The organism is Limnobacter parvus, from assembly GCF_024623725.1.
Classification (GTDB): domain Bacteria; phylum Pseudomonadota; class Gammaproteobacteria; order Burkholderiales; family Burkholderiaceae_B; genus Limnobacter; species Limnobacter parvus.
In genome coordinates this window covers 518,504-633,846 of the sequence record NZ_JANKHG010000017.1, presented here as the reverse complement: position 1 = coordinate 633,846, position 115,343 = coordinate 518,504, and the positions used below count along the sequence as shown (strand labels likewise).

The following is a 115,343-nucleotide window of genomic DNA, read 5'->3' as shown; positions in this document are numbered from 1 at the left end:
CAGGTTGCGCAATGTCAAGCTGAAAACAACTGTCAACGTTGGCTATTACATTTTTATGTGAAAGCATGACACCCTTGGGTCGACCGGAGGTGCCCGATGTGTAGCAGATCGTGGCCAGAGTGTTTTGCTCAAGATCCAAAAGCTCAAACGGCTCCACTTTCTTTTCAAGGCTCTTCAGCAGTTGCAGGGCGTTTTCAACGCCATCGGCATTCTTTTCAATTTCAGACTTCAAAGAAAGCACACGGATGTCGCTCAGCCCCTCTTTAAGCAAGTTGCGAGCGATTCGATCGTTCTCTACCAACACGGCTTTGGAGCCTGAATCCTGGATGCAATAACAGATGTTGCTGGCGTTGTCATCGACATACAGAGGGACTGATACCAGCCCCATCGCTACGGCTGCCTGGTCGAAGGCCACCCAATGCACGCTGTTTTTCAAACAAATGGCGACACGGTCACCTTTTTGTAAACCCATTGACCGGAAAAATGCCTGCCAGCCACGCGCCATGTCCAGCATTTCGCGGGCCTTGAAGTCGACCCATTCGTTGTCGATAAACTGGCGGTACAAAACACGATTTGGTGTGTCGTCGTGTTGGAACAAGAAAGTGGCGATGTTCGCCATAAGCTGATCTCCCGAGTCTCTATTTTTTATTAAATTGCCCGTAGTGTACTGAACTGTTCAATCAATGATATGAACAGTCATTCTAGAATCAATTTTTGCATGCTGCATGACGCCAAGTAGGCTTCGCGCAGGTTGATCACCCAAGCGGGCACACTTATTCACCTTACACCTCGATTGCACTTGAGGCCACTGGTAAGAAACCGACTTCAGTGAACCTGCGATGTAAACAACATTGCCTTTTCCAGGTTGGGGTAAATGGGCGGGCTAACACGTTCGTGCTAGGTCATTTCTAGGATACCTCATGAGGTAATTCATTGCGTATCCTGAGGGCTTGCTGGAACGATTGAACTGCGAGACCCAATGACCACTATCCTGAATTCTGCTCTCTGGCATACCTGTGTATTGATTGCCACTGGATTGTGGCTGTATGCCGTTCCATTGCTTTCATATGGCCTTGAGATGAGTGTACCCGCAGGTGTTCAGGACATTGGAAAGAAGCTTCAGCTCAAAAGCACCTTGTCAGGTATTCCAGAGGGCACTGAATCGCAACTGCGCTCTACCTGTATGCGTTCTAGAATCCAGTCAATCGACACCGCCACGAGTGGCCGCACAATCGATGTGTGGGTGAACTTTGAGCCAACTATCAGACAGGGGGGCATGGTCGAGTTTGAATCCGTGTCACCAATCAATCATGCTTTGGTGCAACTTGAGTTGGTCTCTGAATGCCCGTTGCTTACTTTCACGAGCCGCTGGACCTTGATCATGAATCAAAACCAGTCCGTGCCAGAGCAAACCACAGAAACCGGTAATACAAAGCTTGCAAGCAATAATTTTGATCCAGCCAGCTCTTCAATATTGGCAAAATCGCGTATATCGCCTACCCGCAGAATTAATTTGACACCCGCTTACGACGCGCCAAATTCGACTCCGAATGTTGTGGAAAAGCATATGGCTGAGTCGGTTGCCGTTAACGAATCGCAAGCGGACACACCGATAAAGTCCACTGACGAGCCTATACGCATTGCTTCATTGGGCACAAACTTAATTGGAAATGGATTGATAGAGAGCCGAAAGGGCACTGGTTCATCGCACAGTGGCCTGGGGTTGAATGATGAGCAGAGTATCGGTTCAATTGGAGCTTTAGGACTTAGTCAGTTGCATTTGATGGCACTGGCAACAGGCCTGCTAATCCTGACAGTGTTGATTTACCTAACACGAAAATACAGGCTGTTTGGTGGGGCTTCAATTCGCAAAGGTCGCCCGTCAGGACCTTCCTCCATGCACGAGCCCCAACTGACAGAGTTCCGGCACAATGCCGAGCTCGATACCAGTTTGAAGAACCCAGTGAATGAGGTTTCCCATTCACCAGAAGTTTTTGGTCAGGATCGCTTTTTGGAGTCTTTGATTGCCCACGATGAAGATTCCACATTCCAGAACGAGATGGCATCCCCGCCCCACACCGACGATACGAATTTACAAGATGTATCAAGCCGTTCGTCACTTAAAATCAGCCTTGAGCTGATTAATCGCGCGGACAGCAGAAAGTGGAACTTGCCAGAGGCTTACCACGGCTTGATCGAGCAAAGAAATCGTTCGCTTGAGCAGTCGAAGATGACAGAGGCACTTATTTTGCGCAGTCAGATTGGGCTTGTTGAGTTGGCATTTCAAGATGCAAAGCAGGGCGGATCCACTCAATCACAAACTGCACTGGACTTGCTGATGCTGGTACTTGGTGAGCATTTATATGATGCAGAGGTTTACCCATCCCTTGGGGTTCCCGACGTAGTCAAAAGTCACGTGCGCGCGAAAATGTGCGAAATTTCCGGTGCAGATCTTCGTCAATTGCTGCGTGAAAACTTGGTAAATTTAAATACTCAAGTAAACAGTTCTGCGCTTTGTTTTCACTTGGACGCTTGGCGGGAGTTTTTAAGTGAAGAGGGCATGTTGAGCTAAAAGGCGTTTGTTCAAACCCCCAAAGTTTCTTCCAGGGATTCAATTTCCACCATTGCTTCAAGTAACTCATTTTCGGCGAGTTCCAGGCGTGCTGAAACTGAATTCCGTTCTTCATGGTGCTGAGCTGCTTTTTTTGCAGAATCCGAATCACTGTAATTGCATTTTGCGAGGGCGTCGTCCAGCGCAGCCAATTTTGGGCGGTCCGCTTCAATCTGCTTCTCGAGTTTTTTCACCTGATTATTCAATTGCTTCAAACGCTGGCCGGCCGCCTGGCGATCGACTGGCGCCGCGACGGTGGCCTGGGCTTTCACGACTGGCTTGTTGCCAGAACCTAAATTCTGCTTGTTTCGTTGATTGTCGGCATTGGTTTCCTTGCGCAACAATTCAGCATAGTCGTCAAGGTCGCCTTCGAACTCCGTTACTGCGCCTTGGTGCACACGCCAAAAACGGTCAGTGATCGATTCCAGCAAATGCCGGTCGTGGGAAACCATGATCAGCGCGCCTTCAAATTCCAGCAGGCTGCTGGCCAGGGCCTGACGTGTAGCAATGTCCAGGTGGTTGGTTGGTTCATCCAGTAGCAGAAGGTTAGGGCGCTTGTAGGCCAGTAAGGCCAAGGCCAAGCGCGACTTTTCGCCTCCAGAAAAACTGCCCACCAATTGGCGCACCTTGTCGTCACGGAAGTGATAACGAGCCAAAAACTCCCGGGCCTTTTGTTCTGATATTTGCCGTTCAAGGCGTGACATGTGCTGCAAGGGCGTGGCATTCATGTCCAGTGATTCGATTTGATCCTGGGCAAAGTAGCCGTAAACAAGCCCTTTGCCTTCCACACGTTCGCCACCCAGCATGTCACGCTCGCCCACCAAAGTTTTTACCAAGGTGGTTTTGCCGTTTCCGTTCGCACCCAACAAGCCAATTCGATCACCGGGGCGAAGTTCCAGGCTGATGCTTTTTAAAATCGGGGCAACGCCTTCGTAACCACAATCACTGCGATTCAATACCACCAAGGGGTCGGGGCTTTTGTGCGGCTCCATGAATGGAATAGCCACATGTGGCTCAACTTGAAGGGTTTCAATCAGCTTGATCTTTTCAAGGCGCTTTACACGGCTTTGGGCCTGTTTGGCCTTGCTGGCTTTGGCCTTGAAGCGGTCAACAAACTTCTGCAGCTTTTCCATTTCACCAGCTGCTTTGCGATTGGCCTGGCTTACCTGGTCAGCACGCTCGGCAAATGCGCGTTCGAATGCTGAATACCCACCGCTGTACTTGGTCAGTTTTACGTTGTTCAGGTGTACTGTGTGGGTACACACTTCATCCAGAAAATCACGGTCGTGAGAAACCAGAATCACGGTGCTGTTGACCTGCTTGATCCATTGCTCAAGCCACACCACAGCCTCAATGTCCAAGTGGTTGGTGGGTTCATCCAGCAATATCAAATCTGCTCTGGAACCCAAAACCTTGGCGAGGTTCAAACGCATTTTCCAGCCGCCTGAAAACTCGCCAACCTTGCGTTGCAGGTCCTCGGTTTTAAAACCAAGACCGTGCAAAATGGTGGCCACGCGTGCTTCTGCTGTGTAGCCATCCAGGTTTTCAAGTTCTTCGTACAAGTTGCCCAGCTGCTCCATGTCGCCACTTTCTTCAACGGCATGAATTTTCTGGCGTACCTCATGCAGGGCGCGGTCACCTTCCAGGGCGAAATCAATCACGCTGAGGTGGTTGGCGGTTACCTCCTGATCAATCCAGGAAAGGCGCCACACCTTGGGCAAGTCAATACTGCCCTGGTCGATGTGAAGTTCGCCCAGCAATGCGCTAAGAAAGCTTGATTTGCCCGCGCCGTTGTGACCGATCAGGCCCACTTTTTCGCCAGGAAACAGGGTAAGTTCAGCGTTGGTTAAAATGGGCTTGCTGCCACGCGCAATGCTAAGGTTATTGATTTGAATCATTGAATGGGTTTAGACCAAGTCTTCTTTGTTAAGTAAAAACACCTGTTCGTCACCTGCCGAGGTTTCAAGCCAAATGGGATTTAAATGCGGAAATGCGGCTTCGAAATGAAGTTTTTCATTGCCCAACTCAACCACCAAAAAGCCACCATCTTTCAGGTGCTTGGGTGCTTGGGTCAAGATCTCTTGAATCAGGTCCATACCACTGTCGCCACCGGCCAAGGCCATTCGGGGTTCGTGCAGGTATTCAGGCGGCAACTTCTTCATTGACGCTTCGTTCACATAAGGTGGATTCGTCAAAATGAAATCGTACTGTTTGCCATTCAAGTTTGAAAACAGATCGGACTTTACGGTGTGCACGCGTTGCTTCAAGTCGTGAAGGGCGATGTTCTCGCGAGCCAGTACCAATGCATCTTCAGACAGGTCAACTGCATCCACTTCAGCATTTTCAAAAACATGCGCAGCCAGAATGGCCAGGCAACCCGACCCAGTGCACATGTCCAGAATGTCAAAGGGCATTTCAGGCGCGTTAACCCAAGGCGTGAATTGATCTGCCAACATTTCCGCGATGAAAGAACGGGGAATAATGACCCGCTCATCCACCTTGAATGAATGACCTTGTAACCAAGCTTCGCCAGTAATGTAACTGGCGGGCTTGCGATCAATAACCCGCTGGGTAATAAAACGCAGCAGGCGAGACGATTCCTGTGCGGTTACGCGTGCGTCCCAGAAAGGGCTTAAGTCGCCGATCGGCAAATGCAATGCTGATTGCACCATGTAAATGGCTTCATCAAATGCATTGCTTGATCCGTGGCCGAAAAACACATTGCCGCGGCGCATTTCAGTGACATAAAACCGCACCCAATCGCGCACAGTGTGCAGTTCCTTGGGGTCGACTGCAATGTGCACTGCGTGGTCCTGATTCATGAATTGCCTTTGCTGAAATCTGTTTGCCCAATGGTTAATTCACCGTTGAGCTCAACCACCGGGCGTTTAATAATGCTGGGGTATTCCAACAGAAGTGCCTTGGCACCTTCGGGTGACAGGGCTTTGATTTGCATGCCTTCGTCCAGCCCGCGCCAAGTGGTGCCTTTGCGGTTAATAACCATGTCCAGTCCGAATTCAACAATCCATTCGTCCAGCAAATCTGCTGGCACGCCGTGTTTCTTGAAATCGTGAAAAAGCACTTCAATATTGCCTTCCTTCAGGGAAGCAATCGCCTTTTTCACACTCGAACAGTTGGGTATTCCGTACACCTTGGCAGTCATTCTGATGGGGGCTCCTTATTCTGCGTTGCGCAGCAATTCATTGATACCGGTTTTGGCACGGGTTTTCGCATCAACACGCTTCACAATTACTGCGCAGTACAGGCTGTATTTTCCACAGGCACTTGGCAGTGAACCACTTACCACCACTGAACCAGCTGGGATTCGACCGTAAGTGACTTCACCGGTTTCGCGGTTGAAAATTTTGGTACTTTGGCCCAAATACACGCCCATGGAAATGACAGAGTTTTCTTCCACAATCACGCCTTCCACCACTTCGGAACGTGCGCCAATAAAGCAGTTGTCTTCAATGATGGTAGGGTTGGCTTGCAGGGGTTCCAATACGCCACCGATGCCCACGCCACCGCTCAAGTGCACGTTTTTACCAATCTGTGCGCATGAACCCACTGTGGCCCAAGTGTCGACCATGGTGCCTTCATCGACATAGGCGCCGATGTTCACGTAGCTGGGCATCAATACCACATTCTTGGCGATGAAGCTTCCGCGGCGGGCCACTGCTGGGGGCACCACTCGGAAACCGCCTTTCTTGAAGTCTTCTTCGGTGTAATCCACAAACTTGGTGGGCACTTTGTCGTAAAACTGCGTAAATCCGCCCGCAGCCATGGGCTTGTTGTCTTCAAGGCGGAAAGAAAGCAGCACCGCTTTTTTAATCCACTGGTGGGTAACCCAGTCGCCACCTTCTTTGGAACACACGCGCAACTCGCCAGTATTCAGTTTCTCAAGCACGTCGCCCACGGCAGCGCGCACGTCAACCGGTGCAGACGATGGTGAAATCTCTGCACGGTTTTCCCATGCGGCTTCGATAATGGTTTGATGATTTGTTGTCATGGTTATTTCCTGTGTCAGGGTATGTTTTAAATTTGTTTTGCGATTCGATTGGCGGCTTCGTTGCACTCATCAAGGCTTGCAACCAAGGCGATTCGCACATGGTTTGCGCCTGGGTTGTAACCGTTCACTTCGCGACCCAAAAAGCTTCCGGGCAACAGGGTAACATGCGCTTGCTCAAACAGCGTTTTTGCAAATGCCGTATCGCTTTGGCCCACATCGGCCCAAAAGTAAAAGCCTGCAGGTGGAATACGCAGCTGTAGCTTGCTTTCCAGAATGGCGCTAAATGCTTTGAATTTTTCAGTGTACAAGCGGCGGTTTTCGGCCACATGTTCTTCGTCGTTCCATGCGGCCACACTGGCCATCTGGATGGTGGTGGACATCGCCGAGCCATGGTAGGTGCGGTAACGCAGGAACGCCTTGATTAAATTGGCATCGCCCGCCACATAGCCCGAACGCAAACCTGGCGCGTTTGACCGTTTTGAAAGACTCGAGAACACAATCAGATTAGTGTAACTGGACCGGCCAAGGCGGCTGGCTGCTTCCAGTCCACCAATTGGGGCCGCGGTTCCATCTAGATAAATTTCTGAATAACACTCATCCGATGCAATCACGATGTTGTATTCATCGGCCAGATCAAACAGCTTTTGCCAGTCTTCCAGCGTATACACCGCACCAGTGGGGTTGTTCGGCGAGCACACATACATTAATTTGGTTTTGGCCAACACATCCGGGCCAAGCGCGTGAAAATTCGACAAGCCTGTTTCAGGGTCAATGTTCACAAATACCGGACAGGCACCCCCCAGAAACGTTGCACCTTCATAAATTTGGTAAAACGGGTTGGGAAAGGCCACATGGCTGCCAGCCTCACATCCGTCCAGCACCACTTGTGCGAATGAAAACAGCGCTTCCCGAGAACCCAAAATGGGCAACACCTGCGTTTCTGGATCAACAAGTGCGTCGAAGCGGCGCAATATCCAGTCGGAAATGGCCTTGCGCAACACAGGCAGGCCCTGCGTGCCGGGGTAAACCGACAATCCATCCAGATTATCAATCAAGGCTTGCTTGATCAACTCAGGAGTAGGGTGCTTGGGCTCGCCAATCGACAAATTTACGTGCGCAAGCCCACCTTTGTGTTGCACCCCTGTGTACAGGGCACGTAGACGTTCGAACGGGTATGGCTGAAGTTTGTCTAGATTTTTCAATGCGTTCACCGAAATTGCTGCATTAGCCACGAGTAGGGTTCATGGTTAAAATGGAATCAAGTTCAACTTTGGGCAAGGGCTGAAAGCTGGCATGGCGGTGCTCTGCCACCACTGTGGTGTAAACGCCGCCGCGCACATACCATTTTGCGGTCAGTTTCATGTACCGAGGGTCGGTTGCGGCCACCAGGTCGTCCAGAATCTTGTTGGTTACCGCTTCATGGAATGCACCTTCCTCGCGGTAGCTCCACATGTACATTTTCAGGCTTTTCAGCTCAACATTTTTTTGGTTGGGCAGGTAGTCGATCACCAAAGTGGCAAAGTCGGGTTGGCCAGTCAACGGACAAAGGCATGTAAATTCAGGCACTTCGATGTGAACGTGGTAGGGCCGGTCCGGGTTTGGGTTCGGGAAAGTTTGTAAATCTCGGCTGGGTTTGTTGCTCATGCTTCTCTCGTGGGCCTTCAGGGCACAAAGCCGTGTGGCGTTAAACAAATCAATCATCCTGCCAACTAAGGGCAGGGTGCCCGGCGTAAAGCGCAAAGGCTTTGCTATTATAAGGTCAGCGGGTTTTCAAGTTCCCGTGGGTTGAAGTTTTTATTCGTTCTATTGGTCTCATTTCCACCTCATCGTGCGATTAACTCACATTCGTTTAGCTGGCTTTAAGTCATTTGTTGAACCGACGTCCTTCGCCGTGCCCAGTAATCTGGTTGGGGTGGTGGGTCCGAACGGCTGCGGAAAATCGAACATCATCGACGCTGTGCGTTGGGTGTTGGGTGAATCCAAAGCGTCGGAGTTGCGTGGCGAGTCCATGCAGGACGTTATTTTCAACGGCTCTACCAACCGCAAGGCAGCATCTCGTGCCAGCGTGGAACTGGTGTTCGACAACGCCGAAGGCCGGGCAGGTGGCAGTTGGAACCAATATTCCGAAATTTCCGTGAAACGCGTGCTGACACGCGACGGTGCATCAACCTATTACATTAACCAGCAGGCGGTTCGCCGTCGAGACGTTCAAGACATTTTCCTGGGCACTGGCTTGGGTCCCCGCGCTTACGCCATCATTGGGCAGGGTATGATCGCCCGAATTATTGAAGCCCGCCCCGAGGAACTGCGCATTTTCCTCGAAGAAGCCGCCGGGGTGTCGAAATACAAAGAGCGCCGCCGCGAAACGGGCAATCGCTTGGCCGATACCCGCGACAACCTGACCCGAATTGAAGATATATTGCGCGAGCTAACCAGCCAGATAGAGCGCCTTGAACAGCAAGCCACCGTGGCACGCCATTTCAAGGAACTGGAAGAAGCGAAAAATACCAAACAACGTCTGCTCTGGATTATTCGGTACACCGAAGCGCTGGAACAGAAAAACACTGGTCAAGCCAAACTTGAACGGGCCAAAGCCGATCTGGAAGCCATTCAAAGCAAGTCGATCAGCACGCAAACTGAGCTTTTCGCTGTGCGAGAAAAGCAGGTGGATGCCCAGCAGCAATTGGAAAATGATCAAACCCAATGGATTGAAGCCAACCGTCAGGTTAGTCGCCTTGAAGCTGATTTGCGGGTAATGGCCGAATCGCGCGCCCGCCTGGGTGCGCGCGTGGCTGAACTTGAACTTGAAATTCAAAACTGGACCGTGCGTGAAGAAGACGCCAAGGCCCGTCTTGAAGAAATTAGTGGCTCGAGCGAAGAACAACAGGCCGAACTTGAAGAACGAATTATTGCACTGGAAGAAGCCGAGCTGGCAGTTGAGCCGGTTGAGCAGGCTTTGCAGGCGGCAAGGTCAGCTGTTGATCAGAAGCGCGCTGGCGTCATGCAGATTCAGCAGTCTTTGAGCCAAATCTCATCGCAGCAAGAATCTGCAAGCCGTGCTGAAACCACGATTCAAGTAAAACTTGACCGGCTTGAGAGCGAAAAACAGCAAATTGCGGCGCCCTCTGTGCATGATCTTGACGAGGTCCAAGCTCGCGTCCTTTCCCTTGAAGCCGAACTTGCTCAAAGTGCAACGCAATTCAATGAGCTGGAAAGCAAGTTGGCCAACAGCAACAGTGAACTTGATCATGTTCAAGTGGCCTTCAACTCGGAGCGCGACAAGCATGCCAATGCGCAAGCGCAATTGCAGGCGCTCGAAAACCTGAATGATCAACTGGCGGAAAGCGCAGAACTGAAGCCGTGGGTTGAATCCAGTGGCCTGGGTGAAACCCCGCGCCTCTTGGGCAAGCTCCAAGTAGAGCGCGGCTGGGAAAGGGCGCTGGAATCGGCCCTGCGTGAGTCGCTGGACAGCTTTCAGGTTCGTACACTGGACATGGTTGAAGGGTTCGCCAAACAGCCACCACCTGCGCGCGTTGCGTTTATGGAGTCTTCGCCTGCCAACACCAATTTGCCTGTTGGTCCTGAAGATCTGGCCAGCCTTGTGCGCAGTTCAGACTCAGCCACCCAACAGTCATTGGCGCAGCTTCTGGCCGGCTATTTGATGGCCCCAGATTTGCAGGCTGCGCTTTCCAAACGCAAAAGCTTAAATCCGGGCCAACGAGTTTTCACACCCCAGGGGCATTGTGTTAGTTCCACGGGCGTGTCGTTTTACGCGGCTGACAACGCGCAAAGCGGCAGGCTCGAACGCCAGCAACAAATCGACGCACTGCGCACCGAAGTTCGAGCGCTCGACATGTTGAAAAACGAGTCCATGGCCAAACGCGATCAGCTTCAACTTCGTACCGGCGAGATGAAAGCCAATGTGGTTCAGGCCCGCAACCTGGTGGAAAGCCTGACCAAACGCCTTCATGAAGCCCAGGTGCAGTTAATCCGTTTGCAAGAACAGCAAAGCAGGGCAGACAGCCGCCGTGAGCAAATTGGGCTGGATGTGGCCTTGCTGCAAAGCGAGCTGGAAGAACAGCGCGCTATTTTGTTGGAATCCGAAGACAAATACGCAGAACTTGACGAGCAACTGGCCGTGGCCAGCGATGCACTGGAAAGCCAGAAAGACCGGGTAACCGAGGCAGAGCAGGTGCTTCGCGACAAGCAGGCGCAGGTTCAAAATGCCTTGCGCAAAAAACAGGACGCCGAATTCAACATTCGCAATCAGGAATCGCGCCAGCGTGAATGCGAACGCGACATTGCATTTGCAAGCAGCCAAATTCAACAAATCCAGCAGCGCAAGCAACTTGCCTTGGCTGAACTTGAAGGGCTTTCTGAAATTGAAGGTCAGGAATCGCTTCAAGCTGCGCTTGAAGAACGCGTGGTGGCCGAGGAAAAAGTCGCTGTATCGCGCGATGCACTTGAACAGATCATGAGCAAGGTTTCCGAGCTTGAGCGCACCGAGAAAGAAAGCGACAAGCTGGCCGACCCGCTGCGTGATGCAGTGCAAGATTGGGCGCTAAAAATTCAGGCTGCCGAGTTGACCATTGAACAATACAAAAATTTGTTGGATGAAGTTCATGCCGATGTAAACGAATTAAGTGCGCAACTCGTTGCCTTGGAGGTGCCGCCCAAGGCGTCTGTGTTGCAGGCGGAAGTTACCCGCCTGACCAACAGCATGCAGGAATTGGGGGCGGTGAACCTGGCTGCACTCGATGAACTGGCTGCGGCCACGGAAAGAAAGTCTTTCCTGGACCAACAGGCTGGCGATTTGATTGAAGCGATGGAAACCCTGGAAGATGCAATCCGCAAAATTGACAAAGAAACTCGCGACTTGTTGTCTGAAACTTTCGGTGTGGTAAATGGTCACTTCTCACGTTTGTTCCCAAAACTGTTCGGTGGCGGCGAGGCACGTTTGGTGATGACAGGCGACGAAATTCTGGACGCTGGCGTGCAGGTGTTTGCTCAGCCTCCAGGTAAGAAAAACGGCACCATTCATTTGTTGTCGGGTGGTGAAAAGGCGCTTACAGCCACTGCTTTGGTCTTCGCAATTTTTGAATTGAACCCGGCGCCGTTCTGCTTGCTCGACGAAGTGGATGCACCGCTGGACGACGCAAACACCGAACGCTTCACGCGTCTGGTGAAACAAATGTCTGAACAAACCCAGTTTTTGTTCATCTCCCACAACAAGATCGCCATGGAAATGGCCCAGCAGCTAATAGGCGTTACGATGCAGGAAAAAGGTGTTTCCCGAATCGTGGCTGTTGACTTGGCTGCTGCAGAAAAAATGGCAACGGAAACAGTATGAATGACTTACAACTAACCCTGTTGATTGTTGGTGGTGGTGGCATTGCCGCCATGATCGGATACAACTGGTGGCAAGACTACCGCTTGCGCAAGCAAGCAACGGAACGTTTTGGTGAAACTGACCAAGATCCTTTGCTCAACAATAATTCAAGCAAACAAAACTACGAACGAACCGAACCTGGGTTTACTGGTGCGCAGGACCAAAGTATCGGTACCTATCAAGGCGATTCGCAAAAAGAACTTTCGGGTGAATTTACCGATCCGCTGTCAAACAGTGATGGCTCCGTAAGCGACCTGACAATCAACGATGAAAACCTGAAAAATGAACCACAAAATTTAATCGACAAAAAAATATTTGCTGATTTCATCATTCGTTTTGATGAGACCAAAGATGCAAACACCTGGAAATCGCTGACTGACGGACTTGAACAAATCAACCGCAAGCGAATTGTTTATTCGGCAAGCCCTGACTCAGCAGACAGCATTGAAACCTTGTGGTTCAAGGCCCAGCCCTACCAAGGCATGGCAAAGTCGCTGAAAGCCAGTGTGCAAATTGCCAATCGAAAAGGGCCGCTGAGTTCAATTGAATTTTCCGAAGTGCTTGGAAAACTCAAACGGTTCGCTGAAGATCAAAACGCTGACATTGAATTTCCTGAGATGAAAGAGGTCGTGGCCAAAGCGGAAACACTTGACCAAGCCGCCGCTGCGCTCGACACCCTGCTGGGCCTTCATTGCCTATTGCCCGATACCGTGCAGGAAAGCATAGCGGTGGACATGTTGGCTGCGGCTGGCTGGGTCCAAAAAGGTCATCAATGGTTCTTGAGCGACAGTTCTGGAACCCTGGCCACGATGGTGATCCACAACGCACCGGGCAAACGTCTGCTTAGCTTTAGCATTGATGTTCCAAATTCGGCAGAACCGATTAAAGCCTTGGGCGATATCGTCACGGTTTGCCACGGCATGAACGAAAAATTCGGTGCCCCCCTGATGGACGATTCAGGCCGTACCCTGAGCACTCAAGCCATTGAAGGCATATACAACCAACTGATCGAAAGAGTCCGTGATTTGACCGACTCAGGTTTCAAACCCGGCACACCTATCGCCCGCATATTGTTTTCATGAGTAATCTGGATTTGTTCGAACATGGCAGTGGCGAACCCTCGTCACCAGCGCAGCCGGCGCAGGCCATGCGCAGCATGATTGATCAGCTTGATCGGTGGGAACATGCGTACTACGTGCTAGATGCTCCCGAGGTTCCCGATTCCGAATATGACCGCGTTTACCGGGCGCTGCAACAACTTGAAGCTGATCACCCAACTTTGATTCAAAGCGATTCACCCACGCAGCGAGTAGGTGGAAAACCCTCTGAGGGGTTTGAACAGGTTAAACACCGCGTGCCGATGCTTTCTTTGGGCAATGCGTTTGACGACAGCGATGTCATCGCCTTTGACCGCAGGGTTAAAGAGTTGGCAGATTTACCAGCCAACACCGCGATCGACTACGCAGTCGATCCGAAGTTTGATGGACTCGCCATCTCGATTCATTACAAAAACGGATTGTTCGAACAGGCCATTACACGCGGCGACGGCACCGTGGGTGAAGACGTGTCGAGCAATGTCAAAACGATACGCAGCTTGCCATTGAAACTAAAAGGCGACAATCTGCCCGCGCATCTTGAAGTGCGCGGCGAAATCTTTATGTACAAAAAAGATTTTGCACAAATGAATGAACGCCAAGCCGACTTGGGGCTCAAGGTGTTTGCAAATCCACGCAATGCAGCGGCAGGCACCATTCGTCAGCTCGACCCCAAAATCGCAGCCAGCCGACCTCTGCGATTCTTTTGTTATGGCGCCGCTTTGAGTCGAGACCAGTTGCGCGAATTGAAGAATCAATCTGCCCTGATGAGGTGGCTAGCCGGTATGGGCCTGCCAGTTTCGCAGTTAAGCAAGAGCGCTAAAGGCGCGCAAGGTCTGCTTGACTACTACCGGCATGTAGGCGATAGCCGCATCCACCTTCCATTTGAAATTGATGGCGTTGTGTACAAAGTTGACTCTTTCGATCTGCAAGATCAACTCGGTTTTGTGGCCAAGGCACCACGGTTCGCGGTAGCGCATAAGTTTCCGCCCGACGAAGTGCTCAGCCGCATTTTGACTATTGAAGTACAAGTTGGCCGAACTGGCTCAATTACGCCAGTGGCCAAACTGGACCCAGTCAAGGTTGGGGGTGTGATGGTGTCGTCAGCCACCTTGCACAATCTGGATGAAATTCAGCGCAAAGATCTGCGCGTCGGCGATCAGGTTTTGGTTCGTCGCGCAGGCGATGTAATTCCCGAAGTACTACCATTTTCCGGTAACTTGCGAAGTGCTTCCAGCGTGGCATTTCAAATGCCTACCCAATGCCCCATTTGTAATTCACTGGTGCGCAAAGAAGAGGGTGAAGCCGCCTTGCGCTGCACAGGTGGCCTGGTTTGCAAAGCGCAACTGACCCAATCCATTATCCACTTCGCGCACCGCCGGGCCATTGACATTGAAGGCCTTGGCAGCAAGCTGATCGAAGTGTTGGTCGAAAAAGAATGGGTGAAAACACCAGCTGATTTGTTCCGCCTCCAATTCGAAGACATCGTTCAACTTGAACGCATGGGTGATAAGTCTGCCCGCAATTTGCTCGACAGCATTAACAAGGCCAAGCAAACCACCTTCAGTCGATTTTTGTTCGGGCTGGGTATTCGACATGTGGGAGAGGCAACTGCTCGCGACCTTGCCTCCCATTTCAACAGTGTTGAAAAGCTGATCGGTGCAAGCATCGACGAGCTTTTGGAAGTGAATGACGTGGGGCCAATTGTGGCCGAATCAATCCGACAGTTTTTCGATGAGCCAGCGAATAAGCAAGTGGTTCGAGAGCTAATCGATTTGGGCTTGGAATGGCCCGAAGCACAAGCCCAGACCTTTGACGAAACACATCCTTTTTTTGGTAAAACATTTGTGCTGACCGGCAGCCTGAGCCAGTATAGCCGCGATGAAGCTGCTGCGTTAATCGTTGAACGCGGTGGCAAAGTCAGCGGCTCGGTGTCGAAAAAGACAGATTTTGTTTTGGCAGGGGAGTCTGCAGGAAGCAAGCTGGACAAGGCCGCTGGTCTGGGTATCACCATACTTGATGAGACGACATTTCAAGGTATGCTTTAATTATCGCTCGAACTAATTAATTATTTTTCTATTGGGTAAATCATCATGACACGTGTTAGAAAAGCAGTATTCCCAGTGGCCGGTATGGGCACCCGGTTTTTGCCAGCGACCAAAGCCAGTCCCAAAGAAATGATGCCGGTGGTCGACAAACCGCTGATTCAATATGCAGTTGAAGAAGCGCTTGAGGCTGGTTTGACAGAGCTGGTGTTCATCACAGGCCGCAGCAAGCGCGCCATTGAAGACCACTTTGACAAAGCCTACGAACTTGAAGCCGAGCTTCAGGCACGTGGAAAAACAGCATTGCTTGAACTGGTAAAGAACATAGTTCCAAGCCATGTAAACTGTATTTACATTCGCCAAATGGAGCCCTTGGGTTTAGGGCATGCTGTGCTGTGCGCAGAACCTGTTGTAGGTCCAGAACCCTTCGCCGTGTTGTTGGCGGATGACTTGATGGACGTTGACAAGGGCACGCCCTCTGTTACGCATCAAATGGTGAAAGTGTTCGAGCGTGAGCATGCCAGCGTGCTGGCGGTGCAGGAAGTTCTGCCCGAGGAAACAAAGTCTTACGGTATCGTTTCAAGTACCCCATGGAACAACCGCTCTGAACGCGTGAATGCGATTGTCGAAAAACCGGATCCCAAAGACGCACCGACTAACCTCGCTGTTGTTGGACGATATGTTTTGAACTCGCAAATTTTTGATCACATTCGCAAAACAGGAAAAGGTGCCGGCGGAGAAATTCAGTTGACGGATGGCATCGCTTCTTTGCTGGAAGATCAGCCAGTGCTTGCTTATCGCTTCAACGGAACACGTTTTGATTGTGGCTCGAAAATTGGTTACTTGAAAGCCACAGTAGAGTTGGGCTTGAAACATCACGAAGTATCTGCTGAGTTTTCCGAATACCTAAAAAACAGGAACTAATCGATGTATGCAGTGTTGGGTGGTAGCGGCTTAAGCCAGCTGCCGGGCTTTGAAGTCGTTAAGCGCAAAGTGCAACGCACTCCCTATGGTGAACCATCGGGTGCGCTGACCATTGGTATGCTGGCAGGCCACGAGATTGTATTTCTGGCGAGGCACGGCTATGGTCACACCATTGCACCGCATGAAATCAACTATCGGGCGAATCTGTGGGCCCTGTCGCAGTTGAACATTGATGGCATATTGTCGGTGGCGTCCGTGGGCGGCATTCGGCCAGACCTAAAGCCAGGGCAACTGGTGGTACCAGATCAAATTCTGGATTACACCCACGGTCGCGAAGCCACTTTCTTTGAGGGCGACAGTCAGGCAGTGCAACACATCGATTTCACCTGGCCATATGACCAAGCATTACGTTCCTCATTGTGCTTGGCCGCCGATGCAGTGGGTGAGCAGGTGGTGCAGGGCGGTTGTTATGCATGCACCCAAGGTCCGCGACTTGAAACTGCCGCTGAGGTTAAACGCTTGGCGCGCGACGGTGCCGACATTGTGGGCATGACCGGCATGCCCGAGGCGGCACTGGCACGGGAACTTGAAATTCCCTACGCGCATTTGGCTTTGGTGGTGAATCAGGCCGCTGGCGTGGGTGAAAGTGCGCATGCAATTTCCCATGCGCAGATCAGCAAAACGGTGCATGAGGGCATGGCCCGCGTCATGGGAATTATCAAGTCCATGGTGCAGCTTCACGACGAATAATTTGAATGTTCTGACCTACTTAAATTGACAACAATTCCAGAAGGTCTGTTTCCAACTGAATTTGCAGCTTTTGCGAATTCAGCGATTGTCCGTACAACAAAAATGAATCTTCTGCGCGCTCGCCCAGGGTCATGATTTTCGCGGTTTGAACGTTGACTTTGTACTGTGCCAACAATCGAGTAATTGAATACAGCAAGCCTGTTCTGTCTGTTGCAGAAACAGTTAGCAAATACTGATTGCCCTTTTCATCTGGCTTCAAATCCACATTAGGCCGAATCGGGAAGTGGCGGGACTGCCTCGACATGCGCCCAAACACAGGCGGTTCAAGTGGTAGGCGCTTCACCAGCCTATCTTGCAGTTCAGCTTCCAGAAGCGAGAGTGTTTCCCTGTAAAACTCGGTGTTGCTTTCATGTTGAATCAAGAACGAATCCAGCGCGTATCCATGTGAAGTCGTGTGAATTTTCGCATCAAGAATACTAAGGTTCTTGGAGTCAAAATAGCCGCAAATCCGGGCAAACAAATCCATTTCATCGCGGGTGTACACCAACAATTCAAGGCCTTCACCGATGGGCGACAAGCGCGCCTTTACGATCGGTTGTTCTGTGTCCACGCGCCAATACAGGTGGCGGGTGTGCCATGCAATGTCACTGGGGCCTTGGCGTAGAAAATACGACACATCAAGCTGTGCCCACAATTTGTCTTGAACATCGTCTGAAAGCGCGTACAAACGCAAAATGCGCCGCGCTTCAGCCTGCTGTTCGGCCAGCATCTGCCTGCGGTTCGGCGCTTCACCACCCAGGTATTTCAAAGTCAAGCGATATAAGTCCTCTAGCAGCTTACCCTTCCATGCATTCCACACCTTGGGGCTGGTGCCGCGAATGTCGGCCACAGTCAACAAATACAAAGCGGTCAGATTTCGCGGCGTTTGCACCAAGGCGGCAAATTCCTTCAACACCTGCACATCAGAAAGGTCTTTTTTCTGTGCCGTGTTCGACATGGTCAGGTGATGCTTCACCAAAAAGGCCACCAGATCGGTGTTTTCTTCGTTCAGACCATGTTCTTTACAAAACTTTCTCGCGTCCACTTCACCCAAAATGCTGTGGTCACCACCACGGCCTTTGGCCACGTCATGAAATAGGGCCGCAATGTACAACAGCCAATGGTCATCGAAATTGGCCATCAACTGGCTACAGTAGGGATATTCATGCGCATGCTCTGCCATTGTGAAGCGGCGCAAGTTGCGAACCACAGTCAAAATATGCTGATCAACCGTGTACACATGAAACAGGTCATGCTGCATCTGCCCAACAATTTTGCGAAAGGCAGGCAAGTATCGCCCCAACACACTGGTTTCATTCATGCGCCGCAATTCATGCACAATGCCCTGCGGCTGCTTAAAAAACTCAATGAACAATGCTTTGTTAACTGGGTCCTTCCGAAATTCGCTGTTAATTTTCACCCGGTTGTGCCAAAGCTGACGTAACATGCGCGCGCTCATGCCCTTCAGGCGCGGGTTTTGCTGCATCACGATAAATGCACGAAGCATCGCCGAGGGGTTTTTCGCAAAAACGTTGTCATCCCGAATGTCGAGCAGCGAATCTGTTTCCTGAAATTCATCATCGATCGCGATAGGTTGCGCGTTCGAACCGAAAATCGACAGTTCGATGTTTTGCAGCAGAATCGTATTTAGCTGCATCACTGCCTTGGCAGCCAGGTAGTACTGCTGCATCAGCTGTTCGCTCGAGCGCTTTGCCGCGGTGGGCTTGTAACCTAGTGATTCAGCCAACTGCGTTTGCACGTCATAAACCAAACGGTCTTCCCTGCGGCCCGTGGTTACGTGCAGTTGATAGCGAATTTTTTTTAATGTGCGCTCATTGTTTCTAAGCTTCGCCGCTTCGAAAGGGGTAATCAAGCCTTGTTTTGCCATCTCTGCCCAGCTGTTTCCCAAATCAGCCGCTAAGCACACCCATGAAATCACGTGCAGATCCCGAAGACCACCTGGGCTTTCCTTGCAGTTGGGTTCCAGGCTGTAAGGGGTTTCTTGAAATTTGGCATGTCGCTGACGCAGTTCAAGCGTCTTCTTGCGAAAAAAAGTTTTTACATCAAGTGACTTTTTGAGTCTAGACGTCAAGTCGCTAAAAACTTTGGCCGTACCAGCAAGAAGCCGGGACTCCACCAAGGCAGTTTGAACCGTGATGTCTTTGCTGGCTTCTTCGATGCACTGCTCCAGCGTACGAACACTGTGCCCAATTTCCAGACCAATGTCCCAACCTGAACCGCAAAAATTTTCGAGTTTTTCCGTGTTTGATTCGTCAGGTTCCCCATGGATCAGGATTAACACATCAACATCTGAAAACGGAAACAATTCACCCCTGCCGTATCCACCCACCGCCACCAGGCAATAAGTTAAGGGCATTTCTAGGGCATTCCACAGAGATAAAAGCGCGTTGTCGACGCACTTGCAACGAATTTTCAAGGCAGTTTCGATTGCATCCGCTGGCGTGTCAGAATTGAACGGACTGAGCCAGTGATGCGCTTGTGCCTTCATCTCACCCTTGATACGAAGTTTAAGCTCGTTCAAATTGTCTGAAGAAATACGCGATTCCGAGGGGTTTGAACTTATGTCCAAATTATGCAGCCTCTTTCTTCAACCGTGGGTTGGCCGGTGTGCCTTCAGACACGGTCAAAATTTCATAGCCATCGGCGGTAACCAACACGGTGTGCTCCCATTGGGCCGACAGGCTGTGGTCTTTGGTTACGATGGTCCATCCATCCGGCATTTCTTTGATTTCACGTCGACCCGCATTTAGCATGGGCTCGATTGTGAAAATCATGCCTTCGACCAAGGTTATGCCAGTACCGGGCTTGCCATAGTGAAGTACCTGGGGTTCTTCATGAAATTTGGTGCCAATGCCATGTCCGCAGAATTCGCGAACGACAGAATAACCGAAACCTTCTGCAAACTTTTGGATGGCTGCGCCCACATCACCCAAAGTGGCACCAGGCTTCACCTGTTCAATACCCAACCACATTGCCTCAAAGGTGATTTCGCACAAGCGTCGTGCAGCCAGCGAACCTTCACCTACAATGAACATGCGGCTGGTGTCACCGTGATACCCATCTTTGATCACCGTGATGTCAATGTTAATGATGTCGCCATTCTTCAATTTCTTCGGGCCAGGTACGCCGTGACAAATCTGGTGATTCACAGACGTGCAAATAGACTTGGGGTAGGGGCTATAACCGGGGGGCGCATAATTCAGAGGAGCAGGAATAGCGTCTTGAACCTGCACGATGAAATCGTGGCAAAGCTTGTCAAGTTCTTCAGTGGTTACACCAGCAACCACGTGCGGGCCAATAAAGTCTAGTACTTCAGAGGCCAAACGCCCTGCAACACGCATTTTTTCAATGTCATGCTCGTTCTTGATCACAATATTCATGGTTTTGTTTAATTCCTGCTTGAGCTAACGTATTTTAACCGAGTATAATCTTTGGCTGCTCTACCGCCACGTGCAACTTAATCAGTTAATCAGCGCTAAAGAGTAAATTTAACGGTTTGTGCGACAGGGTGCTAGCAAAGTTCGCTTTAAAAGCTACTTTTTAGCCCAGTACAAACCCACTTAACCCTGTCTATACTGGAGAAATTCATGGCAGCATCAATGCGCGAAATGCTGGAAGCTGGTTGCCACTTTGGCCACCAAACCCGCTTCTGGAATCCTAAAATGGCCCCTTATATTTACGGCCATCGTAACAAAATTCACATTATCAATCTGGAAAAAACTGTCGTAATGCTTGACGACGCGCTGAAGTTTGTAAAGCGCCTGTCTGCCAATCGCGGCAACATCCTGTTTGTATGTACCAAGCGTCAAGCCAAGGAAATCATCGCTGAAGAAGCAGCACGCTGCGGCATGCCTTTCGTTGACCAGCGTTGGTTGGGTGGCATGTTGACCAACTTCAAAACAGTCAAAACATCCATCAAACGCCTGAAAGACATGGAAGCCATTATCGCCGACGGCGGTACAGAGCACATGTCCAAGAAAGAAGCATTGATGTTTGCACGTGAAATGGAAAAACTGAACCAGTCAATCGGTGGCATCAAAGACATGCCCACATTGCCTGATGCAATTTTTGTTTGCGACGTCGGCTTCCACAAAATTGCGATCACCGAAGCCGAGAAGCTGGGTATCCCAGTGGTCGGTATCGTTGACACAAACCACTCACCAGCTGGTGTCAGCTACGTCATTCCTGGCAATGATGATTCTGCACGCGCAATTCGTTTGTACGCCCGTTCTGTTGCAGACGCCGTACTGGCCGGCCGTGACCAGGCTGTTAACGATGTAGTTGAAGCAATCAAGGGCGGCGACGAGTTCGTTGAAGTGTCTGAAGAGGGAGCAGAAGGTTAATTAAACCTTCGTCTTCCAACGGGGCGATCAGTCGCCCCTTTTTTTTGTCTAATTCAGAATCCGACTTTAGGAGAACATCAATGGCTGAAATTACAGCAGCAATGGTTAAAGTACTGCGCGAGAAAACCGACGCACCCATGATGGAATGCAAAAAAGCCCTGACCGAAGCCGGCGGCGACATGGAAAAGGCAGAGGAGATTCTGCGCGTGAAATTGGGCAGCAAGGCTGGCAAAGCGGCAGCACGTGTAACCGCAGAAGGACTTGTTGGTATTTATATCAACGAAAACAATACCTTGGGCACAATTGTAGAAGTAAACTGTGAAACAGACTTCGTGGCCAAGAATGACGACTTCCTAGCTTTCGTGGCCAATGTATCCAAGTTGATCGCCGACAACAACCCAGCCAGTGTAGAGGCATTGTCTGCCTTGCCATTGGGTGAAGGTACTGTTGAAAGCGTTCGTACAGCCTTGATCGGCAAAATTGGTGAGAACATGTCCGTTCGTCGCTTCAAACGTGTTGAAGCAAAGGGCAGCCTGAGTTCCTATATTCACGGCGGCAAAATTGGTGTTTTGGTCGACTACACAGGCAGCGACGACAATGTTGGTAAAGACGTTGCCCTGCACATTGCGGCCACAAAGCCAAAAGCACTGCACGAGAGTGGCGTACCACAGGAAGACATCGATCGTGAACGCTCGGTAGCCAAAGCCAAAGCGGAAGAGTCAGGCAAGCCAGCCGACATCGCGGAGAAAATGGTTGAGGGTTCAATCAAGAAATTCCTGAAGGAAGTTGCCCTGTTGTCTCAGCCTTTCGTGAAAGACGACAAGCTGACCGTTGAAGCCATGCTCAAGAGCAAGAACAGCGAAGTAAATAGCTTCGAACTTTTCATCGTGGGCGAAGGCATCGAGAAGAAGGTGAATGACTTCGCCGCTGAAGTAGCCGCGCAAGCCGCCGCTGCCGCCGCAGGCCGTTAATTGCCGCAGTGAACGAGGGGTTTCTCTAGTCGAGAAACCCCTTTTTATTTGCGGGTACTCTAATCCGAGCGTATTACGTTATAGAATCCTGTCAATGATCCAACTAGAGGCTTGAATGGCAGCATACAAACGTGTGTTACTCAAATTGTCAGGCGAAGCCCTGATGGGAGAAGACTCCTACGGCATCAATCGCCAGACGATAGAAAGAATGGTTGCAGAGGTAGCTGAAGTCTCTGCTTCAGGAGTTGAGTTGGCCGTGGTAATCGGCGGCGGAAACATTTTCAGGGGCATAGCACCGGGCGCTGCGGGCATGGATCGCGCAACTGCCGATTACATGGGAATGATGGCGACCGTAATGAATGCCCTGGCTTTGCAAGACGCATTTCGACGCGCTGGTGTTGAAGCCAGAGTGCAATCTGCTTTAAATATTGAACAGGTTGTTGAGCCCTACATCCGTCCGAAAGCAATTCGTTACCTGGAAGAAGGCAAGGTCGTAATTTTCGCTGCCGGTACAGGCAACCCGTTTTTCACCACGGACACCGCTGCAGCACTGCGCGGCTCTGAAATTGGAGCGGAAGTTGTATTGAAAGCCACCAAAGTGGATGGTATCTACACCGCAGACCCCAATAAAGATCCGACCGCTACACGGTACGAAAAAATCTCCTTCAATGAAGCAATTTCGAAGAATCTCGAAGTAATGGATGCAACTGCATTTGCGCTTTGCCGCGATCAGAAGCTTCCAATTCGGGTGTTTTCCATCAACAAGCCCGGTGCGCTGCATCGTGCAGTTGCAGGAGAAAACGAGGGCACCTTGGTGCACATGTAATCAATCGAGCTATTAATAGAACATTAATATCGACCAAAGCAGTGAGAATCCAATCATGAGCGTTGCAGACATTCGCAAGACCACAGAAGACAAGATGGTGAGATCCATTGAATCTTTGAAAACCGACCTACAAAAGGTACGAACCGGGCGCGCCCATACAGGCATCCTAGACCACGTTCAAGTGGACTATTACGGCTCCATGGTGCCAATTTCCCAAGTGGCCAACCTTAGCTTGGCCGATGCGCGCACCATTGTGGTTCAACCTTGGGAGAAAAACATGGCCAATGCAGTTGAAAAGGCCATTCGCGAGTCAGATCTTGGCCTGAACCCTGCATCAATGGGGGAAACGATTCGCGTGCCGATGCCTGCGTTGACTGAAGAACGTCGCCGTGAATTGACCAAATTCATCAAAGGCGAGGGCGAACAGACCAAGGTGGCAATTCGTAACTTACGCCGAGATGCGAACGAATCCTTGAAGCGCTTGGTGAACGACAAAGAAATTTCTGAGGATGATGAGCGCCGGGCGCAAGGTGACATTCAAAAGCTGACCGACAAGTTCGTTGCAGAAGTCGACCAGGTTTTGCAATCCAAAGAAGCCGAAATCATGACGGTTTAAGCAATTAATGACTGCCTTCACCAGCTCAACACTGGATATCCCTAGCGTATCCAGTATTCCAAAGCACGTCGCAATCGTGATGGATGGCAATGGTCGTTGGGCAAAAAGTCGCTTGATGCCGCGCATTGCGGGGCACAAACGCGGGGTGGATGCAGTCAAAAGAACGGTCGAGGCCTGTTGCGAACTGGGTATAGAGCATCTCACCCTTTTTGCGTTTTCATCCGAAAACTGGCGTCGACCTGCGGAAGAGGTCAGCCTGCTGATGCGCCTCTTTGTGCGCGTATTGCGCAAAGATGTGGAAGCGATGCACCGCGAGAATATTTGCCTGAGAATTATTGGCGACACCACTGCGTTTGAACCGGAACTGCAGGCAGCCATTGCGTCCGCACAGGATCTGACCAAAAACAACACTCGCTTGTGTCTAAATATCGCAGCCAATTACGGTGGGCGCTGGGATATCTTGCAAGCCACAAAAAAAATGCTGTCGGTTCGACCCGAATTGGCCAGCGATCCTGGTCAGATTACAGAGGCAACCCTAGCTCAGCATTTGTGCCTGCACGGTAGCCCCGAGCCAGATCTTTTTATTCGCACAGGCGGCGAGCAGCGCGTCTCCAATTTTTTGCTGTGGCAATTGGCATACACGGAGTTTTACTTCACTGACAAGTTTTGGCCCGACTTTGGCAAGCCGATGTTGCTGGAAGCCATTGATTCCTATAACAACAGAGAACGTCGCTTCGGCCGCACATCCGAACAGATCCAGCCCATGCTGATGAATGTTCGGCAGTCTGCCCAGTGAAATCGTTCACATACGAGACATAAAAAACATGCTTCGAACGCGCGTGATCACCGCGGTGGTCTTGCTGGTCTTGCTGCTTGGAGTGTTGATCTACGGCGGCAGCACTGGCTGGAACATTTTTGTACTGACCGTACTAGCCTGCGCTTTTTGGGAGTGGGCGAGACTTGGTCAATTTAAATCGACCAAGTCAATTCTTTACGCACTTCTAGGCACTGGCATCTGTTTGCTTGCCAATTACGCCTTTAATTTACAAACCCAGGGCTTCCCCTTGCTTGCAATTGCTAGTGTGTTTTGGGTTGCATTTGCCCCGTGGTGCCTGCGAAACGTTTCCGTGGGTGTGCTGGGCAACCACTATCTGTTTGGACTAGTCGGTTTTATGCTGATCGGCGCTGCAGGCCTTGCATTGATCATCACCAAAACGCACGGAATAGTGTTTTTACTAAGCACCATCGCAATTTGCTTCGTCGCCGATATTTTCGCCTATTTCTTTGGAAAAACCTTTGGAAAACGAAAGCTGGCTCCGCGAATTTCTCCAGGAAAAAGCTGGGAAGGCGCTGTGGGCGGCGCTTTTAGCGTGCTTGCAATTAGCTGGGTCGTTGTTTTGCTAGCTGGCGCCTATCCCTTCCTAGAAAGTACCTGGCAAGTGATGGCGTTCGAGCGGTGGCACCCTGCAGTGTTTTCATTTTGGTTGTTGGTGTTAAGCGCTTACAGTGTTGTGGGTGACCTGTTTGAGTCCATGTTAAAGCGAAGGGCGGGTTTGAAGGACAGCAGTCAGCTACTGCCAGGACACGGTGGAGTGCTGGATAGAATTGATGCGCAGTTGCCAGTGCTCCCATTGGCCATTTTATTGGTCACAGCGATCTCGGGTTAGATAAATGGCTTCACAGAAACTTTTGCTTTTGGGGGCCACTGGCACAATCGGCGTGAATACGCTGGATGTCGTGGCCAGGCACCCCGACCGGTTTTCTGTTACCGGGCTCGCTGCCGGCAAAAACATTGATTTGCTGTTTAAGCAGGCTTGCGCTCACAGGCCAGAATCACTCATCATTTGCGACGACACTGCGCTTTCAAGCTGGCAAAAAGGCGGTTACAGCGAGAAGTTGAGGCATCAGCTAGGCTATTCACCCGACCTAGGCTCTGTGAAAGACTTACACCGTGTATGCCAAAGCACCAACGTCGATACGGTTGTGGCTGCCATTGTTGGATCCGCAGGTTTGAAGCCAACACTTAGCGCGCTTCAGGCGGGCAAAAAAGTTTTGTTGGCCAATAAAGAGTCCTTGGTGCTTGCGGGTCGATTTATGATTAAGGCTTGTCTGGAGTCAGGGGCCACCATCTTGCCTGTCGATTCCGAGCACAACGCCATCTACCAGTGTTTGCCGTCGAATTACGATTTAAGCCGACCTCAAGAATTTGGTATTGAGCGTATGATATTGACCGCTTCTGGTGGCCCATTTCGCAAAAAATCTCTCGCTGAACTTGAGCAGGTTACACCCGCCCAAGCGGTTGCCCATCCAAACTGGGTAATGGGCAGAAAAATTTCTGTCGACAGCTCAACCATGGCCAACAAAGGCCTGGAGCTAATCGAGGCATTGTGGCTTTTCGGTCTTCCAGCCACGCAGTTGTCGGTGCTGGTTCATCCGGAATCCATCGTTCATTCGCTGGTTGAGTACAAAGACGGCAGCATGCTAGCTCAGCTTGGCTGTCCAGACATGCGAACCCCGATTGCACACGTGCTGGGCTTGCCCGATCGAATCGAGTCGGGCTCACCTCGCCTGAATCTCGCCCAACTGGCTCGGCTACATTTTGAAGAGCCTGACCTAACGCGCTTTCCAATGCTGAAGCTGGCTTTTGAAGTACTCAACAAGCCAGACACTCTGGCGCCGGTGTTCAACGCAGCCAACGAGATCGCCGTAGATCTATTCCTGAACGAAAAAATTTCTTACATGGACATAGTCCGCTTGACAGAGGCCTGCTTATCTCGTTTTGCCGGTGAATCTGTGCGCGGCCTGGATGATGCATTCGCCTTGGACAACACAGTTAGGGTTTATGCTACTGAGTGTGTCGGAAAGCTTTAATCGCAGGACAAATATGTTGAATTCGATCATTTCATTTTTGGTGGCCTTGGGAATTCTGGTGTTCATCCATGAATACGGGCATTACTCGGTGGCGCGCTTCTACGGCGTGCGGGTTATCCGCTTTTCGGTGGGTTTCGGCAAACCAATTTTTCAATGGGTTAATAGGAAAACGAAAGTAGAGTGGACGATTGGGTGGATTCCACTGGGTGGGTATGTGCGCATGCTGGACGAACGCGACCCCGACAGCCTGAAAGGCCACGATATTGATCTGTCCGAGTCCTTTAACAGGAAACCTGTTGGACAACGAATTGCAGTTGTGCTGGCAGGCCCCATGGCCAATCTGATCCTTGCCGCACTGATTTACGGCTTTTTGGCATACATGCAACCCTTGGGCCTCGCCACCCAAACGGCAGCCCCCATTCAAAACTCAGCTGCTGCTCAAGCGGGCTTGAAATTGGGCGACGAGATCACTTCTGTCAATGGTGATGGCACCAAGAACTGGAATGAAGTGTCCTGGGCACTGATTAAGGCAAAACTGTTTAAAAACGATCTTGATATTGCAGTGAATCGGGGTGGAGAAGCGCTATCGCTCCAAACGATTCCAGCGGCTTCCATCGATGCGGAGTTGGGTCCAACACTTAGTCGTGAGCTTGGATTTCTGCCCTTTGAGAAAAGTGTGTTTGTGCGCGCAGTAGGCGAGGGCAGTGCCGCGGCCGCCGCCGGGTTTGTCAACGGTGACCAGTTAATTAGTGTTGCAACTATTCCGGTCGAGACGTCTGCGCAGTTCACCGAACTGATCAAGCAGCGGCCTTCTGAAGTCACGGATATTTTGGTTCGACGAGATGCTCAAGAAATCTCGTTGAAGGCGACCCCTGAGCCCGTCGAGCAGGATGATGGGTCAACGATTGGGCGTTTGGGTCTTTCAATTGGCGGTGAGTCTGTCATCGTGAACAACCCACTGGGTCCTATTGATTCTTTGCTGGAAGGCGCAGGTCGAATGGTCGAAGTCAGCGTATTTTCACTGGCTGCGTTGGGTAAAATGGTAACCGGCGATTTGTCGTGGAACCACTTGAGCGGCCCCGTGTCGATCGCATCTGCCGCGGGTGAATCGTCTAGCTTGGGAATTCTTCCGTTTTTCGGATTTCTGGCGATGGTTTCTGTTAGCCTAGGGATTTTGAATCTTTTGCCTATTCCGCTCTTGGATGGTGGGCACTTGATGTATTATTTGGCCGAAATAGTCAGAGGCAAACCAGTTGAAGAAGTCTGGCAGATTCGTGGCCAAAAACTTGGTATTTTGCTCATTGGCGCATTGACCAGTGTTGCTTTTTTTAATGATATTCAAAGGCTGATTTTCTGACAGCCTTCACATATTGGTTCCAGCCGATACCGGCTGGTAGGAACGATCTGAATGACAATTAGAAGTACTCTGTTTCCAGCGCGCTTGGTTTATCCAGTCGTGGCCACCTGCGCATTGTCTGTGAGCGTCGTGCACGCCCAGGCCAACCAGTTCGTCGTTAAAGACATTGAAGTTGAAGGTCTGAGACGCACCGAGGCCGGCACGGTATTCAGTTACTTGCCTATTCGTGTGGGTGATACTTTCACTGACGAGAAAGCGCTTCAAGCGATTCGCTCCCTGTTTGCGACAGGTTTTTTCGAAGATGTAAAAATCTCCGCCAAAGGCGATGTGCTCGTTGTCACCGTGGTTGAGCGTCCTGCGATTGCCTCGGTCGAGATTAACGGCACCAAAGAATTCGACAAGGAAACGCTGAAAGAGGCGCTCAAAGGCGTTGGGATCGGTGAGTCGTTAATATTCGACCGATCTTTGCTGGACAAAGCCGAACAAGAATTAAAGCGCCAATATCTTTCACGCAGCAAGTACGGTGCCCAAGTACAAACACGAGTTGATGAACTGGCCCGCAATCGGGTGGGCATTGTGTTCAATGTCGACGAAGGCGAATCAGCGTCCATCAAACAGTTGAAAATTCTTGGCAACAAAGACTTTAGCGAAGAAGAGCTTCTCGACGAGTTTGAACTGAGCACCAGTGGCTTCATGTCCTGGTACTCGAAAAACGACCAGTACTCTCGCCAAAAGTTAAGTGGTGATGTTGAGAAGTTGCGTTCGTTTTATCTGAACCGTGGGTATGCCGATTTCAATATCGAAAATACCCAAGTACAGATTGCACCGAACAAGCAAGACATTTTCATCACCATCACAGTGAAAGAAGGCGACAAATTCTCGTTTGGCAATGTGGAATTGAGCGGTCAACTTTTGGGGCGAGATGAAGAACTGCGTTCTTTGCTTCAAATGAGAAAAGGCGAGACGTTTAATGGCGAATTGATCACCGACAGCACCAAAGCCATACAAGATCGCTTGGGCAACTATGGTTATGCGTTCGCAAATGCAAACGTGATACCCGAACTGGACCGTGAGAACCGCGTTGTGAATATCAATGTGGCAGTGGACACAGGCAAGCGGGTTTATGTGCGCCGCATGAATGTGGGTGGAAACACGAGGACAAAAGACGAAGTAGTTCGTCGCGAATTTCGGCAGTTTGAATCGTCATGGTACGATTCTCGAAAAATCCAGCTCTCAAAAGAACGCGTGGACCGATTGGGTTATTTCTCAAATGTGGAAATTGAAACCCAGCCTGTTCCTGGCACATCAGATCAAATCGATGTAAACATGCAGGTTGAAGAAAAACCGACCGGCAATTTGCTCCTTGGCGCGGGTATTTCCAGTACCGACAGTTTGGTGCTGTCGGCAGCCATTCAACAGCAGAACCTGTTTGGTACTGGTAAAACCGTTGGGTTGGAACTGAACACCAGCCGGGTGAATCGCACCATTTCATTTTCACAGACCGACCCGTATTTCACTATTGACGGTGTTTCCCGTAGCTTTGAGGTTTACAACCGCCGCACCGATCCAAGCGAGTTGAATCTGGGTGATTACATCATCGAAACAACGGGTGCTGGCCTGCGTTTTGGCTATCCAATCAGCGAATTTGAGAGAATTTCATTTGGCGCAGGCTACGAAGGTACCGACCTTGAAGTAGGCCCCTTTAGTCCCGCACGTTTCCAGCAATACGTCAACGACTTCGGGAATTCGAGCTATGCAGTTCTTTTGAATGCCGGATACTCGTTTGATACGAGAGACTCTGCCATTTCGCCCACACGTGGCCGGGTTACCCGCCTGACGGCGGAGTATGCAACACCGCTGGGAGACCAGGAGTTCATTCGCACCACTTACCAAGAGCAAGTGTATTTCCCGATCGGCAAGCAATACACGCTGGCCCTTAATGGTGAAATTACTGGTGGCTTTGGTTTGGGCGACTCGCCATACCCGATTTTCCGAAATGTGTATGCAGGTGGTATTGGTACGGTTCGAGGCTACCGTTCATCAACACTGGGCCCTCGCGATCTGGACAACGTTCCGGTGGGCGGCTCCAAGCGGGTCATTGCCAACGCCGAGTTCTTCTTCCCGATTCCTGGCATGACGAAAGATCGAACATTCCGCGCATTCACTTTCCTGGATGCCGGCAATGTGTTCCAAAGCAATGAAAAGGTGAAATTTGGCGAGCTTAGATACTCGACTGGTCTGGGTATTTCTTGGTTATCGCCGGTGGGCCCACTGAAATTCAGTTTGGGTGTGCCTTTGAATACTGAGCCACAAGATGAAACCCAGCGTGTTCAATTCACGATTGGTACGGGCTTCTAAAGCCTGAAAAATTCAGATTTATATTGGAGAATGGTTTTGAATAGTTTGAAAAAAATGTTGATCGGTGGTGTGCTGTCAGTGGCAATTGTTTTGCCGATGTTGAGCCATGCGCAAGCAGCAAACAAGATCGGATTCGTCAATACCGAGCGGATTTTGCGCGATTCGAAGTTCGCTGTAGAGTCGCAGAAGAAGCTGGAGCGCGACTTTTCCAAGCGTCAAAAAGAACTGGAAGATTTGGCGACCAAGGTGAAAACCGAAGCCACAAAACTGGATAAAGACGCAATCACGTTGCCAGAAGCGGAGAAGGTTCGCCGCCAGCGTGACTTGGCCGAAATGGACCGTGACTTTCAGCGCAAGCGCCGTGAGTTTGAGGAAGACTTGGCACAGCGCAAGAATCAGGTGGTTGGCGAACTTGTAGAACGCGCTAACCGCATTATTCGCCAAATCGCTGAAAAGGAAAACTATGACATCATTTTCCAGGAAGCTGTGTATGCCAACAAGCGCATCGACATCACTGACCAAGTGCTTACCAGCTTGGACAGCGCGAAGTAAAGCGAGTCAATGAATTTTATTGAAACGAAGCTGGGCGATTTGGTCGCCGAATTTGGTGGACGCCTGGCTTCCTTCAACGCTAAAAATGCTCTCACGGATCAAACAGCCTACGCAAATTCCCTTTTGTTAAAAGGCATTCAAGCCCTGGGAAAAGCAGAGTCATGTCATCTTGCTTTTCTAACCAACCCGAAATTTCGTGATCAGTTGCTTTTGACCAAGGCAGGCGTAGTGCTGATCCGCGAAACGCAGTATGGTGAGGTTTGCGAGTATCTGGAAAACAATTCAAGTGAAGCGGTTGAAACCATTGCCTGGTTGGTCAACGATCCCTATTTGTATTACGCGAAAATTCAGCAATGGTGGGTTGCCAAAAGCGAATTCAAACCTGCACCTGGCATACACCCACGTGCAGTGGTTGATCCCACTGCTGAAATAGCCTTAACAGCCAGTGTTTCCGCCAACTGCGTGATTGGTGCACATGCAAAGATAGGCGCGGGTAGCCGAATAGAAGCGGGTGTGGTATTGGGTAACCATGTTGAAGTCGGTTCTGACAGCCGAATATATCCGAATGTGACTGTGTACGATGAATGCTTGATTGGCTCAAACTGCATCATTCATTCAGGTGTGGTTATTGGTGCAGACGGTTTCGGCTTTGCCAACGAGAAAGGTACCTGGATAAAAATTCCCCAAGTGGGCAAAGTTGTAATCGCTGACCATGTTGAAATTGGTGCCAACACCACAATTGACCGCGGCGCTTTGGATGACACTCTGATTGGATTTGGCGTGAAACTGGATAACCAAATTCAGATCGCTCACAATGTGACGGTGGGTGAGCATTCAGCCATGGCTGGTTGCGTGGGCGTTGCAGGCAGCACGAGCATTGGCGCACGTTGCACGGTCGGCGGTGCTGCCATGGTGTTTGGTCACCTGAATATTACGGACGGTACACATGTTTCAGGTGCGTCTGTGGTGATGAGCAGCATTAAGGAGCCAGGTGCCTACACCGGCATTTTCCCTTTACAAGGCCACAAGGATTGGGAGAAAACTGCGGTTACTCTCAAACAATTGCTTAAGTTACGCGGTGAAGTGCGTGAATTGAGAAATAAGTTGAAAAAACAATAAACCTAAATTTACATCAATGTGAACTCAGAAGCTATGAATACGCCAGTTATGGACATCAAAGGCATTTTGGAAAATTTGCCGCATCGTTATCCCTTTGTACTCGTTGATCGGGTGCTTGAGCTTGAACCCAATGTTCGAATTCTTGCCCAGAAAAACGTCAGCTACAACGAGCCTTTTTTCCCCGGTCATTTTCCAATTCACCCGGTAATGCCCGGCGTGCTGATTATGGAAGCTTTGGCCCAGGCAGCGGGTTTGCTTTCATTCAAGTCCATGGAAGCATCGCCCAACAAAAATTTGGTGTACTACTTTGTGGGCATTGATGATTGCCGATTCAAGCGCCCAGTGGTGCCAGGCGACGTTTTGATGCTGGATGTTCGAGTTGAACGTGTGTCACGCGGCATCTGGAAATATGCTGCCAAAGCGCTGGTTGATGGCAATGTGGTTGCCTTGGCCAATTTAATGTGTACCGCCCGCGAAGTTTAAGGAATACGCTCAAATGCCAATTCATGCGTCTGCAATCATTGACCCCAAGGCAGAACTGGACAGCACAGTTGAAGTAGGGCCGTTTTCAGTGATTGGTCCCAATGTAAAAATCGGCGCGCGCACCAAAATTGGTCCGCACATGGTGATCAGCGGCTGCACCACCATTGGTGAAGACAATGTTTTTCATGGCAGCGCAACTATTGGTGGCGACCCGCAAGACAAAAAATACAAAGGCGAACTCACGGAGCTGATTATCGGTGACCGGAATACCGTTCGTGAATACTGCACCTTTAACACCGGCACAGTTCAAGACGGTGGCAAAACCACCATGGCCAACGACAACTGGATTATGGCGTATGTGCACATTGCGCACGATTGCCACATCGGTAGCCACACCATTATTGCCAACAGTGTGCAACTGGCAGGCCATGTTGTGATTGGCGACTGGGTTATTTTGGGCGGTATGAGCGGTGTGCACCAATTCATTCGGATTGGTGACCACGCCATGACCGCCTTTCAAACCAAGTTGATGCAAGATGTACCGCCATTTGTCATGGCTGCGGGATACCCTGCGGTGCCTGCAGGCATTAACTCGGAAGGCTTGAAGCGCCGGGGGTTTTCACCTGATACGATTTTGAATATCAAGCGTGCTTACAAGGCCATTTACAGGCAAGGCCTAAGCGTTGCTGAGGCCAAAGATGCAATAGGCACCTTGAAAGATGCTGCGCCTGATGATGCAAAAGCACATTTGGAATACATGAAGGTGTTTTTGGACGAAGCCACCCGCGGCATTGTTCGCTAAGGCATGACAAAGTACCCCTCATCTTCACCTTCAGCCCAGGTTGATTTGGCCATTGCTGTGGGTGAGGCATCTGGCGACTGGATTGGTGCGCTCGCCATTGAACACCTGATTCAAAACCAGCCGCTGCAAATGGAAGGCATTGCCGGGCCCAAACTACGAGAACTGGGCGTTAATCCCTTGCATGGTTCGGAGGAACTTTCGGTCCGTGGCTATGTTGAAGTAATTCGCCACTTGCCGCGTTTGCTAAAAATGCGCAAAAACCTGATTGAACACTGGTCAACAGTGCGTCGACCAAAAGTGTTCGTGGGGGTAGACGCGCCCGATTTTACTTTGAACCTTGAGTTGGCCCTGCGCGAAAGCGGCGTGCCCACCGTGCACCTGGTTTGCCCGTCGATTTGGGCTTGGCGCATGGAACGCATTCACAAAATAAAAGCAGCTTGCAGCCATGTGCTTTGCATTTTCCCGTTCGAACCTGAAATTTTGGCCAAAGAAGGCATTTCCGCCACTTACATTGGTCACCCTATGGCAGCCCTGGTGCCAGAAATAATTGATCAGAACGCTCACCGCGCCAAACTGAATCTTCAAAATGAAGGGCAATTGCTGGCTGTACTGCCAGGTAGCCGCGGGGCAGAAGTGAAACACATTGGACCAGCCTTTCTGCACGCCGCCGTTGAGTTACTGAAACACAAACCAAACCTACGTTTTGTAACCCCCATGCCACCTGCCAGTGAACTGTTGGCTCTGTTTAAAGCCATGATTCCCCTTGAGCTGCTTGATCGCTGGACTTTGGTCGAGGGCAAATCGCATGAATGCATGGCTGCCGCAGACGCGGTAATGCTGGCCAGCGGTACCGCCACTTTGGAGGCGATGATGTACCGCAAACCCATGGTGATTGCCTACAAAATGCCTTGGCTGAGCTACCAGATGATGAAAGGCAAGGGCTACATGCCCTATGTGGGCTTGCCCAATATTTTGCTGAATGAATTTGCAGTGCCAGAACTGCTACAAGATGAGGCCACACCACAAGCACTGGCCAAGGCTGCACTGTTTCAACTCGACAACGACGCCAACCGCCAGCGGCTGGAAAACCTATTTGCCGAACAGCACCAGCGTTTACTAAAACCATCTGGCGAAATTGCTGGCAGCGTTATTCAGCAGGTGATTAATGGCTAAGTTTCAGGAATGGTCCGAACTTCAGGCCTTTGCAGCAGCGCACAGTTTGGTCATCATTGGGGTAGATGAGGCAGGGCGTGGCCCGCTGTGCGGCCCGGTTGTGGCCGGCGCCGCTTTGCTTGACTCTCCAAACCCCATCGAAGGCTTGGCCTGCTCCAAAACACTAACACCCAAAAAGCGCGAACTGTTGGCAGCTCGCATTCAGGAATTGGCACCGGCTTGGGCTGTGGCGCATGGCACAGTTGAAGAAATTGATCGCGTAAACATTCTTCAGGCCAGTTTGCTCGCCATGTGGCGTGCCGTCGATGCGGTGGTTCAACAGGCGGGGCTAAAACCTGAGCAATGCCTGATCGCAGTCGATGGCAACAAGCTGCCCAAGTGGCCCTACAAAGCAGTTGCGGTGGTAAAGGGCGACACAAAAATACCGGCAATTTCAGCGGGATCGATTTTGGCCAAGGTAGCCCGCGATGAATGGTGCAAAACCCACGCTCAGCAATATCCGGAATATGAATTCGATGTGCACATGGGCTACCCGACCGCTCGCCACATGGCCTTATTGATGCAATATGGTGCAACGCAAGTACATCGAAAGTCCTTTCGACCGGTGCGCGAGGCACTGGAACGCGAGCAACAAGGCCTGCCTTTTTAAAAGAACCCATGAGTTACGAGCGCAATTTCACCACCATTGAGTCGACCCAGAATGAGCGACTGAAATCGGCCATCAAGCTGCTTTCTTCAAACAATGCATTGCGGCAAAGCGGCCTGGCGGCCGCTGAAGGCTTACACCTGGCCGAAATCTTGTTGCACCTGCCCGGCGTGAATATTGAATCCGTCTGGATACCGCAGAGCCTTTTGAACAAGCCTGAATGGCTGACCATGTCGGCGCTTAGCGATGTGCTGGAAAATGGGGAAGTGCGATGCTTGGTGTTGGCCGATTCCTTGTATGCCAAATTGAGCAAACTGAAAAGCCCCACTGGGCCGATGATATTTTTTGAGCCCGTGAATGCCAGTGCAGCAATTGATTTAAATAAAGAAGTGGCCTTGCTTGATGGGATTCAAGACCCCGGCAATGTGGGCACATTGCTGCGAAACTGCGTGGCAGCGGGTGTTTATCAAGTGGCCGTAAGTGATCACAGCGCATGGGTGTGGAGCGACAAGGTGCTGCGTGCCGGCATGGGGGCTCAGTTCAGCCTGCAACTGTTTTCAGAAAGTGAATTGCTTGCAGCCTTAACAGCCCAACAAGGCAAAATTTCAATTCGGGTCACCAGCCTGCACCCGAAAAGTGTGGATCTGTTTGAAGCTGACCTGAAACCGGCAGGTGTTTGGGTTTTTGGCAGCGAAGGGCAGGGCGTTAGCCAGCCTTGGCTGGACCGCGCCACGCAGCACATTCGCATTCCGCAAAGCACACTAATCGAAAGCCTGAATGTGGGCAGCAGCAGCGCAGTGTGTTTGTTTGAACAATTCAGGCAACGGCGGTAAAATCAAATACACTGTACAATTAAACAGTGGTATTTTGAAGTTGCCTGCATGCACCTGCACCTTGTTTGGTTAAAAAAAGACATTCGTTTAAGCGACCATGCGCCCCTGCACATGGCCGTTGAAGCCGCACGCGCACAAGGTGGTCGTGTGGCCTTGCTGTATTGCCTTGAACCCAAACTGATCAAACAGCCTGACAGCGCCCCCCAGCATTTTGAATTTGCCCGCGAATGTCTGGAAGCATTGGCGAGTCAGCTTCCCGAGCATGTGCCATTGTTTCTCGCCAAAGCGAATGCCTTGGTCGCATTTCAAACATTGGCTCTATCAGGCGTTGATCAGCTCTCGCTCTACAGCCATGAAGAAACTGGTAATTGGGCCAGTTTTCAACGCGACAGGGAAATAAAGGCCTGGTGCAAAAACAAGCAAGTCAAATGGCATGAATTCGCAAACAATGCGGTAGTGCGTCGCTTAAAAAACCGCGATGAGTGGGGCAAGCTTTGGCTTGAAACCATGCGCAAGCCCGTATTGCCTGTGCCTGTGTTCGATGACTTGCCGCAGGCTATGCAGTTTGATTTTCCACAAGCCCTGCACACCCAGTTACAGGAAAATGGCTTGCCCTGCGTGCCCTTGAACCACTCACCATGGCCTACGTGGGGGAAAGTTGATCATTTTTACCCCAAGCATTTCACCGACAAAGCGCATCGTCAACACGGTGGAAGACCCCAGGCAGAAGCGTGTTTGAAAGCGTTTTTGAATGAACGCGGCATGAACTACCGGTTCGAGATGTCCAGCCCCTTAAGCGCCGAATCGGCTTGTTCTCGAATCTCGCCTTATTTGGCCTTTGGTGTGGTGTCGATTCGTGAAATTCTAGACATGCTGGGCCAAGCGCGTGAGCAATTGACGCAAAGCAACTTGCCTGCGAAATCACAAACACAGTGGCGGCAATCGCTGAAATCGTTTGAAAGCCGCTTGCATTGGCATTGCCACTTTATTCAAAAAATGGAAAGCGAGCCCGAGCTTGAACACCGTTCTGCCCACCGTGGTTTGAACGGCATGCGCAATTTCGGTGAGCTAACTGCGCAAGAGCAAAGCAGGGCAGAAGCCTGGATTGAAGGGCGCACCGGTTTCCCGATGGTTGATGCTTGCATGCGCATGCTTCGCGCAACCGGTTGGGTGAATTTCCGCATGCGGGCCATGCTGGTGGCCTTTGCTTCTTATCAGCTGTGGCTGGATTGGCGGCACACTGCGCCCATGCTGGCGCGAGAATTTCTGGATTATGAGCCGGGCATTCATTACCCCCAGTTTCAAATGCAGTCGGGTGTTACCGGCATCAATACCTTGCGAATTTACAACCCGGTAAAACAGGCCAAAGATCATGATCCTGATGGCGTGTTTATTCGCCGCTGGATACCTGAATTAAAGAACATTCCGAATGAGTGGATCGGCGAACCCTGGAACACCCCCTTGCTACTGCAACAGGAATGCGGCTGCACAATCGGCGAGGATTACCCATGGCCCGTGGTGAACCCGGACACTGCAATCGCACAAGCACGCGCCAACATTACCGAGTTTAGACAACGCAAAGGATTTGTTGAGGAATCCAAACGCGTTTATGAAAAACACGGCTCCAGAAATCCGAATCGAAACGGAACTCTGAAACGCAAGCGAAGCAATGTGAAGCAAAAAGACGGCGCGGTTGAAGCCGAGGCGCCAGATAACGCACAGCAAAGCCTTTTTTAAATCGGCTTAGTATATTGGTGAACCCAAGTTCAACTGCTGCAAAATGGTAGTTGAAATTTCTTCAATCGATTTACTGGTTGAGCTTAACCAACTGATGCCCTCGCGGCGCATCATGAATTCAGCAGCCTTGATTTCCTGCCTGCAGTTTTCCAGCGAAGCGTACTTGCTGCCCGGTCTGCGTTCATTTCGAATTTCGCTTAACCGTTCTGGCGAAATCGAAAGCCCGAAAATTTTGTCTTTGAAGGGCGGCAGGGCCGCTGGCAATTCACCACGTTCAAAGTCTTCAGGAATGAGGGGGTAGTTAGCAGCTTTCACACCATATTGCATGGCAAGGTACAGGCTGGTGGGTGTTTTTCCAGATCGTGAGACCCCCACCAAAATGACGTCAGCCGCCTGCAAATCTTTGTGGGTTTGACCATCGTCGTGCGCCAGCGTGTAGTTAATTGCCTCAATCCGGTTTTTGTATTGCTCATCGTTTGCAATGGTGTGCGACCGGCCAATTCGATGGGTGCTCTTGATGTTCAATTCTTTTTCAAGCGGCTCTACAAACGTCAAAAACAAATCCATGAATACCCCATCGGCTTGCTTCACGACATCGTTGATCATGGCGTTTACCAGCGTGCTAAACACCAATGGTTTCTGACCATCGTATTTTGCAAGGTCATTAATTTTTTGCCTGGCAGATATTGCCTTCACTTCGGAATCGATGAAAGGGATGCGGATTTGTTTGAACCGAATTCCTTCAAACTGCGACAACACAGAATGGCCAAGAGTTTCAGCGGTAATGCCTGTGCCGTCTGACACAAAAACGACGGTGCGTTCCTGGCTTGCATTTTCTGACATGGATCAATCCTGTGTGTATCGGTGGCAAAAGGTCGGGTAACAGTTACAATCATAAAAAGAAATCAGGGGAAATAGTGAATGTGCGTGCAAGCAAATCGCCGCATTCACTATTTCTTTTGAACTACAAGGTGAACCAATGTCAACAAATCAAGGAGTTAGCCCCACAGCTCTCGTTGCACCATTCGAAAAACTTCGAATGGAAGATGTAGAAACAGTCGGCGGCAAAAACTCGTCTTTGGGCGAGATGATTTCCCAGCTTGCTGAAACGGGTGTTCGAGTGCCCGGCGGCTTTGCCACCACAGCGCACGCGTTTCGCGAATTCCTGAAAGCCAATAACCTGGTTGAACGTATTAATAGCAAGCTAGATGCCTTGAACGTCGAGGATGTGCGTGCGTTGACCCAGGCCGGAGCTGAAATTCGCCAATGGGTGATTGATGCACCACTGCCAGCTGACCTTGAGAAAGAGATACGCGAGTACTACGCCGCCATGATGGCGCAAAGTGGTGGCGATATTTCTGTGGCGGTGCGCTCGTCGGCAACCGCCGAAGACTTGCCGGATGCCTCCTTTGCAGGCCAGCAAGAATCTTTTCTGAACGTGACTGGCATTGACGATGTTCTGGAAAAAATCAAGGAAGTATTTGCTTCGCTGTACAACGACCGTGCCATTTCCTACCGCGTGCACAAGGGCTTTGCCCATGCCGATGTCGCTTTGAGTGCGGGCATTCAACGCATGGTACGTTCTGACAAAGCCTCTTCAGGCGTTATGTTCACCATGGACACGGAAAGCGGATTTGATCAGGTTGTATTCATAACGTCGAGTTACGGTTTGGGTGAAACCGTCGTGCAGGGTGCAGTAAACCCGGACGAGTTTTATGTATTCAAGCCCACTCTGGCCCAGGGCAAGTACCCGATTATTCGTCGCCAAATCGGTTCCAAATTGATCAAGATGGAATTTGATTTGCAAAAGGAAAGTGGCAAAAGCGTGCGCACAGTTGATGTGCCAGCCGAGCAGCGCAACCGCTATTCATTGACCGATGAAGATGTAATCGAGCTGGCGAAGTACGCCATGATCATCGAAAAGCATTACGGCCGCGCCATGGACATCGAGTGGGGCAAAGACGGGATCGACGGCAAGCTGTACATTTTGCAAGCACGCCCGGAAACAGTGAACTCACAGAAAGACAACGATGTGCAGTTGCGCTACAAGCTAAAGGGCAACTCGGCAATTTTAAGTTCAGGCCGCGCAATTGGCCAAAAGATTGGTGCGGGTTCGGTGCGTATCATCAACGACTCCGCTGAAATGGACCGCGTTCAGGCAGGTGACATTCTGGTGACCGACATGACCGACCCCAACTGGGAACCGGTCATGAAACGCGCCTCCGCAATTGTGACAAACCGGGGCGGACGCACATGCCATGCAGCAATTATTGCTCGTGAACTTGGTATTCCGGCTGTGGTGGGCTGTGGCGATGCCACTGAAAAATTGAAAGAGGGCATGCTGGTCACGGTCAGCTGTTCTGAAGGCGACACGGGTTACATTTACGATGGCCTGCTGGAAACCGAGATCAGCGAAGTAAAACGTGGCGCGCTGCCGGAAATCCCGGTGAAAATCATGATGAACGTGGGTAACCCACAATTGGCGTTTGAATTTTGCCAGCTTCCAAACAAGGGTGTAGGTTTGGCACGCCTGGAATTCATTATTAACAATGCGATTGGTATTCACCCCAAAGCAATCCTTGATTATCCCAATGTAGATGCTGATTTGAAAAAAGCGGTGGAAAGCGTGGCCCGTGGCCATGCCAGCCCAGTGGCTTTTTTCGTGGACAAGTTGGCTGAAGGCGTCGCAACCATTGCAGCAGCGTTTTACCCCAAGCCTGTGATTGTTCGCATGTCGGATTTCAAATCGAACGAGTACCGCAAGCTGATTGGCGGTAGCCGGTACGAGCCGGAAGAAGAAAACCCAATGCTTGGCTTCCGAGGCGCAGCCCGCTACATTTCGGAAGAGTTTTCAGAATGCTTCGAAATGGAGTGCCTTGCCTTGAAGCGGGTTCGTGAACAAATGGGCCTAGACAATGTCCAAATTATGATTCCATTTGTAAGAACACTAAACCAGGCAGCCAAGGTGGTCGATTTGCTAGGCCGAAATGGTTTGAAGCGCGGTGAGAATGGACTGAAAGTCATCATGATGTGTGAGGTGCCATCCAATGCAGTGCTGGCAGATCAATTCCTTGAGTACTTTGATGGTTTTTCGATCGGTTCAAACGACTTGACCCAACTTACTTTGGGGCTGGACCGCGATTCCGGTCTCGAGTTATTGGCTGCTGATTTCGATGAACGCGACCCAGCTGTGCGTGCCTTGTTAAGCAAAGCCATTGAGGCCTGTAAAGCGAAGGGAAAGTACGTGGGCATTTGCGGGCAGGGGCCATCAGACCACCCCGACTTTGCATTGTGGCTGGCAGGCGAAGGAATTGAATCTATTTCCTTGAACCCCGACACTGTAATTGACACCTGGCAAAAACTGGCAGACAAGTTCAAGAAAAACTGACACTTCGCACAAGGAGCAACACCATTGAGCAATTTTTCACTGTGGCTGGTATTGGCGGGAATTTTATTGATTGCCGAGATCACCACGGGCACGTTTTATTTGCTCATGGTGTCGCTGGGGGCGTCTGTCGGCGCGCTAATGGCCTACCTTGGATACGGTCTTGAAATTCAAATAGGCGCGGCAGCTGTATTTGCAGTGGCTGGCAGCCTTCTTCTTCGCAACCGGTCGGTAAAGCGAAGCAAAAACGACAAGCAGAACGATTTACTCGACATTGGCAACAAACTTGAAATTGCCCATTGGAATGCAAACGGGCTTGCCAGTGTTCAATACCGCGGTGCCACTTGGGCCGCTGAAAGCACCGACACACAGCCTGTAACTGGCTTGCATCAAATTGTGGATGTTCAGGGCAATGTTCTGAAAGTGAAAAGCATTTCCACACACGCTTAAACGGTACAGCCTTCTACCAAGGCTGGCCAATCGAAGGAGAAATTCATGGAAGTATCAATTGTTATATTGATTCTGGCGATCGTATTTGTCAGTCAGGCATTGCGCATTGTTCCCCAACAAAGTGCTTGGGTAGTTGAGCGTTTGGGCAAGTACGATCGAACCTTGCAAGCTGGCCTGAATTTTTTGGTGCCATTTATTGAAAGGGTTTCATACAAACATTCTCTGAAGGAAATTCCGCTGGATGTACCCAGCCAGGTGTGTATCACCAAAGACAACACTCAGTTGCAAGTGGATGGTATTTTGTATTTTCAGGTGACCGACGCCATGAGGGCCAGTTATGGGTCCAGCGACTACATCAGCGCGATTACCCAATTGGCCCAGACCACCTTGCGTTCAATTATCGGCCGCATGGAACTGGACAAGACCTTTGAAGAACGCGACCTGATCAACGCTGCAATTGTTCAAGCGCTTGATGAAGCCGCACTGAACTGGGGAGTCAAGGTATTACGCTATGAAATCAAAGACTTGACTCCGCCTCGTGAGATTTTACTGTCAATGCAGGCTCAAATTACGGCCGAACGTGAAAAGCGAGCGCTGATCGCTGCCTCTGAAGGACGCAAGCAGGAACAAATCAACATTGCCAATGGCGAGCGGGAATCCTCGATTGCGCGTTCTGAAGGCGACCGGATCGCCGCGATTAATCGTGCACAAGGTGAAGCTGGTGCGATTAAAGAAATCGCAGAAGCCACGGCAGATGCTTTGCGTAAAATTGCAGCAGCTGTTGCCGAGCCAGGCGGCATGGAAGCGGTTAACCTGAAAGTCGCCGAGCAGTACATTGAAGCGTTCTCGGGTGTAGCCAAGGTGGGCAATACGCTGATTCTGCCTGGTGATTTGTCGAACATGGGATCGATGGTTGCTGCAGCCATGCAGGTGGTGAAGCAAGGGAAATGAGATTAGATTTGACAAGTGAGAGGCGAGTTTTGCTATTGGCTTTGCATTGCGTACATCATTTCGCCTTGATCAAGTCGAATTCCCCATTTTAGATTCTGGCTCAGGGAATGCGAAACGCCAAAGCGTCTTCGCATCGACCTTGCAGGTCGCCCTTCGCTGCGAATCAAACCGGGCGACTTGATCCTGAATCGGCAAAATGATGCAACGCTGCTGCAAACCCCCACAATCTGCAGCATCTTGCAAGCTGAACCCGATGTGACTTCGCAATCACCAGCAAAATTCAGGTTCGGTGAATCTTCATCAACCGTTCCTGCTCTCGTTTCCAGTCTTTGTCTTTCAGCGTGTCGCGCTTGTCATGTTGCTTCTTGCCCTTGGCCAGCGCCATGTCGACTTTTACCCGGCCATTTTTGAAATGCATGTTCAATGGCACCAGCGAGTAACCCTTTTGCTCCACCTTACCGATCAAGCGGTTGATTTCTTTTTTGTGCATTAACAACTTGCGAGTGCGGGTGTTCACTGGGTTCACATGTGTCGACGCGCTGGTCAACGGTGAAATGTGGCAATTCAAAAGCCACAATTCCCCATTGCGAACCACAATGTGACTTTCCTTGATTTGCACGCGGCCATCGCGAATTGATTTGACTTCCCAGCCTTCCAATGCAATTCCTGCTTCGTACTTCTCTTCAATGAAGTAATCAAAACCTGCTTTTTTGTTGTCAATAATGCTCATGAATTCGGCGAATATGTCCTTTGGATGCGGCGCTGCGTGAAAAACGCTAAAATAGAGAGTTTAATCCTTTCTCCTCAGTGGGAAACACACCAAGCACCGTTCATGGCCATTGTAGAGAAGTCTGTACTTGTTCATTTTTCAACGCGTCAAATGTTCGATTTGGTGCGCAATGTGGTCGACTACCCCAAATTTTTGCCATGGTGTGGTGCTGGCAGCATTGAGCCTCAAGAAAACAATCTTGAGAAAGCCACCGTTGAAATTGCATTCAAGGGCGTAAAACAAAGTTTCTGCACCATGAATCGACTCCTGCCACATCAAGAAATTCACGTTACGTTGATTGAAGGTCCGTTCACACTTCTAGAAGGAACCTGGCACTTTCTCGAGCTGACCCAAGACGCCTGCAAGGTTCATTTCAAACTGGAGTATGAGTTTTCCAGCAAAATTCTTGAACAATTGGTTGGCCCGGTTTTCACAAGTTTGGCCAACAGCTTTGTCGACTCATTCATCCAACGCGCTGAAACTCTCCACAACTCCGGGGCAGGCCAGTGATCCGCATCCAATGGCTTGAATTAAAGCCTGAAACCGGCGGCACTCTGACTGACCCACCCAAACTACTCGAAATCCCTGTGGGCAGCACCGTGGTGCAAGCTTTGAAGGCAATTGGAGTGGCTGATGAGCGAATATGCCAATTGCTTGAGCAGCGGGCGGTGGCGGTTTTTGGACTGTACGCCACAGAAAATACCGTGCTACACCCCGACGATCGGCTTGAAATACTAGACGAGCTGAATTTCGACCCGATGGAAAGCCGGCGACGCCGGGCCCAACACAAAGTATTGACGAAGCGGCAGAAAGAACTGGCCCGGTTTGAACGCCGAAGTCGAAAGCAAGCCAAAACCAAGACCTAAATCTGAAATTCCCGGTTTTTCTGTTTGCAAATCAAATCAGCCAGGCTGGGTATCCTTTATAATTCGCTTTTGCGCAAGGAGAAATTGCATGCGTGTCACGCAGAAAGCGTTAACGTTTGATGATGTATTGCTGGTTCCTGCGTTTTCAGACGTTCTTCCCAAAGACACATCGTTGTCAACCCAACTGACAAGAAACATCAGCCTGAACATTCCGTTGGTGTCCGCTGCCATGGACACGGTAACAGAAGCAAGACTGGCCATTGCAATGGCACAGGAAGGTGGTATCGGCATTGTCCACAAGAACTTGACTGCAACGCAACAAGCGGCCGAAGTGGCTAAAGTAAAACGCCACGAATCTGGCGTGCTTCGCGATCCTATTACAATTGAGCCTGAACTCACGGTTCGGCAGGTTATCGCGCTGACCCAGCAACACAAAATTTCCGGTTTGCCTGTTGTTAAGCACGGCAAGGTGGTGGGCATCGTTACCAACCGGGATTTACGGTTTGAAACCAATCTGGATCAGCCGGTATCCAACGTGATGACCCCGCGCGAAAGGTTGGTCACAGTGAGCGAAGAAGACAGCCTGGAACAGGCCAAAGCACTGATGCACAAACATCGCCTGGAACGAGTTTTGGTGATGGACGCTGACAATAGCCTCAAGGGACTGATAACAGTCAAAGACATTCAAAAAGCCACCGAGCACCCCTGGGCCAGCAAAGACATACACGGAAAATTGCGCGTGGGCGCGGCCGTGGGTGTGGGCGACGGCACCGAAGAACGGGTAGAAAAGCTTGTCGCTGCCGGTGTCGATGTGCTGGTTGTTGACACTGCGCATGGGCACAGCAAGGGCGTCCTGGATCGTGTACGCTGGGTAAAACAAAACTTCCCGCAAGTGGATGTAATCGGCGGCAATATTGCAACAGCAGGTGCAGCATTGGCTTTGATGGAACATGGTGCGGACGGCGTGAAAGTGGGAATTGGCCCCGGGTCTATTTGCACCACCCGAATTGTGGCTGGTGTCGGCGTACCACAAATCAGCGCGATTGCAAATGTGGCCAAAGCCCTGCAAGGCACGGGTGTGCCCGTGATCGCCGATGGCGGCATTCGCTATTCTGGTGACATTTCCAAGGCATTGGCAGCTGGTGCAAGTTGCGCAATGATGGGTGGCATGTTTGCGGGCACCGAAGAAGCTCCGGGCGAGGTCGTGTTGTTTCAGGGTCGCAGTTATAAAGCGTACCGGGGAATGGGTTCCTTGGGTGCAATGACCCAAGGGTCTGCAGACCGGTACTTCCAGGACCCGGCCAACAATGCAGACAAACTGGTGCCTGAGGGGATTGAGGGCCGCGTTCCTTACAAGGGTTCGGTGTTGTCTATCATTTTCCAATTGGTGGGCGGTGTCCGTTCATCAATGGGATATGTGGGTTGCCGTTCTATTGCAGAAATGCACGAGAAAGCCGAGTTTGTTGAAATTTCATCCGCCGGTATTCGAGAATCGCATGTGCATGATGTACAAATAACCAAAGAAGCTCCGAATTATCACGTGGACTAACTATTCACTACCGAAAGGCCAATATGCAGAAACCCGACATACCTTACAACGAAGAAGAACGAACACGCGCAATTCAAAACCTGGGAATGATTTACTCCCCATCGGAAGCACGGTTCGATCGAATCACTCGTTTGGTGTGTCGGCACTTCGACATCGACACGGCTTTGGTCACCATTGTTTACAAGGAAATTCAATGGTTTAAATCGCTTCAAGGCTTGAATGCCTGCTCAACGGATAGGGAAGTGTCTTTCTGCGGCCATGCCATTTTGACTGATGAACCGCTGATTGTTGAAAACGCATTGTTGGACCCAAGGTTTATGGACAACCCCTTGGTGGTTGACAGCCCACGCATTCGCTTCTACGCAGGGCAACCGATCAAAGATGCATTTGGCATTCCCTTGGGCACGCTTTGCCTAATAGACAGCGTGCCCCGCGCATTTTCAGCAGAGGACAAACGTGACCTGCGCGACTTCGCCCGCCTGGTTGAAGCCGAGGTCGCAAAGCCAGTTGAAGACACCGTAGTCTCTCGATTTATCCAGAAATTATCTGAAAATCAACGGTCGCTGCTGATTGACCCAATTGTGGGCTCATGGAATAGGCGAGGGTTTGAGGCCTTGCTCGACAAGGAAATGGAGAATGCGGCACGGTTGGGCGAAGAACTATCACTGATCCATGTCAAGTTAAGTTCTTTTGACGTAATCATGAGCCGTTTTGGCCATGACCGGGTCGTCGATTTCAGCAAGTTCACAGCATCTATCATCCGCGATATATTGCCCAATGGATCAAGCGTTGGATCTTTAGGGGCAGATGCATTTGTGGCGGTTTGTTCCGGCATGAAAGTATCAGAGGTGGTTCGTCTAATCGAAGAGTTGAAAGTGCGCTTTGCGGAAACCACACTTGAAACCCACGGTGTTAAAGCCTTGGTTGACGTGGAAATTCGTTTTCTGACCTTAAACGGCGACGGCCTGAAACGAACCGCCGTGGCCGCTGTGGATCAACTCCTGAGTCTGGATTGATCAATTTGCCGCTGCTCTCACAATCAAAAACTTTTTAGAAATTCGAAGAAAACTTTCATGAATCATCAAAAAATATTGGTACTCGATTTCGGGTCACAGGTTACTCAGCTAATTGCCCGACGAGTTCGTGAAAGCGGTGTTTTCTGCGAAATTTTGCCTTGCGATGCTGATCCACAGCGAATACAGGAATATGGCGCTTCGGGCATTATTCTTTCAGGCAGCCATCAGTCTGCTTACGAAGAAACCACCGACAAAGCGCCCCAGTTGGTGTTTGAGTTGGGCGTGCCGGTGTTGGGCATTTGCTATGGCATGCAGACCATGGCCATGCAGCTGGGTGGCAAAGTAGAAGCCGGTACAGTACGCGAATTTGGCCACGCGCAAATTCGTGCCCACGGTCACACCAAGCTGTTTGATGGCATTCAGGATGAAACCAATGAGCAGGGCCATGGGCTGCTGAATGTGTGGATGAGCCACGGTGACAAAGTCACCGAATTGCCACCCAACTTCAAATTGATGGCTTCAACGACGTCATGCCCAATTGCAGGCATGGCCGATGAGACGCGCAATTTTTACGCCGTGCAGTTTCACCCCGAAGTAACCCACACCAAAAAGGGCAAAGAAATTTTGGCCCGCTTCGTCCGAGACATTTGTGGCTGCAAGGGCGATTGGTCCATGCCCAGCTTTGTCGACGAAGCCGTGGAACGCATTCGCGCCCAGGTGGGTAGCGACGAAGTAATTCTGGGATTGTCTGGCGGGGTGGACTCGTCTGTAGCCGCAGCCCTGATTCACAAAGCCATTGGCGACCAACTGACCTGCGTGTTTGTAGACCATGGTTTGCTGCGCTTTAAAGAGGGCGAACAGGTCATGGAGACTTTCGCCAAGCATTTGGGTGTGCGTGTGGTGCATGTCAACGCCACCGAAGAATTCATGGGGCAACTGAAAGGCGTGACCGACCCCGAAGCCAAGAGAAAAATTATTGGCAAGGCTTTTGTGGACGTGTTCCAGCGCGAAGCGGAAGTTCGGGCCAACGCCAAATGGCTGGCTCAAGGTACGATTTATCCCGATGTAATTGAATCGGCCGGTGCAAAAACAGGCAAAGCCACCAGCATCAAAAGCCACCACAATGTAGGCGGACTTCCAGACACACTAAACCTGAAACTGCTCGAACCCCTGCGCGATTTGTTCAAGGACGAAGTGCGCAAGCTGGGCGTAGAACTTGGACTTGACCCTGAAATGGTGTATCGCCACCCGTTCCCAGGCCCGGGCCTTGGCGTTCGAATTTTAGGCGAAGTGAAAGCAGAATACGCTGAAATTTTACAGCGTGCCGACGCCGTTTTTATCGAAGAATTGCGCAATACCAAAGCCACGTCCAAAGACGCCGCGGCTGAATTGTGCTCTGAGGAACAAATTGGTAAATCCTGGTATGACCTGACCAGTCAAGCCTTCGCAGTATTCCTGCCTGTGAAATCAGTGGGTGTTATGGGCGATGGCCGTACTTATGAATACGTGGTGGCTATACGCGCCGTACAAACCCAGGATTTCATGACAGCGCATTGGGCGCATCTGCCGTATTTATTGCTGGGGCGAGTTTCCAACCGCATTATCAACGAAGTGCGGGGCGTGAACCGGGTAGTGTATGACGTGTCTGGGAAACCACCGGCCACAATAGAGTGGGAGTAGGAAATAGGGGACGCGTCCTCCAAGTAGAAGAAACATCACCATAACAATTTCCACGCTGGCGGACCGTTGCGAATCTGCAGATTGAATTGTTTATTGACATAGCGCGTAAAGCACTCACAGCATGGACTACAGACGAGAGATAGACGGACTTAGAGCGCTTGCTGTTCTCCCGGTCATATTGTTCCACGCTGGTTTTGAAACCTTTAGTGGGGGCTTTGTCGGAGTAGACGTATTTTTTGTAATCAGTGGTTATTTGATTACAACCATCATCATTACTGAGCTTGACGCGAATAGATTTTCGCTCGTTAATTTTTATGAGCGACGAGCACGACGAATTTTGCCGGTCATGTTTCTTGTCATGCTCGTCTGCATACCTTTTGCATGGATCATTTTGCCGGCGGCGGAGCTGACAAACTTCTCAAAAAGCCTTGCGGCAGTGCCTCTATTTGTTTCAAATTTTTTCTTTTGGGGAGCTGGAGGATATTTTGAAACAGCAGCCGAACTAAAGCCACTGTTGCACACTTGGAGTTTGGCTGTAGAAGAGCAATATTACGTTCTATTTCCATTGTTTCTAATGTTCTTTTGGCGGCGTGGAAAGCGCAGGTTACTAACACTGCTCGGCGTCTTCTTTATTGCGAGCCTCGCTTTAGCTCAATGGGGTGTGTATGCAAAACCTACGGCTGCTTTCTTTTTATTGCTTACGCGGGGATGGGAACTATTAATCGGTGCGTTTGCGGCTTTCTACTTGTCAAATATGGATGACAAGACACCCAATCACAATTTTCATGAAATTGCTGGATCGTTTGGTCTGCTACTGATTTTTTACTCTGTATTTTTTTATAACAAAGCCACGTCATTTCCCGGATTCTATGCACTTGTTCCAACGATTGGCACACTACTAATCATTGTATTTGCGCGGCAAGGAACAATTGTCGCAAACCTGATTGGCAATAAAATATTCGTGGGAATCGGATTAGTCAGCTACAGCGCATATCTTTGGCATCAACCAGTCTTTGCTTTTGTGCGATATGTAAACCCACAAGTTGATTACATCTTCCGATTACTTCTAATTTTATTTGTATTTTTTCTATCATATTTTAGTTGGAAGTATGTGGAAAATCTGTTTCGCTCAAAATTATACTTAGATCGAAAATCAATCTTTATTTTTTCTTCGTTAACAGGTGGATTATTTGTATTATTTGGATTATTCACCGCAAAAATTGACTTTCGGCCAGAAGATACTATGGCGAAAGAACTGTCGCGTAGCCCGGCGATTTTTTTCTCTAATTCCGACGAAAGAAAATTCATCAAAGCTCGAATAAAGTATGAGACAGAAAATCCGCATACGATCGTCATTGGTTCATCCAGAGTCATGCAGATCGGAAGTGAGTTTACGAAAAGTCGAACACTTAATTTGTCGGTCAGTGGTGCATCAATTGAAGATATAGTCGCTATTTGGGAAATGTCATCGGATAAGTTCAACCCCACTACATTTCTTATTGGTGCAGATCCGTGGATTTTCAATTCCAATTCCGGGCAAGACAGGTGGAAGACGCTTGGGTCTGAATACAACAAGGCTTTGGTCGATTTGAATATGAAAGCTGAAAATCAGCCTGATACGGAAAAAGAGACGCTGTTGTTTAATGAGAAAATTGTAAATCTATACAATTCGATTAACATAAGTGATATTAGATCATCGGACGATTCTCCGTCATTGATAGACAAAGTAAGAAAAGATGGCAGTCGGGTTTATAACACTCTGTACGCGAACAAGTCTCAAGTAGAAGTTGAAAGGGGTGCATTGAGTTTTTTAAATTACGGGATGTCAAATTACATTTATTCAGACGAGGCGAAAATTACACTTGATGCATTAATTAAAAAAATTGCATCTCATCAACAGGTAGTATTGGTACTAACCCCATATCATCCAATACTTTATAAGCAGATGAAGAACGAGAATCAGCCATTTTTATTGATTGAGGAAATCTTTAAGAAAATCTCGAGCAATCATGGGATAAAAATTATTGGTTCATATAATCCTGAAACAGTTGGCTGTACATCAGAAGAATTTTTCGATGGCATGCACCCCAAAGACAGCTGTATTGAGAAAATCTTACTACAGTTACATTGATTCTATGCTGTTATATGATCTGCAAATATATTGTATTTATAATTAAATATTTTGTTTTTGAAAATCGATAAACCGCCCAAACGCCGAGTCAAATGTTGGCATAATATTAGAGCGACAACTCTGCAATATGCTGTTTACAGGCCTACAAGCAATCCAGCCTGCTTCTGCGGGTGCTGCACGCCTGACTAGCTCCTTTTGCTGACCACAGGCATTCGCAAGTTCAAATGCGAATTCGTACCAACTAATTGAACCTAGATTGGAGAGATGCCAAATACCTTTTTCGCCATCTATTAAGAGATCAATCGAGTGATTGACCAAATCAGGAATATAGGTGGGCGAAACAGCAACGCTATCCACTGCGTCGACCGCTTTGCCAGTCCTCAAACGTGCAAGCGTTTGAGTTGCGAAGTTATGGGGGTCAAAAGCGCAAAAAAATGCACTTGTACGAATAATCAATGCATCGGAGTGTCTTGCCAAAACCAACTGCTCTGCACCCGCTTTACTTTTCCCATACACATTCAATGGGGCGACTTCATCAGTTTCGAGATAGGCCCCCGCCTTGGTTCCATCAAATACCAGATCGCTTGAGAATGTCAGCATGGGAATGCCAAGCTGCGCGCAGGTCTCTGCAAGTTGCATGGGGCCAATGCAGTTGTCGCGCCAGCAACGTTCTATCTCAAACTCGGCCAGGTCCACATCCACACAGCCGGCGGCGTTGATCACCGCCCAGGGTTTTAAATCGGCAAGCACCCGCTCAACTGCATTGGGGTCCGAAATATCCAGAATTTCACGGCTTAGCAAGTGATGTGGAAGGGCACGTTGGGTGCAGGCACGAGCAAGCGCGCGACCAAGCGTGCCTTTTGCACCGATGATGAGTAACGCGCGCGGTTTGTTTGGGTAGCCAATCGGGCACACAGATGTAGCGATCGGTTCTGATCCAACGCATTTGATCGGTGCATAGCTCAACCGGTCGGCGCGGTGCCACCAGCCGGGCGAGTCGAGCACAGGGTGATCACACAATCCACCGTTATGAAGGTCGTGCAGTAGTTTAACCATGGCAGTAGCACGCGGTTGTCCAGCACGAATATCGAATATGCCGGGCTCGTAATACCCCCCCAAGCGCGTCAATATGCTGTTCCAGTCGGTTGCGCCAAGCAGCGACCAGGCAGTGATTGCACGTATGTCCACTCCTTCCGCTTGAAGTCGCAAGGCTGCGCGCCACATTTCTGCAAACCAGCGCATTTGCTCATCGCGCGTGCAACCGTTGTGAACTTCAGTGACCGCAAGCGGCAATTGGTAACGTTGCCACGCCTGCTGTAAAAGTGTGTGGGGGCCAAACCCACCATCGGCAAGCACCCGTTGCGCTTCGACATCGGCATAGCGCTGGCGGCCGTTGCCCCCCCAGGAGCTGTCCTGATATTTCTGCAGGTTCTCGTCTAGAAAACGCTCGCTGGTCAGGTAATGATTGACACCAATCACACTGGGCGAGCAGGGCGCAACGAGCCAACTTTCAAGTTCATGCTGCCCAATACCGTGGCCTAGAACATATTCCCACAGCGGGTGTTCGCGATTTACTCGACCACACAGTACGTCCCATGACAGCCAGCGCCGCTGGTTTTCGAAATCAGCCTGATAGGCAAGTTCAGGTGTTGACCAGGTATAACCCAAATCGTCAGTTTGAATCAGCGTGGCTGCGGGGTTGACAGCGCGAATCGCAGCCATGCTCAACCTGATTCCATCAAGCTGATTGAACAGCATGCGCAGAAACAGTTTTGCATCTTGCCCATGCGGATACCAATGGCCATACAAACCGCTGAAACGGGCAGTGGTAAGCGGCTCATTCACGGGGGTGTAGGCTGTTGCCCATGGATAACGTTCGGCCACGCGACCGGCAAAATCCGCGAGCTTTTGAGCAAACCGGTCGTCGGAAAGGCTGGTATAACGGGGCCCACTTCCGTGGTGAACCAACGTTAAAATCGGCTCGATTCCCAGTTCACGCAAGCGCCCCAAGCGGGCATCTGTCCATGACCAATCGCACAGGTCTGGGTGCTCGGGTGCTATGCGTTCCCAAAGCACTGGGTAACGCAGTGCTTTTAACCCAAGGCCCGCAAACAGATCCAAATCAGTAATTCGATTGTGGTGCCCAGTGGTGTGAAGTTGATCGACGTAGCGATCGCCAATTCGGGCGACGGTACATTCCACACCGCCCCACAGGTCAAGCGACAATGGATTGCTTGGTGCGTTCATCCTGAGCCAGGCTTCCATCGAGTTCGCTTAACTGGCTATAAAGCGCCAAGGACTGCGCCACAACCTGGTCCATGTTGTAGTAACGGTAGGTGGCCAGTCGTCCAGCGAACCAAACCCCGGGAGTTTTTGCGGCAAGCGTTTCATACTTTTTGTAAAGAACGGCATTCTCGGGGTTGGGCACTGGGTAATAAGGGTCCCCTTCGTCACAAGGCGTTTCATATGAAATACTGGTTTGGTCGTGCGTTTGACCAGTCAAGTATTTGTATTCTGTAATGCGGGTGTAGGGCACATCAGTCGACGGATAATTCACAACCGCCGTTGGCTGAAATTGTGGCCTGTCAAGAGTGACATGCCGGAATGACAATGAACGGTAGGGCAGGCGGCCGAAGCGATAATCAAAAAACTCATCAACTGGGCCGGTATAAATTAGCCGGTCATGCCGGAAACTTTTCACAATTTCGCGGTAATCGGTGTTCACCATGACCTTGATGTTCGGGTGGTCCAACATGTTTTCAAATAGGCGGGTGTAGCCACATTTTGGCATGGCCTGGTAAGTGTCGCCAAAGTAGCGATCGTCGGTGTTTGTGCGTGTTGGAATTCGCGCCGTTACTGATTTATCGAGCTTTGAAGGATCTACCCCCCATTGCTTGCGGGTGTAACCCTCAAAGAACTTTTCGTAAAGGTCGCGGCCCACCGCTGCAAGCACCACGTCTTTGGCTGTGCGAATTGTTTCGGGCTCTTCAGCGCGTTGTGCGAGGAAGACTTGCATTCCCTCAGACGACAGGTTCAGCTTGTAAAGCGTATTGATGGTGGTCAAGTTGATCGGGATCGGCAACAACTTGCTGTTGATATTGGCAAGAACCCGATGTTCATAAGGACGCCAGGTAGTAAAGCGCGACAGGTATTTCCAAATGCGCTCGGCGTTGGTGTGGAAAATATGCGGCCCGTAGCGATGCACCAGTATTCCGGCGTCGTTGTAGTAATCGTACGCGTTGCCACCAATGTGCGGCCGACGATCAACCAGTAACACACGCTTTCCCGACCCCGCTGCCAATCGCTCTGCCAGCACCGCGCCAGCAAAACCTGCACCAACAATCAAATAATCAAATGGCTTCGCCGCAAGGTTAAACAGTTTTGATGCAGGTGCAAGAACAGGTGCTGTGGCTTCTTCGTCGAGGGTATCGGCTACGCATTTCATCATTCGCTCGCAGGTGGTGTCCCAAGACAATTTGGCAAGCGTTGAATCAACACGACTTAGCCAGTCATTGCTTTCCTTGCTGTCGATAATTTGGTTGATTTCCTTGGCAAAACCAGCTGCATCAGCCGCAATGGCAACAAGGTCTTTTCTTCCGTAATCGTTGACCACGTCAACAATTGGCGTTGACACAACAGGCCGCCCAGCAGCCAGATATTCCGGTGTTTTCGTGGGGCTGATAAAGCGTGTTGCATCGTTGATTGCGAACGGCATGATCGCCACATCCCAACTGGATATATAAGCCGGTAACTCACCGTAAGTTTTGCTGCCCAAGTAATGAATATTTGCGGCCTTGGGCAGGGTTTCCAGGGAAATTTTGACCACTGGGCCGACCAAAACAATGTGCCAGTCCGGGCGAAGTGCTGCCAGTTTCGCAATCAGATCAACGTCCATGCGCTCGTCGATCACGCCATAAAAACCAAGACGTGGGTGTGGAATTTCCGCTTGGTCAGCAGGTTCGGTCAACTTCTGGCGAGCAGCACCAAAATGCTTTGTGTCAACGCTGCTTGGGAATGCGTGTGTATTTTCATGCAGCTTTTTCTTGGCTTTGAAAAGGCTGTGCCCACCGGCGAAGACTACTTTTGTACGCGCCATCAGTTGTTTTTCTGAACTGCGCAAACGCTCGCAAGGGGCGCCCAGAAACCCGGTCAGTTCATCCATGCAGTCGTACACGGTAGCTGCTGGCGCAAGGTGATCGGAAAATGTCAAGCTAAGCGGTGTGTAATACCACAACAGCGCGCGGTTAATGCTGTGCTGTGCAAGCAAGGAATCGAGCAGCACGCGCTGTGCGTCAACTGTATCAGATTCCGACAAACCTGGAGGTAACTGCGGTGTGGCAATCGTTACCGCATCTTCTCGTCGAATTTCAAGATGAGGTAAGTGCGCGCCGTCACTGACCACAGGTTCCTCAAAAAAATAAACAGGAATCGCTTTGGAAAAACGGGTCATCAAATGTTGCGGGCGCTGGAATACAAAATCCCAGCGCAGGTGCGAGAAGCAGATAATGGCATCGAATGATTCCAGATGCTTGCTTAAGGAAACTAATGAAATATTGTTGGTCATGGCCAGATCACCTAATGAGTTCAAGGAACATTCGCCTTCAGTAATAGAGGCGAAACGGGACAATTTTTGAATGACAGCAGTAGTGGTAGTAATGAATGCGTCGGACCACCGGTACAACGCGTTAGTCAAGCTTAGGCCGGGCGGGAAAAAATCTCTGTTTGTTAGCACACACGGCATTTCTATCCGAGGGCGACTTTGGCGTTATCCATCAATGGGTTTCTTTTATGTCAAACTAAAGGCATTTGATTGCCCAACACCCAATATGCACAACACCAAATTTCCAGTCCAGGCCAACCCAGGGTCAGCAGAAGACCATCAATGGATGCAACTTGCACTGGCACAGGCTAATTTGGCTGCTTTTGCCGGGGAAGTGCCAATTGGTGCCGTGGTAGTGCAGGGTGGCAAAGTAATTGCGAGCGCGCACAATGCACCAATCTCAAAAAATGACGCTTGTGCGCATGCTGAAATTCAGGTTATTCAACAAGCCTGCCAAGCGGTTGGTAATTATCGCTTGGGTGCGCAAGCCACAATGTATGTGACCTTGCAACCTTGCCTGATGTGCTTGGGTGCCATATTGCACGCACGAATTGGCAGGGTGGTGGTGGGTTGCTCACAATCGCGATACAACAGCGATCTACGAAACGCTTTAAAGGCCTTCGAGGAATCTCAAGCATGGCACCCGTGCAGTTTCGAAACAGGCTGCATGGATACTGAATGCGAAACGGTGTTGACCAGTTTTTTCCAGAATCGACGCAGACAGCGCGAACAATCCATCCGTGAACTGGCCGGTTTGATGCACCTTCCCAATGTCAACAAGGAAACCATTGTTGAACTTGCACATTTGGGATACAGCACGCCAGAGGATTTTCTGCAGCTTGGCCTTGAAAAGGTGGCAGACGATTTGGCATTGCGTGCCCGAACATTGAAAGACACACAGGCAACGCAACAGGCGGCGATATTGGCCAGTTTGTGCGATTATTTCAAAGGCGAGCCAGTGCGCTCGTGGAAGCAATATTTGTAACCTTGAGATCCCATTGAGCCAAACCAAGACCATGCCTTTGAACAAAGCGGTGATGTTTTCACCCAGCGGTGCGCTAATCGACGAAGCGTTGCTGGACCGTGCATGCGTTCAATTACAGAACCTTGGGTTTTCCATTTCAGAGATACCGCAAGCCCGCCAACGCGCGCAACGGTTTGCCGGCACGGAAGCCGAAAGAATTCACGGTATTAAACAAGCCATTGAATTCGAAGAACCAGCCTTACTGATGGCCACGCGTGGCGGATATGGTTTGAGCCGCTTGCTGCCACTACTGAGCTTTACTGAACTTGCAACACAATTAAACGCAAATAGGCACGTTCTTTGTGGGCACAGCGACATCACCAGTCTGCAATTGGCGTTGCTGCATGCAGGCGCAAAACCTGAATCCTTGCTGCACGGCCCCATGGCGTGTTTCGATTTCGGGGCGGAGCAGGGCGCAGACCCACTGACTTCAAACCACTTTCTAAGCGCAGTGAAGGGTAAGCAAGTTGAGATTGACTGGCAAGCCGAAGGCTTCGGGGTTGCAAAAATTGCCAACTGCGAGATAGATGAGCTTCACATTGAAGGCCCGGTGTGGGGCGGCAATTTGACGCTGCTGTGCAGCTTGGTGGGCACACCTTGGTTGCCCACAATGCCTGGCGGAATTCTGGTGCTGGAGGATGTAAACGAACCCGCCTACAAAATTGAGCGTATGCTGCTTCAGTTGCTGCACTCTGGCGTTCTTGCGCAGCAAAACGCTGTGGTGCTGGGTAACTTCTGTGAACCAAAACCTGGTGTTCATGACAACGGCTACAACCTTGCCAGCGCTGCGGAGTTTGTTCAAAACCAAATGGGCCGGGTTCCACTGTTGATGAACTTTCCCTTTGGACACTGCACCCCAAAAGCATGCTGGTTTCAGGGCGGCACAGGGCAGCTTACTTTAAGCAATGAAATGGCTGCACGCCTGACGCAGAACCTTTCCTAGAAGCGGCAGCCCATCCACCCGCACTTTGGGCATGTATAATGCCCCCTTCGTCAAAAATCACTGAAATTTCCAATACTTATGCTCACCGCGGTCAATATTACGATGCAGTTCGGCGCAAAGCCGCTTTTTGAAAACATCAACGCAAAATTCGGCGACGGTCACCGCTATGGCTTGATTGGCGCGAACGGCTGCGGCAAGTCCACATTCATGAAAATTCTGGGTGGCGACCTTGAACCCAGCAGCGGCAATATTGACATTGATCGCCATGTACGGCTGGGTAAGTTAAGCCAGGACCAATTTGCTTTTGAAGAGCACCGTGTGCTGGACGTGGTAATGATGGGCCACAAGGAAATGTGGGCTGCAATGACCGAACGTGATGCGCTGTACGCCAACCCCGAAGCCACCGATGAAGATTACATGCGCGCCGCCGACCTAGAAGCGGTGTATGCCGAATTTGGTGGCTATGAGGCGGAATCACGTGCTGGTGAACTGCTGCTTGGCGCAGGTATCCCGACTGAACAGCACAACGGCCTGATGAGCGAAATTGCACCGGGCTGGAAACTGCGTGTGTTGTTGGCACAGGCTCTGTTTTCCAAACCCGATGTGTTGTTGCTCGACGAACCCACCAACAACCTCGACATCAACACCATTGCCTGGCTTGAAAACGTGCTGAACCAGTACGAAAGCACCATGATCATTATCAGCCACGACCGCCACTTCCTGAACGAGGTGTGCACGCACATGGCCGACCTGGATTACGGCACGCTGCAAGTGGTACCCGGCAATTACGATGATTACATGTTGGCTGCGGCCCAGGCGCGCGAACGCGCACAGGCTTCAAACGCCCGCGCCAAAGAACGTATTTCTGATCTGCAAGACTTTGTGCGTCGATTTGCAGCGAACAAGTCAAAGGCTCGCCAAGCCACGTCACGCCAGAAGCAGATTGAAAAAATCAAGCAAGACACCGTGATCCTGAAGCCGTCTTCACGCCAGAATCCGTTTATTCGTTTTGAACAGAAAAAGAAAATGCACCGTTTGGCGGTGGAGCTTGAGAATGTCAGCTTGGCCTACGCTGACAACAAAGTTATTCGAGACTTTTCCATCATGGTGGAAGCAGGTGACAAAGTGGGCATTGTGGGCGCCAACGGCGTGGGCAAGACCACATTGCTTAAGCTACTGGCCAAGGCGCTTGAGCCCAGCTACGGCGAGGTGAAGTGGTCAGAAAACGCAGACTTGGGTTACATGGCCCAAGACGTTAGTGATGAATTTGACACCAAACTAAGCCTGCGCGAATGGACAGAACGCTTTGCCCAAGAAGGCGATGACGATCAGGTTATTCGCGGCATTTTGGGGCGCTTGCTGTTCAGCAACGATGAAATTACCAAAGAAGTAAAAGTGTGTTCCGGTGGCGAAAAAAACCGCTTGGTGTTTGGCCGCTTGATGCTGGGCCGCCACAACGTGCTTCTGTTGGATGAACCCACCAATCACCTTGACATGGAATCGATCGAATCGCTGCAGTACGCGATTGAAAAGTTTGATGGCACGGTGTTTGTGGTGTCGCATGACCGTCAGTTTGTTTCGGGCATTGCAACGCGAATTTTTGAAATGCGTGAAGACGGTATTACGGACTATCGGGGCACCTACGAAGAATACCGCGAGAGCTTGGGTCTGGCATAAAGGTGATGGGGTGCGTGTGGCGGTTTGAATGCCGAATCACCTCGCCTATGCAAGTCTTCTGATTCCGGCTTAGTGGTTCTGGCTTGGGGCATGCGAAACGCAGAAGCGTCTTCGCATCGATTGCTCCGCAATCGCCCCGCGCTGCGAATCAACCGGGAAGCCTTGCTAAATTCGGCAAGGCGATGCAGCACACAAACCTCTCGCGCACACAACAAGTCGCTGATCTGTTTTCAGCATTCGCGAAGTTCGCATTGCCCTCATTACGCCTTCAAGAAAGTCTGCCCGTTTGAATTCACACGCCGCGTTCGGCTGCAAGCCGACACATTGCTTGGCCATCAGTTTTGCCAAGCGATGTGAGTCAGTGTGAATTTCAAAAAGGGAAATACAGACTTTCAGGCGGAGGAGGGCATGCGACTTCGCGGATGCCAACTAATGAAGCGGGATGCGACTTCACAAATGCCAGATAGAAAACTGGCATGCGTCTCCGCGAACGCATTCAAGCAACCGGCTTTACTTTCGCCGCAACACGCTTGGCTTTCGCTCGTGCTTCATCCACGTCAGCATCGCGCGCCAAGGCCACACCCATGCGCCGCTTCACAAACGATTCAGGCTTGCCAAACAAACGCACATCAGTGCCCGGTTCCGCCAAGGCATCGGCCACGCCCTCAAAAGCAATGCCTTCCTTGTCCATACCACCGTAAATTACCGCACTGGCACCCGGCGTTTTCAGGCTGGTGTCCACTGGCAAACCCAAAATGGCGCGGGCATGCAATTCAAACTCGTTTTGCCATTGAGTAATCATCGTCACCATGCCGGTGTCGTGCGGGCGGGGGCTAACTTCAGAAAACCACACCTCGTCGCCTTTCACGAACATTTCCACGCCAAACAAACCCGTTCCACCCAGCGCCGTGGTTACACGATCCGACATTTTTTTGGCTTCATCCAGCGCTTTCGTGCTCATGGCCTGGGGCTGCCAACTTTCCACATAATCACCGCTCACCTGAATATGGCCCACCGGTTCACAGTAACTGGTTTCAATCGCGCCACTTTTTGGGCAACGGCTGCGCACTGTCAGCAAGGTAATTTCATAATCAAATTCAACCACAGATTCAACAATGACTCGGCCAGAATTCACGCGACCCGCACTGCCTGCATAATTCCATGCGGCTTCCAGTTCGCTGGAATCATCCACCTTGGATTGGCCTTTGCCGGAAGACGACATCACTGGCTTGATAATGCAGGGGTAGCCCACTGGCTTGTTGCCACCAATGCCTTTTTCCACAGCCGCTTTCAACGTGTCGAAGTCGTCTGCAAATGCATAGTGTGAACAGCTCAGCTTCAATTCCTCCGCTGCAAGGCGGCGAATACCTTCGCGGTTCATGGTTAGCCAAGCCGCGTTGGCGGTGGGCACCACACGCACCACACCATCGGCTTCAAGCTCTTTCAATGCAGGGGTGGCAATCGCTTCAATTTCCGGCACTACAATGTGCGGTTTTTCTTGCGCAATCAAGGCTTTCAGTGCATTGGGGTTGGTCATGTCAATTACATAAAAGCGATGAGCAACCTGATGGCCAGGCGCGTTCGCATAGCGATCCACTGCGATTACTTCTACACCCAGACGTTGAAATGCAATGATCACTTCTTTGCCAAGCTCACCGCTGCCCAACAACATCACCTTTAGGGCGTTGGTGGCCAATGGCGTACCGAATTGGGTCGGAAAATGAATCTTGATCATAGAAAACGCTCGCTAATACAAGTCAATTAATTAATGGGCTCATGGGTATCATGATTGTGTGAATGCGATGCCTCATCAAAAAACACCACCAGCAACACCAACAGCACCGGGCCAATAATCAGCCCCACAATACCCATGGTAATTACGCCACCAAACACACCGAACAAAACGGCCAGGAAGGGCAAGTGGGTGCCGCCCTGAATCAGCAAGGGGCGCACCAGGTAATCGGCAACCAATACAACCAACATGCCGACAGTGACCAACACCACAGCGTCGGCGCCGTTGCCACTCAGAAACAGAATCATACCCAACAAAGCCAGTAAACCGGGCGCGGCCATTGGAATAAAAGCAATCAATGCAGTGGCGGTGCCCAACAACACCGGAGCGTACACGCCACAGGCTGCAAACAACACGGAAAGCACAACCGCTTCAGCGAAGCTGACTATCACCAAGCCGTTGACTGCCGCGCGAAGGGCAGGGGGCATGTGAGACACATAGGGCTTCCAGCGGGGCCCTAGCCAATCGCTGCCAATGCGGTTCATTCGAATACTGATCGATGAGCCATCTCGATAGAAGAAAAACAGCACCCACAAGGCAAAAAACAGCGTGGCCACCCGTCCCAACAGTTCAAGCAATATGGCTGATGCAGTGCCCTGTACATCGCCAAGCCGCTGGGTCAGCGTATCGCGCAGCAGCCCTGAAATTTGTTTTGGAACACTTAAATACTCTTTCCAGCTTGCAACCAGCAACTCGCCAACAATCGGAATTTCAGGCAGCCAGTTAGGGACTTCCACGCCAGCCTCGTCAGCCATTCGCAGGAAGGTGGTAATTTGCAAGAGATCTTGAACCATGAACACAATCAAACCGATCATGGGCCCTACCAACAAAAATGCAACCACCAAGGTTGTAAGAAACGCTGTGCCGTTGGGTTTGCCCGGAAAGCGCCCACGAATACGACAGTGCAGCGGCCAAAATGCAGTGGCAATGATGCCTGCCCACAAAATAGCCAACAGGAAAGGTGACAGCACTATGGCCGCGCCAACCAAAATCAAGACGGTAAACAAAGTGCTGATCAGCGACTTCGGTTGTTTCAGATGTTCTGCCATGTCAGCCAGTGGTGCAGTGCACGCGTTATTTGTAGTCTTGTTTGTGGTTCAATCATTGTAGCAACGCATGAATTACAAATCGATAAGCCCGGTGTTACTCCAACACCCTCATTCATACCAACTACGAGATCTTTCATGAAATTGAACAAGCAATTGCACATCGCCCTGTTTGGAAGTGTTTTAGGATTACTCACCCCAACAGCGGTTTATGCCGACCTATGCGAGAAAACACCGGCCGCGAACCTGAACGCAGTGAGCAGTGAAGACGTAGACAACGACATGGTTCGTTTGAACTGGCAGGTGCAAATTCAAGCTGGTACTGCCAATGAAGCAATGAATGCGATTAACACGGTGCTGGAAAAGTCGATCAACAACCTGAATAAAAACAAAGACATCAGCAAACTAAAAAACAATATCCAGACGTATCCGCAGTATGCAAAAGACCGCAAAATTCAAAGTTGGCAGGGTGTGGGTTCGCTGACATTTGAAATGCCTGTGCAAGCACTGAAAGCCCAAAAAAACCTGAATGTGGCCGACGGGCTAACCTTAAGCAATCTGGAGTATTTTCCCAGCGACGCCCGCATTGAGCAAAGCCGTGAAAAGTTGTTGCAAAGCGCGATGAAGGAGTTCCAGGACAAGGCCACCGTAGTCGCCAAAGGATTTGGCAGCAGTGGTTACACTTTGGGTGAAATCAGCATCAATGATGAAAATCAGGGTTCACCGGGTTACCCCAGAATGTATGCAGCTTCTGCAGACATGATGAGCAAGGGCATGGAAGTTGCCCCCGCTGCAGGATCAAGCAAATTAAGCGTATCGGTTAATGGGCGCGTTTGTTTGAAACCGTGAATCGGTAAACACGTGCAGAGTTAGCAGTTTCACCAATTTCGCTCTCGGGCGCACTCGGTGTTTCTGCCTGCGATTGTTCGGCTGAAGAATCAATCAAACGCAGGCCATTCTGACGAAGTGGGGCAGGGCTTAACTCCTGCTCCAGCTTGTTTACTTGCTCACGCAGCTTCCCAAACGATTCCCACATCAACTTCGACGATTCCATCGCAGATTGCAGTGGGCTTTTCGAGCGCTGGCGAACCATTCGAATTTTGAACAAGGTTTGCTCAAGCGCAAGTCGCCGTTCAGGATCTACGCTGGCCACATAACCTTCCAGCACTGCTTCGCGCCGCTGTTCAAATGCTATGGGGTCCACCTGATAAAGGTCGGCCCATTCTTTGAAATCAAAATGTGTCATGGCTGCTCCTTGCTGTGCTTGATTAGCTCGGCTTTGTTGCTGTCTTGATCATCGATACCCATCAAAAACGCATGCACTGCTTTTTGTAGAGTTCTTAATCGCGTAGTTTTTAGGTTAAGCTCATGTTTAAGAGCTTCGTTCTCTTCCATGAGTCTGTCAACCAGCGCGAGAGTTTCAAATTTCTTTCCCAAACTTTCTACCCTGTTCACTTCAACGCTTGAATGGTGGCCCATGATGACTTTTAATAATGGTATTAATGTTTGTACTGCGAAACCATCGAAATGGTTTTAGTGAGACACCTCAATAAATAAAAAGAAATGATGACAACTACCTCGCTGACTTCACGCAAAATCTGGACAGTGTTTTGCTTCACCTTTGTTGTGCTTTTGTTTCCTGCTCAAGCCCATTCCAGCACTCAAGCAGAACAAAACACGCGTTGCGAGACCAGCTTTGGGAAAGACCCGGTCATTACCACAGTTGAAACCTGTCGCCTGGAACTTGCTGGTCCAGTTACCCGAGCAAAGCGAATCGCCATTCTTGAAACTTTGGGCAAAGCGTATTTGGCTCAAAACGAAGCCGACTTGGCCATTTCTACCTGGCATGAAGCAAGCCAATACACCAAGCCCGATCGCAATGACCTTGCCACCGCTGAGTCTTGGACTCGACTTCAGGTGCTGATTGGCCAAACCTATGCGCAAGCAGATCAACTGACCAAAGCAGAGGCACAGTTCAAAAAAACCTTGAACACTGTAGAACAATCAATCGGACGCTATTCTCTGCCTGCCGGCATTGCGCAAGACGCGATGGGCACCTACTACGCGCTTCAAAACAAACCGGAAGAGGCTGAAACCGCCTTCAAGCAGTCGCGAATTGTGTATGAAATTCGCTTGGGCAAATTGAACGCCCGAACCCTGGAAACACGAATGAACCACGCTGTAGGCTTGCTTGACATGGGCAAAGAAGCCGAGGCGCTGGAAAACTTTCAGGTGTTGGGTGAAATCATCAATACCTCACCGCAATACGAAAAAGCGCCAATTCGTGCGGAAATCTTGACTTTTCTAGGCACTCTGCAAATGCGCGGCGATCAACTGCAGTCCGCAATTGGCAACTACAAAACCGCCTATGAGGTTCGAGAAGCGGCATTTGGCCCCAACGACATTCGAACAAGCCAGTCTTTAAATAACTTGGGGGTGGTGTTGTACAGGGCAGGGGACTTGAACCGGGCGGAAATCGCGCTGAGCAAAGCTTATGTAATCAGAAATGATTCACTGGGTGGTCAAGACCCACTCACATTAAGCACCCAACGCAATCTTCAAGCTGTTATCGCTGCGCAGAACGCAGCGAAAAACAGCACATTGAGCAGCGACATCAAGCGAAAATAAACTTGATAAAGCTCAATTTTGAGCAGTTACGGCTTGGTAGACCGCACCAATTTACGGTTTGCCTTGAACGACTTGAATTCATACACACCCACCAACAAGACTGCAGAAAATACGCAGCCTAGCGCGGCAAGAACGCTTGGGCTAGCCACTTCATAATTGATGTAATCAACCAAACCATGAACCAGCATGGCCGCTGCAATCAACATCAACACCAAAACACCAGGATAAGAACGAAGAGCTTTCATACGACACCTCTCAAAATTTACTGCATCAATTGCTGACCTATGAGTCAACAACTGAACTTTACCATTGAGCAATGTCACGTATTGGAGCCGTACTTCTAACGTTGTATTTCAGCAAAATCATCAAAAACAGCAATCCGAACAGACTCAAACTGCCACCACCACCTGTGCCAACAGTTCCACCCGTTCCGCCAAGGTTGCCTGAACTCCCATCAGAGTCAGACCCACCCACGACGGAATCACCAAATTGAAGAGCTGGGCCGCCCACACCTGCTGCCGCGCCGTTAATTAATGGGGACAACAAACTGGCCAGCAAAGTAGGGGAGGTAGCCCCCTGATTCTGAACCACCACAGAAGCAACTGCAGCTCGTCCATTCGAAGTTTGAGCACGCAAATCGAAACCCAATACCCCCGTTGGTGCAGTGATGTCCGCTTGCAAGCCAGCCACTGAAAGCACTGGATTTGCCACAGCACTGGATGATTTGATGACATTAATTAAATCAAACGACATCGCAGACACTTCCTGACCCATCGAATTGGTCGAACCAATTGCCGAAAAAGAACGGCTTTGACCGGGTGGAATCACATTCCCAGTATTGGAAAAAAGATTGGTCAAGCCGCCCGACGCAACCGAATTCACAAGATTCGCAACATCTAACATTCCCGCGCCACACAATGAAGTGGTGCAGTTACATTCCACCCCTGGCGCGGATACATTACAAACCGGCCGATTGTTCATCGAAATGAAGGGGCGGGCAGTGAACCTTAAAGCGTTTTCAACATCGCTAACGCTGGCGGCGGGGTTCAATGACCAATACAAAGAGGCAGCGGCGGCTACCATTGGGGCAGAAAAGCTGGTGCCGATTTTGGTGTTGTAGGTGTTGGTTAATGGTGCGTTCAGACCTGTGTTGCTTGCGCTCCAGATTGGAAAAGCTGCATCGCCACCGGGTGCAACCAGCTGAATGGATGAACCAAAATTACTATAATTGGCCTTCAAACCTTCCTGGTCAATCGCCGCAACGCCAAAAGCCCCTGGGCAATTTGCGGGTGAATCAACCGTGCCGCCGTCGTTACCGGCTGCCACGATAACCAAAGATCCGGCCTGCCGAGCCGCCGCAATCGCAGCACCTTCAATAGGCGCCACACAAACGCCCTCGGCACCGAGGCTTAAATTAATGACTTTGGCGGGGAAAGGATTGGACGGCACACCAGGCACACTCAAACCCGCAGCCCACCGAATACCGTCGGCCAAATCAGTCGAAAAACCGCCACATTTACCCAGCACACGCACAGGTAAAACAGATGCATTCCAGTTCACCGAAAATACACCTTCGGCTGGAATGGGGTTGCCAGCCAGCAAACCGGACACAAATGTACCGTGCCAACTGGAACGCGACACGCCACTGCAGGCAGAATCAGCAGCCAGATCAGTAGGTGTAACCCCATCGCCGGGATCAGTGGGATCAGCATCGCGACTATTGCCACCGGTGGACTGCCCATCAGCACCAATCAAGGGGTCCGCAACAAAATCATAGCCCGGCAGCAAATGCCCCTGAAGCATGGGATGGGAAGGCAGTACACCCGTGTCTAGAACTGCAACAACAGTGGGCGCACTGCCGTGGAAATTGGCCCACATTGCGCCTGTGTTGATGGACGCGGCTTGTACAGAAACATCCTGATGAAACCAAGATCTGTTTTGCCGGGTTAGATCAAGCGCATTCAACAAGCCAACAAGAGGCGACTGGGCATGCAATTTTACCCGTCTATCCACAGCTACCGACCGAACCATTGGATCCGACAACAACCGTAAGCGAAACTGCTCGGGGTCAGCCCCAGGCGTGGTGTTCACGACCGCAGCACGTTCACCGAACGGTCGCACCAATGACAACTTCTTTTTGTGCGTTGTGGAAAGCACTGCCAGCTTTTCCAGCAATCTTGCTTCGCGGACGTCGGCTGATTCTGCGGAGACCGGTAACTGAGTTTGCGCGGATGAATCCTTAAACTCGATCACCCAACGCTCAGCCGCATTGGCAGACGTGGAAGCAAGGAAGAAGAGGCAAGCGATCACATGGGTGGATACTGAACGAAACTGCATGAAAGGCCCTGAATGCGTGTGCATGTAGATAGTACTTAACGAGGCATGAATGCAGATTCAATTTATATTAGTTTACATAATACAAATTATACGACAATTATAGATAGACGCTAAAAGGGGTTACCTCGAGTGACCCCCACCAATATTGACGATACTCTGCATCGGGAAAATGCCGAAAAAGTACATAGGTCAAACAACTTTTCATAGAGGCAGTGCCATGTACAAATTCATGTTTTTCGCGCTTGTGGTGTGCGCTGTTTATCCAGACTGGCCAATTGAAGCCATGGCAGCTGGGCAAGACATTATCGAAGGCTTTCAATCCAAAATAACCGTGGTTAACCAGAACATGTAAACGCGCAAATTGAGGCTTGTTTTGGCCTCTGTTGCGGCTCTGCACCATTGGGTTTCATTCGTATGATGTGTTGGTATTTCGACCAACCTGGTATGGAACCTTCATGTCAAACACCGCTCAATCTGAATTAAAGGGCCGCAGTGCCCGTATGGCAGTACCCACCACAGGCGTAGAACGCCTGCTTGACCCCAAAGTTCCTATCGTAACCAAGACTGACCTGAAGGGTCGAATCACCTACGCAAACCCTGCTTTCGTTGAAATTTCTGGATTTACACTGAATGAATTGATGGGCCAGCCCCACAATGTGGTTCGCCACCCCGACATGCCGCGCGATGCATTCAAGGATTTGTGGGACACCACCAAACGCAACGAGCCCTGGAAAGGACTGGTAAAAAATCGTTGTAAAGACGGCGGCTACTACTGGGTCGACGCCTATGTCACCCCCCTAACCCACAACGGCGAGAAAATTGGCTACATGTCGGTGCGATCCAAGCCCAGCGACAGTCAAAAAGCCGAAGCTGAAGCCTTGTACAAAGCAGTCAACGCCGGCAGCGCAAAATTTCCTTTCACCAAGCCAGCCAAGGGTCGTCCATTTGTAATTGACTTGGCCTTCGTCAGCTTTTTACCAGTAATGATCGCCCTGCTTTCATTAATCGACATTCCCGCCGTGATGTACACCAGCACAGCTGCTTCGTTTGTGGTCGCTGCATTGGGTCTGTTGTGGCTGAAAAATCGTGTTGAAACAACCAACAACGCCATGCTGCAAGCCATGCGTGCATTGGCTGAAGGCAATTTCAAACATGAAATTCCTGAATCGGACACACGGGAATTCAACAAAGTACACACCGCGTTCAAAAGCATGCAAGTCAACCTGCGCGCCATTATCGCAGACGTTATTTCCAATTCATCTGAAGTAAAAAACAATGCCGAGGCACTTAGCCAACTGGCCATTAATCTGATGACCCGTTCACGTCAGCAATCTGATGGCATCAACGGCGTTGCCGCTGCCTTGGAAGAATTGTCAGTGTCGGTCTCCGAGATTTCAGAAGCCACCGGTAAAAGCTCAGCACATGCCAAAAACGCGATGGACGTAGTAGACACTGGTGCAGAAAGCATGGACAAGTCCACACAGGCGACGCAAAAGGTTTCCGAAGTGGTTCAAGACGCCAAGCAGAATATTGAAGAGCTGAACCGAGCTGTAGTGAAAATTAGCAACGTGACCCGCACGATCACTGAAATTGCAGAGAAAACCAACCTGCTGGCTTTGAATGCGGCCATTGAAGCAGCGCGTGCTGGTGAATCGGGTCGCGGTTTCGCGGTTGTGGCCGATGAAGTGCGCAAACTGGCCGAAATGACACGCCAGTCCACCACCGAAATCGCCGCCACGGTGCAGGAAGTTCAGTCGGGCACCAACAAAGGCTTACAAACCATGGGCCGTGCCGTGGATGAGGTGAATATTGGCACCACATTGATTCTGGAAGCTGCAGACAGCCTGCAAGCAATTAAGGCAGCCAGCCGCGGTGTGGCGCAGTCGGCGAAAGACATTTCAGCCATGCTGGAACAACAATCGCAGGCTTCTTTGGAAGTGGCAAACAGCATGGAACGCATGAGCGCCTTGACTGAAAGTAACGTGGCAGCCATCAATGACTTGGACGGCGCTGCCAAGCAATTGGCTTCCACTTCAGGTGATTTGCGTACGCTGGTCAAGCACTTCGAGGCCAGCTTGTAAGTCAGGCAAAAGCAGTTATTTGTCTAGTTAGGCTTCAAAGGCGCTTTTCGAAGCGCCTTTTCTTTTCTCATGATCTCAAAAGCCAGTTCTTTACGATTGGCCTTTAGGGCATAGCCAGCTGCATTGAACCCAGCCTGGTTTTTCAATGCCGGGTTCGCTCCCAGTTTAAGCAGGGTGCGCGCTGCTTGCTCCCTACCTTCCCGTGCAGCCATCATTAACGGTGTGGTGTCATTGGGCGAAAGTACGTCGATTGCCCCGCCTGCGTTTACCAGGTATTCAATGGATTGGCTTGAACCTGAAGCTGCGGCGTTGTGCAGCGCAGTCCATTGTCCATTGGCGCCCTGCTTCGCACCTTTGTCCAGCAAAGCCAATACCCATTCAGGTTTGTTCAGTGTACAGGCCACCATCAAGGGGGTTTCGCCACGGCGATCAGGCAAATTGGGATCAAGCTTGTTTGACAGCAAAAGAGTTCGAACCGCGATGGGCGATTCTTTCATCATCGCGAAAACAATGGCTGGAAAACCTGCCTCATTCACGGTGTTGGGGTCCATGCCCTTCAGCAAGAGCGACTTTAAGCGATACTCGTCGTCGAACTCAATCGCCAGGAAGAAGTCTTCAAATGCATTGGCCTTTGCGGGCTTGTGCCCTAACAAAAACCCCGTAGATGCGATTGCCCACAAGGTGGCCTTTCGTAAAAAAATGCGCCTTTTCAAACCGCAACATCCTCACGTTGCTTCATGCCAAACAGGCGGTCGAAGTTCGCCGATGTTTGAATGCCTACTTCTTCAATTGCAACGCCTTTCTCATGCGCAATCACTTTCGCCACATGGGGCACAAAGCTGGGCTCGTTGGTTTTTCCACGGTGCGGCACGGGCGCCAGGTAGGGGGAATCAGTTTCAATCAGGATTCGATCCATGGGCGCAAACCTGGCCACTTCCCGCAAGTCGGACGCATTCTTGAAGCTGACAATGCCCGAGAACGATAAATACATTCCCAAATCAAGGGCTTGGCGCGCAAACTCAAGGCTTTCTGTGAAGCAGTGAATAATGCCACCGCAACCTTGTACATTTTCTTCAGAAAGAATGCGCAAGGTGTCGTCGCCTGCTGCACGGGTGTGAACAATCACCGGCTTCTTGCAAATGTTGGCCGCGCGCAGGTGCACCCGAAAGCGCTCACGCTGCCATTCCAGGTCACCCTTCAAGCGAAAATAATCCAGCCCGGTTTCACCAATACCAATGACTTTGGGGTGATCCGCCAGCTCTAGCAGTTTTTCAACCGTGGGTTCTGTGATGTCTTCGTAATCGGGATGAACACCGGCAGTGGCCCACAAATTGGCATGGTTTTCGGCCAAAGCAAGTACATTGGGGAAATCCTCAAGCTGTACGGAAATGCAAAGCACGCGACTAACCTGCGCTTCTTTCATTCGGTTCAGAATGTCTGGGAGCTGCTCGACCAGACCGGGAAAATCAAGATGGCAATGTGAATCAGTAAACACTACAAGGTTGCTGTTTTTTTCATGGAACTTTGCATTTTACCTATCATTTGTTCAATTGCCACCCGTGCGCCTTCACCACTGTCGTCTTTCGGGAATTGAACACCAATACCCTGCGTCTTGTCGCCACGCGCATTGGCACCGCACACCCACACCACCTTGCCGTTGATGGGAAATTTTTTGGCATCTTCGCCCACGGTTAGCAGCACAAACACCGGGTCGCCCAGGTTGTATTCCTTGTCAGATTCCACGAAAACCCCACCGCCCTTGATAAACGGCATATACATTGATGCTGCGGTGTTTTTATCGCCTAAGGTGAGTGACAACATCCAAGGGCGGCTGGCCTCTTTATTAATGCGCGAATTGCTGATCAAGTTATTGCTCATGGCGTACGGTGTCCGGTCGTTTTCTTGGTCAATTGCAAGGGCTTACTTGGTTAAAGTTTGCCACTGTTGCCCCACATACTCTAGCGCCAAACGGGGGTTAATTGGATGATTTGCCAAACGAAATTCTTTTTGCAGATTCTGATACAAATTGCTGAATCGATCAGCCCCTACCGATTTCACCCACATCAATTTAGGCTGCAGCCAAGGAAAATTGCTGCCTTTCAAGCCATGGGCTTGGGCCACGCAGTCGCTACAAAGGCGCATGGCCAGCTCCAGAACCACGGGCAAGCCCACTTTTTCTAGCCCAGCAGGAGGGTTGGCATGCTGGTCGGGGTTGGCTAGCCAATCCAGAAACTTCTTGCGCAATTCAAGTTGATCTGCCGCGTTTTGGGCAAGGCCCAGGGCCTCAAAGGGGTCATTCATGGCAACGCCCAACGCGACACCTGGCTGGGCAACGCCCTGCCCTTCAAGCCAGCATATGCACTCGGCAATGGCGGGCATGGGCATGGTCAGTTCCTGGCAACGCGACCGAATGGTGGGCAGTAACTTGTCGATTCGGCTGCCCACCAGCAAAAACCGCAAGCCATTGGCGGGTTCTTCCAGGGTTTTTAACAAGGCATTTGCGGTGTTGGCGTTCATTCGATCGAACGGATACACCACCACATACCGGGACGCGCCGCGGCTTGATGCCGTGTTGAAGTAGTTTTGTAAATCACGTACATCGTCGATTCGAATGTCTTGGCTGGGTTTCACGCCGCTTTTCACTTCGACATTGAAGCCAAGCTCCAGCGCCACGGCCTGCGGCATCAAATAACGCAAGTCAGGGTGGTTGCCCGCAAGGCGCATGTGGCAGCCGGGGCATTGCAGGCAAGGCTTTTTGCCCGATGCTGATTCATCTGAAAACTCGCACAGCGCTTCAGCCAAATGCTGATTCACCAGTTCATACAAACCTTTGGGCTGGTGGCCATGAATCAAAACCGGCGCTGTGGTGGCCTGCATCAAATTGCCCAGCTGGGCCTGCGCGCGCAGCAACCAGCTTGCTGTGCTCATGCCAGGCCCAGGTTCAGGTTGGTGCGCATGAATTTGTCCAGCTCGGCCAGCACGGTTTCGCCCACTTCCTGTTCGGAAGGCTGTGCATCAATCAAGCGAATGCGCCGTGGGTTCAGTTGGGAACGCTTGATAAACCCCGCACGCACCGCCTCGAAGTAACTGGTCGGCTTTTGCTCAAACTTGTCGCTGTTGCCTGCCCTGCTTTGAATACGCGCCTGTGACACTGCAATGGGCAAATCGAACAGGAAAGTTAACGCAGGCTCAAAACCCTTCAACGCCCACTTGCTTAGTTGTTGGCAATCTTCCCAACTTGCCCCACCGGCACCGGCCTGATAGGCAAAGCTGCTGTCTTCAAACCGGTCGGTGATGACCCAAACACCGCGGTCCAGCGCAGGTTGAATGGTTTCCACCATGTGCTGCCGGCGGGCCGCGTACATCAAAAGCAGCTCGGTGTTCACATCCATGTCGTGGTGAAGCACCAATTCACGAATGGCCTCACCAACGGGCGTGCCGCCGGGTTCACGGGTTTGCAGGCACTCGAAACCTTGTCCTTCAAGGCGCGCTTTTACCCGCGCAATGTGTGAAGATTTGCCCGCGCCGTCTACGCCTTCAAAACTGATCAAATAACCCTGTTTCTGTTTTTTCATGAAGCAATCACCGGCGAAGTTGGTATTTTCGGACTGCGTTGTTGTGCTCGTTCAAATTCTTGCTGAAATAACTGCCGCCGTCACCTTTGGCCACAAAATAATAATATGGGGTCTCATCGGGATTCAAGGCCGCATACAGGGCAGCTTTACCCGGTGTGGCAATGGGCGTGGGCGGCAAACCTGCACGCGTGTAGCTGTTGTAAGGGGTGTCGGTTTGCAAGTGTTTTCGGGTCAAATTGCCATCGAATTTTTCACCCACACCGTAAATCACAGTGGGGTCGGTTTGCAGCAACATACCAATGCGCAGGCGGTTCACAAACACGCTGGCCACTTTGCCGCGGTCGCTGGCCAAGCCGGTTTCTTTTTCCACAATCGATGCCATTTTCAAGGCCTCGTAAGGTGTTTTCAACGGGGTTTGGGGATCACGTTTTGCCCAGGCTTTTTCCAGCTCCACCTTCTGCAAGCGAACGGCCCGATCCAACAATTCAGACAACTTCGAGCCCGGTGAATATTTGTAGGTGTCCGGGTATATCCAGCCCTCCAGGCTGTTACCTTCCAACCCCATTTTTACGGCAATGGCCTGTTGGTCCAGGCCCTGCAAATCATCCACCAAATCAGGCTGGTTGCGCAATTTAGCCAGTAAGGCACGCGCGGTTTGCCCCTCAACCAAGGCCACACTGCTCAGCACGCCCTGCCCTTTGCTTAAATAATCCACCAAGCCCAAAGTGCTAATGCCTTCTGGCAAATCATAGCGCCCTGCTTTCAGTTGCCCTGCCGTGTTGGTCAAGCGCGCTGCAAGCACAAACAAAGTGGGGTTCACTTCAAGGCCTTGCTGATTCAATTCTGCCGCAATGGCACGTGCGCCCTTGCCGTTGCTCACATGCGCATCCACCCGCGCCTGACTGCGTTCAATCGACATGCTCAACAAGCCATAAATGCCAACAGTCATTGCAACTGCAACAATTGCCACCGCGAATACAGTGTGCTTAAACCATTGCCACACAGATGTGTTTTTCTTCAGCACTTTCTTGGATTTTTGACCTTTGCGCACGTGATTGCTATACCTTGGGTTATCAACAGGCGAGACCTTACCAGAAGCCACTACAATGTGGAGATTGGTATTCATGATAGCGGGAAAGTTTTTGCCCGTGATCAACGCAGGTTTGTTTTGTTCGACACAAAGGATTTCAGTATGTCTGCACAGTTTTTATCACGTTGGGGTGTTATCGGCGTAGAAGGTGACGATGCAGTGGCATTTCTGCAAGCACAATTGAGCAACGATGTGGCTGGCATGGCCGAAAGCCAGCTGCGCATGGCCGGGCTGTGCACCGCCAAAGGCCGCCTGCTGGGTAGTTTTTTTGTACTGCGTCACGGCAAACAAGTGTTTTTGATGTGCCGCAAGGAAACCATACCCGCACTGGTGAAGCGCCTAAGCATGTTTGTGTTGCGCAGCAAGTGCAAGGTGCGCGATTGCACTGCTGAATACAAGCTTGCCTATTTGCCAGATTCCGCCTTGGTGGCACCCATGCGTGTGCAGTGGGAAGACTCAGCCGACGTTAAAAATGCCACTGCCAGCCTGCGCCAGCTAAACGGTACTACACCGGGGTTTCAGCTAGTTGCAGCCACTGGGGCGTTAGAACAGGCTGAAGCAGACGATGCGTTCGAATTTGCCCTGCAGCAGTTGGGTATCGCCTACGTGTCGCAGGCCACAGTTGAAATGTTCATTCCACAAGCCATTAATTTTGACCTGGTGGGTGGTGTCAGTTTCAGCAAAGGTTGTTATCCCGGTCAGGAAATCGTGGCACGCAGCCACTACCTGGGCAAGGTAAAACGCCGCGTGTTTCAGGCCACTGCCAATTCAGATGTGCTTGTACTGGCCGGACAAGATGTTTGGCTGGCCGGTAAAGAAAACGAACCCGCTGGGCAAGTGGCCACCGCTGTTTCACACAATGGCGTGCAACACCTGTTGGTTGAATTGGCCGTGGGTGATACGGAACAGGCAGGGGCCACATTCACAGTCAAAAATGATTTGGGTGAAGTCAGCCTGCAGGTGAATGCGCCACCTTACGATGTGCATCAGAAAGGCAATGTGTTTGAAGTTGCATGATGCGCCAACTGTTCATTTACTACCGAATTCCCAAGGCAGACATTGCCTTGGGTCTGACCTGCGCGGGCCAGCTGATGGATGCATTGAAGAATCAGGGGCTGGGAAGCGGTGAGCTGTTTCAGCGCGAGGAAGCCGACAAGCCCTACTTCACATTGATGGAAGTAATTACCCCAGCCACGGCGCACGCGGATCACATCGAAGAGTTCACGCGAAAAGTGCAGATACAGGCCGCGGCCAGTTTCGCACTGCTGCCCAACCCACCAAGTCGGCATGTCGAGGTATTCAGCCCTGTCGGCGCTAAGGGTAGTAAATAATGTGCTTGGCCGCGGTGGCGCTGAACGCGCACCCTGATTTTCCATTCATTTGTGTCGCCAATCGCGATGAGTTTCACAACCGCCCCACTGCCCCATTGCATGTTTGGAATTCCACCATGGTTGCTGGAAAGGACTTGCAATCGGGCGGTGCCTGGTTGGGGGTGGGTACCAATAGTGAATTTGCTTTGCTAACCAATGTACGCAATTCCGCCTTGAACATGCCCGCAACTGCCCCCACGCGTGGCGAGCTGGTTGTGAATTCCATTGCCACAGGCAAAGGCCCCAGCAAGGAAAATGCGCTTGGATATGCGGGCTTTAACCTGATTCACGGCAATTTGAACAGTCTGGTTTTCAGTTGCACCAGCAATCAAGGCTTGAAACTGCAGAATGATTTGCCATTTACGGTATCGCTTAATCAAGGCATTCACAGCCTTTCAAACGGACACTTTGGCGCACCTTGGCCCAAAACCCGCAAGCTAGAAGCGGGCCTGAAATCACAGCTTGAAACCCCGAATACACAAGCTATAACCATCAAGGAATTGGAATCGGCTTTATTTGATTTGTTGGCCAACACGAGCCTTGCCGCCGATGATCAACTTCCCAGCACGGGCGTGCCTTACGAGTGGGAAAAAATGTTGTCGGCTGTGAAAATTGTGTCGCCTTTGTATGGCACCCGGTCAAGCGCGGTCGTGCTACTGGACCACAACAACACGGTTCATTTCACCGAAATTACCTTCAACCCGGCCGGAAATGAAAGTGGGCAGCAAAGGTTTGAAATACCCCTACCGCCCAAGCTTTGACTTAATGCTTTTTAAATTAACGCTTTTTTAGACTTCGTAGTCCATGCACTGGCGCGCGCTGCGCACCTCGCCGATAAAGCTTTTGATGGCTTCGTGAGTGGGGTGAACCGCGTAAGCGTCCAAAGCAGCCTTGTTCTCGAAAGTGGAGTACAACACCACGTCGTAGGTGCACTCCAGGCTGGTTCCGCCCAAGCCCACTTCAAAGTCCACAATACCCGGAACAATATTGGCGCAGGTCATTAACTTTTCTTTCACCAGTTCCATATTGCGGGCCTTGTTGTTGCCAAGGGCTTCGTCTTTCAACTGCCATAATACGATGTGCTTGATCATTGAACTTCTCTAGAATTGATTGAATAACTTTGGTTGGGCAACCTTAGTTGGGTAACCTTAATTGGGCAACTTGTAGTCTTTAAACTGCTCACGCAGTTTTAGCTTCTGAAGTTTACCAGTCGCAGTGTGCGGCAGTTCATCCACAAACGTCACATCGTTGGGCAAACAGTATTTGGCCACCTTGCCTTCGTAGAAATTCAGCAATTCCTCACGCGTTACTTCTGCACCGGGCTTGCGAACCACCACCAGCAACGGCCGCTCGTCCCACTTTGGGTGGTACACGGAGATTACCGCCGCTTCATGCACCGCCGGGTGGGCCATGGCCACGTTTTCCAGGTCGATGGAGCTGATCCATTCCCCGCCAGATTTAATTACATCTTTGCTTCGGTCGGTAATCTGCATGAAGCCTTCGTGGTTGATCTTCGACACGTCGCCAGTGGCAAACCACTTTTTGCCATCTTTGTCGGTGGTGAATGCTTTGGCACCTTCGCCGCCATAGTAGCTGTCGATTACCCAGTGGCCGCGCACCAGCAAGTCGCCAAAGGCCTCGCCGTCCCACGGCAATTCTTCGCCGTCATCGCTGACAATTTTCATGTCCACACCAAAGATTGCGGTACCCTGCTTTTGCATGATTTTTTGCTTGTCTTCCAGCGACAAGTCCTGGTGTTGAGCCTTCAAACGGCACACAGTGCCCAGGGGTGAAAGCTCGGTCATGCCCCAAGCGTGGATCACTTCCACACCCAGGCTGTTCAGGGTTTTAATCATGGCTTCAGGCGCAGCAGAGCCACCAATTACAGTTCGGTTAAAGTACGTGAACTTCAGCCCGTTTTGCTGAACATGGTTCAGCAGGCCCAACCACACCGTGGGCACACCGGCTGAGAAATTCACCTTCTCGCTTTCCAGCAGTTCGTAAATTGAAGCACCGTCCAAAGCACCGCCGGGCATCACCATTTTGGCGCCTGTCATCAAGGCAATGTATGGAATACCCCAAGCGTTCACATGGAACATGGGCACCACAGGCAAAATCGTGTCTCGGCTGCTCAAACCCAAGGCATCTGGCGTGCAGGCAGCCATGGCGTGCAACACAGTTGAGCGATGTGAATACAGCGCACCTTTGGGGTTACCGGTTGTACCTGAGGTGTAACACAGCCCTGAAGCAGCGTTTTCATCCAGTTGTGGCCACACATAGTGTTCAGAAGCGTCTTTGATCAAAGCCTCGTAATTCAGGCAACCTGCCACTGCAGGCTCGGGAGGCATGGCAGCTTCATCACACATTTGCACCCACCGTTTTACAGTGGGGCAAGCAGGCGCAATCGCTTTCACCAAGGGGGCAAAGGTGCTGTCGAAAAACACCATGGTGTCTTTCGCATGGTTGATGATGTACACCAACTGCTCGGGAAACAAACGCGGATTCAGGGTGTGCACCACAGCGCCCATCCCCGATACCGCGTAGTAAATTTCCACGTGGCGGTAACCGTTCCAGGCCAGCGTGGCAATGTTCTCACCCTGCTGCACCCCCAAACTGGTCAATGTATTGGCCAACTGCTTGGTGCGCCTGGCCACCTGCCCGTAGGTGGTGCGGTGAATGTCGCCTTCCGTGCGGCGTGAAACAATTTCAGCATGTGGGTGATGCCGTTCTGCGTGTTCCATCACCGATGAAATCAACAGGGGCATATTCATCATCAAACCTTGCATTTGCGGTCTCTCCTCCAGGTCATTCGTGTGTTCTGTCGCCTTCCCCGACTACAATGGTGGGGTTGTTTACCGAAACTATACTGCAGGACCACCCTTTGTTTCATAATCACGATTCTATTTTGGTTCAGGAATACGCAAGTTTGGGCGCGCCGTATTTGGCCGCGGTACCGGCCACGCCACTTCGTACGCCCCCCAGCCTGCTGCACCTGAACACCGAATTGGCTTCGGAAATTGGCTTGAATGTTGAGCAATTAAGCAGCACACAGGGCATTGATGCGCTTTCCGGCAACACGCCCTTTCCCGGCTACCAAAGCCAGGCCAGCGTGTATTGTGGCCACCAGTTTGGCCAATTTGTGCCGCAACTGGGCGATGGCCGTGCCTTGCTGATCGCTGAAATACGCAAAGGCAAGCAATACCGCCAGCTGCAATTGAAAGGTGCTGGCCCCACACCCTATTCCCGCCATGCCGACGGCCGCGCCGTGCTGCGTTCCTCGATTCGTGAATATTTGGCGTCTGAAGCCATGCATGCGCTGGGCATACCCACCACCCGCGCACTCAGCCTGACTGCCAGTGCCGACCCCGTATTTCGCGAAACCACGGAAACCGCCGCCATTGTGTGCCGCGTCAGTGAAAGTTTCATGCGATTCGGACATGTGGAGTTTTTCTGCTACACCAATCAGCTCGACGCACTGCGCAACCTGTTGACCTGGCACATTGAGCAGCATCACCCTGAAATTGACCTGGGTGAATCTGAGGAAAGTTTTCACAAAGGTTTGCTGGCCTGGTTGAAAATCGTGGTTGAACGCACCGCCCGCATGGTGGCCCAATGGCAGGCCGTGGGGTTTTGCCACGGCGTGATGAACACCGACAACATGAGTTTGCTGGGCCTGACCATCGATTACGGCCCCTATGGTTTTATTGATGGGTTTGATATTGACCACATTTGCAACCATTCCGACCACCAGGGCCGCTACAGCTACCGCAACCAGCCCCGCATTGCCCACTGGAACCTGTATGCACTGGCCCAGGCCCTTAGCCCACTGATTCCCGACAGCAAAGAAAACCTGCAAAACCTGCTCGATGGGTTTGCCGATGTATTTCACACCGAACACAGCGCCCTATTCGCGAGAAAGCTTGGGTTGTCTGTAGAGCAAGGCGAGTCGGCTGACACCCTGATTGAAAACACCCTGAAATTCATGCATGAACACAAGCTTGATTTCACGCGCTTTTTCCGTTCGCTCGCCGCATTGAATCCGCAAGCCAGCGCGGCGGACAACTTCGCCGCCTGGCAAAAAAGTACATTCTTTCCCTTGGCTTTGGGCGATGAAGACCAGGTGAACAATGCGAAACTTTGGCTGAATGAATGGCTTTTGCAGGTAAACAAGCAGGTGGAAGTTTCAGCCTGGCAAGCGCAGTTGAACCTGGTCAACCCGGCCTTCATATTGCGCAATCACTTGCTGCAAAACGCCATTGAGCAATCTCAACAAGGCGATTTTACCGAGGTGAACCGATTGTTCGCAGCGCTGTCTGATCCTTACAGTGCAGCGCAATTGCCAGCTGAATACACCGCCGAACCGCCCGACTGGGCAAAAACACTGGTGCTAAGCTGTTCGTCTTGAAGCGGCGCATGAATAAGTCACCATGGAGACGATGAAATGGTTGAGAAAGTAGTAAAAACTGAAGAACAGTGGCGCGAAGAACTAACGCCCACCAGCTTTGAAGTAACCCGCAAAAAAGGTACTGAGCGCGCCTTTACCGGCGAATATTGGGACCACCACGAACCCGGCATATACCGCTGTGTTTGTTGCAGCACCCCCTTGTTTGCTTCTGACACTAAATTTGATTCTGGCTGCGGCTGGCCCAGTTACTTCGCGCCACTGAACCCCGACAACGTGGAGGAACACTCAGACCGCAGTTACGGCATGGTTCGCACCGAAGTGACCTGTAAAATATGTGATTCGCATTTGGGCCACGTGTTTGAAGACGGGCCAGCGCCAACGGGCCTGCGCTATTGCATCAACTCAGTCAGCCTGGCTTTTGAGCCTTTTGCTAGTGATTCATCGGCATAATTTTTCAGCGCAACAACACCACAACTACAACATGAAACTGCTACTCGACTTTCTTCCAATTGTTCTGTTCTTCGTCAGCTTTAAATGGGCTGGCAGTAACTTAGAACAAACACAATCTTTGCTCGAACCCCTCTTGACCAGTGTTTCCAGCGCTGAAATTCAAACCGCCCAATTGCCGATTTTGCTGGCCACGGTGGTTGCCATTTTGGCCACGGTGCTGCAAATCATTTACCAGAAAGCCACTGGCAAGAAGGTAGAAAACATGCAGTGGATTGGGCTGGCCCTGATCGCTGTATTCGGTGGCGCCACCTTGATTTTGCAAAACGAAACTTTCATCAAGTGGAAGCCAACCGTCCTTTACCTGGCCATGGCAGCTGGTTTCCTGATCGCTTACGCATTCAAGCGCAACCCCATCGAAATGATGATGAAAGGCCAAGTTGACCTTCCCGCCCATGCCTGGGCTACTTTGTTGTGGGCTTGGGTCAGCTTTTTTGTGGTCATGGCCGTTTTGAACATTGTGGTCGCTTACACCTTTTCAACTGAGGTGTGGGTTGACTTCAAATTGTTTGGTTCATTGGGGGCCACTTTGGTGTTCGTGGTTGGGCAAGGGATCTACATGTCCAAGCACATGAAAGAAAGCAGCGAGGCCAAGTAAAAATGACTGTGACCAGTGAAGACATCAAGCAAAGACTTGAAACCAGCCTGGAGGCTGAAGTTGAAGTAATCGACGAATCACACTTGCATGCTGGGCATGAGGGCGCGAAGTCTGGTGGGCGGCACTACCGCGTGAAACTGAAGTCTGCCCGCTTCAATGGGCTAAGAACCTTAGCGCGCCATCGTCTCGTGTATGATGCTTTGGCAGATTGGATGAAAAAAGAAATTCACGCTTTGGCCATTGATTCAACTGAGGATTCCGCTGAGGAAGCCCCAAGAAACGCGTCTTAGGCAGCGGCTTAGACCACCCGTATTAACTCTCTGAAAAACAAGGTTATTTTGTTATGTTGAAAACCACATTGAAAGCAACTTGTCTGGCCGCTGTTTTGGTTCTGGGCACCCCCGTACACGCTCAAAATGCAGCCGTGGTGAACGGCCAGTCCATCCCAAGCGCCTTGGTCGACTTCATCATGGCCGAGCAGGAAAAACGTGGACAAGCCGCCTCACCTGAAATGCGTTCCACCATTCGGCAGGAACTTATTAATCAGGAAGTGATGAAGCAGGAAGCCGTGAAAAAAGGCTTGAGCAGCGCTCCTGAAGTGAAGTACCAGGTTCAAATGATGAATCAGGCCATTCTGGCCAATGCCCTGCGTGAAGATTTCTACAAGAACACCAAGCTGACCGACAAAGAGGTCAAAGACGCCTACGCTGAAATCGCCAAGATGATGGGCGGCAGCGAGTTCCGCGCCAGCCACATTCTGGTTGAACAGGAAGCCGAAGCCAAAGCAATTATTGACCAGTTGGGTAAAGGTGGAAAATTTGAAGAGTTGGCCAAAACCAAATCGAAAGACCCCGGTTCGGCGCAAACTGGCGGCGACCTGGATTGGGCCAATCCAAACAGCTTCGTGCCCGAGTTTTCGCAGGCCATGGTCGGTTTGAAAAAAGGCGAATACACAAAAACGCCTGTGAAAAGCCAGTTTGGTTACCACGTCATTCTGCTGGCAGACACCCGAGAAGCAACTCCACCCAAACTGGAAGAAATTCGCCCACAACTTGAACAGAAAATGATCAACGACAAGTGGGATGAGTATCAAGGCAAGTTAATGTCAAACGCCAAGGTTCAGTAAGGCCTTTTTAGCAAGCACTTGACGTTGACTCAATTAAAAAGCCGCCAGATCCTACGATTCGGCGGCTTTTCTTATTTTCTGTCCAATTTCATCAAAGTGTCGTGATGCGATCGATGGCAGCCTGATACATGTAAGTCTGCCTCAAGCTAGACCAATCCAAAGAACTGCCCGACAACAGGCGACGCAAGCGCCGATCACGAACCTCTTTGTTCTCATTTACTTGGGGGACTGGATTATTCACCAGTGTTTCGATGTCGTCAAAGTTATTGCACACCAAAACAGCGTCACAACCAGCTTGCAGGGCCGCACTGGCGCGGGCGCGAATGTCCCCTACTCCGTGTGCACCCACCATATCCAAGTCGTCACTAATCACAGCGCCATCAAAACTGAACTTCACGCGCAACACTTCTTCAATCCAGAAACTTGAAAAACAAGCCGGTTTCGGGTCTACCTCGGAATACACCACATGTGCCGGCATAATGCTGGCCATGTTAAGCGTGCTGTTCAATTGGTAAGGCAAGGCATCCACTTTCAAAATTTCATTCAGGGAACGCGTGTCATGTGGCAATGCCAAATGACTATCCAGCTGAACCCAACCATGACCTGGAAAATGCTTTCCACAGGCTTGCATGCCAGCCAAAGCCATACCGTTCATCAATGCGGACGAAAGGCGCGATACCATGCGCGCGTCTTTACCAAAAGAACGGTCGCCAATAATTTCACTGTTGCCCCAATCCAGATCCAGCACCGGGGCAAAACTCATGTCAATGCCACAGGCGCGTAGTTCCGCTGCCATTACAAACCCAGCTTCTCGCGCCAGTGAAACCGCATCATCGAAATCCACCTCTGCTCGCTGACCAATTTGACGCATGGAAGGAATGGCCGTAAACCCCTCCCGGAATCGCTGTACACGCCCGCCCTCGTGGTCCACAAAAACCGGTTTATTTTCTCCACCGTTTTTACGAATAGATTCCACCAAATCAATAAGTTGGGCCTTACTTTCAAAGTTTCTGGAAAATAGAATCAAACCGCCTACAGCCGGATTCTTGATGTGCGCGATGTCTTCTTGGGACAAAGTTAAACCTGTTAAACCAACGATGAACGGACCTAACATGGCGAATTAATTCCTTTAGCTAACCTATTGTTTTTGAATATAAAATAACAGTCGACATTGCGTAATGCTGCTCATCGCTGATTGATACTTGTGCACAAGCCCTGCGTGATTGTAACCACTGGGTCAATCGGGTGGAATAGACCAAAAGGGGGCGTCCAAATTCGTCATTAAGCACCGAAAGGTCCTGAAATGAAAAATGCTCGCCAACGCCCGTTCCCATGGCTTTTGAAAATGCTTCTTTTGCGCAGTAACGCGTGGCGATGTACAAAATACCTCTTGGGGCCGATTTGTCTGATCGGCGCTCATATTCAGCAATTTCCTCTGGCGTTAGCACCCGCTTGATGAAACTTTCATGCCCTTTTCGAAGCAAATTCTCAATTCTCTCGATTTCGAGAATGTCGCACCCAAGGCCCAACACTTCATCAATCATTCCAAGCACCTTGCCTTTATCTCGGTCGAATTGCTTCTAACTTCGCTTTAATCATCAGTTCTTTCATCTTCTTGATCGCAGCTTCCCAGCCCATAAACACCGCATTGGCCACAATGCTGTGTCCAATGTTCAATTCTGCAATGGTTTCGATCGCGGCAACTGCTTGTACATTGTCATAATTCAAGCCGTGCCCGGCGTTCACTCGCAAACCCTCGGCAGCCCCGAAATTGGCGGCTTTTCGAATTCTGGCTAACTCAAGGTCCAAAAGTGAACCCGTGGCATGGGCATAACTACCGGTGTGCAGTTCAATCGCATCAGCACCACATTTCAGGGCTGCCTCGATCTGATCCATATCCGGGTCAATGAACAGTGAAATTCGCATTCCTTGGTCCTTCAGACGGGCCACCGCAGGTGCAATCAAGTGAAATCCACCAATGACATCCAGGCCACCCTCGGTCGTCACCTCTTCCCGGCGTTCAGGCACAAAGCACACATCCTGCGGCTTGATTTCCTCAACCAGGCGAATCATTTCCTCAACCACAGCACATTCAAAATTCAGACGCGTACTGATTTGCGGGCGAATGCGCCGCACGTCGTCGTCCTGCATGTGTCGGCGATCTTCACGCACATGCACAGTAATCGCGTCAGCACCGAATTCCTCAGCCAACAATGCAGCCTGCAATGGATCGGGCTCATGCCCCCTGCGCGCTTGGCGAATGGTGGCCACGTGATCAATATTTACACCAAGTTCAATCATGTCTTAACAAATGCTCCATCCAGACTCTAGACATCAAACCATTGGGCGCAACATGGGCTAAAAGCAATCGACGGGTAATCGGCTTCAAAGCACTCGCGGCGGCTTTCGACCACAGGCCCTGTTGAATCTCGACCATCCAGTGTCCTTGGACCATTTGTTCAACGAGACCGTTCTGCAAATTGCCTACATTTAACCCGTTCGAGGTAGTCCAGCCCACTTGATCTTGCCACACATAAGCACTATCGGACTCAATGTCCCTGCCTTGTGCATCAAATTGCCAATCAAAGCCGTAACCCAGTGCTTGAAGCAAACCCACTTCGAAACGGCGAATACACACATTCATGTCTTCACCGGCCACCAGTCCAATCAAGGTTTGCTGATACAAATCAAACAGTTCAGGGTGATTGTCTTCCCGACCCAAACCGCGCATCAGCAATTCGTTCAGGTAGTAAGCGGCAAACAACGCCTTGCCATCTGGCGACATCAAACCACCCATCCATTCAGCTTGGGTCAGGGTTTTAACATCCGATTTACCTGTAAAACGTACCGACAGGGGCTGAAAACTGACCAGCACCGCACGCAAACCCGAGTGCGGCCGCTTGGCCCCTTTGGCAACCACCGGCATGCGCCCATGTTCTTTGCAGAACAATTCCACAATCAAACTGGTTTCCTTGTACGGCACGCTGTGCAGCACATAGGCCAAATCCGAATTGGATCGGGGGTTATTCATACCCCAGGGTTTGCAGCAAAGTTGCATTGTCCGCCCAGCCACTGCGAACCTTCACCCAGGTTTCAAGATGAACACTGCCGCCAAAAAGGCGCTCCATGTCTTGGCGTGCCTCGGAACCAATGCGTTTCAGTTTTTCGCCACCCTTACCGATAATCATCGCTTTGTGAGAAGAACGATCCACTAAAATTGACGCGAAAATAACGCGTCGGCCTTCCTCAATTTCAAATTTGTCGATCACCACTGTGCAGGTGTAAGGCAATTCATCGCCCACCAAACGAAACAGTTTTTCCCGAATTCGTTCAGCGGCTAGGAACTTCTCTGGCCGATCCGTCAACGTGTCTTCGTCGTAAAAGAAAGGCTGCTCGGGCAACAAAGCAGATACAGCTTCCTTCAGACTGTCCAGATTCTTGTTGGTTTGCGCGCTCAAAGGCACGATCGCATCGAAGTTACGCTGGCCGCTCACCTTTTGCAGAAAAGGCAGCACTTCGTTTTTCTTCTCTAGCAAGTCCACCTTGTTCACCACGGCAACCAATGGTACGCCCTTGGGGCACAGCTCCAGCACTTTCATGTCAGCAGGCATTAGTTTGCCCTGCTCAATCACCCACAAAATCACATTCACATCCGCCAAGGCGGTTAACACCGCGCGGTTCATGGTTTTGTTCAGGGCGTTGGAATGCTTGGTTTGAAAACCGGGAGTGTCCACGAAAATAAACTGCGTGGGCACGTCTTTCACAGTTTCAGTCATTACGCCCAACACACGGTGGCGTGTAGTTTGCGGTTTGCTGGAAGTAATCGACAGGTGTTCACCAATCATTCCATTCATCAGTGTAGATTTGCCCACATTGGGGCGCCCTACCACGGCAATTACACCGCACTTGGATTCGGCCATGTTCATTGCCTCCTGCTGGCTTGATTGGGATCAGAATACTCCCGCTCAAGTAGTTCGATAAGCACCGCTTGTGCGGCGTGCTGCTCTGCCACCCGCCTTGAATGACCTTGGCCCAACTGGGTAATTTCAATGTCCTCCACAGTACACTCCACACTGAATTCAGGGCTGGAGGATGTACCGCCCTCTACCAGCACATTGTAGACAGGCAACTTCATGCGTTTGCCTTGCAGCAACTCTTGTAGACGGGTCTTGGGGTCTTTGCCCATGGACTCGATCGGTGTTTCCAACACCACAGGGGTCAATAAGCGAATGACGCAATCGCGTGCTGCCTCAAAGCCTGCATCCAGCAAAATCGCTCCAAATAGCGCTTCCAGAGCATCGGCAACAATGCTTTCCTTGATGGTTTTAGCACTTCGAAGCTCGCCAGCGCCCAAAAACAGGTACTGATCCAACGCCAAATTGCGGCCGATCAGGGCCAAGCATTCTTGTTTCACCAAGTGAGAACGCACCCGGGACATTTTGCCTTCATCCATATCGGGGTGCGTTTCAAACAGCAAAATTGAGGCCGCGCAATTCAGCACACTGTCGCCCAGAAACTCAAGACGCTCATTGTGCTGGCTGCAATAGCTTCGATGCGTCAAGGCAACCCGCAGCAACCCCTGATCTCTGAACTGGTACCCCAGTGCAGCCTCAAGGCTGGCGTATTTAGACTGCTCCATGCAAAACCTCCTGCCTGGCCTTAGTGGAAAAGGCCAATTCGGGAAAAGTCGTTGAAGTTCATCCACACCAAAAATGCCTTGCCAACCACTTGCTCGTCTGACACGAAACCCCAAATCCGGCTGTCACTGGAATTGTCTCGATTGTCGCCCATCATGAAATAATGCCCCTGTGGCACCACACAGCGAAACCCGTTCACATCGTATTTGCAATTGTCGCGATTTTTGAAAGTTTGTGCACCGATGACATACGGTGGTGCATCTTCATCATTCAGCACCAAGTGTTTCTTGCCACCCAATACCTCTTGGTACTGCAAGGAATAAGAAAAACTGTTTGGGTCGTAGTACTTGTCGAGCTCTTTGACTGGCAACGTTTTGCCATTTAAAGACAGTTTTTTGTTGCGATACTCCACTACATCGCCACCCACACCGATCACTCGTTTGATGTAATCAAGCGAAGGATCCAGCGGGTAACGAAAAACCATGACATCCCCCCTTTGCGGGTCTGACACTTCAATAATTTTTTTGTCGATGATTGGCAAACGAATACCGTAGGTGAATTTGTTCACCAAAATCAGGTCGCCAATCAACAAGGTGGGGATCATCGACCCCGATGGAATCTTGAAAGGCTCCACCACGAAAGACCGCAACACAAAAACAAACAGAATAACAGGGAAGAAACTGGCACTGTACTCAAGCCAAATTGGTTGCTTCATGTATTGGTTGCGGATGCGTCTTTCCGCCTCACCACCAGCCGCCGTCCCAGCCAAAGCCTGTTCGGCAGCCATTTTTCGTTTTGGCTTGAAAACAAAAACATCAAGCACATAAAAAAAGCCGGTGAACAACACCAGCAAAAACAGAATCAGGGAAAAATTCATTGTTATTTGTCTTCCACTTGTAGAATAGCCAAGAATGCTTCTTGGGGAATTTCCACATTGCCCACTTGTTTCATTCGTTTTTTACCGGCTTTTTGTTTTTCGAGCAGTTTTTTCTTTCGGGATATGTCGCCACCATAACATTTTGCCAGCACGTTTTTACGCAAGGCCTTCACGGTTTCACGGGCAATGATGTTCGCACCAATTGCGGCCTGAATGGCCACATCAAACATCTGCCTTGAAATAATCTCACGCATTTTCCCAGCCACGGCACGGCCTCGGTAAATTGAATTACTCCGGTGAACCATGATCGACAGGGCGTCTACTTTCTCGCCATTGATCAACATGTCCACTTTCACAATGTCGGCGGGACGGTATTCTTTGAATGCATAGTCCATCGATGCATAGCCGCGCGATGTCGACTTCAACTTGTCAAAGAAATCGAGCACGATTTCCGCCATTGGCATCTCGAAAGTCAGCCTTACTTGTCGACCGTGGTAAACCATGTTGGTTTGCGTACCGCGCCTGCCGGTGCACAAGGTCATTACCGAACCCACATATTCCTGAGGCATCAACAAGTTAACAATCACGATCGGTTCTCGGATTTCGTCGACCTTGCTCAGATCTGGCATTTTCGACGGGTTGTCGCAACGCAATATCGTGCCATCTCGCTGTCTGATTTCATAAACCACCGTGGGCGCAGTGGTGATCAAATCCATGTCAAATTCGCGTTCCAGACGTTCCTGTACAATGTCCATGTGCAGCATACCCAGAAAACCGCAGCGGAAGCCAAAACCCAGTGCTTGCGACACTTCGGGTTCGTAATTCAGAGCAGCATCGTTTAGGCGCAGCTTGTCAAGCGCCTCGCGCAAAGCCTCATATTGATTTGATTCAACTGGGAACAGGCCAGCAAATACTTGGGATTGCACTTCCTTGAAGCCGGGCAACGGCTTGTCTGCTGGCTTGCCAGCCAAGGTTACCGTGTCGCCCACCTTCGCACTTTCAAGCATTTTAATGCCTGCATTGATGTAACCCACCTCACCGGCTGACAATGAATCGCGGGCAATCGATTTTGGTGTGAACACACCCACGTCGTCGGCAATATAGGTGTCGCCAGTGGCCATCAACTTGATTTTGTCCTTTCGGTTCAATACGCCGTTGACCACACGAACCAACATGACAACACCCACATAGTTGTCGAACCAGCTGTCAATAATCAAGGCTTGCAGTGGCGCCTCACGGCTGCCTCGTGCCGGCGGAACCTTGTTGACAATCAACTCCAACACATCGGCAATTCCAACACCGGTCTTGGCCGAAATGGCGATTGCCTCGGATGCGTCAATACCAATTACGTCTTCAATTTCAGATTTGGCATTTTCGGGGTCGGCTTGCGGCAAATCGATTTTATTCAACACAGGCAGCACTTCTACACCCAGGTCGAGTGCGGTGTAACAGTTGGCCACTGTTTGGGCCTCCACACCCTGTGAAGCATCCACCACCAATAGCGCGCCTTCACAGGCCGACAAAGAACGACTTACCTCATAGGAAAAGTCAACGTGCCCCGGAGTGTCAATCAAATTCAGCAAGTAGGTGTTACCGTCTTTGGCTTTGTACGAAAGGGCTGCGGTTTGCGCTTTGATGGTAATACCGCGTTCTCGTTCAATGTCCATTGAGTCAAGCACTTGGGAATCCATTTCCCGGTCACTAAGCCCGCCGCAGGTTTGGATCAAACGATCCGCCAGCGTGGATTTCCCGTGATCAATGTGGGCGATGATTGAAAAATTACGTATGTGCTGCATTTGCATCATTAAAAAGGGGGCTGCTTGGCCCCCTGGAAATTTCGGTAACGTCTTATTTTACCTGATCAGGCCTTGCTTTACAGCATATTTCGCAAGGCCCCTAGCCTCGATGTGGCACGCATCACAGGCATGCACCGAGGGACGAAATGAATCAGGGCGTTAGAACCACAAAGAATGAATTTTCACCTCGGCGCACCAACATGGGTGTGGCCTGCCCTTTGGGCACCGCGTTGACTAAGTCCGCGAACTGCTTGGCGCTGCCAACATCTGAACGGCCAACCCGCAGGATAACGTCACCAGCCGCCACGCCCGCCGCAGCTGCCACGCCAACTGCATTGCGCACCACGACACCGCCCGTCAAATTCAAAGTCGACTTTTCCTGCGCGGTTGGCTCACCCACAGTCAAACCGAATTTGTCCGCTTCCGCAGCCTTGGGCTTTTCAACAGGTGCAGGCGTCGCCTTCGCAGTTTCAGTTTCAAATTCAACCACGGTAATCGCCACTGTTTTTTCGGCGCCTTTACGCCACAGCACCATGTTCACCTTTGAACCGGGCTTTGTTTCTCCAACGATCCGCGGAAGGTCCGAAGCTTTCACCACCTTCTTTCCATCGAACCGCAAGATGATGTCGCCAGCTATCACGCCCGCTTTTTCAGCTGGACTGTCTTTGCCAACCGAGCCAACAAGTGCGCCCACCGCCGAGTCAAGACCCAGCGCTTTGGCCACATCCTTGTCCACCTCGCCAATACCCACACCAATACGGCCTCGACTCACTTTGCCGTTCTCGCGCAGTTGCTTGGCCACACGCGTGGCCTCGTCAATCGGGATCGCAAATGAAATGCCCATGAAGCCACCGGTACGGCTGTAAATCTGTGAGTTGATGCCAATAACCTCACCATCCAGATTTAACAACGGTCCGCCCGAGTTGCCTGGGTTCACTGCCACATCCGTTTGAATAAACGGCAGGTATTCACCCGTATCACGGCCCTTGGCACTGACAATACCTGCGGTCACCGAGTTTTCAAGGCCGAATGGTGAACCAATGGCAACCACCCACTGACCGACTTTGGTGTTAGCCACGTTACCAATTTTCAAAAACGGAAAATTCTTCCCCTCAATCTTTACCAAGGCAACATCGGTGCGCTGATCAGAACCAATCACCTTGCCCTTGAACTCGCGATTATCCGGAAAGGTCACAATGATGGAATCGGCACCGTCTACCACATGGTGATTCGTCAAAAGAAAGCCATCGGCGTCAATTACAAACCCTGAACCCACACCGCTCGGTACTTCACGTTCAGGTGCTTGCTGCTGCCCGGGACGAGGCGTTTGACCTGGCTGGCCTGGCATGGGTGTGCCGGGTGGCATGAATCGACGGAAAAATTCAAAAAATGGATCATTGGGATCCATGCCAGGAAAGCCAGGAAAACCTTGAGGGTTTTGACTGACCTTCTGTGTGGTGCGAATGTTCACCACAGCGGGTCCAACCCGATCTACGAGATCAGAAAAATCGGGCAAGCCCCGCGTATTTGTCTGCGCTGGTGCAGGAACTGCCCACACAGTCAGAATTATCGCCAACAAAAAAAAGGCGATTGAAATTGTTTTTCCGGAATTCAACACTTCAGATCTCATTTAAAAATTTCCTTGTTATTGAGACTTCCAACGAACAGACTTTAAAAAAAGTCCCAAGGTTTTTTCGGGCACTTCGCCCAAGACAGTCACCAGGTGCTGCCCTTGTGTTTCCGATTTTGACATGACTGCGCCGTGGCTCATCGGCACTTGTGGCATGGACTGACCCGCGTTGTGCTTCTGAATAAACACCGACAGAGTCGACAATCCATCTGAATACACAGTTTGATGAATAAGCTCATCCTTGCTTTTCACACGGCAAACTGTGTCAGCCTTTTTGAAACCAAAGGCCAGATCTGGCAAATCATAAGTCAACTCTTCCGGCGACATTTTTCTTACTTCGGTGCTGCTAGTACGCCATCCGGGCCCGGCTTTCACCAATGCGGGGTTTTCAATCACAGTGGGCTCAAAAGTAATTTCCTTGAATCCAATGTTCTCCAGAACCTCGCCTTTTGGTGAATGGAGTTCAGAACGCATTAACAAATTGTTTTCACGATCAATGTACAGACGATATTCATAACGCATGTCGTCCTTTGGGGTTAACTTCAACACGCGAACCGCCCTGCCTGCCACCCTTTGACCTGGCATCTCGCTGATGTTGTAAAGCTTCTCCAGTCCATTACCGCCGTCCTCACCAGCCAACACGCGGGGAAAGGCGATCGAGGTGTGCCGACGCTCCGTTAGGATCATTTTTCTGTCAGGAATTACACACTGGATTTGATCGTTGTGTCGAATCCACTTGGCCGGTTGTCCGTCTAGTCGCTCAAGCACCTCGAATTCGCCCCCGCTGGTGGACTGATGTTGTAACTTGCTAGTTTGTGAGTGCTTGCCTGATTCGGTGATCAGCAAACCAGAATAGTTTAGGACTTTTGCTTGGTCATGACTGGCCCACACCAAACTCCACAAACCAGAGTCTGCTTGCACAGAAAATGCTGAGGCCGCCAGAACAAGGCCCGCCATCGCGTGTTTGGCTAAATTCAAGGGGCGGTACATCTTCATGGCATGGTCGTCACTGGGGTTGGCACAAACTCTTCAATCAACGGCTTGAAGACACATAATTAAACTGAACAGATGGGTCAGCGCCATACGGTGATGGCTCCCAGACATTCATCCAGTCAGCCGCCTGCGCATTGTTCAAAATAACGCGTTCGGTGTTGTTCAATGTTGGGCGATCAGCTTCCACGCGAGCAATTGGCGATACTCCAGATAAACCGCCTCGGATGCTGTTCTGCTGGTGAGCCATGAAGTATTCCTGCCACAAGGCCAGTTCTTCATCACTAATCGTGTTGTTCATGGTTTGGGTGCGAACCATTTGCACCTGGCTGTCCAAAGGAGGAATAGCCTGGTTCAGGGCAAAACTGAAAAACCCAACCGCGGCCACCGATGCAATCAAGCGGCGGGAACGCCCAGCGTTGAAAAGTCTTTGGATTGTCGACTGCCGGGCAACGGCCGTTGCCAATACTGGCGCAAACACCGTCGGTTCCTCATTCAGGCTGGCCTGAATACGGTCAAGAAGCGTTGGGGAATGAAACGCGGCCATGTCGCTTGATCGAATTAAGTCACCGACTGCACTAAAAGCTCGCCAAGTTTGCACTTCTTCGTCGGCCATCGCCGACAAAATTGCTTTCAACTCAGCCTCTTCAAGCTCGCCGTCCAACATCGCGGAAATTTGTTCGTTTCTATTCATCACTTTACTCACCGGTTTACCAACGCTTGCTACCCTTGGGCTCCAACAGCGGCTTGATCCTCACCGCGATCGCTTCACGAGCCCGGAAGATCCGGGATCGAACAGTGCCGATTGGGCAATCCATTGCTGCTGCAATTTCTTCATAACTCAGGCCATCGATTTCTCGCATCACGATGGCAGACCTCAATTCTTCAGGCAACGCCGCCATGGCCTCGTTCACCGCCTCGCCAATCTGCTTGGTTTGGTACAACGATTCAGGCGTATCAATGTTACTAAGAGCGGCATTGTCTTCAAAAGTTTCATTGTCGCCATCATTTGGTTCTTTCAAGGTAGAAGGTCGCCTGCCCTGAGTCACCAACAAATTTTTGGCAGTATTAATCGCGATTCGGTATATCCAGGTGTAGAAGGCACTGTCTCCGCGGAAGTTGCCAATGGCGCGGTAGGCCTTGATAAAGGTTTCCTGAACCACGTCCTCAATGTCTTCCTGATTACGGACCATGCGCGTTAACAAACGACCCACACGCCTGTGGTATTTGTTGACCAGTAAATTGAATGCCAACTTGTCGCCCGCTTGAACGCGCTGAACAATTAGCAGATCTTCGTCTTTATCGGAGGACATGCATCCTCCAAAAATAAGTGGAAAGTGATGTTTTTTCGAAGGACTGCTGTGCCTGCATGCGATTCAGAACTGCACGAGGCATTGCAATCTGTGGACTGGAGGCAGGTACAAACATGGTATGCAAATTGAACGAACTGGGCTTCGCCATGAACAGGAATACGCCCAGGGGCATTGACCAAGCCCGGGAGAGTTTCAAAGTGCGCACGGTTTCGATTGAATCTTGAGACTCCACAAGATAAAAGCGAGGGTCGAATTTCACAACCGGATCGAGTTCGTCGAGCATACTGAACCGCACGACTACCCTGCGAAATCCAGAAAGCACAGATGCAATTCGGGCAGCGAATGTGAATTCATTCAAAATGCTGCCCGACTGAGTGTTTGACAAGGATCGCCCCGTTACACCCTTGCAATGGCCAAGGTACCGTTGGTACCGCCAAAGCCGAAGGAGTTGGACAAGGCCAGTTTAATGGTCATGTCGCGCGCAGTGTTGGCGCAATAGTCCAGATCACAGCCTTCACCCGCTTCCAGCAGGTTGATTGTGGGTGGAGAAACCTGATTGTGTACCGCCAAGGCAGTAAACACTGCTTCAATTCCGCCCGCTGCACCCAGCAAATGCCCTGTCATGCTTTTTGTTGAATTGACAACGGTTTTGAAGGCGTGGTCGCCCAAAGCACGTTTCACAGCCATGGTTTCTGCCACGTCGCCAAGCGGCGTGGAAGTGCCATGAGCGTTCACGTAATTCACGTCTTCAGGGTTCATGCCCGCGTTGCGCAAAGCGGCTTTCATGCAGCGTGCCGCACCGTCACCGTCTGCACAGGGCGCGGTCATGTGGCTGGCATCAGCACTCATTCCGTATCCAACAACCTCGCCATAAATTTTGGCGCCGCGCTTTTTCGCATGTTCGTATTCTTCGAGCACCAATACACCGGCACCCTCACCCAGCACAAAACCATCACGGTCTTTGTCCCAAGGGCGGCTGGCGGCTGTTGGGTCGTCGTTTCGAGTCGACAGCGCCCGCATGGCGGCAAATCCACCGATACCCAAAGGCGAAACTGTGGATTCAGCGCCACCCGCAACCATTACATCGGCGTCGCCGTACTCAATGATTCGCGCCGCTTCACCGATGGAATGCGTACCTGTGGTGCAAGCCGTAACCATCGCAATGTTCGGGCCTTTTAAGCCATACATAATGGACATGTGACCCGAGATCATATTGATGATGCTGCCCGGTACGAAGAATGGGGAAATTCGACGGTAGCCTTTATTGATCAAATCGGTGTGTGTGTCTTCGATCATTGGCAAACCACCAATACCCGACCCAATGCTTACCCCGATTCGTTCAGAATTTTGTTCGGTCACTTCCAGACCAGAGTCTTTGAAGGCCTGAATACCGGCAGCCAAGCCGTAATGGATAAAAGTATCCATGCGTGCGGCTTCTTTACCTGGAATGTATTCTGCCACGTCGAAGCCTTTGACTTCGCCGGCAATTTTTGCGGTCAGGGCCTCTGTCTCAAAACGGGTAATGGTTGAAATGCCAGATTTGCCCTGGGTCAGGCTTGTCCAAGCCTCGCTTACAGAATTACCCACAGGGCTGATGATGCCCAAACCGGTAATAACAACACGTCTACGGCTCACAAGCCCTCCCTTTATCCAATGTTTGCCTGATTTGACAGGGGCCGGCGCAGCAAAAGCCGCCCCGACGACCCTTCAAATTCAGCCATTAAGACTTAGAGTTTGTCTTAACGTAGTCAATCGCTTGTTGAACTGTGGTGATCTTTTCTGCTTCTTCGTCTGGAATTTCTGTTTCAAATTCTTCTTCCAAAGCCATGACCAATTCCACTGTGTCCAAGGAATCAGCGCCGAGATCATCTACGAAAGAAGATTCAGTTTTAATTTCCTCTTCTTTAACGCCGAGTTGCTCGGCCACAATCTTCTTAACGCGCTGTTCAATGTTTTCCATTACGGAGCCTCCGTGGGTTTTTAATAAAAATCGAGTGAGAATAGCAAAGCGATATGACAGATCATATTCTAAATGCCTTGCTATTAGCCCATCCACATTCCACCATTTACATGTAATGTGGTTCCAGTTACATACCCCGCCTGATCACTGGCCAGGTACAACACTGCCGCAGCAATGTCGCTTACCTGCCCCATGCGGCCGAGCGGGATTTGTTGCTTCAACTGATCCACCTGCGTTTCAGACAGGGAATCGGTCATGTCAGTTTGGATGAATCCGGGCGCAACACAGTTTACCGTGATATTGCGACTTCCCAGTTCACGTGCCAGCGCTTTTGTCATTCCGGCCACGCCTGCCTTGGCAGCAGCATAATTTGCCTGCCCGGCATTACCGCTTGTGCCCACCACCGACGTAATATTGATCATTCTGCCGGTCCTGGCTTTCATCATGGGTTTCATGGCCAGCTTGGACAGCTTGAACACCGACGACAGATTGGTAGCAATCACCGCATCCCAATCCTCGTCTTTCATACGCATGGAAAGCTGGTCGCGGGTAATACCTGCGTTGTTCACCAAAATGGCAAGCGTACCCAACTCCTCGGCGATCCGCACAAACAAGGGCTCAAGGCTGGCCGAATCAGTCACATTCAGCACGGCGCCAAAACCCTTCACACCCGCGGCCTTCAGGCCTTCGGAAATGTCAGAAGCACCGGCTTCAGAAGTAGCAGTACCCACCACGGTGGCACCTGCTTTGCCCAAAGTAACGGCGATTTCACGGCCAATGCCACGGCTGGCACCAGTGACCAAGGCAATTTTTCCTGTTAAATCAAACAATGACATGTCTCTTGTCCTATTTATTCAGCGTGAAGAGCTGCTTGAATGCTGTCTGGATCGAAAATATTGACAACTGGCACATCGCTGATTCGTTTGACCATACCCGCCAATACTTTGCCTGGACCACATTCTACAAACAGCGTGGTTCCAGCGGCGGTCATGGCCTGAATGGTTTCAACCCACCGAACGGGCCCATAAGCCTGCCGCACCAACGCATCACGAATTCTTTCGGGGTCGGATTCTACAGCCACATCAATGTTGTTGTACACAGGCAATGCTGGTGTTTCAAATTTAGTGTTCGCCAAGGCGGCGGCAAGCTTCACCGCTGCGGGTTTCATCAAGCTGGAATGAAACGGTGCGGAAACTGGCAATTCCAGAGCACGCTTGGCGCCCAAGGCTTTCGCAGCCTCGCAGGCAGTTTTCACGCCCTGCGCACTGCCTGCAATAACAACCTGGCTTGGCGCATTGAAGTTCACTGCTTCAGCCACTTCGCCATTTACGCTGGCCTGGCGGCACGCTTCTTTCACTTGTTCATCGGCAAGGCCCAGAATGGCAGCCATGCCGCCTTGCCCAACAGGCACTGCCTCCTGCATGGCTTGCGCACGAATGCGAACCAAGCCAAGCCCTTCGGACAAACTGAAAACACCCGCAGCAACCAATGCTGCATATTCACCCAAAGAATGCCCAGCAACCAGGTTTGGTGCAGAACCACCCGCAGCCAACCATGCGCGAAGCACCAACACATCGGCCATCAACATGGCGGGTTGGGTGTTCGCGGTCAAATTCAGGGATTCAGCGGGACCATTTTCAATCAACAAGCCAAGGTCCTGCCCCAAAGCCTGTTGGGCCTCAAGCCCAGCTGTTGTGTACAAGCTGGCTGTAGAAGCGTTGGTTTTAAATGCATTCAGCATTCCAACTGATTGGGAGCCTTGCCCTGGAAACAGAAAGGCGATTTTTTTTGTCATTTTCGAGGAGTTCGTCTAATTTGCAATTTGCGCTATTTTACATGCGAACGAGCACACTGCCCCATGTAAAACCACCTCCAACACCTTGTAAGAGCACGTTATGGCCTTTTTTAATCTGTTTTTGTTCCACAGCGTGGTTCAATGCCAGCGGAACGGAGGCTGCCGAGGTGTTGCCGTGCATACCCACCGTGATCACCACGCGTTCTTCAGGCAATTTCAATTTTTTGGCAACGGAGTGCAAAATCCGCACGTTGGCCTGATGTGGCACGAGGAAATCAAGATCTTCTAGCTTGAAACTCAAGCTTTCGAACAATTCCAGAGCGCTGTTACCCAGCACAGACACGGCTTGGCGAAAAACAGCCTGCCCGTCCATACGCAAAAACGGGTCGCCCACAATTTTCCCACCATCAATGCGACCGTTTGCATTCAATATACCGCTCAAAGTGCCATCTGAGTGCAATTTGCAACCCATTACTCCTGGCGCTTCACTGGCTTGTAAAACCACCGCACCCGCGCCATCTCCGAACAACACGCAAGTGGTTCGGTCATGCCAGTCCATTAAACGGCTGAACACCTCAGAGCCAATCACCAATGCGTTGCGGGCTTGCCCGGCGCGAATCATTGAATCGGCCACGGTGAGCGCATACACGAAGCCGCTGCACACGGCCTGAATATCGAAAGCCATGGCGTTTTTAGCGCCAATTTCCGCTTGAACTGCGCAAGCGGTGGATGGAAACACCTGATCAGGAGTTGAAGTGGCAAGAATGATGAGGTCGATTTGATCTGGCAACAAGCTGGCAGCAGTCAGAGCCCGCAAAGCGGCCTTGGTCGCCATTTGGCTGTTGGTTTCATCAGGTTCACAGAGGTATCTTTGTTGGATACCAGTGCGCGTTTCAATCCATTCAGCACTGGTTTCTACGCCTTTGGCGGCCAGGAACTCAGTTAATTCTTGATTTGAAACCGCACGCCTTGGCAGGCTTGCGCCTGTGCCAAGGATTGCACTATAAGGAGACATTAATTCACTTGGTCTGGTTTCACCGCGACTACAACAGATGCGGCTTCTCCTGCGCTTTCGGCCGCCGGAGCGGCCAGCGGCACGTAATGTGACATCGTGAGCCTGATACCGTCCAGCAGATTGCCTTTGGCTGCATCGTAAGCTCGCTTGATCGCATAGGAAAAGGCATAGGCGTCTGCCGAGCCATGGCTTTTTATCACAATCCCTTTAAGCCCAAGCAATGCAGCTCCGTTGTAGCGGCGGTGGTCCACCCTTTTTTTAAATCGAAGCAACACTGGCGCTGCAAATATTGCAGCCACTTTGGGCCACAGGCCTCTCTTGAACTCTGTCTTTATTATATCGCCCAGCATTTGAGCCAGGCCCTCAGAGGTTTTCAGGGCAACATTGCCAACAAAACCATCGCACACCACTACGTCGGTGGTGCCTTTGTATATGTCATTGCCTTCTACGTTGCCGTAAAAATTCAAATCGCTTGCACGCAACAACTCCGAGGCTTTTTTCACCACGTCATTGCCTTTGATTACTTCTTCGCCAATGTTCAACAAGCCAACGGTTGGGCGCTCAATTCCTTCAGTGCCCTTCACGAACGCTGAGCCCATGACGGCAAACTGAAAAAGGTGAGTGGGCTCGCAATCCACATTGGCACCCAAATCAAGCATCAGTGTGCCCTTGCCTTTCATATTGGGCAAAGCAGATGCAATCGCTGGGCGGTCAATGCTGTCGAGCGTTTTAAGCACGAAGCGCGAAATGGCCATCAATGCACCTGTATTACCCGCACTGACGAACGCAGACGCCAACCCGTCTTTCACCAGGTTGGCACACACTCGAATAGACGAGTCTTTTTTGTTGCGTAGGGCTTGAGCGGGCGGCTCGTCCATTTCAACCACTTCACTGGCGTGACGAATGGTGATCTGGGGATGCTCCAAGGCTTTTTTCTTGGTTAAAGCCGCTTCAATTTCAACCTGCTTACCAACCAGCACAAGCTGAGCATCGGGATGCAGCTTGATAAAGCGCAAACAGGCCGGGATGGTGACCGACAATCCGTGGTCTCCACCCATGCAATCAATCGCTATGCGAACCATCCGTTCTTAGACCTTTTGGTTTTCATGGCAACATGACTGCAGTTGCCTTGTTGAGCTGTAAATAAATTACTCGTCAGCTTTTGTTTTTACAACTTTCTTGCCACGGTACATGCCATTGGGGCTGATGTGGTGACGCAAGTGAATTTCGCCAGAAGATGAGTCAGCCGACAAGGTCGGTGCAGTCAGGTTCTGGTGCGAGCGGTGCATGCCACGCTTGGAAGGTGATTTTTTGTTCTGTTGAACAGCCATTTTAGAGCTCCATGTATAAAGGTGTTACTTCTTGCTGCCCTTGAGCAAATCGCTCAAGTTGGCAAAGGGACGCTGTACTTCCTGTGTAGGGCCACCAGCAGTGTCATCCTGGGACTCATCAGTATTCTCTTCGCCATCACCCTCTTCCCGCCAGCTTCGCCCAGCTTCTTCAGCGCAGGCGTCATGCTTGGGAAACATCGGGCAGGCCAGTAATATTTCGTCTTCAAGCCAATCTCGTAAGTTTATCGCACCCGGGCATGCAACAACGTCAGTGTGCTCATCCAACGTCTCTTCATCGTATGCGTCGGCTTGCGCCTCGGAGGTCACTAAAACCAAATGACGTTCAAAATCAATGGCGTATTCAACGCCAGAACCACACACCACACAAGAAAGTTCAGCATTGAACCGGCCTTTGAACCGGACCACGCTTTCAGACTTGGCATTTACACGCGCAGACACTTCCCAGAACTCTACCGTGCTTGAAACAATGTTTTCGTCTTCGGCCAGCCTTGGGAAGTCAAACTTCACTTCATCGCTGCCAATGCGTTCGCCCAAGCGAGAAAACGACCATGCGTCGAATTCATCAAACTGTTTTAGTGGGCCTTTTTGGCGCATGCAGATAAGAAAAGCAGGAAACGCGCGATAATACTCTGCTTAAAGTATTCTGTCAAAGCCAGCACACCCCAACCATGACTCGTTCCCTGTATTTAGCATCCAGTTCCAAATACCGCCGCGAGCTTTTAGCCCGCCTGCAAATAAATTTTCGTTGCCAGTCACCTCAGATTGATGAGTCAACCAAACCCAATGAGACGCCTTTGGACACGTGCCAGCGACTGGCACGTGAAAAAGCGCTGGCTATTGCGGCTGAACACCCAGCATCAGTCGTGATAGGTTCAGACCAAGTGGCCGATGTAGATGGCGTCGCCATTAGCAAGCCTGGCACGCATGACCGCGCACGTGCACAACTACGAAGCATGAGCGGCAAAACCATCGTATTTCATACTGCCGTTTGCGTGTGTTGCATTGAAACCAAACAAACCATTGAGTTCACGGTACCTACCTCAGTTGAGTTCAGAGAACTGAACTCAGCAGAAATTGAGCGCTACCTGATTGCCGAAGAACCTTACGACTGTGCAGGCTCCGCCAAAAGCGAAGGACTTGGTATTTCACTGTTGAAACGAATTGAGTCAAGCGACCCAACCGCTTTAATCGGTTTGCCTTTAATTGAAGTGGCCAATGCCCTTCGACAATTTGAAGTGACCCTGCCCTGACATGCTCTATTTGGTACCCAGCCCCCTTAGCCAAAAAACACCAAAACTTCCCGTGCTGGCTGCTGACCTGCCCAAGGTACAGCAATGCAAAGTTTGGTTGGTTGAAAACGCAAAACCTGCTCGAGCGGCGTTGAGCCATTTCAATATGCCGGTTGCTATTCGCGATCTAGGAATTTTTGAAATTGCTCAACTTGATGCCGAACAACGCAAAAAGTTTATCGAGCAATCCAAAGCGGGAGAACCAATCGCAATAATGAGCGACGCAGGCTGCCCGGGTGTGGCGGATCCAGGCGCAGAGATTGTCGCTTTGGCGCACAAGCTGGCCTGCCCGGTGTATCCACTTGTTGGACCAAGTTCCATTTTGCTTGCGCTAATGGGCAGTGGTTTGAATGGACAAAACTTTCGGTTTTATGGCTACCCACCCTTGGAGCCCGCTCAGCGCGACACCTGGATTAAACAAACCGAAAAAGAATCCAAAGCCCAAAAATGCACTCAGATTGTGATTGAAACGCCGTTTCGCAATGAAAAGCTGATTGAAGCATTGCTCAAACAGCTTTCAAGCGACACCTTGTTGTGTGTTGCTTGGGACTTAACAGGTGATGAGCAACATATTCACACGCAAACTGTTGAGCAATGGAAAAAGCAGCCGCCATCACCAGGGAAAGCGCCCTGCCTGTTTTTGTGGCTCGCCAGCTGATTCGCTGCCAAGTCGGTGAGAGTGGTACGCCAACCCGGCGTTGGTTCACTTGTTCCGCACTAAAAACCGCTTGATCCCTTTTTGATGTTCGCCCTTGCTCAAAGAATTCGGCAAAACAGATAGCCGACATCTTTCTCGACCATCTGTTTTGTCGAGAAAGATGAGTCAGTGTGAACTTCGAAGAGGGATCAACAGGTTTTTAGGCGAAACGTTGGGATTCGCGCCGATTCGGGCAATTAACACCCGAGCCTACCGAGCGCGTTGGACCCGCGCCGAATGGGCCAGAACCCTCGCCGACCGGGCGAAAACTCGCAGCAATTTACTGAAAGCCCAGTCGCTGGCTTGCGCCAAACTCAGGAAACACGCTTCGCACACCCTGACCAAACACAACCCCTACTCGCTCGGCGAAGCGTTCAGCGAATGAATCTTGCTCAGAGTAGTCCAGAATGTTCTCGGCCTTTATTACATCACGAGCTACGGTATCAATCGAGCCCAACGCGTCGGCCAGGCCAAGTTCCACGCTTCTTTCACCCGTCCACACCAAACCACTGAAAAGCTCGGGGTTTGAAGCAAGTTTATCGCCTCGACCATCTTTCACCACCTTAATGAACTGCTGGTGAATTTCCTCGGCCATTTGCTTGGCAAACTCGGTCTGATAGGGATCTGCCTCGCTAAATGGGTCTAAAAAGCCCTTGTTGTCGCCTGAGGTGATCAAACGACGCTCCACGCCCAATTTTTCCATGGTGCCGGTGAAGCCAAAACCGTTCATGACAACGCCGATTGAACCAACCAAGCTGGCTTTGTCAACGTAAATTTTGTCCGCAGCGGCTGCCACGTAATAGCCACCCGAAGCGCACACCTCCTCAACTACTGCATAAAAAGGCTTGTTTGGATACTTTGCACGCAGGCGTTTGATTTCATCATTAATCAAGCCTGCCTGAACAGGGCTGCCCCCCGGGCTGTTGATCCGCAAAATAACCCCCGCTGAACTTTCACTTTCAAAGGCGCTTCGCAAGCCCGAATTAATGCGGTCCGCACTGGCCATTGTGTCACTTGCAATCACGCCCTCAAGGTCCACAAGCGCAGTGTGGCGACTTACCTCCAGGCTGGGTCCATTGATCAATCCCATTAAGGATGCGATCACAATGCCAATGTATGCGAATCCGATCAGCTTGAAGAAAATTCCCCACCGGCGCTTGCGTCGTTGTTCTACCAGGGCCTCTGAGGCCAGTTTTTCGAGCAGCTTGCGCTCCCACTGCGTGTTTTCGTCGCTCATTTTTAATCCTCAATACCGTCAGCAGGCACTGTAATTAGTTCGGAGGGGGTCCAGAACACTGCACCCTCTTTCTCTTCAATGTTTAATCGCACCAGTGGGTTGCCGTCGCATGGGCCACCCAGGCAGCTACCGTCGGTGGCGTCGTAGCTGGCGCCATGGGTGGCACAAACGACAATTCGACCAGAATCATCGAGAAATTCACCGTAATTCCAATCCAGTTCCACTGGTACGTGGGAGCAGCGGTTCAGGAAACAGCGTGCTTGGTTATCAACACGCACCACAAATGCGGTGGTTTCTTCACCATTGTACAAAACCTTGAAGCGGTAACCTGTACCGCCCTCTTCAAGGTCGCTTGATTTGCATACTTGAAGTTGTTGCATGATTAAAGCTTGGAAGAAATGGTTTGAATAAGCCAAGGTGCCAGTTCATTGATTGACCTGAAAGACTGCAGATGCGGCACTTGGTTCAACAATTTGGGTGGGTGTGCACCAGTTTGAACCGACAAGGCTTGTACGCCAGCAGCCTTCGCCATATTCAAGTCGTGAGTCGTATCGCCGATCATGACAACATCCGATGGGTCGGTGTTGAACTCGTCCATCAATTCCAGAATCATTTGCGGGTGTGGCTTGCTGTGGCATTCGTCAGCACAACGCGAGCCCAAGAAATACTTCGCCGTGTCGGAATTGGACATGGCCCGATTCAGTCCATGCCTACTTTTGCCAGTGGCCACTGTGCAAATTACACCCATGTCATTGAGTTCTTTCAACAAAGGAATGGCGCCAGTGAACAGCTCAAGTTCATGGTCTTTACTTAAATAGTGTGTGCGGTAACTCTGAACAAGCAAGGCGATTTGATCTTCACTTGCGCCAGGTGCGGCATGGCGCAACGCGTCGCTTAATCCCAAACCAATGACATAAGAAGCGATTTCCTCACCCGGGTCGGGCAAGCCTGCGTCTACACATGCACGTTGAATAGAACGGGTAATTGCACCGGTTGAGTCGAGTATGGTGCCATCCCAATCAAACACCACCATTTTGTAAGTCATTTGCTGTCAACTGCCTGTAACGATTTTAAAAAACTGGCCAATTCAGGCGCCAATGGCGCCTCTAGTACTATAGTTTCATTTGTGGCTGGGTGTATCAACTGCAAGCGGGCTGCGTGTAAAAACATGCGTTTAAGGCCGTTCCTGGCCAACTGCTTGTTCATCTCGAAATTGCCGTAGCGATCATCACCAGCAATTGGAAACTTGTTGGCACTGGTGTGGACCCGTATTTGATGCGTTCGCCCAGTCAAAATTTGCGCCTGAATTAAAGTAAAGCTCGAATAAGCTGATTTATATGCTTGAATAATCTTGAATTTGGTACATGCCTTGTCGCCGCTTTCATCTACAAAAACCCGGGCCTCTTTCTCGCCAGTATTCGTTTTCAGCAAAGGCAAATCAACCTGCTTCAGTGACAAAGGCCAGTTTCCCAACACCAGGGTTTGATAATATTTCTTCCAGGAACGCGCTCGAAGTTGTTCTTGTAATATTCTGAGCGCACTGCGTTTTTTTGAGACGATCAAAATTCCTGACGTTTCACGATCAATCCGGTGAACAAGCTCGAGATCTTTATGAGTTTCCGCTCTAAGCGCCCGAATACATTCAATTAAACCAAAGGACGAACCTGAGCCGCCGTGTACCGCCATACCCGAAGGCTTGTTAACAACCAGAAGGTGATCGTCTTCAAACAAAATCGGAATGTCGGCAGCCGATTTCAAAAGCTGTACTTTACTTAAAGTGCTACTTGATGGAATGAATTCAAAGCTTTGTTTTTCCAACACCTGAATGGGTGGAACACGAACCACATCACCGATACAAAGTTTGGTTTTGGCTTCTGCCCGTTTGCGGTTGATTCGCACCTCGCCAGACCGGATTATCCGGAATACGTGGCTTTTGGGCACACCTTTGCAAAGGCTGCACAGAAAATTATCGAGACGCTGGTCTTGATGTGATTCGTCAATTTCGATCAGAACAGCCCTGTCGGGATTGGGTTTTTCCTGTGTTTTCAATTCTTTGTTTTACCAATTGGGCGGGTTCAGCATATAATCGGATTATCGCTTGGGAAGCGTCCGAATAGACTTCTGGATACGCCCCACCGCGGTTTTATTTAGTGGGTGTGCCGCCTACCCTGGATGGTGGCAATGATGGCTGAAAAAGAGGCGCGCGGCTTTTAGCCCGCCTGAAGCTGGAAACAAAGAATTTTACGCACCAGCGCGCACTAGAAGCGCTGGGTACTAACAAGAACGACGCAGGCCCACCTCACCAGGTGAAATTTGAACCAATATTTATTATTAAATATCAATGCCTTAGTATAATCGCCGCCCTTGCTTAAGCCGGGTGGCGCTTTGTTGTGTTCGTTGTTGATTCTCTTTGCTCCTTCCGCTTTTTCAGCATCTCTTTTCGCACTACGGTGCCATTGGAGTGTGCATGAAGCGCATGTTATTTAACGCAACTCATTCTGAAGAGTTGCGGGTCGCGATTGTCGACGGCCAGAAGCTTATCGACATTGACATTGAAACAGCTGGCCGTGAACAACGGAAAAGCAACATCTACAAAGGGATCATTACCCGAGTAGAACCCAGTCTGGAAGCCTGTTTCGTCAACTACGGCGAAGACCGTCACGGTTTTCTGCCATTCAAGGAAATTTCCCGTCAGTACTTCAAAGAAGGCGTAGAAGCCGGCAAAGCCCGCATTCAAGACGTTGTCAAAGAAGGCCAGGAACTGTTTGTTCAGGTTGAAAAGGAAGAACGTGGCAACAAGGGCGCAGCCCTGACCACCTTCATTTCACTGGCAGGCCGTTATTTGGTGTTGATGCCCAACAACCCGCGTGGTGGTGGTGTTTCCCGTCGCATTGAGGGTGAAGAGCGCCAGGAACTGCGTGAAGCGCTGGACAAGCTCGATTACCCCAAGGGCATGAGCATTATTGCCCGCACTGCAGGCATTGGCCGCTCAGTTGAAGAACTGCAGTGGGACTTGAATTACCTGCTTCAGCTGTGGACAGCGATTGATGGCGCAGGCAAGTCAGCCAATGGCGCATTCCTGATTTATCAGGAAAGCAGCCTGGTAATTCGTGCCATTCGCGACTACTTCAGCCCAGACATTGGTGAAGTACTGATCGACACCGATGAAATTTACGACCAAGCCAAGCAATTCATGCAACACGTGATGCCTGACATGATGAACTTGGTGAAGCGTTATCGCGACGACATTCCGCTGTTCAGCCGTTTCCAGATTGAACACCAGATTGAAACCGCATACAGCCGGATGGTTCCCCTGCCTTCAGGCGGCGCTATCGTAATCGACCACACTGAAGCATTGGTGTCGATCGACGTAAACTCGGCACGCTCTACCCGCGGAACCGACATTGAAGACACCGCTTTGCGCACCAACCTGGAAGCCGCTGAAGAAGTGGCTCGCCAACTGCGCCTGCGTGACCTGGGCGGCTTGATCGTGATCGATTTCATCGACATGGAAAAAGCCAGCAATCAGAAAGAAGTTGAAAACCGGGTTAAAGACAGCCTGCATTTTGACCGTGCGCGCGTGCAAATGGGCAAGATCAGCCGTTTCGGCTTGATGGAGTTAAGCCGTCAGCGTATTCGCCCCGCCCTGAACGAAGGTTCCCACACAACCTGCCCTCGCTGTAATGGCACTGGCGTAATTCGCGACACCGAAAGCACGGCTTTGCATGTACTACGTATTTTGCAAGAAGAAGCCATGAAAGAAGGCACAGCCAGCGTACACACGCAAGTGCCAGTTGATGTGGCCACTTTCCTGCTGAACGAAAAGCGTTCAGAGATTTACAAGCTGGAAGCGCGCTTGAAGGTGAATGTGCTCTTGATTCCAAACAAACATTTGGAAACGCCGCACTACGAGATCACGCGCCTGCGTCACGATGATGAGCGTCTGGAAGACACACGTCAAAGCTTTGAACTGGCAACGCCCAAAGAAGAGCAAAACTACTACGAAAAGAAAGTAGAAGGTGAAGCTGTAAAACGCCAGGAAGCAGTGATCAAAGGCGTAATTCCTACCCAACCTGCGCCGCCCCACCAAGAACGCAAGCCAAAAACTGAAGTTGCAGTTGCAGCAACAGTGGCAGGCCCTACTTTCATCCAAAAAATCATCGCATGGTTTAAAGGCAGCGCAGCCCCCGAAGTACCAGCAGTGGTTATCGATCAAAAAATCGGTGAACGTGGTGGTCGTGGACAAGGTCGCCCACAAGGTGATCGCAACGACTCACGCGGCGGACGCGGGCGCAATCGCCGCCGCGGTGGTGGTCGTGGTCGTGAAGACGAGGCGACAACTGGTGCTGGTGATGAAGTAAAAGCAGGCGACGCTCAACAACCACGTTCTTCACAACAGAACCGTGGCGGTCGTGGCAAGCCACGCGACGAACGCACGGCTGGTGCGGAAGTTCTTGAGGTCAAGCCCTTGGCTGCTGTAGAAGCGGCAACCAGTGAAGCGGCTGACACGGCGGAACAAAGCGAACGCACGGGGGGTCGCCGCAGACGTCGCCGTGGTCGCGGTGGTCGGGGCGCCGGTGAAGGCGAAGGCGAAATGGCAGCTGGCTCCGCCATGGAGCAGTCAGCGCTACAATCTGAAGATGCCTTCCAAGCGGCAGATGCAGCCGATGATGAAGAGCTGGCCAACAAGCTTGCCGAAACGATGTCCTACGGCAGCGACGAAGAAGCTGGTGGTGACGAACCACGCCGCAGACGTCGTCGTGGTCGCGGGGGTCGGGGTGGAAACCGTGAAGGACGTGAAGTACTGGGGGTTGCAGAAGCAACTGAAGGCACCGAAATTGTTCAAAATGTCGAAAATGCCAACTTGGAAATCGGTGATACCCGTGATTACGCATCACCAGTTAACGCATCCACCGGGTTGAACGTCTCGGAAATGGGACTTCCAGCTGAACCCACGCAGATGGGATCAACGGAAAACAACCCTGATGAATCGAATGTTCAATCAGTACAGTCGGTAATCGCTGCAGTTGCTCACACCGAAGCAGTGGAACAGACAATTGATGAGAACAAGGTTGAAAACAAGATTGAGCCTGTGGCCGAACCTGAAGCGACAGATCATGAAATTTTGACTGCTGCTGTACCAGCACCCCCGGAACAAGTGGCAGAGGCAACAGCCAAGGAGGACGCCGCTCCGTTGGTCTACACAACAGCGATAAGCACGACGCCCAAGCTGGACAAAGCTGGCTTAGAGCAAATGCTTGGTAACGCGGGCATGTTGTGGGTTGAAACAGACCAAGACAAATGGAATGTGGTTCAGTCAAGTTTAAAGGCTGCACCCAAAGCAGCCCGCGTTCCGCGTGAACGCAAGCCAGTTGTTCAAATTGCAAGCGAGAACCTGGTGTTGGTTGAAACCAAACCCGAGTTCCGAAACAGCTCGAACTAATCCAGCTCACGCTAGACGAACTCTCGTTTTGTAAAAACCAAGCCCGTGGAAAGTACTTTCCGCGGGCTTTTCTTATTTGCTTTCAAGAACATGCGCTTAAATCAGAATTGAGTTTGTTTTTGACCCCGAAAAAGCGCAGGCGTAAAAGTTGTTTGGCATTGATCTCCAATGCATTGATCGTCAGATTGAGTTCAGGATCTGCCGGTCAACCACCTAAAAAGGAGGTTGTTATGTCAGATGAAAAAGCAAGTATGTCTTCAGCCAGGGCCGTGCGTATTCGGTCCTCGGGAGTTGTATTTCAAATGGATGCGCTCAGTGACAATTTGAAAGCGCAGGTTGCATTGCTGGACGACGATGAACTCGCTGTGCTCAGCAGTATCAAGTTGAAGTTGAATTCTGGTCTGGATGAAAAAATCAAGCGAGCTGCCGACACAGTGGGCGGCTTCGTCTGGTAAAACTCCAGCAGCAACTGCAGTAACTTGAGGGCATTGTCTGCATGACTGCATCAATGCCCCCCATTGATTGCTTTGTTTCATGGACGTCAACCACCATGCATCTAGCTGAAATGCTTGCAAATCGAGCGGTACCGGCAGCAGGAATATCGATCGGAATCACCAGAAAATGCCCTTTAAGCTGCGCGCATTGCTCAACCAATTCGTCAATGGACAGCGAAGAGAGTCCAGCCGAACTTTACACCCGGTTCGTGGACACCTTTTCCGTCAAATCGCATCCAAAATTCATGGCCATGTCGGGCGGCGAAGCTCTACTGCGCCCTCAACTGGTTAGAAAGCTTGCAGTCAAGGCAAGGGAATCAGGCACCAAATCAAGCGTACTATCCGGCATGTTTTTCGCTCGAAAAACCAGCATTTCCAGATCGGTAAAGGCGGCAATCGATGCAGTCGATCATTTTTCGGTCAGCATGGATGAATTTCACGAAAGAGAAGTTTCACGATCCAATGTCTTCAAGGTCATTGGCCGTCTGCTGGATGACGGCATATCGATGAGCATGCACATTGCTGGTCGAAGCAATGATGACCCTTATCTGGATGATTTGGTTCATGACGTTCAAAAACACTTCGGCGATCGAATTCCGATGCTGGTCAACACGCTTTCTCCGTTTGGACGTGCAAAAGCCTTTGTGATCAGGGTGGTTTCGAAACTTGATAAACCCAGGGCTAATCCGTGCACCATGGCCGCCTGGCCTGTGGTCGGTTTTGATGGTGTGGTGGCGGTCTGTGGAAACGATGATTTAATTGGATGTGTGCCATCGCATCTTCGGCTCGGTGACATTCGAACCGACACTTGGCCGGAAATTCAGGCAAGGTGCATCGGCGGAACAATGCCCTCTGCTTTGAGAACATACGGACCGGAATACTTGCAGAGTAGCTTTGGCAAAGCCGGGTCCGCATGCGTGGGTTATTGCAACTCGTGCATTAGTCTGGAAACAAAAATCGCGCTGCAAAATCTCGTGTCGACCCACATGAGAAAACCAGGATCGAAAGTATTGAGCGATTCCGTCACTCAAATGCAAGTCGAAATGGGTGCTGTTCAATTTGCAAAGCGATACAGTCACCCGCGATTCGCTGAACTGGTTTTGTTGGGTTCTCGCCAATGAATCATGATGACATTGAGCGTATTCGACGCATGCCAGGTTCCTCGCTGTTGCTGTTCATCACAGACCGTTGCCCGGTGAATTGCGCCCACTGCTCGGTGGATTCGCGGTCAGATGGTCCGGTCATCTCCGATTACGATTTATTCGATGCGCTTTTAACTGGAATATGCCAACAAGAAAAAATTGAGGTGGTCGGGATCTCTGGCGGGGAGCCATTTGCAGAGCGACGGGGGTTGACATTAGCGTGTTCGAAATTCAATGAATGTGGCAAATCGATTGTGATTTATACAAGTGGGGTGTGGGCTAAGGCTTCAAAACCCCCAGGCTGGATTACCGATGTGCTGAAAAAGTGCAGCACCATTTATTTGAGTACTGATTCATTCCATCAAGCTGGGGTTCCGGTACAACATTTCACTCACGCTGCGTGCCAGATCGCGGACGCAGGGGCACATATTGTTGTTCAAACTTTGGATGTTAAACAGGCGTCGGATATCCTGCACAAGGCATTCAAGACAGATTTCACCAGTTTTGCCGAGATTGTTCCTATCGTTCCACTTCAAAATGGTCGAGGCAAACAGATTTTCAACTTCAGGCCAGCCACTCCGGCCGCTTCAGTTGGTAGTTGCGCCCTGGCCATTACACCGGTGGTTAGGTATGACGGCATCGTCACTTCCTGCTGCAACGAAGAAATCATCATGGGACATGGTCCCCAAAGGTTTCGTTCAAAAGCAAGAAGCAGTGATGATCTGGATGAAATACTGGTTCGCTACAAACATGATCCATTGATGCGCTGTGTTGCCGGGGTGGGTCTTGGGCAATTGCTGATACACCCTCGACTGGACTCGCTGAATAAACAAAAGTACGTAAGTACCTGCCAATTGTGCTGGGAGATCATGAAAAAATTTCCAGCCTTGCCTCCAACTGATCGATTAATCCATGCAATCGCCGAACTGGGAGAAGCCGATGAACACCACATCCACTCGACTTGAAGAAAAACTGGAGTTATTGCGACCAGCCATGCAAGAAGCGGCTGAAAAACTGTGGTCTTCTCCGAATGTCAGGAAAATTTATCCCTTGTATTTGGAGCAGATGCACATGGTGGTGCGAAGCGGCGTTTCCCTCATGAGAACAGCCGCTTTGGCAGCCAGCAAATTGTCGGAATCTTGCGCCTTTCGAAGAACCTTGGTGGATTACCTGGACAAACACATTGAAGAGGAAAAAGGCCACGATCAGTGGTTAATGGATGACTATGAAGCCACGGGTGGCAGGAAAGAGTATTTAATTTCCAAAATTCCATCTTGCCAAGTGGCCTCCATGGTTGGCGCTCAATATTACTGGATTATTCACCACCATCCTGTGATGATCATGGGGCACATTGCCGCTCTGGAGATAAATCATCCACCCGCAGGATTTTCCAAACGTTTGGCCAAATTAACTGGCTTTCCGAGCAAGGCCTTCAGTGCCATAGCGCGCCATGAGGTGCTCGACCTAAAGCACAAAATAGAGATTCTGGACTTAATAGACCAGCTTAATCTGGAAACTCGAGAGGAAGTCGCTGTTGGGGTCAGCGGTTTGCACACGCTACAAAGTGGTGTGAGTGTGTTAAGCGCAATTCGGAGCCGGTCTAAAAAAAACCCGCTCATTGCTGAGCGGGTTTTTAATCTTCCTTGGGGAATACACAAGGTTAAAAACTCATCTTAGCGAGCCATTACCTGTGAACCCATTGCAGTAGCACCCTCTTTCGAACGCACAGGCGAAATCTTGCCTGATTTGATGTCCTCGTACCAAGCGTCGTGATGCGCCTTAGCCCATGTTTCATCCACGTAACCATCACGCATGGCTTCGAGGGCACCTTCCATGCCAACAGAGCCGATGTAGATGTGCCCCATGGACATGATCATGAACAACATGGCTGCACTTGCATGAATGACATGCGACTGCTGCATCAACACGCGACCCTGGTCAAAGTTGGGGAAGTCGAGGATCAAGCCTGTTACGGACACCACAATGCCAAGTACCGTAACGCCGCCCCAGAACCAGATTTTCTCGCCCATGTTGAAGCGACCCGCTGGCGCATGCCCGAACAAACCACCACCTTTCTTCAGCCACTCGATGTCATTCTTCTCGGGCAAGTTGTCTTTCACATACATGATGAAGAACACGATGACGCTAACTGCAAACAAAGGACCCACGAAGTTGTGAATCACAATGCTGATGGATGCCAGCCATGAATTGAGGGTAAGCCCCATCCATGGTGCCAACACATATTTGCCGAACATCAACAACAAGCCGGTGATTGCCAACGCCACAAAACTGAATGCCATGGTCCAGTGGGCCACACGTTCTGCAGACGTAAAACGCTCAATCAGCCTGCCGGTACGTGGCTCGGGCAATTTTACAGGGCCTTTTACCAAATGAGCACCCACAATAATCAGGAAAACCAACGCAACGGCCCAGCCGCCATAGTAAGAAATCCAGTCATTGCGGATCATGCGCCATGTTTCACCGCTTTTGTTAATCAACACCCCGGTTTCACGGCCTTTTGTTACGGTGGTGAAAGACTCACCCGACGCAACACCTTCCCAAACCGGTGCGTTATTCAGGGGCTGCGTTTGTTGCTTCTGAACTTGCGCTTGCGAGCGTTCAGTTGCATCTTGCGCCATGGCCCCCGCCGACCAAAGTGAGCAAACTGCCAACACCATGGCCATGAACAAAGCCACAAGGGCCTTGTTCAAGCCAGGCTGTGCAGCGGCCCGAATGGTTGAATGTGTCATGATTGACTCTCCTTATTGGGCCTTTGCCGAATCACCAGTGCGAACATATTCGTTCTGTGCCTTGGCTCGGTTGTTCAGGGTGTCTGACCAGCCTTGCTTGTCACCCGCCTTGAAGCCGCCAGCGGTGTATTCACCGCCACCAGTTTCATACGCGGGTGTATCGGCCTTGCCTGCGTACCCCTTGCCTTCATTGGCATCTTCCAGAGGTGAACAGCCAGCAGCCAACACAAGACCGAAAACTGCCCCAGACAGAATCAACTTGCTGCGAAGCGCCATAATTACGCGCCCTCCTTGGCAGGTTGACCATAAGCAGAACTCCAGCCCCACACTTCAGCGCCTTTGCCACGAACAACCACGCGATTGCGGAAGATGTCGGAGACTACGTCACCGTCACCAGCCAACAAGGCCTTGGTTGAACACATTTCCGCGCACAGTGGCAGCTTGCCCTCGGCAAGACGGTTGCGACCGTACTTTTCGAACTCGGCTTCAGAAGCGTCTTCTTCAGGACCGCCTGCACAGAATGTGCATTTGTCCATTTTGCCGCGCTGACCGAAAGCACCTTCCTGAGGGAACTGTGGTGCGCCGAACGGGCAAGCATAGAAGCAGTAACCGCAACCGATACACAGGTCCTTGTCGTGCAACACAACACCTTCGTCGGTCTTGTAGAAGCAATTCACAGGGCAGACAGCCTGGCAAGGCGCATCTGAGCAGTGCATACAGGCTACGGAGATTGAACGCTCTCCGGGTTCGCCATCATTAATCGTTACAACGCGGCGGCGGTTAATGCCCCATGCCACCTCGTGCTCGTTTTTACAGGCGGTGACGCAGCCATTGCACTCAATGCAACGCTCGGCATCACATAGAAACTTCATACGTGCCATTTTCTTATCTCCTTTGCATTAGTGCTTATGCCAACTTTTCGATTTGGCATACGGTGGTCTTCGTCTCTTGCATCATGGTGACGCTGTCGTAACCGTAAGTAGTTGCAGTATTCACTGCTTCACCACGCACGATTGGTGCTGCGCCTTCCGGATAGCTGTCGATCATGTCCTTGCCTTCCCAATGTCCAGAGAAGTGGAATGGAAGGAACACAGTGTCTGGACCCACGCGGCGTGTAACCAAGGCTTGAACCTGGATTTTTGCGCCTGTCGGTGTAGTGACACGAACCTGATCGCCATGCTTGATGCCACGGTCGTTTGCCGCAACCGGGTTGATTTCAACAAACATGTCTTGTTGAAGTTCCGCCAGCCATGGGTTGGAACGTGTTTCCTCACCACCACCTTCGTATTCCACCAAACGACCTGAAGTCATGATCAAGGGGAAAGAATTGCCGATGTCGGCATTCTTTTCCTGAAGTGACTTGTACAGGGTTGGCAGGCGCCAGAAGCCAGCCTTGTCGTCATGTGTAGGGTACTTGGCGACCAAATCAGGCTTGGTCGAGTAAATCGGCTCACGGTGCTTGGGCACTGGATCCGGGAAGTTCCACACCACGGCGCGGGCCTTGGCGTTGCCAAACGGATGGCAGCCGTGCTTCATCACCACACGCTGGATGCCACCAGAAAGATCGGTCTTCCAGTTTTTGCCTTCAGCTTCGGTTTTTTCAGCTTCGGTCAGATCATCCCACCAGCCCATCTGCTTGACCATGTCGGCGGTAAATTCTGGGTAACCTGTGGTGATTTCCGCACCCAAAGAATGGGAGCCGTCTTCAGCCAACAAATTAACACCGTCCTTCTCAACACCAAAGTTGGCGCGGAAATTGCCGCCACCATCCATCACGTGTTTGTCGGTCTGGTACAGGTTGGGTGAACCTGGGTGCTTGGCGTCTGCGTTGCCATAGCATGGCCATGGCAGGCCGAAGTATTCACCATCACATGGACCGCCTTCGGCTTTCAATGTACGAACGTTGAAGGTGTGCATGTTTTTCATGTGCAGCTTCAAGCGCTCTGGGCTTTGGCCGGTGTAACCGATGGTCCACGTGCCCTTGTTGATTTCACGCAAAATGGATTCGATTTCCGGTTCCATCATGCCGCCCTTGCCTTTGACCATGGTCAAGGTCTTAGTCAATTCCGCAGCAAAGCCCAGCTTTTCGGCCAATTGATACATGATCATGTGGTCGTTGCGGCTGTCATACAAGGGCTCAATTACTTTCTCGCGCCACTGAATCGAACGGTTGGATGCTGTGATCGATCCTGACGATTCAAACTGAGTGGTTGAAGGCAGCAAATACACTTCACGATTTGGGTTCAAACCAGCGGGGTCGCCAGGCATTGCTGCCATAGCGGCAGCTGCTGTTGGATAGGGGTCCACGATCACCAACAAATCCAGCTTGTCCATGGCTTTCTTCATGTCCAAACCACGGCTTTGCGAGTTGGGTGCATGCCCCCAGAAGAACAGGCCACGCAAATTGCCAGCTTTTTGATCAATCAGCTCGGGGTTTTCAAGTACACCGTCTACCCAGCGGGAAACTGTCATGCCGGCCTTGGTGCTCATCCCTTCGGCGTAGCGGCTCTTAATGTATTCATAATCAAGATCCCACACGCGGCACCAGTGCTTCCATGAACCCTCGGCAACACCGTAGTAACCGGGCAACGAATCTGGGTTTGGACCTACATCGGTCGCGCCCTGTACGTTACAGTGACCACGGAAAATGTTCGCACCACCGCCAGATACACCCACGTTACCAAGTGCAAGCTGCAAAATGCAAGATGCACGTACCATGGCGTTACCGATGCTGTGCTGGGTTTGGCCCATACACCACACGATGGTTGCTGGCTTGGCTTTGGCCATCATTTCTGCGACTTTGTACATCTGGGCTTCATTCACGCCGCAGGCTTCTTCAACCTTCTCGGGGGTCCAGTTGGCCATCACTTCAGCCTTGATCTGGTCCATGCCGTAAACACGGTCATTGATGTACTTTTTGTCTTCCCAGCCATTTTTGAAGATGTGGTACAACATGCCGAACAGGAATGGAATGTCTGAACCTGAACGAATTCGAACGTACTCATCAGCGCGGGCTGCGGTGCGTGTAAAGCGTGGATCGACCACGATCATCTTCGCGCCGGTTTCCTTGGCATGCAGCATGTGCAACATGGATACAGGGTGTGCTTCAGCTGCGTTAGAACCAATGTACAACGCACACTTCGTGTTCTGCATGTCGTTGTAGGAGTTGGTCATTGCGCCATAACCCCAGGTGTTCGCAACGCCAGCCACTGTCGTGGAATGGCAAATACGCGCCTGGTGGTCAGTGTTGTTTGAACCCCAGAGAGAAACCCACTTGCGCATCAAGTAGGCTTGTTCATTGCTGTGCTTTGAAGAGCCAATTACAAAAATGGAATCGGGGCCATTGGCCTCGCGCAATTCCATCATTTTCTTGCTGACCGCTTCCAGCGCCTCGTCCCAGGTAATTTTCTGGTACTTGCCGTCCACCAGCTTCATGGGGTATTTCAAGCGGTGTTCGCCATGGCCGTGTTCACGCAAAGCTGCGCCCTTGGCACAATGTGCGCCCAGGTTGATCGGGCTTTCGAACACAGGGTTTTGGCGAACCCACACGCCGTTTTGCACTACTGCATCGGTGGCGCAACCCACGGAGCAATGTGAACAAATCGTGCGTTTAATTTCGATTGTGCCGCCAGCGGTGCTGCCTTCGGCAGCGGCTTCGGCCTTGCGAACCATGCCAAATGGAAGGCTGCCCGCAACGGCACCTGCACCCACACCAATGCCTGAGCGCTTCAGGAATGACCGACGGTCCATCGTGGCGCCCA

108 protein-coding genes and 1 pseudogene (2 of these 109 running past the window's edge) are annotated in these 115,343 nt (G+C 50.9%); 54 read left to right on the top strand and 55 right to left on the bottom strand.

The window, feature by feature from the left end; genetic code table 11:
* On the bottom strand, positions 1–619 hold the 5' portion of the coding sequence (locus NSP04_RS10085) for an AMP-dependent synthetase/ligase (RefSeq protein WP_257512199.1). The gene continues 1,061 nt to the left of window position 1, outside the view; the window shows 619 of its 1,680 coding nt (coding positions 1–619); it begins with the start codon at positions 617–619; its stop codon lies off the left edge, out of view.
* A 360-nt stretch (positions 620–979) separates the two neighbouring features.
* On the opposite strand from NSP04_RS10085, the gene NSP04_RS10080 reads away from it, so the two are divergent.
* On the top strand, positions 980–2,572 hold the full coding sequence (locus NSP04_RS10080) for a hypothetical protein (protein ID WP_257512198.1): 1,593 nt from the start codon (positions 980–982) through the stop codon (positions 2,570–2,572).
* An 11-nt stretch (positions 2,573–2,583) separates the two neighbouring features.
* Here the strand turns inward: NSP04_RS10080 and NSP04_RS10075 are convergent, their stop codons facing one another.
* The 6 genes from NSP04_RS10075 to queF are packed head-to-tail and all read right to left on the bottom strand — an operon-like array spanning position 2,584 to position 8,264.
* Positions 2,584–4,509 carry an ABC-F family ATP-binding cassette domain-containing protein gene (locus tag NSP04_RS10075; RefSeq protein ID WP_257512197.1) on the bottom strand — a complete coding sequence of 642 codons (1,926 nt, stop codon included), beginning with the start codon at positions 4,507–4,509 and terminating at the stop codon, positions 2,584–2,586.
* Positions 4,510–4,518: 9 nt separating this feature from the next.
* Positions 4,519–5,433, bottom strand: coding sequence for a 50S ribosomal protein L3 N(5)-glutamine methyltransferase (gene prmB / locus NSP04_RS10070; protein ID WP_257512196.1), 915 nt, complete (start codon positions 5,431–5,433; stop codon positions 4,519–4,521).
* Positions 5,430–5,774, bottom strand: coding sequence for an ArsC/Spx/MgsR family protein (locus NSP04_RS10065; RefSeq protein WP_257512195.1), 345 nt, complete (start codon positions 5,772–5,774; stop codon positions 5,430–5,432). The genes prmB and NSP04_RS10065 overlap by 4 nt, the downstream gene beginning before the upstream one ends.
* A 15-nt stretch (positions 5,775–5,789) precedes the next feature.
* Positions 5,790–6,620, bottom strand: a complete 831-nt coding sequence (gene dapD, locus NSP04_RS10060; RefSeq protein WP_257512194.1) for a 2,3,4,5-tetrahydropyridine-2,6-dicarboxylate N-succinyltransferase — start codon at positions 6,618–6,620, stop codon at positions 5,790–5,792.
* 26 nt (positions 6,621–6,646) lie between these two features.
* Positions 6,647–7,831, bottom strand: coding sequence for a succinyldiaminopimelate transaminase (gene dapC, locus NSP04_RS10055; RefSeq protein WP_257512286.1), 1,185 nt, complete (start codon positions 7,829–7,831; stop codon positions 6,647–6,649).
* A gap of 13 nt (positions 7,832–7,844) precedes the next feature.
* Positions 7,845–8,264, bottom strand: coding sequence for a preQ(1) synthase (gene queF / locus NSP04_RS10050; RefSeq protein ID WP_257512193.1), 420 nt, complete (start codon positions 8,262–8,264; stop codon positions 7,845–7,847).
* A 184-nt stretch (positions 8,265–8,448) separates the two neighbouring features.
* On the opposite strand from queF, the gene smc reads away from it, so the two are divergent.
* Genes smc through NSP04_RS10025 form a run of 5 tightly spaced genes read left to right on the top strand, consistent with a single transcriptional unit; the run spans position 8,449 to position 16,822 of the window.
* Positions 8,449–11,970, top strand: a complete 3,522-nt coding sequence (smc, locus tag NSP04_RS10045) for a chromosome segregation protein SMC (protein WP_257512192.1) — start codon at positions 8,449–8,451, stop codon at positions 11,968–11,970.
* The gene (locus NSP04_RS10040) at positions 11,967–13,091 is read left to right on the top strand and encodes a hypothetical protein (RefSeq protein ID WP_257512191.1); all 1,125 of its coding nucleotides are present in this window, start codon (positions 11,967–11,969) and stop codon (positions 13,089–13,091) included. The genes smc and NSP04_RS10040 overlap by 4 nt, the downstream gene beginning before the upstream one ends.
* Entirely contained in the window at positions 13,088–15,151 is a 2,064-nt protein-coding gene (ligA, locus tag NSP04_RS10035) for an NAD-dependent DNA ligase LigA (protein WP_371825011.1), read from the top strand. Before NSP04_RS10040 ends, ligA begins: the two co-directional genes overlap by 4 nt.
* A gap of 45 nt (positions 15,152–15,196) precedes the next feature.
* Positions 15,197–16,072, top strand: coding sequence for a UTP--glucose-1-phosphate uridylyltransferase GalU (gene galU, locus NSP04_RS10030; protein ID WP_257512190.1), 876 nt, complete (start codon positions 15,197–15,199; stop codon positions 16,070–16,072).
* Positions 16,073–16,075: 3 nt separating this feature from the next.
* On the top strand, positions 16,076–16,822 hold the full coding sequence (locus tag NSP04_RS10025; RefSeq protein ID WP_257512189.1) for an S-methyl-5'-thioinosine phosphorylase: 747 nt from the start codon (positions 16,076–16,078) through the stop codon (positions 16,820–16,822).
* Positions 16,823–16,841: 19 nt separating this feature from the next.
* Here NSP04_RS10025 and NSP04_RS10020 read toward each other — a convergent pair whose 3' ends face one another.
* A complete protein-coding gene (locus NSP04_RS10020) occupies positions 16,842–19,403 on the bottom strand; it encodes a [protein-PII] uridylyltransferase (protein ID WP_371825018.1) in 2,562 nt (853 codons plus the stop codon).
* A 49-nt stretch (positions 19,404–19,452) separates the two neighbouring features.
* Positions 19,453–20,274 (bottom strand): annotated as a pseudogene (gene map, locus NSP04_RS10015) (type I methionyl aminopeptidase); the annotation flags it as partial.
* Between the two features lie 195 nt (positions 20,275–20,469).
* Between map and rpsB the strand changes: the two are divergent.
* From rpsB to NSP04_RS09930, 17 genes are all read left to right on the top strand, one after another.
* Complete coding sequence (gene rpsB / locus NSP04_RS10010) at positions 20,470–21,225, top strand: 30S ribosomal protein S2 (protein WP_257512187.1); 756 nt, start codon at positions 20,470–20,472, stop codon at positions 21,223–21,225.
* A gap of 80 nt (positions 21,226–21,305) precedes the next feature.
* Complete coding sequence (gene tsf, locus NSP04_RS10005) at positions 21,306–22,196, top strand: translation elongation factor Ts (RefSeq protein WP_257512186.1); 891 nt, start codon at positions 21,306–21,308, stop codon at positions 22,194–22,196.
* Between the two features lie 115 nt (positions 22,197–22,311).
* The gene (pyrH, locus tag NSP04_RS10000) at positions 22,312–23,022 is read left to right on the top strand and encodes a UMP kinase (RefSeq protein WP_257512185.1); all 711 of its coding nucleotides are present in this window, start codon (positions 22,312–22,314) and stop codon (positions 23,020–23,022) included.
* Positions 23,023–23,077: 55 nt separating this feature from the next.
* Positions 23,078–23,638 (top strand): ribosome recycling factor, encoded by a 561-nt coding sequence (gene frr, locus NSP04_RS09995; RefSeq protein ID WP_257512184.1) that lies wholly within the window; start codon positions 23,078–23,080, stop codon positions 23,636–23,638.
* Positions 23,639–23,645: 7 nt separating this feature from the next.
* Positions 23,646–24,434: an undecaprenyl pyrophosphate synthase gene (uppS, locus tag NSP04_RS09990; RefSeq protein ID WP_257512183.1), complete on the top strand. Its 789-nt coding sequence runs from the start codon at positions 23,646–23,648 to the stop codon at positions 24,432–24,434.
* 28 nt (positions 24,435–24,462) lie between these two features.
* Complete coding sequence (locus NSP04_RS09985; RefSeq protein WP_257512182.1) at positions 24,463–25,305, top strand: phosphatidate cytidylyltransferase; 843 nt, start codon at positions 24,463–24,465, stop codon at positions 25,303–25,305.
* Between the two features lie 4 nt (positions 25,306–25,309).
* Positions 25,310–26,509 (top strand): 1-deoxy-D-xylulose-5-phosphate reductoisomerase, encoded by a 1,200-nt coding sequence (dxr, locus tag NSP04_RS09980; protein ID WP_257512181.1) that lies wholly within the window; start codon positions 25,310–25,312, stop codon positions 26,507–26,509.
* Positions 26,510–26,522: 13 nt separating this feature from the next.
* Positions 26,523–27,866: an RIP metalloprotease RseP gene (rseP, locus tag NSP04_RS09975; RefSeq protein ID WP_257512180.1), complete on the top strand. Its 1,344-nt coding sequence runs from the start codon at positions 26,523–26,525 to the stop codon at positions 27,864–27,866.
* A 51-nt stretch (positions 27,867–27,917) separates the two neighbouring features.
* Positions 27,918–30,224, top strand: coding sequence for an outer membrane protein assembly factor BamA (gene bamA, locus NSP04_RS09970; RefSeq protein ID WP_257512179.1), 2,307 nt, complete (start codon positions 27,918–27,920; stop codon positions 30,222–30,224).
* A 30-nt stretch (positions 30,225–30,254) separates the two neighbouring features.
* Positions 30,255–30,776 carry an OmpH/Skp family outer membrane protein gene (locus NSP04_RS09965; protein ID WP_257512178.1) on the top strand — a complete coding sequence of 174 codons (522 nt, stop codon included), beginning with the start codon at positions 30,255–30,257 and terminating at the stop codon, positions 30,774–30,776.
* Positions 30,777–30,785: 9 nt separating this feature from the next.
* Entirely contained in the window at positions 30,786–31,895 is a 1,110-nt protein-coding gene (gene lpxD / locus NSP04_RS09960; RefSeq protein WP_257512177.1) for a UDP-3-O-(3-hydroxymyristoyl)glucosamine N-acyltransferase, read from the top strand.
* A gap of 33 nt (positions 31,896–31,928) precedes the next feature.
* A complete protein-coding gene (gene fabZ / locus NSP04_RS09955) occupies positions 31,929–32,378 on the top strand; it encodes a 3-hydroxyacyl-ACP dehydratase FabZ (RefSeq protein WP_257512176.1) in 450 nt (149 codons plus the stop codon).
* Between the two features lie 13 nt (positions 32,379–32,391).
* On the top strand, positions 32,392–33,180 hold the full coding sequence (lpxA, locus tag NSP04_RS09950) for an acyl-ACP--UDP-N-acetylglucosamine O-acyltransferase (protein ID WP_257512175.1): 789 nt from the start codon (positions 32,392–32,394) through the stop codon (positions 33,178–33,180).
* 3 nt (positions 33,181–33,183) lie between these two features.
* Positions 33,184–34,353: a lipid-A-disaccharide synthase gene (gene lpxB / locus NSP04_RS09945; protein WP_257512174.1), complete on the top strand. Its 1,170-nt coding sequence runs from the start codon at positions 33,184–33,186 to the stop codon at positions 34,351–34,353.
* The gene (gene rnhB / locus NSP04_RS09940; protein WP_257512173.1) at positions 34,346–35,002 is read left to right on the top strand and encodes a ribonuclease HII; all 657 of its coding nucleotides are present in this window, start codon (positions 34,346–34,348) and stop codon (positions 35,000–35,002) included. The genes lpxB and rnhB overlap by 8 nt, the downstream gene beginning before the upstream one ends.
* An 8-nt stretch (positions 35,003–35,010) precedes the next feature.
* Positions 35,011–35,832 carry a TrmH family RNA methyltransferase gene (locus tag NSP04_RS09935; protein WP_257512172.1) on the top strand — a complete coding sequence of 274 codons (822 nt, stop codon included), beginning with the start codon at positions 35,011–35,013 and terminating at the stop codon, positions 35,830–35,832.
* Positions 35,833–35,880: 48 nt separating this feature from the next.
* Entirely contained in the window at positions 35,881–37,569 is a 1,689-nt protein-coding gene (locus NSP04_RS09930) for a cryptochrome/deoxyribodipyrimidine photo-lyase family protein (RefSeq protein WP_257512171.1), read from the top strand.
* Positions 37,570–37,575: 6 nt separating this feature from the next.
* On the opposite strand, the gene ppsR is transcribed toward NSP04_RS09930, so the two are convergent.
* Positions 37,576–38,412, bottom strand: coding sequence for a posphoenolpyruvate synthetase regulatory kinase/phosphorylase PpsR (gene ppsR / locus NSP04_RS09925; RefSeq protein WP_257512170.1), 837 nt, complete (start codon positions 38,410–38,412; stop codon positions 37,576–37,578).
* 136 nt (positions 38,413–38,548) lie between these two features.
* Here ppsR and ppsA point away from each other — a divergent pair, with 136 nt between their 5' ends.
* From ppsA to NSP04_RS09910, 3 genes are read left to right on the top strand one after another with little or no spacing between them, the layout of a single operon-like run.
* On the top strand, positions 38,549–40,957 hold the full coding sequence (gene ppsA, locus NSP04_RS09920; RefSeq protein WP_257512169.1) for a phosphoenolpyruvate synthase: 2,409 nt from the start codon (positions 38,549–38,551) through the stop codon (positions 40,955–40,957).
* A 24-nt stretch (positions 40,958–40,981) separates the two neighbouring features.
* Positions 40,982–41,404: an NfeD family protein gene (locus NSP04_RS09915; RefSeq protein WP_257512168.1), complete on the top strand. Its 423-nt coding sequence runs from the start codon at positions 40,982–40,984 to the stop codon at positions 41,402–41,404.
* Positions 41,405–41,449: 45 nt separating this feature from the next.
* Positions 41,450–42,355: an SPFH domain-containing protein gene (locus NSP04_RS09910; RefSeq protein WP_257512167.1), complete on the top strand. Its 906-nt coding sequence runs from the start codon at positions 41,450–41,452 to the stop codon at positions 42,353–42,355.
* 280 nt (positions 42,356–42,635) lie between these two features.
* Here NSP04_RS09910 and smpB read toward each other — a convergent pair whose 3' ends face one another.
* Entirely contained in the window at positions 42,636–43,085 is a 450-nt protein-coding gene (gene smpB / locus NSP04_RS09905; RefSeq protein ID WP_257512166.1) for an SsrA-binding protein SmpB, read from the bottom strand.
* 102 nt (positions 43,086–43,187) lie between these two features.
* Between smpB and NSP04_RS09900 the strand changes: the two genes are divergently transcribed.
* The 6 genes from NSP04_RS09900 (at position 43,188) to NSP04_RS09875 (ending at position 50,366) form a co-directional block, all read left to right on the top strand.
* Positions 43,188–43,634 carry a type II toxin-antitoxin system RatA family toxin gene (locus NSP04_RS09900; RefSeq protein ID WP_257512165.1) on the top strand — a complete coding sequence of 149 codons (447 nt, stop codon included), beginning with the start codon at positions 43,188–43,190 and terminating at the stop codon, positions 43,632–43,634.
* Positions 43,631–43,990 carry an RnfH family protein gene (locus NSP04_RS09895; protein ID WP_257512164.1) on the top strand — a complete coding sequence of 120 codons (360 nt, stop codon included), beginning with the start codon at positions 43,631–43,633 and terminating at the stop codon, positions 43,988–43,990. Before NSP04_RS09900 ends, NSP04_RS09895 begins: the two co-directional genes overlap by 4 nt.
* Positions 43,991–44,078: 88 nt before the next feature.
* A complete protein-coding gene (guaB, locus tag NSP04_RS09890) occupies positions 44,079–45,539 on the top strand; it encodes an IMP dehydrogenase (RefSeq protein ID WP_257512163.1) in 1,461 nt (486 codons plus the stop codon).
* 23 nt (positions 45,540–45,562) lie between these two features.
* A complete protein-coding gene (locus NSP04_RS09885; protein ID WP_257512162.1) occupies positions 45,563–46,555 on the top strand; it encodes a GGDEF domain-containing protein in 993 nt (330 codons plus the stop codon).
* Positions 46,556–46,612: 57 nt separating this feature from the next.
* Positions 46,613–48,235, top strand: a complete 1,623-nt coding sequence (gene guaA / locus NSP04_RS09880) for a glutamine-hydrolyzing GMP synthase (RefSeq protein WP_257512161.1) — start codon at positions 46,613–46,615, stop codon at positions 48,233–48,235.
* A gap of 121 nt (positions 48,236–48,356) precedes the next feature.
* Entirely contained in the window at positions 48,357–50,366 is a 2,010-nt protein-coding gene (locus NSP04_RS09875) for an acyltransferase family protein (protein WP_257512160.1), read from the top strand.
* 42 nt (positions 50,367–50,408) lie between these two features.
* Here the strand turns inward: NSP04_RS09875 and NSP04_RS09870 are convergent, their stop codons facing one another.
* Together NSP04_RS09870 and glf are read right to left on the bottom strand one after the other, a co-directional pair.
* Positions 50,409–52,613: a family 1 glycosylhydrolase gene (locus NSP04_RS09870; RefSeq protein ID WP_257512159.1), complete on the bottom strand. Its 2,205-nt coding sequence runs from the start codon at positions 52,611–52,613 to the stop codon at positions 50,409–50,411.
* Entirely contained in the window at positions 52,582–54,930 is a 2,349-nt protein-coding gene (gene glf, locus NSP04_RS14965; protein WP_306815308.1) for a UDP-galactopyranose mutase, read from the bottom strand. The genes NSP04_RS09870 and glf overlap by 32 nt, the downstream gene beginning before the upstream one ends.
* A gap of 211 nt (positions 54,931–55,141) precedes the next feature.
* On the opposite strand from glf, the gene NSP04_RS09855 reads away from it, so the two are divergent.
* The 3 genes from NSP04_RS09855 to NSP04_RS09845 all read left to right on the top strand — a co-directional run bounded on the left by NSP04_RS09855 (position 55,142) and on the right by NSP04_RS09845 (position 58,610).
* Positions 55,142–55,951, top strand: coding sequence for a nucleoside deaminase (locus NSP04_RS09855; RefSeq protein ID WP_257512158.1), 810 nt, complete (start codon positions 55,142–55,144; stop codon positions 55,949–55,951).
* A gap of 13 nt (positions 55,952–55,964) precedes the next feature.
* A complete protein-coding gene (locus tag NSP04_RS09850) occupies positions 55,965–56,933 on the top strand; it encodes an LD-carboxypeptidase (protein ID WP_257512157.1) in 969 nt (322 codons plus the stop codon).
* Between the two features lie 78 nt (positions 56,934–57,011).
* Complete coding sequence (locus NSP04_RS09845) at positions 57,012–58,610, top strand: ABC-F family ATPase (RefSeq protein ID WP_257512156.1); 1,599 nt, start codon at positions 57,012–57,014, stop codon at positions 58,608–58,610.
* 496 nt (positions 58,611–59,106) lie between these two features.
* Here NSP04_RS09845 and purT read toward each other — a convergent pair whose 3' ends face one another.
* Positions 59,107–60,345 carry a formate-dependent phosphoribosylglycinamide formyltransferase gene (gene purT / locus NSP04_RS09840; RefSeq protein WP_257512155.1) on the bottom strand — a complete coding sequence of 413 codons (1,239 nt, stop codon included), beginning with the start codon at positions 60,343–60,345 and terminating at the stop codon, positions 59,107–59,109.
* A 26-nt stretch (positions 60,346–60,371) separates the two neighbouring features.
* Entirely contained in the window at positions 60,372–61,451 is a 1,080-nt protein-coding gene (locus NSP04_RS09835) for an AI-2E family transporter (protein WP_257512154.1), read from the bottom strand.
* A gap of 135 nt (positions 61,452–61,586) precedes the next feature.
* Between NSP04_RS09835 and NSP04_RS09830 the strand changes: the two genes are divergently transcribed.
* The gene (locus tag NSP04_RS09830; RefSeq protein ID WP_257512153.1) at positions 61,587–62,297 is read left to right on the top strand and encodes an SIMPL domain-containing protein; all 711 of its coding nucleotides are present in this window, start codon (positions 61,587–61,589) and stop codon (positions 62,295–62,297) included.
* Here the strand turns inward: NSP04_RS09830 and NSP04_RS09825 are convergent.
* Entirely contained in the window at positions 62,269–62,694 is a 426-nt protein-coding gene (locus tag NSP04_RS09825; protein ID WP_257512152.1) for a DUF3135 domain-containing protein, read from the bottom strand. The genes NSP04_RS09830 and NSP04_RS09825 overlap by 29 nt on opposite strands.
* The gene (locus NSP04_RS09820; protein WP_257512151.1) at positions 62,691–62,843 is read right to left on the bottom strand and encodes a hypothetical protein; all 153 of its coding nucleotides are present in this window, start codon (positions 62,841–62,843) and stop codon (positions 62,691–62,693) included. Before NSP04_RS09820 ends, NSP04_RS09825 begins: the two co-directional genes overlap by 4 nt.
* 168 nt (positions 62,844–63,011) lie before the next feature.
* On the opposite strand from NSP04_RS09820, the gene NSP04_RS09815 reads away from it, so the two are divergent.
* A complete protein-coding gene (locus NSP04_RS09815) occupies positions 63,012–64,076 on the top strand; it encodes a tetratricopeptide repeat protein (RefSeq protein ID WP_257512150.1) in 1,065 nt (354 codons plus the stop codon).
* Positions 64,077–64,102: 26 nt separating this feature from the next.
* Here NSP04_RS09815 and NSP04_RS09810 read toward each other — a convergent pair whose 3' ends face one another.
* Entirely contained in the window at positions 64,103–64,321 is a 219-nt protein-coding gene (locus NSP04_RS09810) for a hypothetical protein (protein ID WP_257512149.1), read from the bottom strand.
* 58 nt (positions 64,322–64,379) lie between these two features.
* The gene (locus NSP04_RS09805) at positions 64,380–66,413 is read right to left on the bottom strand and encodes a S8 family peptidase (RefSeq protein WP_257512148.1); all 2,034 of its coding nucleotides are present in this window, start codon (positions 66,411–66,413) and stop codon (positions 64,380–64,382) included.
* 217 nt (positions 66,414–66,630) lie between these two features.
* On the opposite strand from NSP04_RS09805, the gene NSP04_RS09800 reads away from it, so the two are divergent.
* Together NSP04_RS09800 and NSP04_RS09795 are read left to right on the top strand one after the other, a co-directional pair.
* On the top strand, positions 66,631–66,765 hold the full coding sequence (locus NSP04_RS09800; RefSeq protein ID WP_257512147.1) for a hypothetical protein: 135 nt from the start codon (positions 66,631–66,633) through the stop codon (positions 66,763–66,765).
* Between the two features lie 103 nt (positions 66,766–66,868).
* Positions 66,869–68,494: a methyl-accepting chemotaxis protein gene (locus NSP04_RS09795; RefSeq protein WP_257512146.1), complete on the top strand. Its 1,626-nt coding sequence runs from the start codon at positions 66,869–66,871 to the stop codon at positions 68,492–68,494.
* Between the two features lie 23 nt (positions 68,495–68,517).
* Here NSP04_RS09795 and NSP04_RS09790 read toward each other — a convergent pair whose 3' ends face one another.
* Genes NSP04_RS09790 through mltG form a run of 6 tightly spaced genes read right to left on the bottom strand, consistent with a single transcriptional unit; the run spans position 68,518 to position 73,195 of the window.
* The gene (locus tag NSP04_RS09790) at positions 68,518–69,207 is read right to left on the bottom strand and encodes an ankyrin repeat domain-containing protein (protein ID WP_257512145.1); all 690 of its coding nucleotides are present in this window, start codon (positions 69,205–69,207) and stop codon (positions 68,518–68,520) included.
* Positions 69,204–69,989 carry a TatD family hydrolase gene (locus NSP04_RS09785; protein WP_257512144.1) on the bottom strand — a complete coding sequence of 262 codons (786 nt, stop codon included), beginning with the start codon at positions 69,987–69,989 and terminating at the stop codon, positions 69,204–69,206. Before NSP04_RS09785 ends, NSP04_RS09790 begins: the two co-directional genes overlap by 4 nt.
* Complete coding sequence (locus NSP04_RS09780; protein ID WP_257512143.1) at positions 69,989–70,372, bottom strand: PilZ domain-containing protein; 384 nt, start codon at positions 70,370–70,372, stop codon at positions 69,989–69,991. The genes NSP04_RS09785 and NSP04_RS09780 overlap by 1 nt, the downstream gene beginning before the upstream one ends.
* A 42-nt stretch (positions 70,373–70,414) precedes the next feature.
* A complete protein-coding gene (locus NSP04_RS09775) occupies positions 70,415–71,422 on the bottom strand; it encodes a DNA polymerase III delta subunit-related protein (protein WP_257512142.1) in 1,008 nt (335 codons plus the stop codon).
* Positions 71,419–72,069, bottom strand: coding sequence for a dTMP kinase (tmk, locus tag NSP04_RS09770; RefSeq protein WP_257512141.1), 651 nt, complete (start codon positions 72,067–72,069; stop codon positions 71,419–71,421). Before tmk ends, NSP04_RS09775 begins: the two co-directional genes overlap by 4 nt.
* Before the next feature lie 7 nt (positions 72,070–72,076).
* Positions 72,077–73,195: an endolytic transglycosylase MltG gene (gene mltG / locus NSP04_RS09765; protein WP_257512140.1), complete on the bottom strand. Its 1,119-nt coding sequence runs from the start codon at positions 73,193–73,195 to the stop codon at positions 72,077–72,079.
* A gap of 66 nt (positions 73,196–73,261) precedes the next feature.
* Here mltG and ygfZ point away from each other — a divergent pair, with 66 nt between their 5' ends.
* The 3 genes from ygfZ to NSP04_RS09750 are packed head-to-tail and all read left to right on the top strand — an operon-like array spanning position 73,262 to position 75,290.
* The gene (gene ygfZ / locus NSP04_RS09760) at positions 73,262–74,176 is read left to right on the top strand and encodes a CAF17-like 4Fe-4S cluster assembly/insertion protein YgfZ (RefSeq protein WP_257512139.1); all 915 of its coding nucleotides are present in this window, start codon (positions 73,262–73,264) and stop codon (positions 74,174–74,176) included.
* On the top strand, positions 74,173–74,490 hold the full coding sequence (locus tag NSP04_RS09755) for a DUF4936 family protein (RefSeq protein ID WP_257512138.1): 318 nt from the start codon (positions 74,173–74,175) through the stop codon (positions 74,488–74,490). Before ygfZ ends, NSP04_RS09755 begins: the two co-directional genes overlap by 4 nt.
* Positions 74,490–75,290, top strand: coding sequence for an NRDE family protein (locus tag NSP04_RS09750; RefSeq protein WP_257512137.1), 801 nt, complete (start codon positions 74,490–74,492; stop codon positions 75,288–75,290). Before NSP04_RS09755 ends, NSP04_RS09750 begins: the two co-directional genes overlap by 1 nt.
* Before the next feature lie 27 nt (positions 75,291–75,317).
* On the opposite strand, the gene NSP04_RS09745 is transcribed toward NSP04_RS09750, so the two are convergent.
* Together NSP04_RS09745 and NSP04_RS09740 are read right to left on the bottom strand one after the other, a co-directional pair.
* Positions 75,318–75,620 (bottom strand): Dabb family protein, encoded by a 303-nt coding sequence (locus NSP04_RS09745; protein ID WP_257512136.1) that lies wholly within the window; start codon positions 75,618–75,620, stop codon positions 75,318–75,320.
* Between the two features lie 57 nt (positions 75,621–75,677).
* Positions 75,678–77,315 (bottom strand): 3-(methylthio)propionyl-CoA ligase, encoded by a 1,638-nt coding sequence (locus NSP04_RS09740; protein ID WP_257512135.1) that lies wholly within the window; start codon positions 77,313–77,315, stop codon positions 75,678–75,680.
* A gap of 95 nt (positions 77,316–77,410) precedes the next feature.
* On the opposite strand from NSP04_RS09740, the gene NSP04_RS09735 reads away from it, so the two are divergent.
* The 5 genes from NSP04_RS09735 to NSP04_RS09715 are packed head-to-tail and all read left to right on the top strand — an operon-like array spanning position 77,411 to position 81,165.
* Entirely contained in the window at positions 77,411–78,934 is a 1,524-nt protein-coding gene (locus NSP04_RS09735; protein ID WP_257512134.1) for a protein adenylyltransferase SelO, read from the top strand.
* Positions 78,935–78,970: 36 nt separating this feature from the next.
* Positions 78,971–79,384 (top strand): peptide-methionine (R)-S-oxide reductase MsrB, encoded by a 414-nt coding sequence (gene msrB, locus NSP04_RS09730; protein ID WP_257512133.1) that lies wholly within the window; start codon positions 78,971–78,973, stop codon positions 79,382–79,384.
* 31 nt (positions 79,385–79,415) lie between these two features.
* The gene (locus tag NSP04_RS09725) at positions 79,416–80,039 is read left to right on the top strand and encodes a septation protein A (RefSeq protein ID WP_257512132.1); all 624 of its coding nucleotides are present in this window, start codon (positions 79,416–79,418) and stop codon (positions 80,037–80,039) included.
* 2 nt (positions 80,040–80,041) lie between these two features.
* On the top strand, positions 80,042–80,329 hold the full coding sequence (locus NSP04_RS09720) for a BolA family protein (RefSeq protein ID WP_257512131.1): 288 nt from the start codon (positions 80,042–80,044) through the stop codon (positions 80,327–80,329).
* Between the two features lie 53 nt (positions 80,330–80,382).
* Positions 80,383–81,165 carry a peptidylprolyl isomerase gene (locus NSP04_RS09715; protein WP_257512130.1) on the top strand — a complete coding sequence of 261 codons (783 nt, stop codon included), beginning with the start codon at positions 80,383–80,385 and terminating at the stop codon, positions 81,163–81,165.
* 91 nt (positions 81,166–81,256) lie between these two features.
* Here NSP04_RS09715 and nagZ read toward each other — a convergent pair whose 3' ends face one another.
* The 20 genes from nagZ to NSP04_RS09615 all read right to left on the bottom strand — a co-directional run bounded on the left by nagZ (position 81,257) and on the right by NSP04_RS09615 (position 99,124).
* Positions 81,257–82,279 carry a beta-N-acetylhexosaminidase gene (gene nagZ / locus NSP04_RS09710; RefSeq protein WP_257512129.1) on the bottom strand — a complete coding sequence of 341 codons (1,023 nt, stop codon included), beginning with the start codon at positions 82,277–82,279 and terminating at the stop codon, positions 81,257–81,259.
* A gap of 19 nt (positions 82,280–82,298) precedes the next feature.
* Positions 82,299–82,709 (bottom strand): holo-ACP synthase, encoded by a 411-nt coding sequence (gene acpS / locus NSP04_RS09705; RefSeq protein WP_257512128.1) that lies wholly within the window; start codon positions 82,707–82,709, stop codon positions 82,299–82,301.
* 16 nt (positions 82,710–82,725) lie between these two features.
* Positions 82,726–83,466 (bottom strand): pyridoxine 5'-phosphate synthase, encoded by a 741-nt coding sequence (locus NSP04_RS09700; RefSeq protein ID WP_257512127.1) that lies wholly within the window; start codon positions 83,464–83,466, stop codon positions 82,726–82,728.
* The gene (gene recO / locus NSP04_RS09695) at positions 83,459–84,196 is read right to left on the bottom strand and encodes a DNA repair protein RecO (RefSeq protein WP_257512126.1); all 738 of its coding nucleotides are present in this window, start codon (positions 84,194–84,196) and stop codon (positions 83,459–83,461) included. Before recO ends, NSP04_RS09700 begins: the two co-directional genes overlap by 8 nt.
* Complete coding sequence (gene era, locus NSP04_RS09690; protein WP_257512125.1) at positions 84,189–85,085, bottom strand: GTPase Era; 897 nt, start codon at positions 85,083–85,085, stop codon at positions 84,189–84,191. The genes recO and era overlap by 8 nt, the downstream gene beginning before the upstream one ends.
* Before the next feature lie 2 nt (positions 85,086–85,087).
* Positions 85,088–85,804 carry a ribonuclease III gene (rnc, locus tag NSP04_RS09685; protein ID WP_257512124.1) on the bottom strand — a complete coding sequence of 239 codons (717 nt, stop codon included), beginning with the start codon at positions 85,802–85,804 and terminating at the stop codon, positions 85,088–85,090.
* 20 nt (positions 85,805–85,824) lie between these two features.
* Complete coding sequence (gene lepB, locus NSP04_RS09680) at positions 85,825–86,679, bottom strand: signal peptidase I (RefSeq protein WP_257512123.1); 855 nt, start codon at positions 86,677–86,679, stop codon at positions 85,825–85,827.
* Between the two features lie 2 nt (positions 86,680–86,681).
* Positions 86,682–88,475 (bottom strand): translation elongation factor 4, encoded by a 1,794-nt coding sequence (gene lepA / locus NSP04_RS09675; RefSeq protein WP_257512283.1) that lies wholly within the window; start codon positions 88,473–88,475, stop codon positions 86,682–86,684.
* Between the two features lie 151 nt (positions 88,476–88,626).
* The gene (locus NSP04_RS09670) at positions 88,627–90,105 is read right to left on the bottom strand and encodes a Do family serine endopeptidase (RefSeq protein WP_257512122.1); all 1,479 of its coding nucleotides are present in this window, start codon (positions 90,103–90,105) and stop codon (positions 88,627–88,629) included.
* Between the two features lie 15 nt (positions 90,106–90,120).
* Complete coding sequence (locus tag NSP04_RS09665; protein WP_257512121.1) at positions 90,121–91,101, bottom strand: MucB/RseB C-terminal domain-containing protein; 981 nt, start codon at positions 91,099–91,101, stop codon at positions 90,121–90,123.
* Positions 91,102–91,138: 37 nt separating this feature from the next.
* Positions 91,139–91,789: a sigma-E factor negative regulatory protein gene (locus NSP04_RS09660; RefSeq protein WP_257512120.1), complete on the bottom strand. Its 651-nt coding sequence runs from the start codon at positions 91,787–91,789 to the stop codon at positions 91,139–91,141.
* Between the two features lie 16 nt (positions 91,790–91,805).
* Positions 91,806–92,408, bottom strand: coding sequence for an RNA polymerase sigma factor RpoE (rpoE, locus tag NSP04_RS09655; protein ID WP_257512119.1), 603 nt, complete (start codon positions 92,406–92,408; stop codon positions 91,806–91,808).
* A 396-nt stretch (positions 92,409–92,804) separates the two neighbouring features.
* A complete protein-coding gene (gene fabF / locus NSP04_RS09650; protein WP_257512118.1) occupies positions 92,805–94,043 on the bottom strand; it encodes a beta-ketoacyl-ACP synthase II in 1,239 nt (412 codons plus the stop codon).
* Between the two features lie 85 nt (positions 94,044–94,128).
* Positions 94,129–94,368, bottom strand: a complete 240-nt coding sequence (gene acpP, locus NSP04_RS09645) for an acyl carrier protein (protein ID WP_257512117.1) — start codon at positions 94,366–94,368, stop codon at positions 94,129–94,131.
* An 83-nt stretch (positions 94,369–94,451) separates the two neighbouring features.
* Positions 94,452–95,204, bottom strand: coding sequence for a 3-oxoacyl-ACP reductase FabG (gene fabG / locus NSP04_RS09640; protein ID WP_257512116.1), 753 nt, complete (start codon positions 95,202–95,204; stop codon positions 94,452–94,454).
* A gap of 14 nt (positions 95,205–95,218) precedes the next feature.
* Positions 95,219–96,163: an ACP S-malonyltransferase gene (gene fabD / locus NSP04_RS09635; protein WP_257512115.1), complete on the bottom strand. Its 945-nt coding sequence runs from the start codon at positions 96,161–96,163 to the stop codon at positions 95,219–95,221.
* 37 nt (positions 96,164–96,200) lie between these two features.
* Positions 96,201–97,178: a beta-ketoacyl-ACP synthase III gene (locus tag NSP04_RS09630; RefSeq protein ID WP_257512114.1), complete on the bottom strand. Its 978-nt coding sequence runs from the start codon at positions 97,176–97,178 to the stop codon at positions 96,201–96,203.
* Positions 97,178–98,260: a phosphate acyltransferase PlsX gene (gene plsX / locus NSP04_RS09625; RefSeq protein ID WP_257512113.1), complete on the bottom strand. Its 1,083-nt coding sequence runs from the start codon at positions 98,258–98,260 to the stop codon at positions 97,178–97,180. The genes NSP04_RS09630 and plsX overlap by 1 nt, the downstream gene beginning before the upstream one ends.
* 66 nt (positions 98,261–98,326) lie before the next feature.
* Positions 98,327–98,509 carry a 50S ribosomal protein L32 gene (gene rpmF / locus NSP04_RS09620; protein WP_257512112.1) on the bottom strand — a complete coding sequence of 61 codons (183 nt, stop codon included), beginning with the start codon at positions 98,507–98,509 and terminating at the stop codon, positions 98,327–98,329.
* Positions 98,510–98,533: 24 nt separating this feature from the next.
* Positions 98,534–99,124 carry a YceD family protein gene (locus NSP04_RS09615; protein ID WP_257512111.1) on the bottom strand — a complete coding sequence of 197 codons (591 nt, stop codon included), beginning with the start codon at positions 99,122–99,124 and terminating at the stop codon, positions 98,534–98,536.
* 74 nt (positions 99,125–99,198) lie between these two features.
* Between NSP04_RS09615 and NSP04_RS09610 the strand changes: the two genes are divergently transcribed.
* Together NSP04_RS09610 and NSP04_RS09605 are read left to right on the top strand one after the other, a co-directional pair.
* Positions 99,199–99,780, top strand: coding sequence for a Maf family protein (locus NSP04_RS09610; RefSeq protein WP_257512110.1), 582 nt, complete (start codon positions 99,199–99,201; stop codon positions 99,778–99,780).
* Position 99,781: 1 nt separating this feature from the next.
* A complete protein-coding gene (locus NSP04_RS09605) occupies positions 99,782–100,477 on the top strand; it encodes an SAM-dependent methyltransferase (RefSeq protein ID WP_257512109.1) in 696 nt (231 codons plus the stop codon).
* 319 nt (positions 100,478–100,796) lie between these two features.
* On the opposite strand, the gene NSP04_RS09600 is transcribed toward NSP04_RS09605, so the two are convergent.
* The 4 genes from NSP04_RS09600 to NSP04_RS09585 are packed head-to-tail and all read right to left on the bottom strand — an operon-like array spanning position 100,797 to position 103,802.
* Positions 100,797–101,753, bottom strand: coding sequence for a S49 family peptidase (locus tag NSP04_RS09600; protein ID WP_257512108.1), 957 nt, complete (start codon positions 101,751–101,753; stop codon positions 100,797–100,799).
* A gap of 2 nt (positions 101,754–101,755) precedes the next feature.
* The gene (locus NSP04_RS09595; protein WP_257512107.1) at positions 101,756–102,133 is read right to left on the bottom strand and encodes a Rieske (2Fe-2S) protein; all 378 of its coding nucleotides are present in this window, start codon (positions 102,131–102,133) and stop codon (positions 101,756–101,758) included.
* A gap of 2 nt (positions 102,134–102,135) precedes the next feature.
* Positions 102,136–102,798, bottom strand: a complete 663-nt coding sequence (locus NSP04_RS09590; RefSeq protein ID WP_257512106.1) for an HAD-IIIA family hydrolase — start codon at positions 102,796–102,798, stop codon at positions 102,136–102,138.
* Positions 102,795–103,802 (bottom strand): RluA family pseudouridine synthase, encoded by a 1,008-nt coding sequence (locus NSP04_RS09585; protein WP_257512105.1) that lies wholly within the window; start codon positions 103,800–103,802, stop codon positions 102,795–102,797. The genes NSP04_RS09590 and NSP04_RS09585 overlap by 4 nt, the downstream gene beginning before the upstream one ends.
* A gap of 418 nt (positions 103,803–104,220) precedes the next feature.
* Between NSP04_RS09585 and NSP04_RS09580 the strand changes: the two genes are divergently transcribed.
* From NSP04_RS09580 to NSP04_RS09560, 5 genes are all read left to right on the top strand, one after another.
* A complete protein-coding gene (locus NSP04_RS09580) occupies positions 104,221–107,196 on the top strand; it encodes an Rne/Rng family ribonuclease (RefSeq protein WP_257512104.1) in 2,976 nt (991 codons plus the stop codon).
* A gap of 230 nt (positions 107,197–107,426) precedes the next feature.
* Positions 107,427–107,651 carry an aroma-sacti cluster domain-containing protein gene (locus tag NSP04_RS09575; protein ID WP_257512103.1) on the top strand — a complete coding sequence of 75 codons (225 nt, stop codon included), beginning with the start codon at positions 107,427–107,429 and terminating at the stop codon, positions 107,649–107,651.
* A gap of 41 nt (positions 107,652–107,692) precedes the next feature.
* Entirely contained in the window at positions 107,693–108,811 is a 1,119-nt protein-coding gene (locus NSP04_RS09570; protein ID WP_306815307.1) for a radical SAM protein, read from the top strand.
* On the top strand, positions 108,808–109,797 hold the full coding sequence (locus NSP04_RS09565; protein ID WP_257512102.1) for a radical SAM family protein: 990 nt from the start codon (positions 108,808–108,810) through the stop codon (positions 109,795–109,797). The genes NSP04_RS09570 and NSP04_RS09565 overlap by 4 nt, the downstream gene beginning before the upstream one ends.
* Entirely contained in the window at positions 109,772–110,509 is a 738-nt protein-coding gene (locus NSP04_RS09560; RefSeq protein WP_257512101.1) for an iron-containing redox enzyme family protein, read from the top strand. The genes NSP04_RS09565 and NSP04_RS09560 overlap by 26 nt, the downstream gene beginning before the upstream one ends.
* Here the strand turns inward: NSP04_RS09560 and NSP04_RS09555 are convergent.
* The 4 genes in view from NSP04_RS09555 to NSP04_RS09540 are tightly spaced (at most 25 nt apart) and all read right to left on the bottom strand, a layout consistent with a single transcriptional unit that may run on beyond the window.
* Positions 110,506–111,582 (bottom strand): formate dehydrogenase subunit gamma, encoded by a 1,077-nt coding sequence (locus tag NSP04_RS09555; RefSeq protein ID WP_257512100.1) that lies wholly within the window; start codon positions 111,580–111,582, stop codon positions 110,506–110,508. The two genes, NSP04_RS09560 and NSP04_RS09555, sit on opposite strands and share 4 nt — an antisense overlap.
* A 12-nt stretch (positions 111,583–111,594) precedes the next feature.
* Positions 111,595–111,858, bottom strand: coding sequence for a hypothetical protein (locus NSP04_RS09550; RefSeq protein WP_257512099.1), 264 nt, complete (start codon positions 111,856–111,858; stop codon positions 111,595–111,597).
* A gap of 2 nt (positions 111,859–111,860) precedes the next feature.
* On the bottom strand, positions 111,861–112,463 hold the full coding sequence (gene fdh3B / locus NSP04_RS09545) for a formate dehydrogenase FDH3 subunit beta (RefSeq protein ID WP_159570467.1): 603 nt from the start codon (positions 112,461–112,463) through the stop codon (positions 111,861–111,863).
* 25 nt (positions 112,464–112,488) lie between these two features.
* On the bottom strand, positions 112,489–115,343 hold the 3' portion of the coding sequence (locus tag NSP04_RS09540; protein ID WP_257512098.1) for a molybdopterin-dependent oxidoreductase. Its footprint extends 85 nt past the window's final position; the window shows 2,855 of its 2,940 coding nt (coding positions 86–2,940); its start codon lies beyond the right edge, outside the window; it ends in the stop codon at positions 112,489–112,491.

What these genes read in the sequence shown, in the direction of transcription:
- NSP04_RS10080 (WP_257512198.1), top strand. Translation starts at nt 980, where the DNA reads ATGACCACTATCCTGAATTCTGCTCTCTGGCATACCTGTGTATTGATT.
- NSP04_RS10075 (WP_257512197.1), bottom strand. Translation starts at nt 4,509, where the DNA reads ATGATTCAAATCAATAACCTTAGCATTGCGCGTGGCAGCAAGCCCATT.
- prmB (WP_257512196.1), bottom strand. Translation starts at nt 5,433, where the DNA reads ATGAATCAGGACCACGCAGTGCACATTGCAGTCGACCCCAAGGAACTG.
- NSP04_RS10065 (WP_257512195.1), bottom strand. Translation starts at nt 5,774, where the DNA reads ATGACTGCCAAGGTGTACGGAATACCCAACTGTTCGAGTGTGAAAAAG.
- dapD (WP_257512194.1), bottom strand. Translation starts at nt 6,620, where the DNA reads ATGACAACAAATCATCAAACCATTATCGAAGCCGCATGGGAAAACCGT.
- queF (WP_257512193.1), bottom strand. Translation starts at nt 8,264, where the DNA reads ATGAGCAACAAACCCAGCCGAGATTTACAAACTTTCCCGAACCCAAAC.
- NSP04_RS10040 (WP_257512191.1), top strand. Translation starts at nt 11,967, where the DNA reads ATGAATGACTTACAACTAACCCTGTTGATTGTTGGTGGTGGTGGCATT.
- ligA (WP_371825011.1), top strand. Translation starts at nt 13,088, where the DNA reads ATGAGTAATCTGGATTTGTTCGAACATGGCAGTGGCGAACCCTCGTCA.
- galU (WP_257512190.1), top strand. Translation starts at nt 15,197, where the DNA reads ATGACACGTGTTAGAAAAGCAGTATTCCCAGTGGCCGGTATGGGCACC.
- NSP04_RS10025 (WP_257512189.1), top strand. Translation starts at nt 16,076, where the DNA reads ATGTATGCAGTGTTGGGTGGTAGCGGCTTAAGCCAGCTGCCGGGCTTT.
- rpsB (WP_257512187.1), top strand. Translation starts at nt 20,470, where the DNA reads ATGGCAGCATCAATGCGCGAAATGCTGGAAGCTGGTTGCCACTTTGGC.
- tsf (WP_257512186.1), top strand. Translation starts at nt 21,306, where the DNA reads ATGGCTGAAATTACAGCAGCAATGGTTAAAGTACTGCGCGAGAAAACC.
- pyrH (WP_257512185.1), top strand. Translation starts at nt 22,312, where the DNA reads ATGGCAGCATACAAACGTGTGTTACTCAAATTGTCAGGCGAAGCCCTG.
- frr (WP_257512184.1), top strand. Translation starts at nt 23,078, where the DNA reads ATGAGCGTTGCAGACATTCGCAAGACCACAGAAGACAAGATGGTGAGA.
- uppS (WP_257512183.1), top strand. Translation starts at nt 23,646, where the DNA reads ATGACTGCCTTCACCAGCTCAACACTGGATATCCCTAGCGTATCCAGT.
- NSP04_RS09985 (WP_257512182.1), top strand. Translation starts at nt 24,463, where the DNA reads ATGCTTCGAACGCGCGTGATCACCGCGGTGGTCTTGCTGGTCTTGCTG.
- dxr (WP_257512181.1), top strand. Translation starts at nt 25,310, where the DNA reads ATGGCTTCACAGAAACTTTTGCTTTTGGGGGCCACTGGCACAATCGGC.
- rseP (WP_257512180.1), top strand. Translation starts at nt 26,523, where the DNA reads ATGTTGAATTCGATCATTTCATTTTTGGTGGCCTTGGGAATTCTGGTG.
- bamA (WP_257512179.1), top strand. Translation starts at nt 27,918, where the DNA reads ATGACAATTAGAAGTACTCTGTTTCCAGCGCGCTTGGTTTATCCAGTC.
- NSP04_RS09965 (WP_257512178.1), top strand. Translation starts at nt 30,255, where the DNA reads ATGGTTTTGAATAGTTTGAAAAAAATGTTGATCGGTGGTGTGCTGTCA.
- lpxD (WP_257512177.1), top strand. Translation starts at nt 30,786, where the DNA reads ATGAATTTTATTGAAACGAAGCTGGGCGATTTGGTCGCCGAATTTGGT.
- fabZ (WP_257512176.1), top strand. Translation starts at nt 31,929, where the DNA reads ATGAATACGCCAGTTATGGACATCAAAGGCATTTTGGAAAATTTGCCG.
- lpxA (WP_257512175.1), top strand. Translation starts at nt 32,392, where the DNA reads ATGCCAATTCATGCGTCTGCAATCATTGACCCCAAGGCAGAACTGGAC.
- lpxB (WP_257512174.1), top strand. Translation starts at nt 33,184, where the DNA reads ATGACAAAGTACCCCTCATCTTCACCTTCAGCCCAGGTTGATTTGGCC.
- rnhB (WP_257512173.1), top strand. Translation starts at nt 34,346, where the DNA reads ATGGCTAAGTTTCAGGAATGGTCCGAACTTCAGGCCTTTGCAGCAGCG.
- NSP04_RS09935 (WP_257512172.1), top strand. Translation starts at nt 35,011, where the DNA reads ATGAGTTACGAGCGCAATTTCACCACCATTGAGTCGACCCAGAATGAG.
- NSP04_RS09930 (WP_257512171.1), top strand. Translation starts at nt 35,881, where the DNA reads ATGCACCTGCACCTTGTTTGGTTAAAAAAAGACATTCGTTTAAGCGAC.
- ppsR (WP_257512170.1), bottom strand. Translation starts at nt 38,412, where the DNA reads ATGTCAGAAAATGCAAGCCAGGAACGCACCGTCGTTTTTGTGTCAGAC.
- ppsA (WP_257512169.1), top strand. Translation starts at nt 38,549, where the DNA reads ATGTCAACAAATCAAGGAGTTAGCCCCACAGCTCTCGTTGCACCATTC.
- NSP04_RS09910 (WP_257512167.1), top strand. Translation starts at nt 41,450, where the DNA reads ATGGAAGTATCAATTGTTATATTGATTCTGGCGATCGTATTTGTCAGT.
- smpB (WP_257512166.1), bottom strand. Translation starts at nt 43,085, where the DNA reads ATGAGCATTATTGACAACAAAAAAGCAGGTTTTGATTACTTCATTGAA.
- NSP04_RS09900 (WP_257512165.1), top strand. Translation starts at nt 43,188, where the DNA reads ATGGCCATTGTAGAGAAGTCTGTACTTGTTCATTTTTCAACGCGTCAA.
- guaB (WP_257512163.1), top strand. Translation starts at nt 44,079, where the DNA reads ATGCGTGTCACGCAGAAAGCGTTAACGTTTGATGATGTATTGCTGGTT.
- NSP04_RS09885 (WP_257512162.1), top strand. Translation starts at nt 45,563, where the DNA reads ATGCAGAAACCCGACATACCTTACAACGAAGAAGAACGAACACGCGCA.
- guaA (WP_257512161.1), top strand. Translation starts at nt 46,613, where the DNA reads ATGAATCATCAAAAAATATTGGTACTCGATTTCGGGTCACAGGTTACT.
- NSP04_RS09875 (WP_257512160.1), top strand. Translation starts at nt 48,357, where the DNA reads ATGGACTACAGACGAGAGATAGACGGACTTAGAGCGCTTGCTGTTCTC.
- NSP04_RS09870 (WP_257512159.1), bottom strand. Translation starts at nt 52,613, where the DNA reads ATGAACGCACCAAGCAATCCATTGTCGCTTGACCTGTGGGGCGGTGTG.
- glf (WP_306815308.1), bottom strand. Translation starts at nt 54,930, where the DNA reads ATGACCAACAATATTTCATTAGTTTCCTTAAGCAAGCATCTGGAATCA.
- NSP04_RS09855 (WP_257512158.1), top strand. Translation starts at nt 55,142, where the DNA reads ATGGGTTTCTTTTATGTCAAACTAAAGGCATTTGATTGCCCAACACCC.
- NSP04_RS09845 (WP_257512156.1), top strand. Translation starts at nt 57,012, where the DNA reads ATGCTCACCGCGGTCAATATTACGATGCAGTTCGGCGCAAAGCCGCTT.
- purT (WP_257512155.1), bottom strand. Translation starts at nt 60,345, where the DNA reads ATGATCAAGATTCATTTTCCGACCCAATTCGGTACGCCATTGGCCACC.
- NSP04_RS09835 (WP_257512154.1), bottom strand. Translation starts at nt 61,451, where the DNA reads ATGGCAGAACATCTGAAACAACCGAAGTCGCTGATCAGCACTTTGTTT.
- NSP04_RS09830 (WP_257512153.1), top strand. Translation starts at nt 61,587, where the DNA reads ATGAAATTGAACAAGCAATTGCACATCGCCCTGTTTGGAAGTGTTTTA.
- NSP04_RS09825 (WP_257512152.1), bottom strand. Translation starts at nt 62,694, where the DNA reads ATGACACATTTTGATTTCAAAGAATGGGCCGACCTTTATCAGGTGGAC.
- NSP04_RS09820 (WP_257512151.1), bottom strand. Translation starts at nt 62,843, where the DNA reads ATGGAAGAGAACGAAGCTCTTAAACATGAGCTTAACCTAAAAACTACG.
- NSP04_RS09815 (WP_257512150.1), top strand. Translation starts at nt 63,012, where the DNA reads ATGATGACAACTACCTCGCTGACTTCACGCAAAATCTGGACAGTGTTT.
- NSP04_RS09810 (WP_257512149.1), bottom strand. Translation starts at nt 64,321, where the DNA reads ATGAAAGCTCTTCGTTCTTATCCTGGTGTTTTGGTGTTGATGTTGATT.
- NSP04_RS09805 (WP_257512148.1), bottom strand. Translation starts at nt 66,413, where the DNA reads ATGCAGTTTCGTTCAGTATCCACCCATGTGATCGCTTGCCTCTTCTTC.
- NSP04_RS09800 (WP_257512147.1), top strand. Translation starts at nt 66,631, where the DNA reads ATGTACAAATTCATGTTTTTCGCGCTTGTGGTGTGCGCTGTTTATCCA.
- NSP04_RS09795 (WP_257512146.1), top strand. Translation starts at nt 66,869, where the DNA reads ATGTCAAACACCGCTCAATCTGAATTAAAGGGCCGCAGTGCCCGTATG.
- NSP04_RS09780 (WP_257512143.1), bottom strand. Translation starts at nt 70,372, where the DNA reads ATGAGCAATAACTTGATCAGCAATTCGCGCATTAATAAAGAGGCCAGC.
- NSP04_RS09775 (WP_257512142.1), bottom strand. Translation starts at nt 71,422, where the DNA reads ATGAGCACAGCAAGCTGGTTGCTGCGCGCGCAGGCCCAGCTGGGCAAT.
- tmk (WP_257512141.1), bottom strand. Translation starts at nt 72,069, where the DNA reads ATGAAAAAACAGAAACAGGGTTATTTGATCAGTTTTGAAGGCGTAGAC.
- mltG (WP_257512140.1), bottom strand. Translation starts at nt 73,195, where the DNA reads ATGAATACCAATCTCCACATTGTAGTGGCTTCTGGTAAGGTCTCGCCT.
- ygfZ (WP_257512139.1), top strand. Translation starts at nt 73,262, where the DNA reads ATGTCTGCACAGTTTTTATCACGTTGGGGTGTTATCGGCGTAGAAGGT.
- NSP04_RS09755 (WP_257512138.1), top strand. Translation starts at nt 74,173, where the DNA reads ATGATGCGCCAACTGTTCATTTACTACCGAATTCCCAAGGCAGACATT.
- NSP04_RS09750 (WP_257512137.1), top strand. Translation starts at nt 74,490, where the DNA reads ATGTGCTTGGCCGCGGTGGCGCTGAACGCGCACCCTGATTTTCCATTC.
- NSP04_RS09745 (WP_257512136.1), bottom strand. Translation starts at nt 75,620, where the DNA reads ATGATCAAGCACATCGTATTATGGCAGTTGAAAGACGAAGCCCTTGGC.
- NSP04_RS09740 (WP_257512135.1), bottom strand. Translation starts at nt 77,315, where the DNA reads ATGCAAGGTTTGATGATGAATATGCCCCTGTTGATTTCATCGGTGATG.
- msrB (WP_257512133.1), top strand. Translation starts at nt 78,971, where the DNA reads ATGGTTGAGAAAGTAGTAAAAACTGAAGAACAGTGGCGCGAAGAACTA.
- NSP04_RS09725 (WP_257512132.1), top strand. Translation starts at nt 79,416, where the DNA reads ATGAAACTGCTACTCGACTTTCTTCCAATTGTTCTGTTCTTCGTCAGC.
- NSP04_RS09720 (WP_257512131.1), top strand. Translation starts at nt 80,042, where the DNA reads ATGACTGTGACCAGTGAAGACATCAAGCAAAGACTTGAAACCAGCCTG.
- NSP04_RS09715 (WP_257512130.1), top strand. Translation starts at nt 80,383, where the DNA reads ATGTTGAAAACCACATTGAAAGCAACTTGTCTGGCCGCTGTTTTGGTT.
- nagZ (WP_257512129.1), bottom strand. Translation starts at nt 82,279, where the DNA reads ATGTTAGGTCCGTTCATCGTTGGTTTAACAGGTTTAACTTTGTCCCAA.
- acpS (WP_257512128.1), bottom strand. Translation starts at nt 82,709, where the DNA reads ATGATTGATGAAGTGTTGGGCCTTGGGTGCGACATTCTCGAAATCGAG.
- NSP04_RS09700 (WP_257512127.1), bottom strand. Translation starts at nt 83,466, where the DNA reads ATGATTGAACTTGGTGTAAATATTGATCACGTGGCCACCATTCGCCAA.
- recO (WP_257512126.1), bottom strand. Translation starts at nt 84,196, where the DNA reads ATGAATAACCCCCGATCCAATTCGGATTTGGCCTATGTGCTGCACAGC.
- era (WP_257512125.1), bottom strand. Translation starts at nt 85,085, where the DNA reads ATGGCCGAATCCAAGTGCGGTGTAATTGCCGTGGTAGGGCGCCCCAAT.
- rnc (WP_257512124.1), bottom strand. Translation starts at nt 85,804, where the DNA reads ATGGAGCAGTCTAAATACGCCAGCCTTGAGGCTGCACTGGGGTACCAG.
- lepB (WP_257512123.1), bottom strand. Translation starts at nt 86,679, where the DNA reads ATGAATTTTTCCCTGATTCTGTTTTTGCTGGTGTTGTTCACCGGCTTT.
- lepA (WP_257512283.1), bottom strand. Translation starts at nt 88,475, where the DNA reads ATGCAGCACATACGTAATTTTTCAATCATCGCCCACATTGATCACGGG.
- NSP04_RS09670 (WP_257512122.1), bottom strand. Translation starts at nt 90,105, where the DNA reads ATGAGATCTGAAGTGTTGAATTCCGGAAAAACAATTTCAATCGCCTTT.
- NSP04_RS09665 (WP_257512121.1), bottom strand. Translation starts at nt 91,101, where the DNA reads ATGAAGATGTACCGCCCCTTGAATTTAGCCAAACACGCGATGGCGGGC.
- NSP04_RS09660 (WP_257512120.1), bottom strand. Translation starts at nt 91,789, where the DNA reads ATGAATAGAAACGAACAAATTTCCGCGATGTTGGACGGCGAGCTTGAA.
- rpoE (WP_257512119.1), bottom strand. Translation starts at nt 92,408, where the DNA reads ATGTCCTCCGATAAAGACGAAGATCTGCTAATTGTTCAGCGCGTTCAA.
- acpP (WP_257512117.1), bottom strand. Translation starts at nt 94,368, where the DNA reads ATGGAAAACATTGAACAGCGCGTTAAGAAGATTGTGGCCGAGCAACTC.
- fabG (WP_257512116.1), bottom strand. Translation starts at nt 95,204, where the DNA reads ATGTCATTGTTTGATTTAACAGGAAAAATTGCCTTGGTCACTGGTGCC.
- fabD (WP_257512115.1), bottom strand. Translation starts at nt 96,163, where the DNA reads ATGACAAAAAAAATCGCCTTTCTGTTTCCAGGGCAAGGCTCCCAATCA.
- NSP04_RS09630 (WP_257512114.1), bottom strand. Translation starts at nt 97,178, where the DNA reads ATGTCTCCTTATAGTGCAATCCTTGGCACAGGCGCAAGCCTGCCAAGG.
- plsX (WP_257512113.1), bottom strand. Translation starts at nt 98,260, where the DNA reads ATGGTTCGCATAGCGATTGATTGCATGGGTGGAGACCACGGATTGTCG.
- rpmF (WP_257512112.1), bottom strand. Translation starts at nt 98,509, where the DNA reads ATGGCTGTTCAACAGAACAAAAAATCACCTTCCAAGCGTGGCATGCAC.
- NSP04_RS09615 (WP_257512111.1), bottom strand. Translation starts at nt 99,124, where the DNA reads ATGCGCCAAAAAGGCCCACTAAAACAGTTTGATGAATTCGACGCATGG.
- NSP04_RS09610 (WP_257512110.1), top strand. Translation starts at nt 99,199, where the DNA reads ATGACTCGTTCCCTGTATTTAGCATCCAGTTCCAAATACCGCCGCGAG.
- NSP04_RS09605 (WP_257512109.1), top strand. Translation starts at nt 99,782, where the DNA reads ATGCTCTATTTGGTACCCAGCCCCCTTAGCCAAAAAACACCAAAACTT.
- NSP04_RS09600 (WP_257512108.1), bottom strand. Translation starts at nt 101,753, where the DNA reads ATGAGCGACGAAAACACGCAGTGGGAGCGCAAGCTGCTCGAAAAACTG.
- NSP04_RS09595 (WP_257512107.1), bottom strand. Translation starts at nt 102,133, where the DNA reads ATGCAACAACTTCAAGTATGCAAATCAAGCGACCTTGAAGAGGGCGGT.
- NSP04_RS09590 (WP_257512106.1), bottom strand. Translation starts at nt 102,798, where the DNA reads ATGACTTACAAAATGGTGGTGTTTGATTGGGATGGCACCATACTCGAC.
- NSP04_RS09580 (WP_257512104.1), top strand. Translation starts at nt 104,221, where the DNA reads ATGAAGCGCATGTTATTTAACGCAACTCATTCTGAAGAGTTGCGGGTC.
- NSP04_RS09575 (WP_257512103.1), top strand. Translation starts at nt 107,427, where the DNA reads ATGTCAGATGAAAAAGCAAGTATGTCTTCAGCCAGGGCCGTGCGTATT.
- NSP04_RS09570 (WP_306815307.1), top strand. Translation starts at nt 107,693, where the DNA reads ATGACTGCATCAATGCCCCCCATTGATTGCTTTGTTTCATGGACGTCA.
- NSP04_RS09565 (WP_257512102.1), top strand. Translation starts at nt 108,808, where the DNA reads ATGAATCATGATGACATTGAGCGTATTCGACGCATGCCAGGTTCCTCG.
- NSP04_RS09560 (WP_257512101.1), top strand. Translation starts at nt 109,772, where the DNA reads ATGAACACCACATCCACTCGACTTGAAGAAAAACTGGAGTTATTGCGA.
- NSP04_RS09555 (WP_257512100.1), bottom strand. Translation starts at nt 111,582, where the DNA reads ATGACACATTCAACCATTCGGGCCGCTGCACAGCCTGGCTTGAACAAG.
- NSP04_RS09550 (WP_257512099.1), bottom strand. Translation starts at nt 111,858, where the DNA reads ATGGCGCTTCGCAGCAAGTTGATTCTGTCTGGGGCAGTTTTCGGTCTT.
- fdh3B (WP_159570467.1), bottom strand. Translation starts at nt 112,463, where the DNA reads ATGGCACGTATGAAGTTTCTATGTGATGCCGAGCGTTGCATTGAGTGC.